The organism is Fictibacillus sp. B-59209, assembly GCF_036216745.1.
Lineage (GTDB): Bacteria > Bacillota > Bacilli > Bacillales > Fictibacillaceae > Fictibacillus_C > Fictibacillus_C marinisediminis.
Window position 1 is genome coordinate 285,273 of the sequence record NZ_JARMMC010000014.1, and the last position, 111,863, is coordinate 397,135.

General features: G+C 45.3%; 130 protein-coding genes and 1 riboswitch (1 of these 131 only partly in view). Of the genes, 119 read left to right on the forward strand and 11 right to left on the reverse strand.

Annotation, left to right across the window (positions count from 1 at the left end):
* The first annotated feature begins 82 nt into the window (after positions 1-82).
* Positions 83-634: a PadR family transcriptional regulator gene (locus tag P4361_RS10565; RefSeq protein ID WP_328089349.1), complete on the forward strand. Its 552-nt coding sequence runs from the start codon at positions 83-85 to the stop codon at positions 632-634.
* A 2-nt stretch (positions 635-636) separates the two neighbouring features.
* A complete protein-coding gene (locus P4361_RS10570) occupies positions 637-975 on the forward strand; it encodes an iron-sulfur cluster biosynthesis family protein (RefSeq protein WP_062235191.1) in 339 nt (112 codons plus the stop codon).
* A gap of 48 nt (positions 976-1,023) precedes the next feature.
* Here the strand turns inward: P4361_RS10570 and P4361_RS10575 are convergent, their stop codons facing one another.
* Positions 1,024-1,935 (reverse strand): hydroxymethylglutaryl-CoA lyase, encoded by a 912-nt coding sequence (locus tag P4361_RS10575; protein ID WP_328089350.1) that lies wholly within the window; start codon positions 1,933-1,935, stop codon positions 1,024-1,026.
* Between the two features lie 140 nt (positions 1,936-2,075).
* Between P4361_RS10575 and P4361_RS10580 the strand changes: the two genes are divergently transcribed.
* The 4 genes from P4361_RS10580 to P4361_RS10595 are packed head-to-tail and all read left to right on the forward strand — an operon-like array spanning position 2,076 to position 5,859.
* On the forward strand, positions 2,076-3,272 hold the full coding sequence (locus P4361_RS10580; protein WP_328089352.1) for an acetyl-CoA C-acetyltransferase: 1,197 nt from the start codon (positions 2,076-2,078) through the stop codon (positions 3,270-3,272).
* Positions 3,273-3,284: 12 nt separating this feature from the next.
* Positions 3,285-3,974, forward strand: a complete 690-nt coding sequence (locus P4361_RS10585; RefSeq protein ID WP_328089354.1) for a CoA transferase subunit A — start codon at positions 3,285-3,287, stop codon at positions 3,972-3,974.
* A gap of 22 nt (positions 3,975-3,996) precedes the next feature.
* The gene (locus P4361_RS10590; RefSeq protein WP_328089355.1) at positions 3,997-4,650 is read left to right on the forward strand and encodes a CoA transferase subunit B; all 654 of its coding nucleotides are present in this window, start codon (positions 3,997-3,999) and stop codon (positions 4,648-4,650) included.
* A gap of 27 nt (positions 4,651-4,677) precedes the next feature.
* Positions 4,678-5,859, forward strand: a complete 1,182-nt coding sequence (locus P4361_RS10595; RefSeq protein WP_328089356.1) for an acetyl-CoA C-acetyltransferase — start codon at positions 4,678-4,680, stop codon at positions 5,857-5,859.
* 50 nt (positions 5,860-5,909) lie between these two features.
* Here P4361_RS10595 and P4361_RS10600 read toward each other — a convergent pair whose 3' ends face one another.
* Complete coding sequence (locus tag P4361_RS10600) at positions 5,910-6,827, reverse strand: aldo/keto reductase (RefSeq protein ID WP_328089358.1); 918 nt, start codon at positions 6,825-6,827, stop codon at positions 5,910-5,912.
* 84 nt (positions 6,828-6,911) lie between these two features.
* On the reverse strand, positions 6,912-7,049 hold the full coding sequence (gene mciZ, locus P4361_RS10605; RefSeq protein ID WP_248253046.1) for a Z-ring formation inhibitor MciZ: 138 nt from the start codon (positions 7,047-7,049) through the stop codon (positions 6,912-6,914).
* A 100-nt stretch (positions 7,050-7,149) separates the two neighbouring features.
* Here mciZ and P4361_RS10610 point away from each other — a divergent pair, with 100 nt between their 5' ends.
* The 23 genes from P4361_RS10610 (at position 7,150) to P4361_RS10720 (ending at position 26,012) form a co-directional block, all read left to right on the forward strand.
* Entirely contained in the window at positions 7,150-7,704 is a 555-nt protein-coding gene (locus P4361_RS10610; protein WP_328089360.1) for an NUDIX hydrolase, read from the forward strand.
* A complete protein-coding gene (locus P4361_RS10615; RefSeq protein ID WP_328089461.1) occupies positions 7,697-8,890 on the forward strand; it encodes an endonuclease Q family protein in 1,194 nt (397 codons plus the stop codon). Before P4361_RS10610 ends, P4361_RS10615 begins: the two co-directional genes overlap by 8 nt.
* Before the next feature lie 64 nt (positions 8,891-8,954).
* Complete coding sequence (gene spoIIM, locus P4361_RS10620) at positions 8,955-9,593, forward strand: stage II sporulation protein M (RefSeq protein ID WP_053357984.1); 639 nt, start codon at positions 8,955-8,957, stop codon at positions 9,591-9,593.
* Positions 9,594-9,710: 117 nt separating this feature from the next.
* Complete coding sequence (locus P4361_RS10625) at positions 9,711-10,172, forward strand: Fur family transcriptional regulator (protein WP_248253044.1); 462 nt, start codon at positions 9,711-9,713, stop codon at positions 10,170-10,172.
* 147 nt (positions 10,173-10,319) lie between these two features.
* Positions 10,320-10,559: a YqzK family protein gene (locus P4361_RS10630; protein ID WP_053357986.1), complete on the forward strand. Its 240-nt coding sequence runs from the start codon at positions 10,320-10,322 to the stop codon at positions 10,557-10,559.
* A gap of 11 nt (positions 10,560-10,570) precedes the next feature.
* A complete protein-coding gene (gene xerD / locus P4361_RS10635) occupies positions 10,571-11,461 on the forward strand; it encodes a site-specific tyrosine recombinase XerD (RefSeq protein ID WP_328089363.1) in 891 nt (296 codons plus the stop codon).
* 115 nt (positions 11,462-11,576) lie between these two features.
* Complete coding sequence (deoB, locus tag P4361_RS10640) at positions 11,577-12,761, forward strand: phosphopentomutase (RefSeq protein WP_328089365.1); 1,185 nt, start codon at positions 11,577-11,579, stop codon at positions 12,759-12,761.
* Between the two features lie 11 nt (positions 12,762-12,772).
* Positions 12,773-13,591 (forward strand): purine-nucleoside phosphorylase, encoded by an 819-nt coding sequence (locus P4361_RS10645; protein ID WP_328089367.1) that lies wholly within the window; start codon positions 12,773-12,775, stop codon positions 13,589-13,591.
* Positions 13,592-13,605: 14 nt separating this feature from the next.
* A complete protein-coding gene (locus P4361_RS10650) occupies positions 13,606-14,436 on the forward strand; it encodes a purine-nucleoside phosphorylase (RefSeq protein WP_091004805.1) in 831 nt (276 codons plus the stop codon).
* Between the two features lie 18 nt (positions 14,437-14,454).
* Positions 14,455-15,759: a pyrimidine-nucleoside phosphorylase gene (locus P4361_RS10655; RefSeq protein ID WP_328089369.1), complete on the forward strand. Its 1,305-nt coding sequence runs from the start codon at positions 14,455-14,457 to the stop codon at positions 15,757-15,759.
* Between the two features lie 116 nt (positions 15,760-15,875).
* Positions 15,876-17,039 (forward strand): D-alanyl-D-alanine carboxypeptidase family protein, encoded by a 1,164-nt coding sequence (locus P4361_RS10660; protein WP_425590245.1) that lies wholly within the window; start codon positions 15,876-15,878, stop codon positions 17,037-17,039.
* 110 nt (positions 17,040-17,149) lie between these two features.
* Entirely contained in the window at positions 17,150-17,500 is a 351-nt protein-coding gene (gene spoIIAA, locus P4361_RS10665; RefSeq protein ID WP_053357993.1) for an anti-sigma F factor antagonist, read from the forward strand.
* Between the two features lies 1 nt (position 17,501).
* Complete coding sequence (gene spoIIAB / locus P4361_RS10670; protein ID WP_328089370.1) at positions 17,502-17,942, forward strand: anti-sigma F factor; 441 nt, start codon at positions 17,502-17,504, stop codon at positions 17,940-17,942.
* Between the two features lie 12 nt (positions 17,943-17,954).
* The gene (gene sigF, locus P4361_RS10675) at positions 17,955-18,710 is read left to right on the forward strand and encodes an RNA polymerase sporulation sigma factor SigF (protein WP_091004811.1); all 756 of its coding nucleotides are present in this window, start codon (positions 17,955-17,957) and stop codon (positions 18,708-18,710) included.
* Positions 18,711-18,881: 171 nt separating this feature from the next.
* A complete protein-coding gene (locus tag P4361_RS10680) occupies positions 18,882-19,505 on the forward strand; it encodes a stage V sporulation protein AA (protein ID WP_328089371.1) in 624 nt (207 codons plus the stop codon).
* Positions 19,495-19,917 carry a stage V sporulation protein AB gene (locus P4361_RS10685; RefSeq protein WP_091004814.1) on the forward strand — a complete coding sequence of 141 codons (423 nt, stop codon included), beginning with the start codon at positions 19,495-19,497 and terminating at the stop codon, positions 19,915-19,917. Before P4361_RS10680 ends, P4361_RS10685 begins: the two co-directional genes overlap by 11 nt.
* Before the next feature lie 16 nt (positions 19,918-19,933).
* Positions 19,934-20,389 carry a stage V sporulation protein AC gene (gene spoVAC, locus P4361_RS10690; protein ID WP_053357998.1) on the forward strand — a complete coding sequence of 152 codons (456 nt, stop codon included), beginning with the start codon at positions 19,934-19,936 and terminating at the stop codon, positions 20,387-20,389.
* Positions 20,390-20,402: 13 nt separating this feature from the next.
* Positions 20,403-21,422: a stage V sporulation protein AD gene (gene spoVAD, locus P4361_RS10695; protein WP_256225981.1), complete on the forward strand. Its 1,020-nt coding sequence runs from the start codon at positions 20,403-20,405 to the stop codon at positions 21,420-21,422.
* Complete coding sequence (gene spoVAE, locus P4361_RS10700) at positions 21,422-21,772, forward strand: stage V sporulation protein AE (RefSeq protein WP_062235246.1); 351 nt, start codon at positions 21,422-21,424, stop codon at positions 21,770-21,772. The genes spoVAD and spoVAE overlap by 1 nt, the downstream gene beginning before the upstream one ends.
* Positions 21,773-21,777: 5 nt before the next feature.
* Positions 21,778-22,377, forward strand: coding sequence for a stage V sporulation protein AE (locus P4361_RS10705; RefSeq protein WP_062235249.1), 600 nt, complete (start codon positions 21,778-21,780; stop codon positions 22,375-22,377).
* A complete protein-coding gene (locus P4361_RS10710) occupies positions 22,337-23,818 on the forward strand; it encodes a spore germination protein (protein WP_328089372.1) in 1,482 nt (493 codons plus the stop codon). The genes P4361_RS10705 and P4361_RS10710 overlap by 41 nt, the downstream gene beginning before the upstream one ends.
* 69 nt (positions 23,819-23,887) lie before the next feature.
* Positions 23,888-24,064, forward strand: a riboswitch (Lysine riboswitch).
* 105 nt (positions 24,065-24,169) lie between these two features.
* Positions 24,170-25,495, forward strand: coding sequence for a diaminopimelate decarboxylase (lysA, locus tag P4361_RS10715; protein ID WP_328089373.1), 1,326 nt, complete (start codon positions 24,170-24,172; stop codon positions 25,493-25,495).
* An 82-nt stretch (positions 25,496-25,577) separates the two neighbouring features.
* Entirely contained in the window at positions 25,578-26,012 is a 435-nt protein-coding gene (locus P4361_RS10720) for a peptidylprolyl isomerase (protein ID WP_053358003.1), read from the forward strand.
* An 82-nt stretch (positions 26,013-26,094) separates the two neighbouring features.
* Here the strand turns inward: P4361_RS10720 and P4361_RS10725 are convergent, their stop codons facing one another.
* The gene (locus P4361_RS10725) at positions 26,095-26,613 is read right to left on the reverse strand and encodes a DUF309 domain-containing protein (protein WP_328089374.1); all 519 of its coding nucleotides are present in this window, start codon (positions 26,611-26,613) and stop codon (positions 26,095-26,097) included.
* A gap of 126 nt (positions 26,614-26,739) precedes the next feature.
* On the opposite strand from P4361_RS10725, the gene P4361_RS10730 reads away from it, so the two are divergent.
* From P4361_RS10730 to P4361_RS10805, 16 genes are all read left to right on the forward strand, one after another.
* Positions 26,740-27,495, forward strand: a complete 756-nt coding sequence (locus tag P4361_RS10730; protein ID WP_053358005.1) for a segregation/condensation protein A — start codon at positions 26,740-26,742, stop codon at positions 27,493-27,495.
* On the forward strand, positions 27,492-28,076 hold the full coding sequence (gene scpB / locus P4361_RS10735) for an SMC-Scp complex subunit ScpB (RefSeq protein ID WP_091004825.1): 585 nt from the start codon (positions 27,492-27,494) through the stop codon (positions 28,074-28,076). Before P4361_RS10730 ends, scpB begins: the two co-directional genes overlap by 4 nt.
* A 21-nt stretch (positions 28,077-28,097) precedes the next feature.
* On the forward strand, positions 28,098-28,460 hold the full coding sequence (locus P4361_RS10740; RefSeq protein WP_328089375.1) for a hypothetical protein: 363 nt from the start codon (positions 28,098-28,100) through the stop codon (positions 28,458-28,460).
* A 105-nt stretch (positions 28,461-28,565) separates the two neighbouring features.
* Positions 28,566-29,654, forward strand: a complete 1,089-nt coding sequence (locus P4361_RS10745) for a type III polyketide synthase (protein WP_062235269.1) — start codon at positions 28,566-28,568, stop codon at positions 29,652-29,654.
* Positions 29,655-29,659: 5 nt separating this feature from the next.
* Positions 29,660-30,220: an isoprenylcysteine carboxyl methyltransferase family protein gene (locus P4361_RS10750; RefSeq protein ID WP_328089376.1), complete on the forward strand. Its 561-nt coding sequence runs from the start codon at positions 29,660-29,662 to the stop codon at positions 30,218-30,220.
* Positions 30,221-30,294: 74 nt separating this feature from the next.
* Positions 30,295-31,467, forward strand: a complete 1,173-nt coding sequence (locus tag P4361_RS10755) for a D-alanyl-D-alanine carboxypeptidase family protein (protein WP_328089377.1) — start codon at positions 30,295-30,297, stop codon at positions 31,465-31,467.
* A complete protein-coding gene (locus tag P4361_RS10760; RefSeq protein WP_256225972.1) occupies positions 31,460-32,053 on the forward strand; it encodes a nucleoside recognition domain-containing protein in 594 nt (197 codons plus the stop codon). Before P4361_RS10755 ends, P4361_RS10760 begins: the two co-directional genes overlap by 8 nt.
* 3 nt (positions 32,054-32,056) lie before the next feature.
* Positions 32,057-32,587 (forward strand): spore maturation protein, encoded by a 531-nt coding sequence (locus tag P4361_RS10765; protein WP_053358011.1) that lies wholly within the window; start codon positions 32,057-32,059, stop codon positions 32,585-32,587.
* A 106-nt stretch (positions 32,588-32,693) separates the two neighbouring features.
* Positions 32,694-33,443 (forward strand): pseudouridine synthase, encoded by a 750-nt coding sequence (locus tag P4361_RS10770; RefSeq protein ID WP_053358012.1) that lies wholly within the window; start codon positions 32,694-32,696, stop codon positions 33,441-33,443.
* Between the two features lie 52 nt (positions 33,444-33,495).
* Positions 33,496-34,023: a thiol-disulfide oxidoreductase ResA gene (resA, locus tag P4361_RS10775; protein ID WP_328089378.1), complete on the forward strand. Its 528-nt coding sequence runs from the start codon at positions 33,496-33,498 to the stop codon at positions 34,021-34,023.
* Between the two features lie 14 nt (positions 34,024-34,037).
* Complete coding sequence (resB, locus tag P4361_RS10780; RefSeq protein WP_328089379.1) at positions 34,038-35,651, forward strand: cytochrome c biogenesis protein ResB; 1,614 nt, start codon at positions 34,038-34,040, stop codon at positions 35,649-35,651.
* 19 nt (positions 35,652-35,670) lie between these two features.
* On the forward strand, positions 35,671-36,861 hold the full coding sequence (gene ccsB / locus P4361_RS10785) for a c-type cytochrome biogenesis protein CcsB (protein WP_256225970.1): 1,191 nt from the start codon (positions 35,671-35,673) through the stop codon (positions 36,859-36,861).
* Between the two features lie 117 nt (positions 36,862-36,978).
* Entirely contained in the window at positions 36,979-37,698 is a 720-nt protein-coding gene (locus P4361_RS10790) for a response regulator transcription factor (protein WP_062235285.1), read from the forward strand.
* The gene (locus P4361_RS10795) at positions 37,695-39,485 is read left to right on the forward strand and encodes an ATP-binding protein (RefSeq protein WP_328089380.1); all 1,791 of its coding nucleotides are present in this window, start codon (positions 37,695-37,697) and stop codon (positions 39,483-39,485) included. Before P4361_RS10790 ends, P4361_RS10795 begins: the two co-directional genes overlap by 4 nt.
* Before the next feature lie 178 nt (positions 39,486-39,663).
* Positions 39,664-39,837 carry a hypothetical protein gene (locus tag P4361_RS10800; protein ID WP_328089381.1) on the forward strand — a complete coding sequence of 58 codons (174 nt, stop codon included), beginning with the start codon at positions 39,664-39,666 and terminating at the stop codon, positions 39,835-39,837.
* A 26-nt stretch (positions 39,838-39,863) separates the two neighbouring features.
* Positions 39,864-40,673, forward strand: a complete 810-nt coding sequence (locus P4361_RS10805) for a histidinol-phosphatase (RefSeq protein ID WP_328089382.1) — start codon at positions 39,864-39,866, stop codon at positions 40,671-40,673.
* 111 nt (positions 40,674-40,784) lie between these two features.
* Here the strand turns inward: P4361_RS10805 and serA are convergent, their stop codons facing one another.
* Both serA and P4361_RS10815 read right to left on the reverse strand, forming a co-directional pair.
* On the reverse strand, positions 40,785-42,356 hold the full coding sequence (serA, locus tag P4361_RS10810) for a phosphoglycerate dehydrogenase (RefSeq protein ID WP_328089383.1): 1,572 nt from the start codon (positions 42,354-42,356) through the stop codon (positions 40,785-40,787).
* Between the two features lie 266 nt (positions 42,357-42,622).
* Positions 42,623-42,871, reverse strand: coding sequence for a ferredoxin (locus tag P4361_RS10815; protein ID WP_062235300.1), 249 nt, complete (start codon positions 42,869-42,871; stop codon positions 42,623-42,625).
* A 248-nt stretch (positions 42,872-43,119) separates the two neighbouring features.
* Here P4361_RS10815 and P4361_RS10820 point away from each other — a divergent pair, with 248 nt between their 5' ends.
* From P4361_RS10820 to P4361_RS10840, 5 genes are all read left to right on the forward strand, one after another.
* A complete protein-coding gene (locus P4361_RS10820; RefSeq protein ID WP_328089384.1) occupies positions 43,120-44,193 on the forward strand; it encodes a helix-turn-helix domain-containing protein in 1,074 nt (357 codons plus the stop codon).
* On the forward strand, positions 44,159-45,730 hold the full coding sequence (locus P4361_RS10825; protein WP_328089385.1) for an ATP-dependent DNA helicase RecQ: 1,572 nt from the start codon (positions 44,159-44,161) through the stop codon (positions 45,728-45,730). The genes P4361_RS10820 and P4361_RS10825 overlap by 35 nt, the downstream gene beginning before the upstream one ends.
* On the forward strand, positions 45,669-46,298 hold the full coding sequence (locus P4361_RS10830) for a CPBP family intramembrane glutamic endopeptidase (protein WP_328089386.1): 630 nt from the start codon (positions 45,669-45,671) through the stop codon (positions 46,296-46,298). The genes P4361_RS10825 and P4361_RS10830 overlap by 62 nt, the downstream gene beginning before the upstream one ends.
* Positions 46,282-46,566, forward strand: coding sequence for a hypothetical protein (locus P4361_RS10835; RefSeq protein ID WP_053358023.1), 285 nt, complete (start codon positions 46,282-46,284; stop codon positions 46,564-46,566). Before P4361_RS10830 ends, P4361_RS10835 begins: the two co-directional genes overlap by 17 nt.
* 153 nt (positions 46,567-46,719) lie before the next feature.
* Complete coding sequence (locus P4361_RS10840) at positions 46,720-47,172, forward strand: DUF2663 family protein (protein ID WP_328089387.1); 453 nt, start codon at positions 46,720-46,722, stop codon at positions 47,170-47,172.
* A gap of 4 nt (positions 47,173-47,176) precedes the next feature.
* Here P4361_RS10840 and P4361_RS10845 read toward each other — a convergent pair whose 3' ends face one another.
* Positions 47,177-47,395 (reverse strand): hypothetical protein, encoded by a 219-nt coding sequence (locus P4361_RS10845; RefSeq protein WP_053358025.1) that lies wholly within the window; start codon positions 47,393-47,395, stop codon positions 47,177-47,179.
* Positions 47,396-47,531: 136 nt separating this feature from the next.
* Here P4361_RS10845 and P4361_RS10850 point away from each other — a divergent pair, with 136 nt between their 5' ends.
* From P4361_RS10850 to rpsA, 15 genes are all read left to right on the forward strand, one after another.
* The gene (locus P4361_RS10850; RefSeq protein WP_053358026.1) at positions 47,532-48,164 is read left to right on the forward strand and encodes a CBS domain-containing protein; all 633 of its coding nucleotides are present in this window, start codon (positions 47,532-47,534) and stop codon (positions 48,162-48,164) included.
* Positions 48,165-48,377: 213 nt separating this feature from the next.
* Complete coding sequence (locus P4361_RS10855; RefSeq protein WP_328089388.1) at positions 48,378-49,316, forward strand: MerR family transcriptional regulator; 939 nt, start codon at positions 48,378-48,380, stop codon at positions 49,314-49,316.
* Positions 49,317-49,405: 89 nt separating this feature from the next.
* Entirely contained in the window at positions 49,406-49,996 is a 591-nt protein-coding gene (locus P4361_RS10860; protein ID WP_053358028.1) for a genetic competence negative regulator, read from the forward strand.
* A 165-nt stretch (positions 49,997-50,161) separates the two neighbouring features.
* The gene (locus P4361_RS10865; protein WP_062235317.1) at positions 50,162-51,079 is read left to right on the forward strand and encodes a D-alanine--D-alanine ligase family protein; all 918 of its coding nucleotides are present in this window, start codon (positions 50,162-50,164) and stop codon (positions 51,077-51,079) included.
* Between the two features lie 189 nt (positions 51,080-51,268).
* Positions 51,269-52,549, forward strand: coding sequence for a Glu/Leu/Phe/Val dehydrogenase (locus P4361_RS10870; protein ID WP_328089389.1), 1,281 nt, complete (start codon positions 51,269-51,271; stop codon positions 52,547-52,549).
* Positions 52,550-52,699: 150 nt separating this feature from the next.
* On the forward strand, positions 52,700-53,680 hold the full coding sequence (locus P4361_RS10875; protein WP_328089391.1) for a YpdA family putative bacillithiol disulfide reductase: 981 nt from the start codon (positions 52,700-52,702) through the stop codon (positions 53,678-53,680).
* A gap of 96 nt (positions 53,681-53,776) precedes the next feature.
* Positions 53,777-54,742, forward strand: coding sequence for an asparaginase (locus P4361_RS10880; RefSeq protein ID WP_053358032.1), 966 nt, complete (start codon positions 53,777-53,779; stop codon positions 54,740-54,742).
* A gap of 96 nt (positions 54,743-54,838) precedes the next feature.
* Positions 54,839-55,519 (forward strand): glutamic-type intramembrane protease PrsW, encoded by a 681-nt coding sequence (gene prsW, locus P4361_RS10885; protein WP_053358033.1) that lies wholly within the window; start codon positions 54,839-54,841, stop codon positions 55,517-55,519.
* Between the two features lie 357 nt (positions 55,520-55,876).
* Positions 55,877-56,707, forward strand: coding sequence for a spore cortex-lytic enzyme (gene sleB / locus P4361_RS10890; protein WP_231689294.1), 831 nt, complete (start codon positions 55,877-55,879; stop codon positions 56,705-56,707).
* 14 nt (positions 56,708-56,721) lie between these two features.
* A complete protein-coding gene (gene ypeB, locus P4361_RS10895) occupies positions 56,722-58,071 on the forward strand; it encodes a germination protein YpeB (RefSeq protein ID WP_328089392.1) in 1,350 nt (449 codons plus the stop codon).
* A 106-nt stretch (positions 58,072-58,177) separates the two neighbouring features.
* Entirely contained in the window at positions 58,178-58,840 is a 663-nt protein-coding gene (locus P4361_RS10900; protein WP_062235330.1) for a flagellar brake protein, read from the forward strand.
* Positions 58,841-58,890: 50 nt separating this feature from the next.
* A complete protein-coding gene (locus P4361_RS10905; RefSeq protein ID WP_156316371.1) occupies positions 58,891-59,067 on the forward strand; it encodes a DUF5359 family protein in 177 nt (58 codons plus the stop codon).
* Between the two features lie 192 nt (positions 59,068-59,259).
* Complete coding sequence (gene cmk, locus P4361_RS10910; protein WP_328089393.1) at positions 59,260-59,934, forward strand: (d)CMP kinase; 675 nt, start codon at positions 59,260-59,262, stop codon at positions 59,932-59,934.
* 1 nt (position 59,935) lies between these two features.
* A complete protein-coding gene (locus P4361_RS10915; RefSeq protein WP_062235338.1) occupies positions 59,936-60,520 on the forward strand; it encodes a lysophospholipid acyltransferase family protein in 585 nt (194 codons plus the stop codon).
* Between the two features lie 74 nt (positions 60,521-60,594).
* The gene (rpsA, locus tag P4361_RS10920) at positions 60,595-61,740 is read left to right on the forward strand and encodes a 30S ribosomal protein S1 (RefSeq protein ID WP_053358039.1); all 1,146 of its coding nucleotides are present in this window, start codon (positions 60,595-60,597) and stop codon (positions 61,738-61,740) included.
* A gap of 42 nt (positions 61,741-61,782) precedes the next feature.
* Here the strand turns inward: rpsA and P4361_RS10925 are convergent, their stop codons facing one another.
* Positions 61,783-61,923, reverse strand: a complete 141-nt coding sequence (locus P4361_RS10925; protein ID WP_082316214.1) for a YpzI family protein — start codon at positions 61,921-61,923, stop codon at positions 61,783-61,785.
* An 88-nt stretch (positions 61,924-62,011) separates the two neighbouring features.
* On the opposite strand from P4361_RS10925, the gene P4361_RS10930 reads away from it, so the two are divergent.
* The 34 genes from P4361_RS10930 to P4361_RS11095 all read left to right on the forward strand — a co-directional run bounded on the left by P4361_RS10930 (position 62,012) and on the right by P4361_RS11095 (position 89,910).
* Positions 62,012-62,620 (forward strand): YphA family membrane protein, encoded by a 609-nt coding sequence (locus P4361_RS10930; RefSeq protein WP_328089395.1) that lies wholly within the window; start codon positions 62,012-62,014, stop codon positions 62,618-62,620.
* A 125-nt stretch (positions 62,621-62,745) separates the two neighbouring features.
* Positions 62,746-64,059, forward strand: a complete 1,314-nt coding sequence (der, locus tag P4361_RS10935) for a ribosome biogenesis GTPase Der (RefSeq protein ID WP_053358041.1) — start codon at positions 62,746-62,748, stop codon at positions 64,057-64,059.
* A gap of 9 nt (positions 64,060-64,068) precedes the next feature.
* A complete protein-coding gene (gene plsY, locus P4361_RS10940) occupies positions 64,069-64,656 on the forward strand; it encodes a glycerol-3-phosphate 1-O-acyltransferase PlsY (protein WP_062235351.1) in 588 nt (195 codons plus the stop codon).
* Positions 64,657-64,674: 18 nt separating this feature from the next.
* Positions 64,675-65,718: an NAD(P)H-dependent glycerol-3-phosphate dehydrogenase gene (locus P4361_RS10945; RefSeq protein ID WP_062235354.1), complete on the forward strand. Its 1,044-nt coding sequence runs from the start codon at positions 64,675-64,677 to the stop codon at positions 65,716-65,718.
* Between the two features lie 89 nt (positions 65,719-65,807).
* Positions 65,808-66,068, forward strand: coding sequence for a stage VI sporulation protein F (locus P4361_RS10950; protein WP_053358044.1), 261 nt, complete (start codon positions 65,808-65,810; stop codon positions 66,066-66,068).
* Between the two features lie 205 nt (positions 66,069-66,273).
* On the forward strand, positions 66,274-66,474 hold the full coding sequence (locus P4361_RS10955; protein ID WP_053358045.1) for a DUF2768 domain-containing protein: 201 nt from the start codon (positions 66,274-66,276) through the stop codon (positions 66,472-66,474).
* A gap of 13 nt (positions 66,475-66,487) precedes the next feature.
* A complete protein-coding gene (locus tag P4361_RS10960) occupies positions 66,488-67,204 on the forward strand; it encodes a hypothetical protein (RefSeq protein WP_328089398.1) in 717 nt (238 codons plus the stop codon).
* 293 nt (positions 67,205-67,497) lie between these two features.
* Entirely contained in the window at positions 67,498-68,976 is a 1,479-nt protein-coding gene (spoIVA, locus tag P4361_RS10965) for a stage IV sporulation protein A (RefSeq protein ID WP_053358047.1), read from the forward strand.
* 243 nt (positions 68,977-69,219) lie between these two features.
* Positions 69,220-69,492: an HU family DNA-binding protein gene (locus P4361_RS10970; protein ID WP_053358048.1), complete on the forward strand. Its 273-nt coding sequence runs from the start codon at positions 69,220-69,222 to the stop codon at positions 69,490-69,492.
* 174 nt (positions 69,493-69,666) lie between these two features.
* On the forward strand, positions 69,667-70,248 hold the full coding sequence (folE, locus tag P4361_RS10975) for a GTP cyclohydrolase I FolE (RefSeq protein WP_416054320.1): 582 nt from the start codon (positions 69,667-69,669) through the stop codon (positions 70,246-70,248).
* A gap of 24 nt (positions 70,249-70,272) precedes the next feature.
* The gene (gene mtrB / locus P4361_RS10980; RefSeq protein ID WP_053358050.1) at positions 70,273-70,506 is read left to right on the forward strand and encodes a trp RNA-binding attenuation protein MtrB; all 234 of its coding nucleotides are present in this window, start codon (positions 70,273-70,275) and stop codon (positions 70,504-70,506) included.
* Between the two features lie 128 nt (positions 70,507-70,634).
* The gene (locus tag P4361_RS10985) at positions 70,635-71,342 is read left to right on the forward strand and encodes a heptaprenyl diphosphate synthase component 1 (protein ID WP_328089399.1); all 708 of its coding nucleotides are present in this window, start codon (positions 70,635-70,637) and stop codon (positions 71,340-71,342) included.
* 3 nt (positions 71,343-71,345) lie between these two features.
* On the forward strand, positions 71,346-72,053 hold the full coding sequence (locus P4361_RS10990) for a demethylmenaquinone methyltransferase (protein WP_053358052.1): 708 nt from the start codon (positions 71,346-71,348) through the stop codon (positions 72,051-72,053).
* Positions 72,054-72,068: 15 nt separating this feature from the next.
* Complete coding sequence (locus P4361_RS10995; RefSeq protein ID WP_082316216.1) at positions 72,069-72,932, forward strand: UbiA-like polyprenyltransferase; 864 nt, start codon at positions 72,069-72,071, stop codon at positions 72,930-72,932.
* On the forward strand, positions 72,929-73,519 hold the full coding sequence (locus P4361_RS11000) for a UbiX family flavin prenyltransferase (protein ID WP_062235368.1): 591 nt from the start codon (positions 72,929-72,931) through the stop codon (positions 73,517-73,519). The genes P4361_RS10995 and P4361_RS11000 overlap by 4 nt, the downstream gene beginning before the upstream one ends.
* Entirely contained in the window at positions 73,519-74,367 is an 849-nt protein-coding gene (locus P4361_RS11005) for a menaquinone biosynthetic enzyme MqnA/MqnD family protein (RefSeq protein WP_256225949.1), read from the forward strand. The genes P4361_RS11000 and P4361_RS11005 overlap by 1 nt, the downstream gene beginning before the upstream one ends.
* 9 nt (positions 74,368-74,376) lie before the next feature.
* Positions 74,377-75,342, forward strand: a complete 966-nt coding sequence (hepT, locus tag P4361_RS11010; protein WP_256225948.1) for a heptaprenyl diphosphate synthase component II — start codon at positions 74,377-74,379, stop codon at positions 75,340-75,342.
* A 98-nt stretch (positions 75,343-75,440) separates the two neighbouring features.
* The gene (gene ndk / locus P4361_RS11015) at positions 75,441-75,884 is read left to right on the forward strand and encodes a nucleoside-diphosphate kinase (protein ID WP_328089400.1); all 444 of its coding nucleotides are present in this window, start codon (positions 75,441-75,443) and stop codon (positions 75,882-75,884) included.
* Positions 75,885-75,982: 98 nt separating this feature from the next.
* Complete coding sequence (locus tag P4361_RS11020) at positions 75,983-76,783, forward strand: protein-glutamate O-methyltransferase CheR (RefSeq protein ID WP_328089401.1); 801 nt, start codon at positions 75,983-75,985, stop codon at positions 76,781-76,783.
* A 338-nt stretch (positions 76,784-77,121) separates the two neighbouring features.
* Positions 77,122-78,162, forward strand: a complete 1,041-nt coding sequence (gene trpD, locus P4361_RS11025) for an anthranilate phosphoribosyltransferase (protein ID WP_328089402.1) — start codon at positions 77,122-77,124, stop codon at positions 78,160-78,162.
* Positions 78,143-78,901 carry an indole-3-glycerol phosphate synthase TrpC gene (trpC, locus tag P4361_RS11030; RefSeq protein WP_265410320.1) on the forward strand — a complete coding sequence of 253 codons (759 nt, stop codon included), beginning with the start codon at positions 78,143-78,145 and terminating at the stop codon, positions 78,899-78,901. The genes trpD and trpC overlap by 20 nt, the downstream gene beginning before the upstream one ends.
* Positions 78,891-79,553 (forward strand): phosphoribosylanthranilate isomerase, encoded by a 663-nt coding sequence (locus P4361_RS11035; protein WP_328089403.1) that lies wholly within the window; start codon positions 78,891-78,893, stop codon positions 79,551-79,553. Before trpC ends, P4361_RS11035 begins: the two co-directional genes overlap by 11 nt.
* Positions 79,534-80,742: a tryptophan synthase subunit beta gene (trpB, locus tag P4361_RS11040; RefSeq protein ID WP_256225943.1), complete on the forward strand. Its 1,209-nt coding sequence runs from the start codon at positions 79,534-79,536 to the stop codon at positions 80,740-80,742. Before P4361_RS11035 ends, trpB begins: the two co-directional genes overlap by 20 nt.
* On the forward strand, positions 80,732-81,547 hold the full coding sequence (gene trpA, locus P4361_RS11045; RefSeq protein ID WP_091004903.1) for a tryptophan synthase subunit alpha: 816 nt from the start codon (positions 80,732-80,734) through the stop codon (positions 81,545-81,547). The genes trpB and trpA overlap by 11 nt, the downstream gene beginning before the upstream one ends.
* 18 nt (positions 81,548-81,565) lie before the next feature.
* Positions 81,566-82,678, forward strand: coding sequence for a histidinol-phosphate transaminase (hisC, locus tag P4361_RS11050; RefSeq protein WP_328089404.1), 1,113 nt, complete (start codon positions 81,566-81,568; stop codon positions 82,676-82,678).
* A 319-nt stretch (positions 82,679-82,997) separates the two neighbouring features.
* Positions 82,998-84,257: a tetratricopeptide repeat protein gene (locus tag P4361_RS11055; protein ID WP_328089406.1), complete on the forward strand. Its 1,260-nt coding sequence runs from the start codon at positions 82,998-83,000 to the stop codon at positions 84,255-84,257.
* Positions 84,258-84,366: 109 nt separating this feature from the next.
* Positions 84,367-84,903: a ReoY family proteolytic degradation factor gene (locus P4361_RS11060; protein WP_053358065.1), complete on the forward strand. Its 537-nt coding sequence runs from the start codon at positions 84,367-84,369 to the stop codon at positions 84,901-84,903.
* Positions 84,904-84,993: 90 nt separating this feature from the next.
* On the forward strand, positions 84,994-85,455 hold the full coding sequence (locus tag P4361_RS11065) for a YpiF family protein (RefSeq protein ID WP_328089408.1): 462 nt from the start codon (positions 84,994-84,996) through the stop codon (positions 85,453-85,455).
* Between the two features lie 134 nt (positions 85,456-85,589).
* The gene (locus tag P4361_RS11070) at positions 85,590-86,093 is read left to right on the forward strand and encodes a ubiquinol-cytochrome c reductase iron-sulfur subunit (RefSeq protein ID WP_062235401.1); all 504 of its coding nucleotides are present in this window, start codon (positions 85,590-85,592) and stop codon (positions 86,091-86,093) included.
* Between the two features lie 3 nt (positions 86,094-86,096).
* Entirely contained in the window at positions 86,097-86,768 is a 672-nt protein-coding gene (gene qcrB, locus P4361_RS11075) for a menaquinol-cytochrome c reductase cytochrome b subunit (RefSeq protein WP_053358068.1), read from the forward strand.
* A gap of 133 nt (positions 86,769-86,901) precedes the next feature.
* Positions 86,902-87,660: a menaquinol-cytochrome c reductase cytochrome b/c subunit gene (locus P4361_RS11080; RefSeq protein ID WP_053358069.1), complete on the forward strand. Its 759-nt coding sequence runs from the start codon at positions 86,902-86,904 to the stop codon at positions 87,658-87,660.
* A 66-nt stretch (positions 87,661-87,726) separates the two neighbouring features.
* Positions 87,727-88,314 carry a DUF1405 domain-containing protein gene (locus P4361_RS11085; protein WP_062235403.1) on the forward strand — a complete coding sequence of 196 codons (588 nt, stop codon included), beginning with the start codon at positions 87,727-87,729 and terminating at the stop codon, positions 88,312-88,314.
* A gap of 59 nt (positions 88,315-88,373) precedes the next feature.
* A complete protein-coding gene (locus P4361_RS11090) occupies positions 88,374-89,159 on the forward strand; it encodes a sporulation protein YpjB (protein WP_328089410.1) in 786 nt (261 codons plus the stop codon).
* Positions 89,160-89,232: 73 nt separating this feature from the next.
* Positions 89,233-89,910 (forward strand): zinc metallopeptidase, encoded by a 678-nt coding sequence (locus P4361_RS11095; RefSeq protein WP_053358072.1) that lies wholly within the window; start codon positions 89,233-89,235, stop codon positions 89,908-89,910.
* Positions 89,911-90,265: 355 nt separating this feature from the next.
* Here the strand turns inward: P4361_RS11095 and P4361_RS11100 are convergent, their stop codons facing one another.
* Positions 90,266-91,138: a YitT family protein gene (locus P4361_RS11100; protein WP_053358073.1), complete on the reverse strand. Its 873-nt coding sequence runs from the start codon at positions 91,136-91,138 to the stop codon at positions 90,266-90,268.
* Positions 91,139-91,295: 157 nt separating this feature from the next.
* On the opposite strand from P4361_RS11100, the gene P4361_RS11105 reads away from it, so the two are divergent.
* The 20 genes from P4361_RS11105 to P4361_RS11200 all read left to right on the forward strand — a co-directional run bounded on the left by P4361_RS11105 (position 91,296) and on the right by P4361_RS11200 (position 108,831).
* On the forward strand, positions 91,296-91,622 hold the full coding sequence (locus P4361_RS11105) for a nucleotide pyrophosphohydrolase (RefSeq protein ID WP_328089463.1): 327 nt from the start codon (positions 91,296-91,298) through the stop codon (positions 91,620-91,622).
* 1 nt (position 91,623) lies between these two features.
* Entirely contained in the window at positions 91,624-92,427 is an 804-nt protein-coding gene (dapB, locus tag P4361_RS11110) for a 4-hydroxy-tetrahydrodipicolinate reductase (protein ID WP_062235409.1), read from the forward strand.
* A 14-nt stretch (positions 92,428-92,441) separates the two neighbouring features.
* A complete protein-coding gene (mgsA, locus tag P4361_RS11115; protein ID WP_053358075.1) occupies positions 92,442-92,858 on the forward strand; it encodes a methylglyoxal synthase in 417 nt (138 codons plus the stop codon).
* Positions 92,855-93,547, forward strand: coding sequence for a bacillithiol biosynthesis deacetylase BshB1 (bshB1, locus tag P4361_RS11120; RefSeq protein ID WP_062235412.1), 693 nt, complete (start codon positions 92,855-92,857; stop codon positions 93,545-93,547). The genes mgsA and bshB1 overlap by 4 nt, the downstream gene beginning before the upstream one ends.
* An 11-nt stretch (positions 93,548-93,558) precedes the next feature.
* A complete protein-coding gene (gene bshA / locus P4361_RS11125) occupies positions 93,559-94,686 on the forward strand; it encodes an N-acetyl-alpha-D-glucosaminyl L-malate synthase BshA (protein WP_256225938.1) in 1,128 nt (375 codons plus the stop codon).
* A 7-nt stretch (positions 94,687-94,693) separates the two neighbouring features.
* Positions 94,694-95,881 carry a CCA tRNA nucleotidyltransferase gene (locus tag P4361_RS11130; RefSeq protein WP_256225937.1) on the forward strand — a complete coding sequence of 396 codons (1,188 nt, stop codon included), beginning with the start codon at positions 94,694-94,696 and terminating at the stop codon, positions 95,879-95,881.
* Positions 95,866-96,852, forward strand: a complete 987-nt coding sequence (locus tag P4361_RS11135) for a biotin--[acetyl-CoA-carboxylase] ligase (protein ID WP_062235421.1) — start codon at positions 95,866-95,868, stop codon at positions 96,850-96,852. Before P4361_RS11130 ends, P4361_RS11135 begins: the two co-directional genes overlap by 16 nt.
* A 208-nt stretch (positions 96,853-97,060) precedes the next feature.
* Positions 97,061-97,894 (forward strand): 3-methyl-2-oxobutanoate hydroxymethyltransferase, encoded by an 834-nt coding sequence (panB, locus tag P4361_RS11140; protein WP_328089412.1) that lies wholly within the window; start codon positions 97,061-97,063, stop codon positions 97,892-97,894.
* A gap of 1 nt (position 97,895) precedes the next feature.
* Positions 97,896-98,756 (forward strand): pantoate--beta-alanine ligase, encoded by an 861-nt coding sequence (gene panC / locus P4361_RS11145; protein WP_328089413.1) that lies wholly within the window; start codon positions 97,896-97,898, stop codon positions 98,754-98,756.
* A gap of 5 nt (positions 98,757-98,761) precedes the next feature.
* Positions 98,762-99,145 (forward strand): aspartate 1-decarboxylase, encoded by a 384-nt coding sequence (gene panD / locus P4361_RS11150; protein ID WP_328089414.1) that lies wholly within the window; start codon positions 98,762-98,764, stop codon positions 99,143-99,145.
* Positions 99,146-99,231: 86 nt separating this feature from the next.
* Complete coding sequence (gene dinG / locus P4361_RS11155; protein ID WP_328089416.1) at positions 99,232-102,042, forward strand: ATP-dependent DNA helicase DinG; 2,811 nt, start codon at positions 99,232-99,234, stop codon at positions 102,040-102,042.
* Positions 102,039-102,164 (forward strand): hypothetical protein, encoded by a 126-nt coding sequence (locus P4361_RS11160; protein WP_255357568.1) that lies wholly within the window; start codon positions 102,039-102,041, stop codon positions 102,162-102,164. The genes dinG and P4361_RS11160 overlap by 4 nt, the downstream gene beginning before the upstream one ends.
* Before the next feature lie 27 nt (positions 102,165-102,191).
* The gene (locus P4361_RS11165; RefSeq protein ID WP_082683449.1) at positions 102,192-102,362 is read left to right on the forward strand and encodes a YpmA family protein; all 171 of its coding nucleotides are present in this window, start codon (positions 102,192-102,194) and stop codon (positions 102,360-102,362) included.
* Positions 102,363-102,374: 12 nt separating this feature from the next.
* Positions 102,375-102,857 carry a DUF5590 domain-containing protein gene (locus P4361_RS11170; RefSeq protein WP_053358084.1) on the forward strand — a complete coding sequence of 161 codons (483 nt, stop codon included), beginning with the start codon at positions 102,375-102,377 and terminating at the stop codon, positions 102,855-102,857.
* Positions 102,858-102,875: 18 nt separating this feature from the next.
* Entirely contained in the window at positions 102,876-104,060 is a 1,185-nt protein-coding gene (locus P4361_RS11175; RefSeq protein ID WP_091004935.1) for a pyridoxal phosphate-dependent aminotransferase, read from the forward strand.
* Positions 104,061-104,137: 77 nt separating this feature from the next.
* A complete protein-coding gene (gene asnS / locus P4361_RS11180) occupies positions 104,138-105,430 on the forward strand; it encodes an asparagine--tRNA ligase (protein WP_328089419.1) in 1,293 nt (430 codons plus the stop codon).
* Positions 105,431-105,575: 145 nt separating this feature from the next.
* Complete coding sequence (locus P4361_RS11185; RefSeq protein ID WP_062237030.1) at positions 105,576-106,295, forward strand: DnaD domain-containing protein; 720 nt, start codon at positions 105,576-105,578, stop codon at positions 106,293-106,295.
* 57 nt (positions 106,296-106,352) lie between these two features.
* A complete protein-coding gene (nth, locus tag P4361_RS11190; protein WP_328089421.1) occupies positions 106,353-107,030 on the forward strand; it encodes an endonuclease III in 678 nt (225 codons plus the stop codon).
* The gene (locus tag P4361_RS11195) at positions 107,023-107,499 is read left to right on the forward strand and encodes a YpoC family protein (protein WP_091004937.1); all 477 of its coding nucleotides are present in this window, start codon (positions 107,023-107,025) and stop codon (positions 107,497-107,499) included. The genes nth and P4361_RS11195 overlap by 8 nt, the downstream gene beginning before the upstream one ends.
* A gap of 63 nt (positions 107,500-107,562) precedes the next feature.
* On the forward strand, positions 107,563-108,831 hold the full coding sequence (locus P4361_RS11200) for a glycosyl hydrolase family 18 protein (protein ID WP_328089423.1): 1,269 nt from the start codon (positions 107,563-107,565) through the stop codon (positions 108,829-108,831).
* A gap of 47 nt (positions 108,832-108,878) precedes the next feature.
* Here P4361_RS11200 and P4361_RS11205 read toward each other — a convergent pair whose 3' ends face one another.
* Both P4361_RS11205 and recU read right to left on the reverse strand, forming a co-directional pair.
* Positions 108,879-111,548 carry a PBP1A family penicillin-binding protein gene (locus P4361_RS11205; protein WP_328089425.1) on the reverse strand — a complete coding sequence of 890 codons (2,670 nt, stop codon included), beginning with the start codon at positions 111,546-111,548 and terminating at the stop codon, positions 108,879-108,881.
* A gap of 84 nt (positions 111,549-111,632) precedes the next feature.
* Positions 111,633-111,863, reverse strand: the 3' end of a protein-coding gene (gene recU / locus P4361_RS11210) for a Holliday junction resolvase RecU (RefSeq protein ID WP_425590252.1). It continues 378 nt past the right edge of the window; the window shows 231 of its 609 coding nt (coding positions 379-609); the start codon falls outside the window, past its right edge; its stop codon occupies positions 111,633-111,635.

The following is a 111,863-nucleotide window of genomic DNA, read 5'->3' on the forward strand; positions in this document are numbered from 1 at the left end:
ATGTTCATCAAGCATTTTCCCTTAAAAATTGTGTAGAATATGTTAAAATGACAAACAGATACGGAAAGAAGGAATGAAGAGGATGGCGTTGAGATATGCGCTGCTTGGATTGTTGGCCAAGAGCGAGGCAACCGGATATGAACTGAATCAGCAGTTTAAAGAAACGATGATCCACTTCTGGACAGCCCATCATACCCAGATTTATCGAGAACTTGTAAAGATGGAGGAAGAGGAGCTTGTAACCTCGCAAGTGATTCATCAGGTGGACTATCCGGATAAGAAGGTATATCAAATCGAACCAAAAGGCTATGAGAGGCTGCTGAAATGGCTGCTGAGCAAGGAAATCTCACAGCAGAAACTAAAGGATGACCTGTTATTGCGTGTTTCATTGTTTCATCTTATACCTCCAGATACGGCTGTTGCTTTTTTAGAACGGGCCAAGGAACAGCATTCTTTTGGCCTGGGATTGATGAAAGACTGGAAAGACAGCCATTTTCCTGAAGACAGCTTTCAGCAGGAGGATCTAGGAGAATATTTAACATCGGAATTCGGGAGAAGATACCTGCAAAACTGGATTGAATGGTGCGACTGGGCCATTCAGGTCATACAAACCATGAACAGCAAGGAGAAGTGAATATGAAACTGGAATGGACGGAAAGGGCGATCGAAAAGATAAAGAGTAAGATGCAGGAAGGAGACAGCGTACTGCTGAAATATGATACGGAAGGGTGCGGCTGTGTTGTCAGCGGGGTGTCCGCACTCTGGATTGTGGATGAAGAACCGGAGGGCACGGTCCAGCTTGAAACGAACTTCCTGCCCGTTTATATGGAGAAAACCAAAATGGTATTCTTTGATGAGCAGATGACGATCGATTTTAAAAAGGAACAGCATACGTTTCAGCTGAAAAGCCCGAACCAGATGCTCAATCCGCATCTTAGGCTCGAAAATAAAATAAAAACAGGAAAGGACGCCTAAAAGGGCGTCTTTCCTGTTTTTTAGTGCTTCAATGATGATGAAAGACGCCTAAAAGGGCGCCTTTTCCTGTTTTGAAAGAAGGTATTGCCTGCTTTGAAGGCCGCGGGAAACAAAAGGAGAGATAAACTCCACAGCCTCAAGGAGAAGATCGAGCTGGATGCCGGTCGAGATACCCATACGATTCAGCATGTAAACAGTATCTTCTGTTGCCACATTTCCTGTTGCTCCCGGAGCAAACGGACAGCCGCCAAGTCCCCCTGCGGACGTGTCGAAGCGGTCCACACCTGCCTGAAGGGCAGAAAAGATATTAGCCAGGGCCATGCCGCGTGTGTCATGAAAATGGGCAGCGATGAGCAGGGCAGAAGGAAGATGATGCTTAAGCAGGGCAAACAAGTCATAAACTTCCTGAGGATTAGCAAGCCCGATCGTATCGGCGACGGAGAGCTCATCTACTCCCAGATCTGAAAATTCCTCACATAATTTCAGGACAGCCTGTTCGTCCATTTTTCCTTCATACGGACAATAAAAAGCCGTCGAAATACATGCCCGCACAAAAAAGCCTTTCCGTTTCAGGTCTCTGATGAGCGGAGCAAGTTCATCCATGCTCTCTATCGTGCTTTTATTAATATTTTTCCGGTTGAACGTATCACTCACACCGACAAAAAAAGCTGCGTTCTTACATCCGGAAGAAAGCAGGCGCTCTACTCCTTTTCCGTTCGGAACGAGCACGATATTTCGAGTGCTGTCATCGGTGCAATGCTCGATCACTTGTTCAGCATCACCCATCTGCGGCACCCATTTGGGAGAGACGAACGAGGTAAGCTCCATTTCTTGAATTCCCGAGGATTTCAGTTTATGAATAAAACGGATCTTGTCTTCCGCCGGCACGAGCTGCTTTTCGTTTTGCAGTCCGTCGCGCGGTCCAACTTCAATGATGGTGACTCTTTGGGGTAGTTCCATAGCTCCTCCTAGTCATTGCGTTATGTATGAAATCTTTCCTTTATTTTACGTTTTACCTCCTTAAGTTGCAATACGGAGCATGGAATTATGGTATGATAATAAGGAATATTCAGAAAAAAATACGGGAGTGAGAAGAAATTATGACAATACAAGATGCAGTGATTGTAAGCGCTGTCAGAACACCGATCGGCAGCTTCCTGGGAAGTTTGAAGGATATCCCCGCCACAGAGCTGGGAGCCATTGTAATTAAAGAAGCACTGTCGCGGGCAGGCGTTTCAGCGGATGAAGTGAGTGAAGTGATCATGGGGAATGTTCTTCAAGCAGGATTGGGCCAGAACCCGGCGCGCCAGGCGGCCATGAAAGCGGGACTGCCGCAGAGGGTTTCCAGTATGACGATCAACAAGGTCTGCGGTTCCGGACTGAAGGCTCTTCATTTAGCCAGCCAGGCGGTCATGCTCGGTGAAGCGGAAGTGGTCGTATGCGGCGGAATGGAAAATATGAGCGCGGCGCCATATCTTTTAAACGACGCAAGAAACGGATTGCGCATGGGAGACGGCAAGCTGGTTGATTCCATGGTTCATGACGGATTATGGTGTGCCTTTAATGATTACCATATGGGGATTACGGCTGAGAATCTCTGTGACGCCTATGGCTTGAACCGCCAGGAGATGGATCAGTTTGCAGCAGACAGCCAGCAGAAATGTGAAAGAGCCATGGAGGAAGGCAAATTTTCGGATGAGATCGTAACGGTTGAGATTCCGCAAAGAAAAGGAGATCCACTGCTGTTCTCAGAGGATGAATATCCGAAGAAAGGGACGACAGCCGAAAAGCTAGGAAAGCTGAGACCGGCATTTAAAAAGGATGGCACAGTAACAGCGGGAAATGCATCGGGCATAAATGACGGCGCAGCTGCTCTTGTTGTTGTATCCAGAAAAAAAGCAGAAGAACTTGGCCTGACGCCTCTCGCAAGAATTGTTGCCAATGCAAGTGCAGGTGTTGATCCAAGCATAATGGGAATCGGCCCGGTAGATGCCACGAAAAAAGTGCTCGAAAAGTCAGGGATAACGCTTCAAGATATCGATTTGATCGAAGCGAACGAAGCGTTTGCGGCACAGTCGCTTGCTGTAGGAAAAGAGCTTCAGTTCTCAGATGAAAAATTGAATGTCAACGGAGGCGCAATCGCCCTTGGCCATCCGATCGGAGCAAGCGGCGCGAGAATCCTTGTGACCCTTCTGCACGAGATGAGAAGAAGAGAGAACCGGTACGGGCTTGCTACCCTTTGCATCGGCGGCGGCCAGGGAGTAGCTACAATCGTAGAAAATGAAAAGTGGCAATAAGGGGGGAGCAGAATGAAATCTATAGAAACCAGTGCACTGCTTGCGATTGAAGAGATTAAGGACGGATCAACGCTGATGGTCGGCGGATTCGGTCTCGTTGGAATTCCTGAAAAATTGATTCTGGCGCTCGTTGAAAAGGGAACCAAAGATCTAACCGTCATCTCCAATAACTGCGGCGTGGATGATTGGGGGCTTGGCTTGCTCCTGAAGAACAAGCAGATTAGAAAAATGATAGGTTCCTATGTGGGAGAAAACAAGGAGTTTGAGAGACAGGTGCTTTCCGGCGAGATTGAGGTCGAGCTGATTCCGCAAGGCACGCTTGCTGAACGGATCCGCGCGGGCGGTGCAGGTATTCCGGCCTTTTATACACCAGCCGGAGTCGGTACACCAATCGCGGAAGGCAAAGAAGTCCGCACATTTAATGGGAAAGAGTACCTTTTAGAAAAAGGGCAGACCGCAGATTATAGCCTGATTCGCGCGGCTCATGGGGACAAGGCCGGAAACTTGATCTACAACAAGACGGCAAGAAATTTTAATCCTATGATCGCAGCCGCAGGGAAAGTAACCATTGCTGAAGTGGAAGAGCTGCATGAAATAGGAGAATTGGACGCAGACCGTATTCATACACCGGGAATTTATGTGCAGAAGATGATTGTCGCACAGCAGGAAAAACGCATTGAGCGACTGACCGTTCAATCATAAGCAGAGAAAGCGGGGAATGGCGATGAATAATAGAGAAAAAATTGCAAGAAGAGCAGAAAAAGAAATTGAGAACGGATTCTACGTCAATCTTGGCATTGGAATGCCTACCATGGTTGCGAATTACATAAGTGAAAACAAGAGCGTCGTCCTGCAGTCCGAAAACGGATTGCTCGGAATCGGCCCATACCCGAAGGAAACCGAAGTGGATCCGGACTTGATCAATGCAGGGAAAGAAACGGTGACCGCCATTAAGGGAGCATCTTACTTTGACAGTGCCGAATCGTTTGCCATGATCAGGGGCGGCCATGTTGACATCGCCATTCTTGGCGGGATGGAAGTTTCAGAGAATGGTGATCTGGCCAACTGGATGATTCCGGGCAAAATGATCAAAGGCATGGGCGGTGCGATGGATCTCGTCCATGGCGCAAAAAAAATCATCGTGATCATGGAGCATGTGAATAAAAGCGGCCAAAGCAAGATCTTGAAGAACTGCAGCCTGCCGTTAACAGGAAAAGGTGTCGTACACCGCATTATTACAGACAAGGCCGTTCTAGATGTGACAGAACAGGGTCTTAAGCTGGCAGAGGTAGCTGCGGGTTATACCGTTGAGGACATTCAAGCATGCACGGACCCTGATTTGATCATTGATGAAAATGTAAAAACGGACGCTTACTAACAGTTAAAACAAACGGGGAGGAAGATGATGAGTTCAGTCTATGTGGTGGAAGGGGCGAGGACACCCTTCGGGAGCTTTGGTAAATCATTGAAAAATATCTCATCCTTGCAGCTTGGAACAATAACCGCCCATGAAGCGCTTCAGCGTGCAAAAGTCAATCCTGAAGAAATAGGAGAAGTGGTGTACGGAAATGTGATTCATTCGAGCATTGATGCGGCTTACGCAGCAAGGCATATCGCACTAAGGTCGGATATTCCTGAAACGGTGCCGGCGATGCTAGTTAACCGGTTATGCGGTTCCGGCCTTCAGGCGGTGATCAGCAGTGCGCTTTCCATCCAAACCGGAGACGCACAGCTGGCGTTATGCGGAGGGATTGAGAACATGTCCATGAGCCCTCATTCGACCTTTAACCAGCGCTTTCAGGGACAGAAATTTGGAAACCTCCAGCTTGAAGATATGCTTCTTCACACCTTAACAGATCAGTATATCGGGTGCGGAATGGGGATTACCGCTGAAAACCTGGCAGAGATGTATGGTATAACAAGAGAAGAACAGGATCAATATGCGCTTTTGAGCCACCAAAGAGCCGCAAGAGCGATTAGGAGCAGCCGTTTTGCTGAAGAGATCATTGCGGTTGCAGTTGATGAAAAGAGGAAGCAGCAGCTGGAAACGGACGAACTCGTCAAACCCGACTCCACTCTGGAACAGCTTTTGGCACTGAGGCCGTCGTTTAAAAAAGACGGAACCGTAACAGCAGGAAATTCAAGCGGGATTAATGATGGTGCTGTATCTCTTATTCTGGCAGGAGAGGAAAGCGTTCAGAACAAACGAGTTAAACCGATGTCGAAAATTGTGTCATGGGCAGTCTGCGGGGTTGATCCAAAGATTATGGGAATCGGCCCAGTTCCTGCCGCACAAAAGGCATTGGCCAAAGCAAACCTGACGATTGGAGACATGGACCTGGTTGAAGTAAACGAAGCGTTTGCTTCACAGTATCTGGCGGTTGAGAAAGAATTGGGGCTAGATCGAGAAAAAACCAATGTCAACGGCGGAGCGATTGCACTCGGCCATCCAGTGGGAGCAAGCGGAGCAAGGCTCTTGCTTTCATTATCTTATGAACTCCGGAACCGGGGCGGTAAGTATGGTTTAGCGAGCCTTTGCATCGGCGGAGGCCAGGGAATTGCCATGATTATAGAGAACGTTTCATAAATAAAAGCTTCACGGCCGCCCATGATGACAGCCGTGAAGCTTTTTTCATTTTATCTTCTATGCTGTTCATAGACGTTCTTTTTAGACAACGAACGGATAGCGCTAACCTCATCGGAAGCCAGTTCATGCATAGTGCTGGCTCCGATATTGGAAAGAAGCTGTTCCACAGAACTCGCGCCTGGAATAGCCGTAGCGACGGCAGGGTGATGAAGAGCATAACGGATCGCAGTCTGGCTCAAACGGATTTCACTTCCAAATTCGCTGTACAGGTGTTTGACGAGCTCCTGGATCTCCTTTCCTTCATAATCCAAGTACTGATCGCTTTCGTTGCGCTGCAGCGCTCGTTTAGAGAGCCAGCCTTTCGCAACAGGTCCGCGTGCGATCACGCTGATGTTTTTATCATGAAGAAAATCAAGCATCTCTTCCTCCGGGCGACGGTCAAGAATGCTGTATTGCATCATGACACTCACGATGTCTGAATGTTCCGCATAATACGATATCACGTTTGGTCTGATCGAGGAGATGCCATATTCCCGGATGAGGCCCTCCTTTTTCAGTTCATCGAAGGCGGCGATGGTTTCATCCATATTGTCTTCAATGGTTCCCCCATGGAGCTGATATAAGTCGATGTAGTCCGTCTGCAGGCGATGGAGGCTGTCTTTTACCGCGGTTTTTATGTATGCCTTTGATGGATCCCAGTCCCAGCCCTCTTTATCCGCGGTCCAGCGGTTGCCAACTTTAGTGGAGAGAACGACTTTGTCTCTGAAAGGCTTTACGCTCTTTCCTACAAATTCTTCATTCCAGCCGAAGTGATAAAGATCAGCGGTGTCGAAAAAAGTGACGCCTTCGTCATACGCTCTTCGAATCATTTCTCTTCCTTCTGTTTCATTACCAGGCTCAATGGACATGCAGCCGAGTCCGATTTCGCTTACAAACAAATCAGAGGCTCCAAGTTTATTCTGCTTCATGGGAAAATCATCTCCTTGTATGAATGAATTACAAAAAGAGTAGCATGAAAACAGGCAAAAAAAAACCTTCCAGCCTGGAAGGGGTCAGCGTTTATGTCCTGGAGAGGAAGTGATCCACTCCTTTACAGTGGAATGCTGCTTCATATATTGCTTGAGCATATATTTAATCTGCCAAGCTTTTCCTACCATTGTTACACCATTATGCTGGATATACACTTTCACGGGTTTCCTCCTCAATATGGCGTTATCGTGTTCATCATTACCGGCTTATGATAGACTTTATGTAGCCAAATAAGAAATAGAACCAGGAGTGAGACAAGCAATGGATCATTTAAAAGAAACGACACTATCAACAACCCCGGTTTATTCTGGAAAGATCATAGATTTAGAAATACAGGAAGTCCTGCTTCCCAACGGCAACAAAAGCAAGCGCGAGATTGTAAAACATCCCGGGGCAGTAGCTATTATTGCCCTTACACCGGAAAATAAACTGCTGCTTGTGAGACAGTACCGTAAAGCCTTGGAAAAGACGATCGTTGAAATACCAGCTGGAAAGCTTGAAAAGAATGAAGATCCGCTGGAGTGTGCGAAGCGTGAGCTGCTCGAAGAAACAGGCTATGAATGCGGATCGCTGGAGTATTTATCATCGTTCTATACCTCACCGGGATTTGCAGACGAATTGATCCACCTGTATTTCACGGATTCCCTTAAAGAGTGCAAAGAACAGCAGCCCGATGAGGATGAGTTTCTGGATGTTCTTGAAGTATCCATTGAAGAGGCGGAGGAATTCGTAAAAAACCAGCAGATTTACGATGCGAAGACCGCTTATGCCGTACAATATGTACTATTGAAGAGAAAGCTTGAGAAAGATGCTTAATACGTATTATGCGGACCTGCATGTACATATCGGAAGGTCGCGTTCTGGAAAGCCTGTAAAGATTACGGGGGCCAAATCCCTGATTTTATCTGCTATTTTAGATATGGCTTCTGCCGTTAAAGGAATCGATCTTCTTGGCATCATTGACTGCCACGTGCCGGAAGTGATTCAAGAACTAGAGGAGATGCTAGAATCGGGAGTCATGGCTGAACACGAAGAAGGCGGATTATGGTATGAGAAGGTGTGCCTTCTGCCGGGGTCCGAAATCGAAATCTATGATGAGAACTGCAAAGGGCCTATCCATGTTCTGGTGTTTTTTCCTACACTTGAAAAGATGAAACAGTTCAGTTTTTATATGGCCGGCCGGATGAAAAATATTACGTTAAGCTCGCAGCGAATCTACGAGTCGGCCCATAACCTTCAAAGAAAAACGAAAGAACTGGGAGGACTGTTTATCCCGGCTCACGTGTTCACTCCGCATAAGAGCTTGTATGGAAAAGGGGTAAACGCTTCTCTTTCGGAAGTTTTCATTCCAGACCTCATAGATGCCATCGAACTCGGGTTAAGTTCGGATACGTCTATGGCTTTTGCTGTTGAAGAACTGAGATCCTATCCATTTCTTTCAAATTCAGACGCGCATTCTCTGGAAAAGATCGGACGGGAATACCAGACGATCCGGATGGAGAAACCGACTTTTCTGGAATTCAAACAGGCATTAAAAGAGGAACAGGGGAGGCGGATTACAGCCAACTATGGCTTAAATCCGAGGCTCGGCAAGTATTATGAAACGACCTGCGCTAAATGCTCTGAGATCATCGAGGAAGAGAAAGGGACCGTATGCAAGCAATGCGGGAGTTCATCTACGATACGAGGTGTTAAAAACCGGATCAATGAATTAGGAAAATGCGCCCTGCACCAGTCAGATCACAAAGAAAGGCCGCCTTATATCCATCAAGTTCCACTGGAGTTCATTCCTGCTCTTGGACCGAAAACGCTGCAAAAACTAAGGGATCATTTCGGAACGGACATGGCGATCCTTCATGAGGTAGAAGAAAAAGATTTAATGGAAGCTGCTCCGCAAACGATCGTGCATCATATTCTGCGTGCAAGGGAAGGCAAGCTATCTTTCCAGTCTGGCGGGGGCGGCAAGTACGGGAAAGTAGCATCAGGCAAATCTAGCAGATAAAAAATAGACATACCTCCCTCTGACTTTCATAGAATGAAATAAGAGATTAAGGGAGGAAATAGAGATGCGGTCTATTAAAAGGTTTGTACTGTTTCACCTTCAAGAGCATTATTCGCTGTATGTGTTTGTATCCGTCCTCTTGCTGATGGGCGTTATTTTTGGAGCTGTTATTGTAAACAGCCTGACACTGAGTCAAAAACAGGACCTGCTGAATTATTTGTCCCGGTTTTTCGGGGAGGTCTCCAAGGGGAGTTTTGCTGATCCAGAGGATATGTTCTCACAAAGCTACAGCCATTATATTAAATATATAGCGGTGATGTGGATTCTTGGGCTGTCTGTTATCGGACTGCCGGTCATCTTGATCATGCTCTTCATTAAAGGGGTAGTCATCGGGTTTACGGTCGGTTTTCTCGTGAACCAGATGGGCTGGCACGGATTCTTGCTCGCTTTTGTTTCCGTTCTTCCACAGAACCTCATTCTGGTTCCGGGTTTGATCGTGGCAGCTGCCGCTTCTATTCTATTTTCCGTTAAAATGATCAGACAGCAGTTTTTGAAAAAATCGAGCGACCCCTTTTTTCCAAAGTTCTTTAAATATTCAGCTCTCATTATCGCAGTAGGATTGTTCCTCGCTGTTGCATCTGCCTTTGAAGCGTATCTTTCACCGCTTCTGATGGAAGGAGTCATGAGTTTGGGGTCAAAATAATGAATGGAAACTATCATATAATAATAATTATAAACTGCAAATTATAATTATTTTAAATTGACACCTTTTCTTTCCATGCCTTATAATAATCATGTGAAACATAAGGGAGGATTAGGTATGGAAAGCCGTCTAGACCGGATCAAAAAACAGCTGCATTCCCAGAGCTATAAGCTTACTCCCCAGCGAGAAGCTACAGTTAGGGTCCTCCTGGAAAATGAGGAAGATCATTTAAGTGCAGAGGACGTCTATCTTCTTGTGAAGGAGAAATCACCAGAAATAGGTCTTGCTACTGTCTACCGTACATTAGAACTATTAACTGAACTGAAAGTAGTCGATAAAATAAATTTTGGAGATGGCGTATCGAGATATGATCTTCGTACAGAAGGAGCAGCTCACTTCCATCATCATCTCGTTTGCCTTGAATGCGGAGCGGTCGATGAAATCCAAGAGGATCTGCTGGAAGATGTGGAAAAGGTCGTTGAAGAGGGCTGGAATTTTAAAATTAAAGACCACCGCCTCACTTTTCACGGCATCTGCCACCGCTGTAACGGAAATGATAAAAATGATGAGACCTCTTGATGAAAGGTACTCATCATTTTTTATTTATTTACAAATCCGAAAGAATCAGTTAACGTAAAGTTGTAGTAAAATTAGAAAATGTGTATATAACCGCAATTCTTTGGCATAACCTGTACTAATATTATAGTACGGGGAGGCCGCTGAACCATGAGATCTTGGCTGAGGTTATGCTGGAACACATCAAAAATATTTTTATCTTTTACAGCTTGCACATTGTTATTCTACTTTGGGCTGCTTTGGATCAACCAGGAATACCAGGATTATCACCGGTACGATGTGCCGAAGGGGAAAGCGGTCAAGGTTTTCCAAAGTGACGCTGCCACTACGAATAAAGAGGAGAGCAATTGGCTCATCCGATTGCTGTTTTTCTACGAATCCAGTGAATAAGGAGCGCAGATATGACAGATCATGTCCAGGATTTTATTCATTATTTAATAGTCGAGCGTGGTCTTTCTAAAAACACGGTGGATTCTTACCGCCGCGACCTTGAGCAGTATGTGCTTTTCATTGAAAAAGTGGAAAACATTTCAGATGTCAACCAGATTCAGCGTGCAAATATAATAGGTTACCTGCTTCATCTTAAAGAAAACGGCAAGGCTACAACAACTATTGCGAGGAACATTGCATCTATCCGTTCGTTTCACCAGTTTCTGCTTCGTGAAAAGGCGAGCGAATCTGACCCATCTGTACATATTGAAACACCCAAAGCTGAACGCAAGCTTCCGAAGGTGCTGGCTATGAACGAAGTGGAAGCGCTTTTAGATACGTCTGATACCCATGAAACGTTCGGGATCAGGGACAAGGCCATGCTCGAGCTGCTATATGCGACCGGGATCAGGGTGACGGAACTGGTAAGCCTAGATCTTGCCGACGTCCATTTGTCGATGGGGTTTTTGCGTTGTCTTGGAAAAGGAAACAAAGAACGTATTATTCCGCTCGGTAAAATGGCGACAGGGGCCATACAAACCTATTTGGATAAGGGCCGTCCTGCACTTTCAAAAGGCAAGAGCGGGAACGCTTTGTTTTTGAACCACCACGGAAACCGTTTATCAAGGCAAGGTTTTTGGAAAATTTTAAAACAGCTTGCCAAAAAAGCAAATATTGAAAAAGAATTGACTCCCCATACGCTTAGACATTCGTTCGCGACGCATTTGCTGGAAAATGGAGCGGATCTGCGGGCGGTACAGGAGATGCTCGGCCATGCAGACATTTCCACAACGCAAATCTATACCCACGTGTCGAAAACAAGGCTTAAAGATATTTACGCTGCGTATCATCCAAGGGCTTAGCCTTTTTTTTCACACAGATGTCTGACTTCTGACATCATCGCTCCGAGTTTGTTCAAGCGGGTGTGAGGATATAGTATCTAAAGATGAATTAATTAGTTTTGGAGGTTTTTTAAGAATGAAATATAAAAAGTTCAAACGCACGTTTTTGATTGTAATGGATTCTGTCGGAATCGGAGAAGCACCGGATGCCGGAAAGTTTGATGATATAGGATCGGATACACTTGGCCATATCGCCGAAAAAATGAACGGGCTTCATATGCCGAACATGGAATCTTTAGGTCTGAGCAACATTCGGGAAATCAAAGGGATCAAGCCTGCAGAAAAGCCGAAAGCACATTTTGCTAAGCTTCAGGAAGCATCGAACGGCAAAGATACGATGACAGGTCACTGGGAAATCATGGGCCTTCATATCGAACAGCCTTTTCAAACGTTCCCAGAAGGATTTCCTGATGACTTGATTCAGGTGCTTGAAGAAAAATCCGGACGCAAGATCATCGGCAACAAACCGGCTTCAGGGACGGAAATTCTGGATGAACTGGGTGAGGAGCATGTGAATACAGGAGCGCTCATCGTCTATACCTCTGCGGATTCCGTTCTGCAAATCGCGGCTCATGAAGAAGTGGTCCCGCTTGAAGAACTGTACAAAATCTGTGAGATAGCAAGAGAACTTACCAAAAACGATAAATATATGGTCGGCCGCATTATCGCGCGGCCGTTTGTAGGCAAACCCGGTGACTTCAAACGGACAGCCAACCGTCATGATTATGCGTTGAAACCGTTTGAGAGAACGGTTATGAACGAACTGAAGGACAGCGGTTATGATGTGATCGCGCTCGGGAAGATTTCCGACATCTATGACGGTGAAGGAGTTACGGAAGCGATCCGCACCAAATCCAATATGGATGGCATGGATCAGCTCGTTAAATCGATGGATCAATCGTTTACGGGGCTGAACTTCATAAACCTTGTTGATTTCGACGCCCTGTTCGGACACAGAAGGGATCCAAAAGGTTATGGACAAGCTCTTGAAGAGTTTGACGCCCGCCTTCCGGAGGTTTTTGAAAAACTTAACGAAGATGATGTTCTGATTATTACAGCCGATCACGGAAATGATCCGGTTCATCATGGAACAGACCATACGAGAGAATATGTTCCGCTTCTTGTGTATTACAAAGGAATCGAATCAGGAAAACTTTTAAAGGTGAGTAAAACCTTTGCCGATATCGGGGCGACGGTAGCCGCCAACTACAACGTGAAGATGCCAGAATATGGAAAAAGCTTTCTTGATCAACTAAATTAGGAGGAAAAGAAATGGGAGAATTGAAACAGATACAGACTGCTGCAAATTTTATTCAAGAAAAACTGTCCGCAAAACCGGAAATCGGCCTCATCCTAGGATCAGGTTTGGGGATATTGGCTGATGAAATCGAAAATGCTGTTATTCTTCCTTACGGCGAAATACCTGAATTTCCTGTATCGACGGTTGAGGGGCATGCCGGCCAGCTTGTTATTGGGGAGCTTGAAGGCAAACAGGTCGTTGCGATGCAGGGCCGTTTTCATTATTATGAAGGCTACACTCTGGAGAAAGTCACTTTCCCTGTCAGAGTCATGAAGGAGCTTGGTGTGGAGAGTGTCCTCGTGACAAATGCAGCAGGCGGGATCAACACTTCTTTTGAAGCAGGAGATCTGATGCTGATTACGGATCATATCAATAATCTGAGCGACAATCCTTTAATCGGACCAAACGACAGCTCCTTTGGGGTCAGGTTTCCCGATATGTCTGAAGCTTACACTCAGAGCCTGCAGGAAATTGCGCGCAGTACAGCTTCATCCCTCAGCATAACGTTAAAAGAGGGAGTCTATGTGGCGAATTCTGGTCCAAGCTATGAAACGCCGGCAGAGATTCGCATGCTCAGAACATTGGGAGGAGATGCAGTAGGTATGTCCACTGTCCCCGAAGTAATCATAGCTCGCCATTCAGGAATGAAGGTTCTCGGACTTTCCTGCATTTCGAACATGGCAGCAGGAATTCTAGACCAGCCGTTGACCCATGATGAAGTAATGGAAACAACTGAACGGGTTAAATCCAATTTTCTTGGTCTTGTAAAAGGAATCGTAAAAAACATTTAAGGGGAGGAAGAAAAATGGCTACACTATTAACCAAAATGAATGAAGCAGCAAATATGATCCAATCCAGAACAGAGGGGATGCATCCTGAAATCGGCCTTATTCTTGGTTCAGGTCTTGGGGAGCTAGCAGATGAAATCGAAAACGCCGTTCAGATCGATTACAGTGATATCCCTCATTTCCCGGTATCAACGGTTGAAGGCCACGCAGGTAAATTGGTCATTGGAACGCTTAACGGAAAAACGGTTTTAGCAATGCAAGGAAGATTTCATTTCTATGAAGGCTACAGCATGCAGGATGTTACCTTTCCTGTCCGTGTGATGAAAGGCCTTGGAGTAAAACTTCTAATCGTGACAAACGCTTGCGGAGGTATGAACCCTGAATTTTCAGCTGGTGATCTCATGATCATTGATGATCATTTGAATATGACAGGAGCGAACCCTCTGATCGGTCCAAATGATGCTGAACTTGGACCACGTTTTCCTGACATGAGCACAGCATATACGCCTGAACTTGTTCAATTTACGAAAGATACAGCAGCAAACCTTGGAATTAAAGTGCAGCATGGAGTATACGCAGGGATCACTGGCCCGACCTACATGACCAAAGCCGAGCTTCGCATGCTGCGTACGGTAGGCGGAGATGCAATTGGAATGTCTACCGTTCCGGAAGTAATCGTTGCCAGCCATATGAGCTTGAAAGTCATCGGAATCTCCTGTATAACCGACATGGCGATCGCGGATGAGCTTGAACCGCTTACGCATGAACAAGTGGTGGCAGTTGCCAACCGGACAAAACCGAAATTTATCAACTTGGTTAAAGAATTAGTCAAAAATGTTACTTTGTGAAGAAAGCGGTGTTTGAATATGAGAATGGTAGATTTGATTGAAAAGAAGAGAGACGGCAAAGAACTGACGAAAGAAGAAATTGATTTTATTATTACGAACTATACTAACGGAAGCGTGCCTGATTACCAGATGGCAGCCTTCGCGATGGCTGTCTATTTCCAGGACATGACAACAGATGAGCGTGCTAACTTTACCCTAGCGATGGTGGAGTCCGGCGATCAGATTGATTTGTCCGGCATTGAAGGAATCAAAGTGGATAAACACTCTACTGGCGGCGTAGGTGACACAACAACATTAGTACTGGCTCCATTGGTAGCTGCTCTGAATGTTCCTGTCGCTAAAATGTCCGGCCGAGGCCTTGGCCATACCGGCGGAACGATCGACAAGCTTGAAGCTGTACCAGGTTTCCACGTAGAGATCGATAACGAAGAGTTCATCTCTCTCGTGAATAAAAATAAGGTAGCCGTTATCGGCCAAAGTGGTAATCTGACGCCCGCTGACAAAAAATTATACGGCTTGCGTGATGTTACAGCGACTGTTAACTCCATTCCATTGATCGCAAGCTCGATCATGAGCAAGAAGATCGCAGCTGGTGCAGATGCAATCGTTCTTGATGTTAAAACGGGTGCAGGTGCGTTCATGAAAACCGTTGAAGAAGCAGAGGAACTCGCAAAAGCAATGGTTCAAATCGGGAATACCGTAGGCAGAAATACAATGGCTGTCATTTCTGACATGAGCCAGCCTCTCGGGTTTGCCATCGGTAACGCACTTGAAGTAAAAGAAGCCATTGATACTTTAAAAGGCCAAGGCCCTGAAGATCTTGAAGAGCTTTGCCTAACGCTTGGAAGCCACATGGTATTTCTGGCTAAACAAGCTGAATCCCTTGAAGAAGCACGCGGGAAATTAAAAGAAGTCATGACGAACGGCAAGGCATTGGAACAGCTGAAAACGTTCTTGAGTGCACAAGGCGGGGATGCATCCGTAGTCGATGATCCGTCTAAACTTCCGCAGGCGAAATTTACGTTTGAAGTAGAAGCCAAACAAGATGGATATGTTTCAGAGATCGTTGCTAATGAGATCGGAACAGCGGCTATGCTTCTAGGCGCAGGACGTGCGACTAAAGAATCTGAAATTGATTTGGCTGTCGGACTTATGCTGAAGAAGAAAGTCGGCGATCAAGTTGCTGCTGGAGAATCGCTGGTTACGATCTACAGCAACACAGAAGACGTGAAAGCAGTCGTTGAGAAAACTCATGCGGCTTACACGGTATCATCAGAAAGTGTTACAGCTCCTACTCTTGTATACAAAGAGATCAAAGAATAATTTTTTCTCTTGAGGATCATCCAATCGGATGATCCTTTTTGCTTTTCTTCCATCCCCTGTATAAACGGAAAATTAATGGAAAAAATAGGGGTATCATGAATTGGAGGGAAAATGCAATGAAACGATACATAGTGGTTGCTGTTGCGATGGCACTCCTGCTATCCGTTGGCGGAGGTCGTACGTTTGCTGCTGAAAAAACATTAAAGCTTGCTCCAAATTCTTCATCTGCCATATTAATCGAGCGTGATACAGGTACGGTATTATTTAATAAGAACAGCCATAAAAAGCTGCCGCCTGCGAGCATGACAAAAATTATGACGATGATTTTAATCATGGAAGCACTGGATTCCGGTAAAATTAAACTTACTGATCCCGTCCGGGTAAGTGAGTATGCCGCGTCAATGGGAGGCTCTCAAATTTTCCTTGAGCCGGGCGAAGAGATGACCGTTCATGACATGATGAAAGGAATCGCCATTGGCAGTGCAAATGATGCTTCTGTCGCGATGGCTGAGAAAATCGGAGAATCCGAGTCTTCTTTCGTAGACATGATGAACAAAAAAGCAAAACAGCTGAGACTCAAAGAGACATTCTTTAAAAATGTGACGGGACTGCCTGCAGCCGGCCACTATTCTTCTGCTCACGATATGGCAATCATGGGCAAGGAACTTTTGAAGCATGAAGAGATTACGAAATATACCGGCCTTTACGAAGAATACCTTCGCCAAAATACATCGAAAAAATTCTGGCTCGTGAACACGAACAGGCTTGTAAAGTTTTATCCAGGGACAGACGGTTTGAAAACCGGATTTACCCAGGAGGCCAAGTATTGCCTTACAGCTACAGCTAAAAAGCATGATATGCGTGTCATCGCTGTTGTGATGGGTGCACCGAATCCGAAGGAACGGAACAAGCAGATCACCGAAATGTTTGATTATGCCTTCTCTCAGTATGCAACTAAGAAATTGTATGATCGCCATCAAATTGTGAAGCAGGTTAAAATCCAGAAGGGGAACAAGCAGAGGCTGGCGGTTGTTACTTCTGAAAGTATTTCTGTCCTTTCCAAGCGCGGTGAAAAAGAAAACAAAGTGAATCCAAAGATCACAGTTACTCCTGATCTGAAGATGCCGATCAAAAAAGGCCAGCAGGTAGGGACACTCAGTATTGTTAAAGGTGGAAAAACGATCACCAAAAGCCCGCTGCTTGCATCTGAGAATGTGAAGAGCGCTTCTTGGTGGAGTTTATTTAAACGTACGATTGGCCATATGGCAAAATCGTCTTAATTGCATGATTTGACTAATATGGACGAATCCGCACTAGTTTTGTAATAGTGGAGGATTTCGTCCTTTTTTTATCGAAACATTTTCGTATCAAGAAAAAGGAGGAGAGAAAGTTGAGTCTTAACATCGGGCTGGAAATTAAGCATACCGTTTTATGTATACGCCTTGAAGGGGAACTGGACCATCATACCGCTGATGAACTGAGGTCAAAGGTTGATGATATTTTAAAGAGCAAAAAGATTGAACATATCATGCTGAACCTTGAAGGTTTGGCTTTCATGGACAGTTCTGGCCTCGGCGTTATCCTTGGCAGGTATAAACAGATCAAGAACAATCACGGTGAGATGGTGGTATGCGCGATCTCTCCGGCAGTTAAACGTCTATTCGACATGTCTGGCCTCTTTAAGATTATCAGGCTGGAAGAAAATGAAGAATATGCCCTACAAACACTGGGGGTGGCTTAACATGAGAAACGAAATGAAAATCCAGTTTTCGGCGCTGAGCCAGAATGAATCGTTCGCGAGGGTTACAGTTGCTGCTTTTATTGCCCAGCTGGATCCGACAGTGGATGAATTGACAGAGATTAAGACGGTCGTCTCTGAAGCGGTAACCAATGCTATTATTCATGGCTATGAGAATCGTGCGGATGGAATCGTATACATTGAAGTCACTATTGATGAAGATTCGGTTAAGCTGACAATCAGAGATAAGGGGATAGGAATCCAGGATCTCGACGAGGCGAGACAGCCGCTGTTCACTTCAAAACCGGAGCTTGAACGGTCTGGAATGGGCTTTACGATCATGGAGAATTTTATGGATGAGGTGGAAGTGATCTCAGAACCTTCCTATGGCACCACGATTCACTTGACTAAATTCCTGGCAAAAAATAAAGCGGTTATCAATTAAGGGGTATGCCTTATGGATGTCGAGGTTAAAGGCGGTAAGAATGAATCGTACTTTAAGGATGAGGAAATCAAGTTATTGATCAAACGAAGCCAGGAAGGCGACCAAACTGCCCGTGATTTGATCGTGGAGAAGAACATGCGCCTTGTCTGGTCAGTCGTACAGCGTTTTATCAACAGGGGATACGAACCGGACGATCTTTTTCAAATCGGCAGCATCGGCCTCCTAAAGTCGGTGGATAAGTTCGACCTGAGTTATGACGTACGCTTTTCTACGTATGCCGTTCCGATGATCATCGGAGAGATCCAGCGGTTCATCCGGGATGATGGTACAGTAAAGGTCAGCAGATCGCTGAAAGAAATGGGGAACAAAGTAAGGAAAGCGAAGGATGAATTGTCAAAAGGTCTTGGCAGAACACCTACTGTCAATGAAGTCGCTGAAAAGCTGGAGATCACCGTTGAGGAAGTCGTGCTTGCACAGGAAGCTGTACGTGCACCGACGTCGATCCACGAGACCGTCTATGAAAACGACGGAGATCCTATCACACTTCTTGACCAAATCGCAGATACAGCTGATAACAAGTGGTTTGACAAAATCACCTTGCAGGAGGCCATCGAATCTCTAGATGAAAGGGAGCGGGTTATCGTTTATCTCCGCTACTACAAAGACCAGACACAATCGGAAGTGGCTGAGCGCCTTGGCATCTCACAGGTCCAAGTCTCTCGCCTTGAAAAGAAAATATTAGCTCAGATGAAAAGCCAGATGGATTAACCAGTCCATTTGGCTTTTTTATTTTGCAAAGATTTTGCATAGATGGAATGTCAAGCTCGGCGCTTTTGTTTTCCTCATTGGCAATTGATGGATAATCCAGGTTTGAAGAATGAGACAACTTTACCAAATACATACTAAAAACGAATGTCGAAGAAAACAGGAGGCACAACCATGGAGGAATCTACTGTTTACATACGTATGAGACAAAAGGTTCAGGTTGTTCTTCAGCAGCCCATTACACTTGGAACGGCCGCACAGATTGTCGCATCACCGGCAGCTGCCAAAAAGCTGCAGGACCTGATTGTTCATCAAGTAAAACCGGCAGATAAGCATCTGGTTGTTCTTGATGTTATGAAGGTCGTGAAACAGATCCAGGATGTTCTGCCAAATTGTGATATCCAAACGGTAGGCCCAGCCCAAACGATACTTGAAATACAATTTAAAAAGAAGAAAATGGCACCTGTATATTTTGTTCTTGTTTGGCTGCTCCTATTTATCGGTTCAGCCCTTGCCATTATGAATTTTCACGAGGATGTAAGCATGCAGGTGGTCCATCAGAAGATCTATTTTATGATTACCGGAAGCTATAACAATCAGCCTCTTCTTCTGCAGATTCCCTATTCATTTGGGCTTGGGCTCGGAATGGTCTTATTTTTTAACCATGTGTTCAAGAAGAGGCTGAACGAAGAACCGAGTCCTCTGGAAGTTGAAATGTTTAAATACCAGCAGGATCTGGATCAGTATGTCGTTATTCATGAGAACAAAGAGACCGAGAAGAAGATCCATGGAGATTAAGAGTGTTTTCCTTGCTTTTATCGGTTTAGGCGGTGGTATTGCTGTAGGATCGGGATTTGTTGCTTTTTTAACGGTTCTTGGGATTATTCCCCGGCTGATGCAGCTCAGTAAAACGTACTGTTTTATACGGGCTTATGAGTGGAGTGTTGTGTTAGGGGCAGTGATCGGGGGATGGCTGAACTTGAGAAATGCCTCCATCCATTCCTCGCCGCTGCTTCTCATTCCGATCGGGATCTTTTGCGGTGTATTTATCGGAATGCTTGCCGCGGCCTTAACCGAAGTGCTGAACGTACTCCCGATCCTGGCAAAAAGAATCGGGTTCGGAGAAAAACTTCTCGTGATACTAATGGCGATCGTATTAGGAAAAGTGTTGGGATCTTTGTTTCATTGGATGGTATACGTAAATCAATAAGACAGGAGAAATGAACATGTCCAGTAAAGAACAGCAGCAGGCTTATGCCGAAAAAATCAAACCCTTGCAGCCGAAACCACCTTATTTCATTAACTGCTTGAAGGCATTTTTGGTGGGTGGATTCATCTGCATTATAGGTGAAGCCCTTCAGAAGTTTTATATGACCTATTTCAACTTTAATGAACAGACAGCAGGCAATCCAACTGCAGCTACACTGATCCTCATCGCGGCTTTGCTGACAGGCATCGGGGTGTATGACAAGATCGGACAGTTCGGCGGCGCAGGATCAGCTGTGCCGGTTACAGGGTTCGCCAACGCTATAACGAGCGCCGCCCTTGAACACAAGAGTGAAGGGATCGTATTAGGAATTGCTACCAACTTATTCAAACTTGCAGGTGCAGTTATTGTTTTCGGAGCTGTATCAGCCTATATCTTCGGAATGATCAGGTATGCGTTTAAAACACTAATGTAAAGGAACGATGGATATGAAACTGCTCGGAAGGCAAACGTGGAAATTTGGAGAACAGGTTTTTTTAAATTCAACAGGAACGGCGGTAGGCCCAATGGAAAGTGAAGGCCCGCTCGGAGCGATGTTTGATGTAAAGTACAACGAACTTCATTGTAATGAAAAGAACTGGGAACTCGCAGAGCGCCGTTTGATGGAAGATTCAATCACGAGCTGTCTGAACAAGGCAAAATTGTCAAACGAGGATATTAATTTTTTCCTTGCTGGCGATCTGCTCAATCAGGTTGTAACAGCAAACTATGTGGCAAGAGCTAATGAAATTCCTTTCCTTGGTGTCTTCGGAGCCTGTTCCACTTCGATGGAATCTCTTGCAGTCGGTGCTGCCCTGGTGGATGGGGGCTACGCCAATCGGGTAGTGGCAGCCGTAAGTTCACATAACGCTACAGCTGAACGCCAATTCCGGTACCCGACTGAATATGGCGGACAGAAGCCGGATACGGCAACGTTCACGGTGACAGGAGCGGGGGCTGCTCTCGTCAGCAGAGAACCATCATCCATAAAAATAACCGCAGCCACGATTGGAAAAGTAAAAGACTTTGGGATCAAGGATCCTTTTGACATGGGTTCAGCCATGGCTCCTGCAGCGGCAGACACGATCGCAGCTCACTTAAAAGAGACCGGAAACGATCCTGATTATTATGATCTGATCGTAACAGGGGACCTTTCAGCAGTCGGTTCACCGATCGTTAAGATGCTCTTAAGTGAGCAAGGTGTAGATATCTCAAAAAATCACAGAGATTGCGGTCTGATGATGTACCGTCCTGATCAGGAAGTGTTTGCCGGCGGAAGCGGCTGTGCCTGCTCTGCAGTCGTAACATACGGCCACCTTGTAAAAGAACTCCAATCAGGTAATTTGAACCGGATTTTAGTCGTAGCCACTGGGGCACTCCTGAATCCGACGATGATGCAGCAGAAAGAATCCATTCCAACGATTGCTCACGGAGTAGTTCTTGAAAGTACAAAGGAGGTGCTTAAGTAATGGAGTATTTATGGGCATTTTTAGTCGGAGGCGCCATATGTGTAGTCGGCCAGCTCATGATGGATGTGTTTAAATTAACTCCTGCACACGTCACCACCTCCTTTGTTGTCGTTGGAGCAGCGTTGGATGCGTTTGGAATTTATGATAATCTTATTAAATTTGCAGGTGCAGGAGCTACTGTTCCGATCACGAGCTTTGGGCATAACCTGCTGCATGGTGCGATGGCATCAGCAGACGATCATGGGTTTATTGGAATAGCCATGGGAATCTTTGAACTGACTTCAGCCGGTATCTCATCTGCCATTCTATTCGGTTTTCTGGTCGCATTAATATTTAAGCCTAAGGGGTGAAAACATTGGGAAAGAAGCGTGTCATCCTCATTACAGACGGAGATTTATATGCTTTGCGAGCAGTAGAGCATGTAGCCAGAAAAATAGGAGGACGCTGTATTTCCCAGTCCTGGGGGAACCCTTCGAAAATAAGCGGGCACCAGCTTGTAAGAATGATCATGCAGACGCCCCACGATCCCGTCCTCGTCATGTTCGATGATTGCGGATTCCGCGGCGAAGGCCCGGGAGAACTCGCAATGAGAATTGTGTGCAGCCAACCGGACATCGAGGTGCTCGGCGCAATAGCCGTCGCATCCAAAACCCATCATTCGGAATGGACTAAAGTTCATTTTTCCATCGACCGGTATGGGAGCTTTACAGAATACGGGATTGACAAGAGCGGTGTTCCCGATTTTGAGACAGGCAGGATCAACGGAGATACCGTCTATATACTTGATGAATTGAACCTCCCGATCGTCATCGGTATCGGTGATATCGGAAAGATGGCCGGCCATGACGCAGTGGAAAAAGGAGCCCCGATTACAAGTATGGCGGTTGAAACCATTTTAGAAAGGAGCGGTTATAATGCAGGGATCGAAAGAAAGGAAAAAGACACTAATCAGTAAAAAAATCCAAGAGAACGAACAGCAGCTGAAATCACGGCTGGGCATCGGAATCAGCTTTGATGTGGGTGTCAGGAAACTGCATCTATTAAAAAAAGAAGTTCAGATCTATTATTGCACTGGACTATGTGACAGCCTTTTTATCATTGAGATCATGAGAGAGCTCATGGACATGGACCATGGGCATCGGGCTCCCTCCAATGTAAAAGAAATTCTTCATGAACATCTGTCTCACCAGCAGGTGGAACTGACCGACAATTTGGAGATTGCTATTGACCGCATGCTCTCTGGATTGATTGCCGTCTTTCTTGAAGGGGAAGACCAAGCTTTCATCGTGGATGTCCGTAGCTATCCGGGCAGGCAGCCGGAAGAACCGGACACTGAAAAGGTAGTCCGTGGCTCCCGTGATGGATATACGGAAAATATAATTGTCAATACTGCTCTTACCCGCAGGCGGATCAGGGATGAACGGCTCCGCCACGAAATAATGCAGGTCGGTAAACGATCCAAAACAGACATCTGTATCTGCTATATTGATGACATTGCCGATCCCGGGCTCGTCAAGCTTGTCAAAAAAGAATTGCAGAGCATTGACATCGACGGTATTCCAATGGCCGATAAAACGATCGAAGAATTTCTCGTAAAGCAAGGCTGGGATCCTTTTCCGCTCGTCCGTTATACCGAGCGGCCGGATGTCGCTGCACAGCATCTCATGGAGGGGCATGTTCTGATTATTACGGATACAAGCCCATCGGTCATCATTACCCCGACTACTTATTTCCACCATATTCAGCATGCTGAAGAGTTCAGGCAGACCCCGATGGTAGGAGCTTTTATCCGATGGGTCCGTTTCGCAGGGATTATCGCTTCACTTTTACTTGTGCCTCTCTGGTACCTCTATGCCACTCAGGAAAACCTGCTTCCTCCTAATATTGATTTTATCGGTCCGAACAAGACGACGCATATTCCTTTATTTCTGCAGATCCTCTTTGCTGAGATCGGGATAGAAATATTGAGGGTAGCGGCCATCCATACCCCCAGTCCGCTGTCGACGGCGATGGGTTTGATCGCTGCCGTATTGATCGGACAGATCGCGATCGATGTCGGACTGTTTGTTCCTGAAGTTATTCTCTATGTTTCTATAGCGGCGATCGGCAGTTTCTCGACCCCAAGCTATGAGCTGAGTATAGCCAATAAGATGCTCCGCCTCCTGCTGCTGATCTTAACTGCCATTTTCCATGTGCCGGGATTTGTAGGTGGGGCCACCTTAATAATGCTTTATCTGTGCTCGATGAAAAACTTGAATACCCCTTACTTATGGCCATTCATACCGTTTAACGCAAAAGCCTTCCTGCAGATTGTCATCCGGCTCGCTGTGCCGCTCTCAAAGATCCGGCCAAGCATCGTCCATCCGCAGAACAGCAAAAAACAGCCGACTTCCTAAGAAGTATTGCCGAAAGAAAAAATTTGTGATAAATTTGTTCATAACAATTGGATATGCCTCATTTATATATAATGGGGTAGAGGCGCAAAGCGGATCAGTAGGATGATGGAGTGAATGGACATGAAGAAATCATTTTAAAGGCCAATTTGCCGAAGTGTGAAGATGGTCCATACATCCTCATGCTGGGTCGCTGCCGAACAGACAGCGGACTGTCACTGCATCATGCAGTGGAGAACTATTCCGGCAAATGGGGGTACGGTGTAAGACAGCTAATGTACCTTAATACATTAGCTGTCTTTGTTTTTCGTCGGAACAGAATCTCTAATGGAAAAGCAGAGGGGAGATTTTTTCATGTATTTACATGGTACTAGTTCAATCAATGATGACAATCACTTAACAATCGGCGGGGTTGACACCGTTCAGCTGGCGCGTGAATATGGTACACCGCTTTATATTTATGATGTAGAGCTGATCCGAAAGCGTGCGAGGTCGTTCAAGAAAGCGTTTGAGGAACAAGGGATCAAAGCACAAGTGGCTTATGCAAGCAAAGCGTTCTCATGTTTGGCGCAAGTCCAGCTGATGGACGAGGAGGGAATGAGCCTGGATGTTGTATCAGGCGGCGAGCTGTATACCGCTCTTTCAGCTGGTTTTCCGGCGGATCGTATTCATTTTCATGGAAACAACAAAAGTTACCAGGAACTTCAATATGCTCTTCAATCGGAGATCGGATGTTTTGTTGTCGATAACTTTCATGAACTCCGCATGCTCGAAAGCCTTTGCAATCAGCTGAACAAGAAAACATCCATCTTGCTGAGGATCACTCCGGGTATTGAAGCTCATACACACGAGTACATCCTGACTGGGCAGGAGGATTCCAAGTTCGGTTTTGACCTTCAGAACGGCCAGGCAGAACAGGCGGTTCTAGAGTCGCTTGAATCACACCGTCTTAACCTCTTGGGCGTTCATTTCCATATCGGTTCACAAATCTTTGAGACCACGGGATTTGTTCTGGCGATTCAAAAGCTTTACGAATATCTCGGTAAATGGGACAAAGAATTTTCTTTCTTTCCTGAAGTCCTGAACCTCGGAGGCGGATTCGGCATCCGCTATACAGAAGAAGATGAACCGCTCGAACCGAAAGAATACATTGACGCGATGATCCAGGAGATCACCAGGTTATCTACTAGCGCCTCTGTTGCTGTTCCGGAAATTTGGATTGAACCCGGGCGTTCACTGGTAGGAGATGCAGGAACGACCATCTACTCGATCGGCTCTCAAAAAGATATACCTTCTGTCCGTCACTATGTGGCTGTCGACGGGGGCATGAGCGATAACATTCGTCCTGCTCTATATCAAGCCCAGTATGAAGCCGCGCTTGCAAACCGTGCTGGTGAAAAAGGAACGAAAAAAGTTTCAATCGCCGGGAAATGCTGTGAATCAGGGGATATGCTGATCTGGGACATCATGCTCCCGGAGACGAAGAGCGGAGACTTGCTCGCTGTCTTCTGCACGGGTGCTTATGGCTATTCCATGTCCAACAACTATAACCGCATACCCCGGCCGGCGGTCGTTTTTGCTGAAAAAGGGGAAGCTCGCCTCGTTGTGAAAAGAGAGTCTTACGAAGATCTTTTACGCCTGGATCTTCCTTTAAAGAACGGCGTGTTTGCCGGCAATTAAGATGAGCTTGCTGACCTCGCTGGACTCTGGGCTAAAAAAAGCATAAAATAATGAAGTATGTTGAATTCAGGAGGTTATATCTATGAAAAAAGGTTCTATCGAATTTGAAAACGGTGAAAAAATTTCCATCGAGCTTTTTCCGGAAGAAGCACCGGGAACAGTAGCCAACTTTGAAAAATTAGCGAACGAAGGTTTCTACAATGGGGTAACATTCCATCGTGTAATTCCTGGTTTCGTAGCACAAGGCGGAGACCCGACAGGAACAGGTGCAGGCGGCCCTGGCTATACGATCAAATGCGAAACAGCCGGAAACCCTCACAAACACGTGGCTGGTTCTCTTTCAATGGCACATGCCGGCAAAGACACAGGCGGAAGCCAGTTCTTTATCGTTCATGAGCCGCAGCCGCATTTAAACGGCGTTCATACTGTTTTCGGACAAGTTACCGAAGGCATGGACACGGTTCTAAGAATCAAACAAGGCGATGTAATGAAAGAAGTTAAAGTTTGGGAAGAATAAGAATAGTGAAAACCCCCGGTTTCCCGGGGGTTTTTTTGTGGGATTTTCTTGTTGGAAAAGGTTTTAAGTGCGCCGCCCGGCTTCAGCTCTTCTTTTTCATCCGCAGCTGCTTTTGCGCTTCACGTTCTAAAATAACATCACTCCGGTCACGCAGTTTATGCTTGTGCATGATCGTTTCATCCGCCATATTGCTTTCATTGCCCCAAACCGAGCCTTGTTTTTCAATGCAGCGGCAGCACTGGTCCATGAGTGCTTCATCTGCAACAGGAAGATTCAGGTCTGTAAATGGCTTTCGGCATTCGATCTCATCCAATCTTATCATGAGCCTTTCCAGCAGTTCTGTGCCATCAAGTCCGAGCCTCGTGAGATCCTCTTTATGTGCGGACAGTTTACCGATTGCGCTCTTCATCATTCTGAGTGCTCCAATGTCATTGCCTCTGCGCTGATGGTAGAGTGAGACCGCGACCTGGATCAATCCGACCCAGACGCCGTTTTGCTGACCTTCGCTTTTCCAATGCTCTTCAAGTACTTCATGGCATTCGAAAAAGTCCCTCGATCCGTGGAAGTAGGCAAGGTATTCAATGTATGCTTCTGGGTACATCAATGGCCTCCTGGTTTGCTTTTTACAGTCTATCTTACTAAAAATTTTAAGATGCAAAAAGGAACTGTGTTTAAAATATGGTATAATTCCGGTACAATATTGAATTTGGAAACAGGGGTTACTACTATGAAGTATAGCGTGAAAGTCGATGCATTTGAAGGTCCTCTCGATCTGCTCCTGCATCTGATCACTTCGTACGAGATCGATATATACGATATACCCGTTGCTGCGATTACAGAGCAATATATGAACTATATACATACGATGCAGGAATTAAAATTGGATGTGGCCAGTGAATACCTGGTCATGGCGGCAACGCTTCTCGCCATCAAGAGCAAGATGCTGCTCCCAAAACAGGACGTACAGGATCTTGATCAGCAGATGGAGATTGAGATGGATGAAGATCCCCGGGAAGATCTCGTCCGCAGGCTTATTGAATATCGAAAATTTAAGCAGGCGGCAGTCGGCCTGAAGGAGAAAGAAACGGCCAGAAGCATGATCTTTACAAGAGAGGCTATGGATCTGACGTACTATGAAAACCAAGAAGAAGAAGTCAATCCCGTAGCTAACGTAACGATCTATGATATGCTCGCCGCCATGCAGAAGATTTTTACTAAAAAACTCGAGAAGGCGCCGAGAAAAACAACGATTGAGCGCCAGGAGATCCCGATTGAGACAAGGATGAAGCAGATCATCAATGAGATCCGTTATTCGAGCGGCAGAAAGAAATTTTCCGATCTTTTCACCTCCTCAAACCGGGAACATCTTGTTGTCACTTTTCTGGCTGTGCTGGAATTAATGAAGACGAAAGATGTGACATGTGAGCAAGAAAACAATTTTAGCGAAATTTTTATTTATGCAACAAAGGAGAATGAAGTTTGAGTCAATCAGCAGAACATAAAGCGGTCATTGAAGGGCTAATATTTGTTTCGGGGGAGGAGGGTATTGAAAAAAAGCAGATAGCAGACGTTCTGCAGATCAGCATGGATGCGGCTGAAGAGCTTCTTGATGAGCTGGTCAAAGACTACAAGTCTGATACGAGAGGCATGGAAATCATTGAAATCGCCGGTTCATTCCAGTTTGTTACGAAGCGCGAACATGCCGGCTATTATGAAAGGCTTGTATCTGCTCCCTCCCACTCCAGCCTGTCACAGGCAGCTTTGGAAACACTTGCAATCATCGCCTATAAACAGCCGATCACGAGGGCTGAAATAGAGGAAGTCAGAGGGGTAAAGACTGAAAAGCCGCTGCAGACGCTCTCTTCTAAAGGGCTCATCAAAGAAACAGGCCGTGCAGAAGGAACCGGCCGGGCTATTCTATACGGTACGACAAAGAATTTTCTGGAGCATTTTGGTTTAAAGTCATTGCACGAACTTCCGCCGCTCCCTGAGAAAGTGAACGATCAATCGATTGAAGAGGAAGCGGATCTGTTTTTTTCAAAGTTTCAAGAAACGATGGAATAATGGGAACAGGAGTTGAAGGCCTTGAAAATTAGAGCATGTACAGGATATGAGCTGGAAAAGGAAAAGCCGAACTCGCCGGAAGATTTTTTTAACCGTTCAGAAGTATTCTATGAACAAGAAGGACAAGAAAAAAGTTTTCAGCTTCTTTACGTGAGATATTTTGAGGAACAGCTCCTGCCGCGCATCTCGGAACAATTAATCACGGAAGATGGAGAGCAGCTGGCGATTAAAGACATCGCAGCCCTTGTTTGCTTGCTTCATTTGAAGGATGCCCTGGAAAGAAGAAGACTTTACATGAACAGGGAGGAAAACTTTCTTTCTCTCTTTCAGAACGTGGATTGGTCTGATGTTAAAAAGATTTGGAAAACGGTAAAACAGCAGTAAAAAAACGTCTCCTTAATGGAGGCTTTTTTTATTAGAAAGAAATAAGGGCGTAAAACCGGTATTAAAAGGGAAAACTTACGTAACTACCCATACGGAGGTTTCAACATGCCCAAAATTGTATCCGTTCAAACAACGAATCTTCCACATAAGCTGGAACAAGAACAGGCTCTCGAATTTGCACGGGGATTATTTTCTCAGTCATTTAAAGATATTGAGAGACTTCTGAAGGTGTTTCACAATGGCGAGATTGCGACCCGCCATTTTGCGAAGCCGCTGGAGTGGTTCAAAGAAACGCACTCTTTTCAGGAGAAGAACGATTTTTACATCGAAACCGCAACCAAGTATGGCGGAAGAGCGATTAAAAAGTGTCTGCAGGATTCCCCCTTTTTAAGAAGGAATATTGAATATAAGGAGATTGATGCGATTTTCTTTATTTCCAGTTCTGGTTTTTCCACACCGAGCATTGAGGCAAGAATCATGAATGAACTGCCATTCTCACCCCATACAAAACGGGTGCCGATCTGGGGGCTTGGCTGTGCGGGAGGGGCATCGGGTTTTTCCCGAGCCTATGATTATTGCCGGGCGTATCCGAAAGCAAACGTCCTCGTACTAAGTGTGGAGCTGTGCAGCTTAACGTTTCAGCATGATGATCACAGTAAAAGCAACCTTGTCGGCACATCGCTCTTTTCAGACGGGGTCGGCTGTGCGCTTCTTTGCGGCGATGAGTCGGATGCGGCAGAAGCCTCAGCATTTCAAGCGATACCTGAAGTGAAAGATACGATGTCCACACTTATGCCGAACTCTGAAGATGTCATGGGGTGGGATGTGAAAGATAACGGACTCTATGTGGTATTTTCAAGGGACATACCGAATATTATCCGGGGCTGGCTGAAACCGAACGTGGACGAGTTCCTCGAAAAGAACAGCTTAACCGGGAGGGATATCAAACACTTTATCGCTCATCCGGGAGGAAAAAAAGTATTAGATGCCTACATTGATGCTCTTGAGATACCGCCGGAAAAGACGGAGATTTCCAAAGCGGTGCTGAAGGAGTTTGGCAATATGTCGTCAGCTACGGTGTTTTATGTGATGGAACGGTTTATGGCAAGAATGCCTGAACGGGGTGAAACCGGACTGATGGCAGCGCTTGGACCCGGTTTTTCTTCTGAACTGCTGTACATACAATGGACATAGGGGGGATGATCGTGTTTTTTCTTTTTCTCGGTGCACTGATTCTTCAAAGGCTTGCAGAGCTTGTAATCGCAAGGAGGAATGAAACGTTTCTTCGTTCGAAAGGAGCGTTTGAAGCAGGACAGGAACATTACAAATGGATGGTGGCGATTCATGCTTCATTTTTTTTCTTCTTGCTCCTCGAAGTCACACTATTCCATAAAGAGCCGGCCACCTGGTGGTGGATCCCTTTCTCTCTTTTTTTACTCGCCCAGATGGCCCGTGTTTGGTGCCTCAGATCGCTCGGGGCCTTTTGGAACACGAAAATTATTATTCTGCCTGGGGCACAAGTGGTGGCAAGAGGCCCTTACAAATATATCAGACACCCAAACTATTGTATCGTAACCATGGAGATCATCACGATCCCTCTTGTCTTTCAGGCCTATTTCACAGCTTTTCTTTTTCTTGTTTTAAACGCTGTTATCCTATCTGTCCGAATTCCAACAGAAGAGAGAGCCCTTCAGGAGGCAACCGATTACAGACAGCGATTCGACGGGAAACACAGATTCTTACCTGGTGACGAAACATAATTGGATATAATTTACCATCATAACCGTCCTGTTTTTGCATAAACTTGTACAAAACAACTAAGGACGGGATACTTATGCTCTATACATCGAAAAAATGGATTCTGCCGATATTAATAGCCGTAATGGTCTTTCCTTACGCGCCATTTTCAGCTCATGCTGATGGTCCTGGTGTTTCCGCGAGAGCTGCTATCCTCATGGATCAGGATTCAGGAAGAATCCTTTATGCCAGAAATGAACACCGGCCGATGCGGATCGCCAGCATCACCAAAATCATGACTGCTATACTCGCGATTGAATCTGGAAAACTTCAGGACCGGGTGACGGTCAGCGAAAAAGCGACCAAAACGGAAGGTTCTTCACTTTATTTAAAGCCAGGTGAGCATATTTCCCTAAATGATCTGGTATATGGTTTAATGCTTCGCTCAGGGAATGATTCAGCTGTAGCCATCGCAGAGTATGTCGGAGGCAGCTTTGATGGTTTCGTTTACATGATGAATCAAAAAGCCCGGGAAATCGGCATGAAGAACACGCTTTTCCGCAACCCGCACGGACTTGATGATCATGATGACCATTATTCCACCGCCTATGATATGGCGGTGCTCACACGTTATGCCATGGAGAATCCTAAGTTCCGAGAGATATCGTCCTCTGCTATCTACCGGTCTCCTCAAGAAGGCGAGAAGTGGGATCGGGTTTGGCGAAACAAAAATAAAATGCTTAAACGGTATCCCTATTCTACGGGAGGAAAGACCGGCTATACAAGGCTTGCAAAACGAACACTCGTATCGACAGCCAAGAAAGACGGAATGGGGCTCATTGCAGTAACGCTGAACGATCCGGACGACTGGGAAGATCATGCTGCTATGTTTAATTTTGGCTATCGGACGTTTCACCTTGCCAGCATCGTGAAAAAAGGAGTCGTTGACGGAATCAAGCTGAAAGCCTATAAAAATAAGATTGAAGCTTCAAGAGATTTTCGATACCCTCTCATGAAAAGCGAGAAAAAAGAAGTTCAGAAATCCGTCACTCTATACCAGCCTCCAAAAGGAGGGAAGTGGAAAGAAGGAGCCATACCCAAACCGATTGGGAAAATGAAAGTAATGCTGGGGGAAACGATGATCGCCGATCTGCCTTTATATTATGAAGGAAAAGGATTGGTGAAGGAAGACAGCAAGACATTCTGGAGTGTGTTCAAGGACATGGTGGCATCCCTTTTCTCAATCAGCTCAGGTGTAAGACATGGTTAATTACATCTGGGTGGGGATGATGGTGACAGGGTTCATTGTCGCCATGCTGACTGGAAACGTCGATAAGGTGAACGCGGCTGTTTTTAAAAGCGCACAGGAAGCAGTAACGATCAGTCTAGGAATGGTCAGTATCCTTGTTTTTTGGCTCGGCCTCATGAAAATTGCCGAAAAGAGCGGACTGCTGGAAATGCTTGCCTTTCTGTTCCGTCCAATCGTCAAGCGCCTCTTTCCGGATGTGCCCGAAGGCCATCCTGCACTCGGTTATATTTTATCCAATATGGTAGCTAATCTTTTTGGCCTTGGGAACGCAGCTACACCAATGGGGATCAAAGCGATGGAACAGCTGAAGAAACTGAACGGCGGGAAAAATGAAGCGAGCCGCTCGATGATCACCCTGCTGGCGATCAACACATCAAGCATCACGCTGATTCCAACAACGATTATTGCGATCAGAATGAATTATGGATCTTCCAATCCTACAGACATTGTCGGGACAACGCTGCTCGCAACGGGAGTCTCGACGGTGTTTGCACTTTGTATTGACCGTTTTTTCTATTATCGGTCAAGCAGGAAGGGGAAGAAATAGATTATGAGTTTCATAAATTCATTTTCAATCTGGTTTATCCCATTTTTGATCGGCTTTATTTTACTGTATGGAACAGTAAAAAAAGTTCCGACCTATGAAGCCTTTGTAGAAGGCGGAAAAGAAGGGTTCTCCCTCGCTGTCTCCATGATACCTTATCTGGTCGGAATGCTCGTTTCTATATCCGTGTTCCGGGCTTCAGGTGCGCTTGATCTCTTGCTTGATTTCGGGAAACCGTTCTTTGATTTTATTCACGTCCCCGGAGAAGTGGTGCCGCTCGGTCTGATGCGCACCATTTCAGGAAGCGGAGCACTTGGCATGACCTCTGATCTTATCGCTTCCAACGGGCCTGATTCATTCATAGGCAGACTGGCCTCTACGATTCAAGGAAGCACAGATACGACGTTCTATGTTTTAACCGTCTACTTTGGAGCGGTCGGCATCCGCAAGATGGGGTACGCGCTGAAAGTAGGACTCCTTGCTGACCTGGTTGGATTTATCGCTTCTATCATCGTCGTTACCATCGTATTTTCATAGAACACACCGAACCCACAAATGTTCGGTGTGTTTTTGTGTGAAGAACATTGAAGCTCAGCTTGAGAAATGGAAGTGTAGAGAGTATGATGTTAAATGAGGTGAAATCATGGAACGTTTACAAAAAGTAATTGCCCAGAGCGGCATTACATCAAGGCGAAAAGCTGAGGAATTAATATTGGAAGGAAAAGTTAAAGTCAATGGAACCGTTGTGCAGGAGCTTGGTACGAAGGTTTCTCCAAAAGACCGCATCGAAGTAAATGGAGTGCAAATAGAAAGGGAACAGCCTGTATACTTTCTGATGTACAAGCCTTCGGGTGTCATCACTGCTGTTTCGGACGACAAAGGTAGAAAGGTTGTTACGGATTATTTTCAGGATATCGTGGAAGAGCGGATCTTTCCGGTCGGCCGTTTGGACTATGACACTTCTGGTGTTTTGATCATGACCAACGACGGTGCATTTGCCAATGAACTGATGCATCCGAAATATAAGGTGGACAAATCGTACATCGCGAAAGTAAAAGGTATTCCCGAACGTGAAGTGCTGAAAAAGCTTGAAAAGGGGGTCGTGCTGGAAGATGGCAAGACCGCGCCTGCAAAAGTGAAGTTCATCTCAGGGGACAGGAAGAAACAGACCTCTATTATTGAACTGATCATACACGAAGGTAGAAACCGGCAAGTCAGAAGAATGTTTGAAGCGATCGGACATCCGGTGATGAAACTGAAGAGGGAGCGTTATGCTTTTTTAGATGTGAAAGGGCTGAATCCTGGTGAATTCAGAGAACTGACGCCGCATGAAGTGAAACAGCTGCGCAACCAGGCTGTCACACAACCGTCAAAAAAGAGAGGCCATAAATAAAATTTCAAGCGTTATAGTTAAGTTGGGAACATATAAAATGGGGGCGTCATAATTGAAAAAGAAAAGAAGACTGGTGTTTCGCTCAATTCTTCTTGCCGTCATAGCTCTTGCCGTCGGTTATACCTTTTACAATAATGTGTTTCAAGATAAGAGCGGCAGTGTGCAAAAAGGCGATAAGGCACCTGATTTTGAGCTGACGGATCTGCAGGGAAACAAAGTCCAGCTGTCAGATTACGAAGGAAAAGGAGTGTTCTTGAACTTCTGGGGAACATGGTGCAAGCCTTGTCAGCGCGAGATGCCATATATGCAAAAGGAATATAAAGAGTATCAGAAACATGGAGTAGAGATTCTGGCCGTCAACGTTGGAGAATCCAATGTTTCTGTGAAAAATTTTGCGGACCGCTTTCATCTGTCCTTTCCTATTCCACTCGATGGTTCACGGGAAGTGACGAAGGCTTATGGCATCGGACCGATTCCTACAACATTCCTTGTTGATAAGAACGGAAACATCATTGAGAAAACGAGTGAATCACTTTCTAATGAAACGATTAAAGAGTATATGGAAAAAATCAAGCCGTAACGGGGTGTGCAAATTTGAAAACGATACAATGTGAATGCGGCCACAAGAATCCGTTCGGAACTGAGATTTGTGAATCGTGCGGGAAGCCGTTAAGCAACGAAAATTCGCGCGAGCTGATCAACATGAGGTATGAGGGCAGCGCGATTCGTTCCCAGACCTATAACAAAACGTTTATTGATAAGATCTGGAACTTCTTTTCATCCGTAAAAGTGGGCATTGGAATCATTATTGTTATTTTAATAGCAGCAGCAATCGGCACCATTTTCCCGCAAGAAATGTACATACCTCCCAATGTGGATCCAACGACGTATTATAAACAGGAATACGGGACACCGGGACAAATCTTCTATCTGCTCGGTTTTCACAACCTATATGGTTCTTGGTGGTTTTTACTGCTCCTTGCAGCTCTTGGTATTTCTCTCATTATCGTGAGCATCGACAGGGGCGTTCCTCTTTACAGGGCGCTTAAACACCAGCGGGTGACACGCCATGAAAGCTTTATGAAGAGGCAGCGTCTTTTTGCGGTTTCTGATCATGGGATCTCACTTGAGCAGGTGAAGAAGGTTCTGTCAGGCAAACGCTACAGAATTAAAGAAGATAACGGCAACATACTGGCAGAGAAAAACCGGTTTTCCAGATGGGGTCCTTATGTGAACCATACAGGGCTCATCATCTTTTTGATCGGAGCCATGCTTCGCTTTTTCCCGGGTATGTATACAGATCAGACACTTTGGATCAGAGAAGGGGAAACGACTGCTGTACCTGGAACGAAAACAGACGAAGGCCAGTATTATTTAAAGAACCATAAGTTTGTTATGGAGCTCTACAATAAAAAGGACAAGCAGTTCTCCAACGCACTAAACCAGGTGGGCAACGAGGTGCCGAAGAACTATCAGAGCAATATCACGCTCTATCATGCAAATCCTGCCCAAGTTGTAGGAGCAGCTCCGGAACTGAAGAAAGTTAAAGATGCTAAGATTAAAGTGAATGAGCCGCTGACATTCGGGGATTATGCCCTTTATCAAGTAGATTTCAAGCTGAACGAGTTTCATAGAATGAACCTGAAGCTTGAAAAGAAATCGACGGGGAAAAGCTTTGGGGAAATCAAGATCAATCTCTTTAATCCAAAGTCGGCGTATGATCTTGGAAACGGCTACAAAGTGAAAATGGTTGAATACTTCCCGAACTTTAAGCTCGATGAAGACGGCCAGCCGACAACAGAAAACAGCGTGCCCGACAATCCGGCATTCGTATTTAAGATGTTTACCCCAGAGACGCCAAAAGGAGAAACCGCTTTTATAGGAATTCGTAAGAACGTAGAAGCCGGCAACAACAAGTATAAGATGACCTTCTCCGGTCTCGGAACGAAAAACGTATCAGCGTTAACCGTCAAGAAGGACAAAACACTTCCAATCATTATTGTTGGCGGAATTATCTTCATGCTTGGGGTAGTCCAGGGACTGTACTGGAATCACCGCAGAATTTGGATTCAGCAGAAAAACGGGCAATTATGGATTGCTGCCCATACGAATAAAAACTGGTTTGGCCTGAAAAAAGAAATGCAGGCCATTTCGGAGGAATCCGGGCTGGTCATGCCTGTTGACCAAAGTGACGAAAAAAGCGCTTAAGCCCTGACTGGAGGTTATTATGGCTCAACTTAGCAGTAATTTGCTTTATATTGCATTTATTATTTATTTAATCGCAACAGCTGTCTTTGCCATGTCTCTTTCTGACAAAAAAGGAAAGGAAAAAGCAGCCTATACTAAGAAATGGGGAAGAACTGGGTATGTACTTTCCATCCTGGGCTTCATCTCACAGCTTGGATATTTCGTTACGCGATGGATCGCGAGCGGACATGCACCGGTCAGCAACCTGTTTGAATTCACTACTTTCTTTGGGATGATGATGGTGTTTGCTTTCATCCTTTTATATGGCATTTACAGAACAAATGCCCTTGGGGTGTTCGCGATGCCGATCGCCCTGCTGGTCATCGCATATGGCAGCATGTTCCCGAAAGATATCGCACCGCTCATTCCGGCACTTCAAAGTGATTGGCTGAAAATACACGTAACGACTGCAGCCCTCGGCGAAGGCATCCTGTCCATCTCATTTGCGGCAGGGTTCATCTACCTGATTCGCGTGGTTGATCAAAGCATTTCATCCAAAAAGACAAAGATGCTTGAGATCATTATGTATCTGCTCTTATGTGTACTCGGTTTCGTTCTTGTAAGTGCGATCTCTTCAGCAGCCGGTTATGAGACGAAGTTTGATTGGACGGACAAGAGGGATCAAAAAACGGAGTTGACGTACAATTTGCCGGCTCTCGTAGGCCCTCCGAACGGAACGCAGGCAGACAATCATTTCGGACCGCTACTGAAATCTCCATCCTGGATGAATGGTGATGAAGCACCAAAGAAATTTAACACATTCATCTGGTCCCTGCTCATGGGCGGAGTACTGTATGGGATCATCCGGCTGATCTTAAGAAAGCGGATCACCGCAGCCATTCAGCCAAAACTTATGAATCTTAAACCGGATCTTGTTGATGAGATCAGCTATCGCTCTGTTGCCATCGGTTTTCCTGTTTTCACACTTGGCGCACTCATTTTTGCGATGATCTGGGCACAGCAGGCATGGACAAGGTTCTGGGGATGGGATCCAAAAGAAGTATGGGCACTGATCACTTTCTTGTTCTATGCGGCCTATCTGCATTTTCGGCTTTCAAGAGGCTGGCATGGCGAGAAGTCTGCCTGGCTCTGCGTCATCGGATTTGTCATCATCATGTTTAACCTTGTTGCGGTTAACCTTGTGATTTCCGGTCTTCATTCCTACGCATAATTAGCGCAGGCCTATACCCTTCATGTCAGGTTTGTTTCCTGGTATGAAGGGTTTTGTGATATACAAAGTGTTCATGTATGATAGAAGGGCAGATACATATGAAATGGAGGAACAGCAGTGGAAAAAGAAGCGAAAATTCTTGTTGTTGATGATGAAGAAAGGATTCGCAAGCTTTTAAAAATGTATCTTGAAAGAGAAAATTACGAAGTAGATGAAGCGGAGAACGGAGAGGAAGCGCTTGACTACTCTTTGACCTTAAATTACGACTTGATCTTGCTGGACGTGATGATGCCCGGCATGGATGGAACGGAAGTCTGTGAAAAACTCCGGCAAAGGAAAGCCACGCCTGTTATCATGCTAACGGCTAAAGGTGAGGAGATGAACCGGATACAAGGATTTGAATCAGGTGCTGACGACTATATCGTAAAACCGTTCAGCCCCAGAGAGGTCATCCTCAGAGTGAAGGCACTGCTGCGCAGGTCTTCATCTACCAAGTTCCTGCAGACTGAATCCGTCGCTAAAAATATCATCGTGTTTCCGCACCTGACGATCGATCATGACGCTCATCGCGTGATCGCTGGGGGAAAAGAAGTCAACCTGACTCCTAAAGAGTATGAACTGCTGTATTATCTGGCGAAGACCCCGGATAAAGTGTATGCAAGGGAGCAGCTTTTAAAAGATGTTTGGAATTATGAGTTCTTCGGAGATCTTCGGACGGTTGATACTCATGTCAAACGGCTGCGCGAGAAGCTAAATAAAGTTTCCCCTCAGGCAGCATCGATGATTGCGACAGTGTGGGGAGTGGGCTACAAATTTGAGGTAGCTGAACAAGAATGATCTGGCGCAGCGTAGTCGGAAAACTTTGGGTAACCATATTGCTTCTTGTTTCCGTAGTCCTTTTTATTTTAACAGTGCTGCTTACACAATTCGTAGAAAGATACCACGATGAACAAGCAGAGCAGCAGCTTACCAAGCTTGCCCAAAAAATGGTGGAGCTCGTGGAGCATTATGACAACAGGGAAGAGGCTTTGCGGATTTCTTCAGAGCTAGTCGACGCTTATTCATTAAATGCGATGTTCATCATGGATAAAAAAGAATACTATTCTCCGACACTGAGGAAGAATGAGGAACCGGACTTGCCAGTTAAAGTGTTCTTTAAAAATGATTCACTGGCGTCCGTCTACAAAAAAGGAAACAAAGTCGTTAAAAAAGGCGATTTTCCCGTTATGTCAAATGGTAAAGAAAAACATAACCGGCTGCTGATCGTCGGGCTGCCTTTTAAAATGGAGAACGGGAAAACGGGTGCGGTGTACATCTACCAGTCACTCGAAAACATCGCCGAAAGTACGAACTATACGAAGCGCCTTATCTTTTTATCAGCAGGAATTGCCATTATCTTAACGACGATCTTTGCGTTCTTTCTTTCGAGCCGAATCACCGCCCCACTGCGTAAAATGCGGGAGGCGGCCTCCCATATGGCCAGAGGAGAGTTTGATATGAAGGTTCCGATGCTGACGCACGATGAGATCGGAGAACTTGCCATGGCCTTTAACCGGATGGGAAGGCAGCTGAAAAACTTTATTACTGCGCTGAATCAGGAAAAAGAACAGCTCTCAGGAATCCTTAGTTCAATGGCAGACGGGGTTATTACCTTTGACAGGAGAATGAGCATACTTGTATCCAATCCGCCGGCTGAACGCTTCTTGCAGGCCTGGTATTATGAACAGGGGATGGACCGTAACAAAGATAAGACCTTGCCTGATCAGCTTACAGAGCTGTTTGAGAATGTTGTTACCCTTGAAAAAGAACAGTACATTGAAATTGATATTCAGGGGCGAAGCTGGGTGGTGCTCATGACGCCTCTCTATAACCAGTCCTATGTAAGGGGAGCTGTTGCCGTTTTACGGGACATGACAGAAGAAAGACGGTTGGATAAATTAAGAAAAGATTTCATCGCGAATGTCTCTCATGAACTCAGAACACCGATTGCCATGCTTCAAGGATACAGTGAAGCGATCGTTGATGATGTGGCCGGCTCCAAGGAAGAAGAAAAGGAAATCGTTAAGATTATACATGATGAATCTCTGCGCATGGGCCGCCTTGTAAATGAACTGCTTGATCTTGCGAGGCTTGAAGCGGGCCAGATGAAACTGCACCCCGTTAATGTATCTGTCACTGAATTTTTTGAACGGGTAGTCCGCAAATTCTATGGAATCGCGAGGGAAAGGGAAATCGAGCTCATACTGGATATCAATACAGATGGTACGGCAAGACTTGATCCTGACCGGATCGAACAAGTGTTGACCAACCTGATCGACAATGCACTCCGCCATACAGCCAGCAGCGGTAAAGTTTCCATCCGGGTCGGTTCCGCTGGGCAAGGATTGAAGATCGAAGTTACCGACAATGGATCAGGAATCGCAGAAGAAGATCTGCCTTTTGTTTTCGAACGGTTTTATAAAGCGGATAAAGCCAGAACACGGGGGAAGAAAGGCGGAACCGGGCTTGGCTTGGCGATCGCCAAAAATATCGTGGTCAGCCACAGCGGCACGATTTCTGTTCACAGCAAGCTGAACGAAGGTACGACATTTTCGATCTTTTTGCCGCTATCTGTTGAAGAATAGGAAAACACCTCGATTATTCTTGTTCCATAAGAAACAAAAACACCATAAAACAAACGGCTGAAGTGAACTGCACTCCTCTTGTTAGACACAACTAACAACGGGAGGAGCAGTTTTTTTGTTCTGTTTTATGCAGAGCCGCATAACATGAAAAGGTGATTCTAGTTTCAGGGAGGAAAAGATGAAAGATTACGGAAGGCGATTTCTTGTTGTATTGGCTATCACCTTGTGCATCGGAATTCTGTTTGTGGGCGGCAAGGGCGGCAAGGCAAAGTCAGGAGAAAGTTTTGAAAAATACTTGAAGGAGGCCGAAATTCATGTTACAAAAGTGGATAAGGATTTGCCCAAGAATTAGGTTGAAAAATTAGAGGAGGAACAAGCTTGCCGACAGACTATCACAATCATTTAGAAAAGGGAACGCTAACACTGGACTATCTTGAAAGGTTTGTTAACCAGGCTAGAGAAAGAGAGATCAGCCATTTTGGAATCTCTGAACATGCCTATCATTTTTACCAAACGAAAGATATAGTGAGCAAACCTTGGATGGAAGAACGAAGATATTATGACATGAAAGACTATGTAGACTTATTTCATGAAGCATGGTCGAAAGATCTGGATGTAAAGATGTCGATCGAGATGGATTATACGCCAGGCCGGCATAAAGAGATGGAAAGTTTTATATCAAGCTATGATTTTGATTATGTGATCGGTTCCGTCCATTGGGTTGGAGACTTTGGCATTGATCTTGCTGAGTACCGGAAAGAGTGGGAACGAAGGGATCTTTATGAGGTCTACAGACAATATTATGATCAAGTGGTAACACTTGCAGATTCCAATCTTTTTGATATCATCGGGCATATCGACCTAGTTAAAATTTTCAACTACATACCGAATGATGAGGAATTTATTCTTGAACAATATGAACGGGCGACAGACGCGCTCAAGAATTCAAAAACATGCGTTGAGATCTCTACTGCCGGATTGCGCAAACCGGTTCAGCGGCTTTATCCAGAACCAGTATTACTAAAAATGTGTCGAAGCAAAGGGATTCCGATCGTATTTTCTTCTGATGCTCACGAACCGTCCCATGTGGGTGCTGATTATGGACAGGCTTTCCAACTGGCAAGGGAAGCCGGTTATACGTCTGTAATGACGTTTACTAAAGGAGAACGAAAAGAAATCCCGTTTTAAAGCATAAAAAAAGGGGCTGTCCTGAANNCGCACGCCCCGCGGAAAGCGAGCACCCTGGAACGGAAATCAACAGCTTACAGACTTCTTGGACAGCCCCTTTTTTTGTTGTTATTACAGGTTTATAGTAGTAGCGGATACTACGTCAGAGAGCTCCTTGATCCTCAGTAATACATCCTGATCCAGCTCTTTGTCAAATGTAAGCATCATGATCGCTTCACCGCCGGCCATCTTTCTCCCCACCTGCATTGCAGCGATGTTAACCTCCAGATCACCGAGCAGCTTTCCGACTCTGCCGATGACACCAGGCTTATCGACATGCTCAATGTATACGAGGAAGCCTTCAGGAACAAAATCAGTGGAATATCCGTTGATGTTGACCACTCTTGGGCCATAGCCGTTTATATACGTGGATTGAAGGCTGAAGCTTTCTGTTTCGCCGATAACACGGGCTTCAATGATATTTTCATAGCCTTGTGTTTCTGTGCTGTATTTTTCGCTAAATGAGAAGCCTTGCTCTTTCGCGATGAGCGTGGCATTGATATCATTGACAATCCGGTCTACTCTTGGCTGTAAGAATCCGGACAGAAGGCCTCTTGACACTAATCCTTTATCCAATTCTGTGATAGTTCCGGCAAAGGTAATCTTAATCTCTTTAATCGGAGAAGAGAATGACTGTGATAGAAACTGGCCGGAAACTTTAGCAAGTTCATAATAAGGATAGATCTTCTGAAAGTCGTCATTGGAGACGGCTGGAAGGTTCACCGCGTTTTTGACGGGCTTGCCTTTGGAGAAGGTTAAGATTTCTTTGGCAACCTGTGCAGCAACATTCATCTGTGCTTCTGCGGTTGAAGCCGCGATGTGAGGAGTGGCGATCACGTTCGGCAGGTGAACAAGCCGGTTCTCAACAGCCGGTTCCTGCACGAACACATCAAGGGCACAGCCTGCAATATGGCCGTTTGATAGGTAGGTGTAAAGGGCCTCTTCATCAAGGATGCCGCCCCTCGCACAGTTGATCAAATAAACGCCTTGTTTGGTCTTTGATAGATTCTCGGTGTTGATGAGGTTTTTTGTTTCTTTCGTAAGCGGTGTATGGACGGTAATAATATCACTGCTCTCGAGAAGTTCATCCAGGGTAACAGGAAAGACCTGCAGTGTTTTTGCCCTTTCTGTCGTTAGAAACGGATCAAACACTTGCACTTTTGAACCAAACGCACGAGCCCGTTTGGCAAGCTCTGTTCCAATCCTCCCAAGTCCTACGATCCCGAGCACTTTTCCGGAAAGCTCAGCTCCTGTAAAGCTTGAACGGTTCCATTTTCCTTCTTTAATCGATTGGTTCGCCTGAGGAATCTTTCGAAGGATTGCCATGATCATCGCAAATGTATGCTCAGCTGTGGAAATCGTGTTTCCATCAGGTGCATTAATGACCAGAACTCCACGCTGTGTTGCTGCATCGATATCAATGTTATCCACACCGACACCTGCACGCGCTACAATTCTAATGTTGTGAAAAAGGGATAGGAGTTCTTTTGTTACTTTAGTGGCACTCCTTACGACCAAAGCGTCGATACTCTCTGGATCTTGAACGTCCTCAACACTGCCATAAATGACTGAAACGCCGGACTCTTTCTCCAGAGCTGCCATTCCTTCTTTTGCTATTGAATCTGCTGCCAGCACACGAAACATCTCATCCACTCCCAGTTTGTAATTACAGCTTATATAGCCAGAATATTTATATAATATTGATAATTTAACACAGGGCTATTTAGAGTACAAACGAAATTTGAGAGAAAAACTAAAACGAAATAAAGAAGAAAAAGGGGAGAACTTTAGAGAAGGACGGTGAAATCGTTTACGCAAAATTTATAATTGACAATGGTTATCATTTAATTTTAAATGAAAGAGAAAATAAAAACCCTCCAGCATCAGCATGAAGGGCTTTGTATTTTCTTCTATTCGAATTTCAATGCATCGCCGTCAAACGGTTCGTCTGCCACTTTAATAGAATCTGTTGGGCAGCCTTCGAAAGCATCCTGCATATCGTCGATCAATACATCTGGAATTTCAACAATTCCTTGGTTTTCATCGAGAGTAACAAAGGCGATGCCTTCATCATCATAATCATAAATATCGGGCGCAGCAGCTCCGCAAGCTCCGCAGGCAATGCAAGTGTCTTTGTCTACAATTGTGTACTTTGGCATATTTATAACCTCCTAATCATGGTAATGCAATAAAACACGAATACATTCAAAATGTTATACTTCAATATATGTGTGCTATTCATATTGTAATTTATTAGCTACCAATAATTCAATAGAAAAAATAATGGTTTATGTCACAACTCCCTTAACTTCATGTTTCCCCTGGTTTTTCTCCGCTAAACGAATTCTGCTTCTTTATTAGTTTACAGAGGCGTGTTAGGCTAAAGATTATTTAAGTGTGGTGATGGATGATGAATACACGAGATGGCATACTCCTCTATTGTTTGAAACAATTTAACGGTGAACGAAGTCTGTCAGGAATCTTGCATTTGGTAAAAGGGAAGAAAACCTCGCAGACACTTTCTGACGGACACCTTTTTAATCTCTCTTTTTTATTTGGGGTCTTGCCGAGCCTCGAACGTGAAGAGTTTGAAAAAACGATCAGCCATCTCATTGAGCGCAGTTTGGCCAAAAGGCTGGAAGACCGGTATATCATTACAGAAGAAGGGAATGAACAATTAGCCAAGCTTCTGAAGGATCGTCCGTATCTATTCGCCTTTAACGGTCTTCGCTACAGAAACGCAGAACTTCCATTTTACAGGCTTCTTGCTCTATACATACAAGCAGTATCTCACAGTACCCGAAACAATTATGATTTTCTGCCGGTTTCAAGAGACCCGGTGACGCTTTATCTTGTGAAAAGAATATTTCCGAAGCAGAACGAGAGGCAGGCGGAGGCGGATCAGTTATACAGAGAATTTGTTTCACTCCTCGGTGAACTGCCCGGCCGCCATGCAGAGATATTTGTATTAAAATTAAGCAGGTACGGAAGAACAGGTCTCACGAATAACCAAGCGGCTAGTGTATTAGGGCTGCCTGTAGAGGATACTGAGCTTATTTTCCGTTCTGTGCTCCACTATCTTCTCATGAATGCAGAAGAAGGGCAAAAATTTTACCCCGTATTGAACAAACTCGTAAACTGTCTGGAAATAAACGATCCTCTCACAGTATCCGCTCAAAAGACGTGGAGATTGCTGAGATCTGGAAATAGCATGGAACAGATCATCATGATCAGAAAGATGAAAAAAAGCACAATTGAAGACCACTTAGTAGAGATTGCGATCCACTATCCCAACTTTTCGGTCGAACCTTACGTAACCGAACAGGAACAAGAAAAGATAATAGCTGCCTTTGAAAAGCTGCAGACTAAAAAACTAAAACGCATAAAAGAAAGCCTCGGAGATGACATCTCTTACTTTAAAATACGTCTCGTACTAGGAAGGGCAGGTGATCGAATTGGAGCTGGAAGCCCTGTTAAGTAAAAAATTCGGATATGATGAATTCCGCACTGGACAGAAGGAAGTGATCGAAGACATTCTGATGGGAAATGACGTACTGGCCATGATGCCTACTGGTAAAGGAAAATCATTATGCTATCAGCTTCCAGGCAACATTCTTTCCGGCTCAATCATCATTGTCTCACCTCTTCTTTCACTGATGGAAGACCAGGTGGAACAGCTTAAGCGTTCTGGGGAAAAAAGAGCGGTGGCTTTAAACAGTTTTATGGATTTTGAAGAAAAAAGAAGAGTGCTTCACAGGCTCTCTTCTTATAAATTTATATACGTTTCTCCTGAAATACTTGAAAATGAATTTGTACTCAACGAACTGAAAAAAATCTCCGTCTCTCTGTTCGTTGTTGATGAGGCGCATTGTATATCCCAATGGGGCCATGAATTTCGGACCAGTTATCTAAAACTGGCGTCGTTCCGAAGCAATATTGGGAATCCCCCTTGTCTTGCTCTGACAGCGACCGCTACACCGGAAGTCAGAGATGATATCACAGCAAAGCTTAAAATGAAAAGCTGTACGATGCATGTTTATCGTGTGGACCGGCCGAACATTACGTTAACAGTAGAGCACTGCACGGAGCATCTGGATAAACTGAATCGTGCCATTGAACTCGCTTCCTCATTAAATGGACCTGGAATTCTTTATGCCTCGACAAGATCATGGGCTGAAAACCTTGCAGAAAATCTGAGAGAAAAAGGGATGAATCGTGTAGCTGCCTACCATGGGGGGCTTGAAAATGAGGATCGGCTGTTGATCCAAAAACAGTTTCTAAATGATGAACTTGATATCATTTGCTGTACGAATGCTTTCGGCATGGGCATCAACAAACCAAACATCCGGTTTGTTGTCCATTTTCATATGCCTTCTGCCATGGAGTCTTATGTCCAGGAAATCGGCCGGGCGGGAAGAGACGGCAAAGAGAGTCTCGCTGTTTTGTTATATTGCAGAGGGGATGAAGAAATTCCGGGGATGTTTATTGACCATGAGTTTCCAGATGAGGGACAAGTACTCCATTGTGCTTCACTTCCTGCGGTTGACCGCGTTTCATTTTCGGGTATGCTGGAAAGGTTTGAGATGAGTGACAGCGCAAGAAGATTTTTGCTTTATCAGTTTGAAAAAGAGGGTTACTTTTTAAACGAAGGAAATGTGCTGCAGGATGAAGCCAAGGAACGTATTCTTCAAAAAATGAAAAACAGAAAAGCTCTGAAACGCAAAAAAATAGAAGAAATGGTAGAATGGACAAGAGGAGATTTTTGCAAACGAGAAAAGATTGCACACATCTTTCATGATGAGATGGGGGAACGCCCGGATAATTGCTGCAGCCACTGCAAGGCAGATATCGGACATTTCATCCAAAAGGAAACTCGTACAAATCCTCAGCCTGCTGCAGCTGTGAATTGGCAAAATGAGCTGCAACTAATTTTTAATCAGGAAAGTGATGATCATCATGAAGAATTGGGATCAAGCACAGCTGATCCGGCAAATGAGCGACCGAGAATTACGCACTAATATATATATTTCCCAATTTCTATTCTTTGCTGCCGGAACAGCCATCATGTGGTTTGCGGGCTTTGATCTGAACAAGTTCCGATGGGAAAGCTTTAATATCATAGTTTTGGGAGCAGGAACCGCATTAGCGGTAGTCATTATTAACCTCCTTCTGCATAAATGGATGCCGAAACGTTACTTGGATGACGGAGGGATCAATGAGCGCATCTTCCGCTCGGTTCCGGTCTGGCATATTGCTGTACTAACAGCTGTCATTTCGTTTTCAGAAGAGTGGCTCTTTCGGGGTGCTGTACAGCCCTTGCTCGGCTTGGGCTTAACAAGTATACTTTTTGCAGTCCTCCATGTACGATATATAAAAAAGCCTGTACTTTTCAGTGCAGCGGTTCTACTTAGCTTTCTTCTCGGATATTTATACCAATACACTGAGATTCTGCTTGTTCCGATGACCGCTCATTTTTTTATCGATTTTTTTCTTGGGCTGCTGATTTCCAAAGGATGGCTCACGACCCATCCTAAATCTTATCCAATAGAGGACAACGGAGGTGGTACTCATGAAGAACATGAGTGAACAATCTGAACTAATAAACGATCGTCCGCTGCCTTCGAGGAAGGAATTTCATAAAAGAAAAACGGAACAGATAAGAAAAGAAAATGCAGTGGAACCTGAAAGTTCTTCAGAAGAGAAAAAAAAGAACCGGCTGCCGCTGGCCCAATCTCTGCTTGTTATTTTCTTGCTCCTCGTTGTTTTTATCCTTACATATAACTATTGGTTTCCGAGAGTAACGGATCCGTTAAAAGGAAATGACGATGTGCAGAAGGTGAAAATAGAATCATGAAGTAGTAAAAGGATGCTGATGCAAAATTCGTCAGCATCCTTTTTTTATAACAAAGCCCATTAAAAAGGCCTCTGGAGAACGAGATCAAAAACGGGAAGCCATTGGGAATGATTTAATCTTATTTTGCATACGTTGAAGCAGGAGGGGGCTTATATGAACGCAATCAACTACTGGAAGGTCGAGCCTTTTATCTCAGAAATCTGCAAAGTGGTGCTTCAGACGCTGATTGAAAAGAAAGAACAGAAAGACCAGTATGATAGACAGATGAAATGGTGGGCGTTTTATAGTTCGCTCATGGGCTGCCTGGCGTTGATCTACTTGTATGGTTTTAAGTTAACCCATGCTGAAAGTGTACGGGCGGCGTTGTTTTCACTCGCAGGTGACAGGATGATCTGGTTTATCGGGATTTATTTTCTAGTGGCAGGGGTTCAGTGGAAACGGCTCAAAAAGAAATGTGCAAAAGCGGATGATGAATATGAAAGCATCAGGAAAGAGATTATTGAACGCGGAGACGATTTATGGCCAAGGCCTGAAATGTGGAAGAACAGGCATCAGGTATTGGAGTATGTTAAATCTGAGTACAACATAAATCTGTATCATAAATGAAGAGCTAGATCGCGCTGGGGCATCCGAAAAAGAAGTGATCAGCGATGGAATGTTTCTCTGAATTAATGACTACAAAATGGTCATCCATCGTCTCGATGCGCCCGAAAGCTATAGTTCTATGGGAATTCGGACAATAGACTTCAACTGGGAGTCCAAGTTTTTCGTTATATCTCAGATCTTTATTTAACACGAGAGATTTTGTCTTGATTTTTAATAAAGTCATGATGTTCCTCTCCATTCTTTTTTAAGTTTTTCACTGGTTAATTCAATGATAAGTCAATTTTACAGTATTTTCAATAAAAGATTTTAAATATTCTTAAAATTTAAAACGAGTGGCTGCGGGGAGGAAGTGAAAGGGTATGTTTGTAAAAAGCAATATGATCCCACTGCGTAAGACACATTTTGTAAAGGAAAAAGATTCTGTAAAACAAGTGCTTGATCTTCTGCAAAAGTATGATATTGACGGAGTTCCGGTCGTCTCTGATAACAGGTTTAAAGGGATTCTTACACGGCATTCCATCTATGAAGCTTTTTTTGCGAGCGGCAAGACAAAGGAGCAGTTTTTAGCAAAAACAAAAGCCGGCGATATTGCCTGCTGCAGAAACCTGACCATCAGTGAAGATGAAATGTTTGAAAGGACCCTGCTGATGGTAAAAGATATGCCGATCGTTGCCGTAACTGACAAACATAATCAATTGCTTGGCGTCGTTACCCGGTATGATGTGCTGGAGCAGTTTCAAAGCGCGTTCGGCATGAAAAAGCCCGGGATTAGAATATCCTTCGCTTCCCTTGAAACGGAAGGGAGGATTGCCCGATTGTCTGAGATTACAAAGCAATTTCACGAGAATATTATCTCACTGACTACATTTGATGAAACGGATCAGCTCGTAAGACGGATGGTAATGAAAGTGGAAAAAACACCAAATCTTGAAAAGTTTGTGGAAAAGCTCAGCCAGTCTGGATTCAGAATTTTAAGCATACATGAGGATTGATCCGGCCAGCCCTGTATACCGGGGCTGTCCTTTTTATCAATTTTCAGTTAAAATGTGTTTTACAAAAAGTTATTAACGGGGATTAACATCATACTCCCTTTCTTTTTAGTTCTATGCATGTACGAGTATATTTGTGAGGCGTTGTACAAATTTTACACAAGGTAAGCAGTCCGCTATACTTATAGGTATAATCAGCTATTGGAGGATATAGAAATGGCTTCACAGGAAGGGAAATACAATATTAAAGCCGTTTCAAAAATGCTTGGAATCCAGGCGGGAACATTAAGAGCCTGGGAGCGGAGATATTCCATCATCCAGCCCAAGCGCAATGAAGCTGGCCACAGGCTATATACGGATGAACACATCTATATCATTAAATGGCTCATGAATAAAATTAATCACGGTTTCACCATTAGCCAGGCTGTAGATCTGCTTGAACATCATGAAAATAACATCGATCAGTTCGTCGTCGAGAACAGCAGCCAGAAGGATAGGGCTGTCCAACTGGCGGACGAGCTGCTGTCAGCACTCCTTTCTTTCAATGAAAACAAAGCCAAGGAAGTTTTGGACCGTGCATTCAGCCTGTTTACCATAGAAAAAGTAACGATTGATATACTAGGCTCTTTACTCGTAAAAATCGGCCATATGTGGGAGAACCATAAAATTACGGTTGCCCATGAGCATTATTCGACCTCTTTTTTGAAGGCGAAGATCGGGAACATACTCTATCATCTTCCTGTCGACGGTTACTTGCCAAAAGTAATGGCGGTTTGCGGATTAAAAGAGACCCATGAATTAGGTTTACTGATCTTCACACTGTACTTGAGGCAAAAAGGGTTTGAAGTCATCTATCTCGGTGAAGGAATCCCTCCCGAGGATCTCAATGTTGTCATTAAAGAAATCGACCCTAAATTGTTAGTTGTTTCCTGTACGATGGAACAACATACTTCTCAGACCCTGAAATGGCTTGAAAAGGTGGATAAAGAGTATCCAAACCTTCAAATCGGCTTAGGAGGACTGGGAATTGAATATTTATCCAATGATATAAAAACCAAATTTAAAGACATCATAATAGGGAACACCAAAACAGATTGGGAACAATGGATTCATAAAAAATTAAAACAAGAAAAGCGACCGGCTCTTGATCATTAAAGTGTGGTAAGAGAAGTTTAGCACCAACTTCCTTCTCACTCATATAGTGTATTAAAGAGTTGCGGAATCGATCGTAAGGGGGACCAGAAATGCGGGTAGAGCGATTAACTTATAACAAGATCAAGATCTTCCTAACGTTTGATGATTTAAAAGAACGCGGAATCTCCAAAGATGAAATATGGCAGGATATTCCTAAAGTTCACCAACTATTCAGAGATATGATGACCGAAGCAGACGACGAAGTGGGATTCAAAGCAGACGGACCGATTGCTGTTGAAGTTTTTGCTTTACCGGCGCAAGGAATGGTGGTCATTGTGACAAAAGGTCATAACGAGTATGAACTCGAAGATGAATATGATGAAGACTATATTGAAATGCAAGTAACCTTGGATGAAAGTGACGAAATCTTCTATGAATTTTCTTCCTTTGAAGATGTCATATCATTGGCAAAACGCCTTGGTCAGCTCAGCATTGACGGTGGAACACTCTATTCATTTGAAAACTGTTTCTATCTGAAGTTTGAAGAACAGGATCTTCCCGATATTGAACTGGATACACTCATTGCATTATTAGCTGAATTTGGCAGTTCTTCTACCATTACGAGCTACAGAGTGATCGAATACGGCAAAGCCTTGATGGAAAGCAATGCAATTTCCCAAATCAATTCTTATTTTAATTAAACTCCCGAAAATCCGGGAGTTTTTTATTTGAAAAAAACACATAAGCCATTACATCAACCTGCAAACATGGTATGATATATGGGATTTCCTTATAGAAAAGCTCACAAAAAGTGGCAGGGAATATAATGAACTACATATATTTTTGGGGTGGGAGTGATTACACACATGAAAATTGCAGTTTTATACGGAGGAGTATCCGCTGAGCGCGAGGTATCCTTATCTAGTGGAAAACAGATTATGAACGCTTTGGAAGCGAAAGGGCATGAAGTAATCGGAGTGGACTTTCATCCTGATCGACTGGAAGAAATCATTCAGCTGAATGCAGATATCGTATTCATCGGATTGCATGGAAAATACGGTGAGGACGGCAAGCTGCAAAGCTTGCTTGATATGCTGAAGATTCCTTATGTTGGTTCTGGTGTTCTTGCATCGGCACTGGCAATGGATAAAGCCCGTTCCAAACAGTTTTTTAAAAATGCTGGAATCAGAACAGCTAAAGAGGTTGTTTTGGAGAAAAAGCTCTACCGCGAGGATAAACTCGATGTTCCTTTCGGATTTCCACTTGTCGTCAAACCGAATCATGAGGGATCTACGATCGGATTGACCATCGCAAAAAACAAAGATGAAATGCTGAAAGGCATCGCATCAGCCCTTTTGCATGATCATACAGTAATGGTTGAAGAATTTGTATCCGGCAAAGAAGTGACAGTGGCGGTTATGGGGGAAAAAGGAAGTGTCAATGCTCTCCCTGTCGTTGAGATTGTCCCAAAAAATGAATATTACGATTATGAATCCAAGTATGCGGAAGGCGGAAGTGTTCATTATGTACCGGCACGCCTTGATGAAAAAACCACATCATTGCTTCAGAAACAAGCCGTTTTGGCTCATGAGGTATTGGGGTGTGAAGTTTATTCCAGAGTTGATTTCATTATTCCGAGCGACGGAAGTGAACCTGTCATTCTTGAAGTCAATACGCTGCCGGGAATGACACCAACCAGCTTATTCCCGGACGCGGCGAAAGAAGTAGGTCTTTCTTACCCTGATATGATCGAGAAGCTCATTCAGCTTTCGCTTCAAAAATAAACGGCCGCCCTCCCTTCAAGTCTAGGGGGGGCTTCATCATGCCGGTCGTCTGATAGTAAAAAAGTACCGAAAGCGCTTACCTTTTTCACGATTATCTTGAAAATCCCCTTCTCATAGGACTAACAAAGGTGTATACTGTCTCTGAAGATTGACTAAACTTTAGAGGTGACAATAATGGGAGGTAACCAAATGACTGCCCAAAACGCAGCAGATCACAAATCTGATAACCATGAAAATAATAACGTGCTAACCGCAACACAATCAGTGATTGGGGAAGCACTTGATAAATTAGGGTACCCTGAAGAAGTATATGAACTTCTCAAAGAACCGATCCGGATGCTGACTGTCCGCATCCCGGTAAAAATGGATGATGGCTCTACTAAAATATTTACGGGATACCGTTCCCAGCATAATGACGCAGTCGGCCCGACTAAAGGGGGAGTCCGCTTTCACCCGAGTGTAACAGAGACAGAAGTGAAAGCACTTTCGATTTGGATGAGCTTAAAAGCAGGAATTGTGGATCTTCCATACGGCGGAGGTAAAGGGGGAATCATTTGTGATCCCCGCAACATGTCGTTCCGTGAACTGGAGCGTCTAAGCCGCGGTTATGTACGTGCGATCAGCCAGCTTGTTGGTCCAACAAAGGACATTCCGGCACCAGACGTGTTTACCAACTCTCAAATCATGGCCTGGATGATGGATGAATACAGCCGGATCAGAGAATTCGACTCACCTGGCTTCATCACAGGCAAGCCGCTTGTTCTAGGCGGTTCACACGGCCGTGAAACAGCTACAGCAAAAGGGGTAACGATCTGCATTCGTGAAGCAGCTGCAAAACGCGGGTTTGAAATTGAGGGTGCAAGAGTCGTTATCCAGGGATTCGGAAACGCAGGCAGCTTCTTAGCGAAGTTTATGCATGATTCAGGCGCAAAAGTCATTGGGATCTCTGATGCTTATGGTGCACTCCACGATCCAGAAGGCCTTGATATTGACTATCTCTTGGAAAGGCGCGACAGCTTTGGTACGGTTACTAAATTATTCAAAGATACCATATCCAACAAAGAGCTTTTAGAACTGGATTGCGATATTCTTGTTCCTGCAGCGATTGAAAATCAGATTACAGCAGAAAATGCCAATAATATTAAAGCTTCCATCGTAGTCGAAGCAGCCAATGGCCCTACAACACTTGAAGGAACAAAGATTTTAACAGAACGCGGCATCCTTCTTGTACCGGACGTACTGGCAAGTGCCGGCGGTGTAACGGTTTCCTATTTCGAGTGGGTACAGAACAACCAGGGATATTATTGGACAGAAGAAGAAGTAGAAGAGAAGCTTGAAACTGTAATGGTGAAATCTTTTAATAACGTTTACACAACGGCCATGAACCGTAAAGTAAACATGCGCCTCGCAGCCTATATGGTAGGCGTGCGCAAGATGGCTGAAGCCTCCCGTTTCAGAGGATGGATTTAATCTTTTGCAAATGCCAGCAGAATCCCCTATCATTAATTGATAGGGGTTTTTTATGGTTTAAGGGATAAATCATTTTTATTAATGAAAGGCTATGTGTGAGCCTATATAAAAAGAGCAAGCTATAGATTTGTGAATCAGGAGAGTGGAGAAATGAAGTACGATGTTTGTATTATCGGCGGGGGGCCGTGCGGCTTATCCGCAGCCATCGCTGTGAAGGAAAAAGGGCTTTCCTATGTGGTGATCGAGAAGGGGAATATCGTGGAGTCAATCTATAACTACCCGACTCACCAAACGTTTTTCAGCACTAGTGAAAAACTTGAAATTGGTGATGTACCTTTTGTCAATGAGGAAAGAAAACCGAGAAGAATCCACGCACTGACTTACTATCGCGAGGTGGCCAAACGGAAAGAACTGAACATCCGCACGTTTGAGAAAGTAACTGCTGTACAAAAAGGGGACAGTACAACTTATCATGTCCAGACAGAAACGGCTAAGGGTGACTCCAATGTATACGAGGCGAAGGCTGTTATAATTGCGACAGGATACTATGATAATCCGACCTATATGAACATACAAGGTGAGGAGCAGCAGCATGTTTTTCATTATTTTAAGGAAGGTCATCCTTATTATGATAAAGACGTGACGGTGATCGGCGGAAAAAACTCTGCGGTCGATACAGCGCTTGAACTTCAAAAAGCCGGTGCGAGGGTGACGGTTCTCTACCGGGGTGAAGATTATTCGAAGAGTGTAAAACCATGGGTATTGCCTGAGTTTGTATCGCATGTAAACAGCGGCAAGATCGCCATGCACTTTCAGTCGAACGTTCTTGAAATCGGAAAAAATACAGTAACCTTTGATAAAAACGGAGAAAAAGAAACGGTCAAGGCAGATTTTGTGTTTGCCATGACAGGATATCATCCGGATCACGGGTTCCTTGAAAAAATCGGTATCCATATTGACCATGAAACAGGCCGGCCCGCCCACAATCCTGAGACGATGGAAACGAATGTGGAAAATGTGTTCATCTGCGGTGTCATTGCTGCAGGCAACAATGCTAATGAGATCTTTATTGAGAATGGAAGGTTCCATGGCGGACTGATCGCCGATACGTTATCGGCATCTCATAAATAAATAAAAACAGGGGCTGCTTTTATTTATGTAAGCCGATTAATTGGTGGGTTTTTGCGGTGAAAAGCATGTGTTATGATACTTAAGAGGTGTTTACATATGAAAAAAGTAGCGTTGATAACTACTGGCGGAACCATTGCCAGCAAGCCGAATGAAACGTCAGGCCTTCTATCTTCAGGCGCTCTGACGGGGGAAGAGCTGGCGGCAATGATTGAGCTGCCAAACGATATTGAAGTTAGTATTTTTTCACTGTTTCAGGTCCCGAGTATGCATATGACGTTTGAACATCTTAACGTGCTTAAGGAAGCCATTGAAAACCTTTTTAAGGATTCAGATTATGATGGTGTAGTCATTACCCATGGAACAGACAGTATTGAAGAAACCGCTTATTTTCTTGATCTGACCATCGCAGATCCGAGGACAGTAGTCGTTACGGGTTCACAGCGTTCACCCGGAGAAATCGGCAGTGACTCTTATACGAATATGAGGCACGCCATCTATACTGCATGTGACCCTGATTTAAAAGGTTCGGGAACAGTAGTTGTATTTAACGAGAGAATTTTTACGGCCAGGTATGTAAAAAAAGTCCATGCATCCAACCTGCAGGGCTTTAATTCTTTTGGTTTTGGGTACTTAGGAATTATCGATAACGATAAGGTCGTAGCCTACCAAAAGCCGATCGGAAGGGAATATTATACTGTAGAAAAAGCAGTGCCTCCCGTTGATATCATCAAATGTTATATTGGCGCAGACGGCAAATTTATTAAAGCGGCCATCGAAAGCGGCGTTCAGGGCATTGTTCTAGAAGGGGCAGGCAGAGGGCAGGTAGCTCCGCTGATGATGAATTCCATTATTGAAGCAGTTGATGCTGGCATAAAGGTCGTCATTACGACCAGTTCTGAGGAGGGCCAAGTATATCCGACTTATGATTATCTTGGAAGTACGTTTGATCTTGCTGAACACGGGGTTATCCTTGGAAAAGACTATGACAGCAAGAAAGCAAGGATTCGTCTGGCTGTGCTCCTGGCTGCAGGTGAGGGAGATCGCATCCAAAATATTTTCTAGGAAGATGTTACAATTTTTTCATAAACATCAGCTAGGGTTTCCATTCTGGGTGTTCCATGATACCATTGTAAAAAAACAGCTGAAAAGAGGGCTGCTATGTTAGGAATTGTTTCGGCAGGGGTCGCTCCTGCTGTCGCCCTGCTTGCTTTCTTTTATTTAAAAGATAAATATGAAACCGAGCCTGTTTCCATGGTCATTCGATTATATATTTTTGGAGCTTTGCTTGTTTTTCCGATTATGGTCATCCAATTTGGATTTAAAGAGGAAATGATGGTTTCTTCTTTTACAGAAGGCTTTTTTCTTTCTGCTCTGCTCGAAGAGTTTCTGAAGTGGTTTCTTGTTTTCTATTGCGCTTATCAGCATGCCGAATTTAATGAGCCTTATGACGGTATCGTTTATGCCGTGGCCTTATCCCTTGGGTTCGCTTCAATGGAGAACATTTTTTACCTGTACGTGCATGGGGTTAACGAAGCGATGGGCAGAGCTTTAATGCCGGTTTCCAGCCATGCTCTTTTCGGAGTCATCAGTGGATATTACTTTGGGAAGGCCAAGTTTTCATCCGGTTCCCGGAAAAAGGTGTTTTTAAGTCTTTCGATCATAATTCCGTTCGGACTGCATGGAATCTATAACTGGATTCTGCTTGTTTTTGAAAAAGACTTTCTCATCGCCATGCTGCCTTTCATGCTGTTCTTATGGTGGCTGGGACTAAAAAAAGTGAAGCTCGCAAATGCCCATAAAACAGCCTGGCTGACACGGCAGAAAAATGTAGGATCCTAACCCGGAGATAAAAATCTCCGGGTTTTTTTATGTCTAATTCTTGTCTAGCTACAGCGTCCAAGGACGAAATAGCTATTTCGTCATAGGTCCTCGGAGAACGAAAATAGAGTACTGTTTTCGTCTTTGGTCGCTCGCTCTTACACCTCAACACAAAAAACGTGTTGCTGTGTAAGACCTCCAGCGCTTGTCGGACTTAAGCAGGACGCTTGCGCTTTTCTTGTACAATACGTTGCATAAAATGCTGAGATTTACAAAAGCTACTTTTATCATACAAAGCTGAGAATATTTCACAGGAGGCACTTTCTCATGAAAAAACCAATGCGTTACATAAAAAGGACGCTGTTTTTTTTAGTTGCTATGTCATGTATTATGGCCGGATACACTCCGGAGACCACTCATGCCTTTACGCCCCAAGTCATCCAAAAAGGTGCCACGGGTGAAGACGTAGTGGAGCTGCAGTCAAGGCTGCAATATATCGGATATTACAATGGCCCCATAGATGGTGTCTTCAGCTGGAGAACCTATTGGGCTCTGCGCAATTTCCAGTATGAGAACGGGTTAAAGATTGATGGGCTCGCTGGGTTTACAACAAAGAAGAAGCTGGCGGACCAGACAAAATTCAATTATGGATGGGTTCATAAGCAGATCCGCAAAGGCAATAAGTTTACCACTTATGGCGGCGTTCCAAAAGAAAAACAAGTCAAGCAGGGAGGCGGGAAGAAGGCAGCCCAGCCTGCAAGACCAGGAAAAAAAGCTGCACCCGCAAAGCCAGGTAACAATCCGGCTGCTAAGGTAAGCAAGCCGAGACCAGGCAAAAACATCCCGGATGGCTATTCTCAGAATGATATTAATTTGATGGCAAACGCCGTTTACGGTGAGTCCCGCGGAGAACCTTATATCGGCCAGGTTGCTGTAGCAGCTGTCATCATCAACCGGGTGGAAAGTCCGGAGTTTCCTAATACCGTATCCGGCGTCATTTTTGAACCAGGTGCGTTCACAGCCGTTGCAGACGGACAGATTTACCTGACGCCGAATCAGAAAGCGAAAAAAGCTGTGATGGATGCTCTGAACGGATGGGATCCGACAGGAGAAGCGCTTTATTATTTCAATCCGGATACAGCGACATCCGGATGGATCTGGACAAGGCCTCAAATCAAAAAAATTGGTAAGCACATCTATACCAAATAACGGAGGTGATTTCATTGATACGAACAGTATTAATTGCTCTTTTAGTATTAGCCATAGCGGGTACAGGGTATTGGGGATACAGTGAACACCAGCAAAAGAACGCTATCCTCATTCAGGCGGAAAATAACTATCAGCGTGCATTCCATGACTTAAACTTTAATGTAGATTCTCTGCATGACAAAATTGGGGAAACATTGGCCATGAACTCCAAGCGCCAGCTTTCACCGACACTGGCACAAGTGTGGAGGCTTACGTCAGAAGCACATAACAATGTTGGGCAATTGCCGCTTTCTTTGCTTCCATTTAATAAGACGGAAGATTTTTTAACCAAGATGGGGGATTTCAGTTATCGTGTCTCACTGAGAGATCTTGAAAAGAAGCCGCTCACGGATAAAGAACATGCTACACTCAAAAAATTGTATGCCAACTCTTCAGAAATACAGAATGAACTTCGCAGAACCGAAGCACTGGCTTCAAAAAACAACCTTCGCTGGATGGATGTTGAAATGGCGCTCGCTAACAACAAACAGCCGGAGGACAATACGATTATCGATGGTTTTAAGACCGTGGACAAATCTTCAGAAGGTTATTCTCAGACGGATTTTGGTCCTGAAGTTTCGAATATGCATAATGCGAAAAAGCGAAATGTATCAAAGCTTGAAGGAAAGAACATCACGAAACAGGAGGCGAAAAAGCTCGCGATCAAGTTCTTTCAGCTCAAGAAAAATGTAAGGATCAACGTAAAGGAAACGGGAAAGGGCTCGCAATATAAAGCATATTCCATCACGATGTACAATCCTGACACAAAAGCCACAACCTACATGGATGTGACGAAAAAAGGCGGTTATCCTTTATGGGTGCTGCAAGACAGGAAAGTAGCGGCCCAGAAGATCAGCTTGAACGATGCACAGAAGGAAGCCATTTCGTTCCTTACTCTTCATATGAAAAGTAAGATGGAGGTCGTTTCAGCCAACCAGTACGATAACATCGCTGTCTTCACTTTCGTAAGTGTTCAGGATGGTGTAAGGATTTATCCGGACAGCATTTCCATCAAAGTTGCTCTGGACAATGGAGATATAATGGGGTACCAGGGAACCGATTTCTTGACTTCCCATCACGACCGGACCATTCCTCCTGCAAAAATCAATGAAAAACAGGCAAGAACGAAGCTTAACCCGAAATTCAAGGTCATGGAAAAACACATGGCGATCATCAAGAATGATGTGCAGCAGGAAGTTTACTGTTATGAGTTCTTAGGTCTTCTCGGCGACGAAACGTATGTAATCTACATCAGTGCACTAAACGGAGACGAAGAACAGGTTAAGAAATTGAAAGAAGGAGAACCGGATTACAGCTCCATGTAAGATAGTAAAAGGAAAGCGCCAGCGCTTTCCTTTTTTAAATGGTCTTGAACTTTCTGGGAAATATGGCATAATTAATGGTAAAATAGTCTTATAATGGGGGATTTGGTTGTTTGCTATAGGAGACACTCTATTTTTAGAGACGGCAGTATCGGATTACGGGACGCGCTACAAATGTAAAGTGATGGAACTGTCGGATGAACAGATCTATATTGATTATCCGTTCAATGAAAAAACAGGGAAAATGGAATTTTTCATGAATGGAACAGCATTCAAAGCAACATTTTATCATGATGATCAAAATGTATATATGTTTCATACAAAACTATGCGGACGCAAGATCGACAGGATTCCGCTCTTGGCCATCCATTATCCGGTTGAAAATTCGCTGGTAAAGCTGCAGCGGAGGCAATTTATTAGAATCGAAACCATGCTGGATATTGCGGTTCATCCATTAGAGGAACCCTCTTCTTTTGATCCCTTCACTACTGTCACTTCGGATATCAGTGCGGGAGGGCTAAGAATTGTTTTGCAGGAGGGACATCCTTTACAGGAAGGGATGCAGGTTTTATGCGGTGTGGTTCTTCCTATGCGGACAGGCGCTATCCATTATCTGAAAGCAGAATGCAGAGTGCTGCGGATCCTGCATGACGGAGAGAGAGAAAAGGCATCTGTCCATTTTGAAAATCTGGGGGAAGCCGCACAGCAAAACCTTGTCCGCTATTGTTTTGAACAGCAGCTCGCTGAGAAAAAGAAGCTTTTAAACGAATAGAACCTTTCAGGCTTGGATATATTATTTTCATGTATCGGAGGCTGATCGGCTTGAAAAAAATTGAAGGTCTGCTCATAAGGCTGGCCATTATCCATTTTGTATTCCTGATCCTTTCACAATGGATACTGACTCATGACACTTGGAAACGGAACGTAAACAAAAGTATTTATTATGAAGGCGTCATTAAAGGAAAGAACCCAGGCACTATGGAAACCATAGACCGCTAGATGCGTTTATGTTATAGTTAATGGCGAAAAGTTGCCTATGAATAGTTAAGAAAAGCAGAAGCGCTGGAGCCAGACAATACCCTTGTAAGTGAAGTTGAATAATATAATTTCTTAACTATAAAAAGCAGGGTGTATACCTGCTTTTATTCGTATGGTTTCAAAAAAAAGATTTTTGTGTATGCAGGAGGAAACATGAACAAGAAATTAAAAATCGCCATTGACGGCCCAGCAGGAGCGGGCAAAAGTACAGTTGCAAAATTGGTCGCGGACAAGCTTTCCTATATATACATAGACACGGGTGCAATGTACCGGGCATTAACCTACAAAGCCCTGTCTTCCAAGTCTGATCTGCATGACGGCAGCATGCTGCAATCTCTTCTAAAAGAAACGAACATAGAATTGGAGATTACAGGAGACGGCCAGGCTGTCATCCTTGATGGAAGTGATGTCTCCAAAGAAATTAGAAGCTCGGATGTGACGAACAACGTTTCCTTTGTCGCTACACCGCAAGAGGTCAGAGAAGAGATGGTCAGGCGGCAGCAGGAACTTGCAAGCGAAGGCGGAGTAGTAATGGACGGCCGTGACATCGGCACCCATGTTATGCCTGATGCTGAATTGAAGGTGTTTTTGATCGCATCTGTAGAAGAGCGTGCGAAACGAAGATATGATGAAAATAAAAGCAAAGGGTATGAAACCGATCTTGAGAAACTGAAAGAAGAGATAAGCCTCCGCGATAAACGCGATTCAGAGCGCGAGTTTGCTCCGTTAAAAAAAGCGGATGACGCGATTGAGCTTGACACCACATCAATGTCCATTGAAGATGTTGTTAATGAAATCCTTCATTTGGTGAGTGAAAGGGCTGGATAAAGTGAACCTTTACAAATTCGGTAAAGCGGTGTGCGGTGCTTTTTTGAAAAGTATGTACAAAATTGATATTCAAGGGCTTGAAAATGTACCTGCCGATGGCGGAATTCTTCTTTGCAGCAACCATATTAATAATTTTGATCCTCCGCTAGTCGGAGTGGCCGCACCACGAGATGTTCATTTTATGGCCAAAGCTGAACTGTTCAGTATGCCTGTCTTAAAGACAATCCTTCCAAAAATCAATGCGTTTCCTGTAAAGCGGGGAATGAGCGACAAACAGGCATTAAGGAATGGATTGAGCATACTGAAAGAGGGAAAAGTACTCGGGTTATTCCCTGAGGGCACGAGGAGCAAAACAGGCCAATTGGGCCAGGGACTTGCAGGCGCAGGTTTTTTCGCTCTTAAATCAGAAGCAGCTGTCGTGCCGTGTGCCATTAAAGGCGAGTATAAACGCGGCAAAAAAATCACCATTATTTTCGGGAAGCCGATCGATTTTACAGAAATGAGAGAGCAAAAAGCTTCCGCAAAAGATGCAACAAACCTTATAATGTTAAATATAGAAAAGCTTCTTATGGATTCTGTATCGTAAAAGGAATACTGTATACTTCCTTCATATTGAAGGTTGAAATATATACTTATACGAAATTGAGGAGGCATTGTTGTATGGCTGATGAGTTGAACACAAGTTTAGAAGAGACAAAAGTGCTCGAAGTTGGAGATGTAGTTGAAGGGACTGTCTTAAAGGTTGAAGATAAGCTGGCCATTATAGATGTGGGCTACAAGCAGGATGCTGTATTGCCTGTGAATGAAATCTCCAATGTTTTCGTAGAAAAAGCATCAGATTTTCTAAAAGAAGGAGATAAAGTGGCGGTAAAAGTCACATCTCTTACTGAAGAACAGCTCACCGTTTCCAAAAAAGCGGTCGACACTGTCAAGTCCTGGGAAGAACTGAAACAAAAGTTTGATCAGAATGAAACATTTGAAGTAACGGTTCATGAAGTTGTAAAAGGAGGACTCGTCGTCGATCTTGGCGTACGCGGTTTCATCCCCGCATCCATGGTCGAAAAAAGGTTCATTGAAGACTTCAGTGATTACAAAAACCGCTCTCTGACGGTTAAAATTATGGAGCTCGATGAAGAGAAAAACCGCGTCATTCTTTCCCATCGCGCCGTCGAGGAAGAGCTGGAATCACAGCGGAAACAAGAGCTCCTGAACAATTTGGAATCCGGCCAAGTGCTTGATGGCACTGTACAGCGTTTAACCGATTTCGGTGCATTTGTTGACATCGGCGGTCTTGACGGCCTCGTTCACATTTCTCAGCTTTCCCATAAACGGGTGGATAATACGTCTGAAGTCGTCTCAGAAGGGGATGCTGTCAAAGTTAAGGTCCTTTCCGTTGACAGGGATAATGAGCGTGTTTCTCTCTCCATAAAAGAGACCCAGCCAGGACCTTGGGAGAGTCTTGAATCTGGTCTTGCACCAGGCAAAGTGATCCAGGGTACGGTTAAACGCCTTGTTTCCTTCGGTGCTTTTGTTGAAATCGCACAAGGTGTTGAAGGGCTTGTACACATCTCAGAGATCAGCAACCGCCACATTGGAAGTCCTGGAGAAGTGCTTTCTGAAGGTGAAAAGGTTACTGTAAAAGTGTTGGATATTGACCGGAAAGAAAAAAGAATTTCCCTCAGTATCCGTGCTGCACAGGAAGCGAAAGAGCAGCAGAACATCCGTGAGAACTTCCCTAAAGAAGAAAAAGGCTTCTCGCTTGCTGATATGATCGGTGACCAGCTTAAAGGATTAAAAAAAGATTAAGATAAAAAAAGAACTCCCGCTGCGGAGTTCTTTTCTTTTGTTTCAGCTTTTTTGGTTATTTCTTCTTTTGGCTTCTTCCGGGCCTTCCAGCGATGTAGCTCCAGAATATTTCAGACTCTGGTCACGGTCGGATTCTACTCTGTGTGATTCGCGGAGTTTTTTTTCCTGGCGGTCTTTTCCCATGCTGCTGCCTCCTTTCTGTTTGCTTTTATTATGACTGCATGATTAGGTTTTATTCGATTGAGCCATAATGGGGGTAGAGGAGGAGAGCATGATGGATGGAATTTTCTTTTATTGGTTTGCATGGATTGGATGGGCCTACAGCACGTTTTTAATGAAAGCATCGCCCCTGCGGACGGTCTATTCAGCCTCGCTTCTCACCCTGCTGATCGCGCATGGCTTCGTATTGGACACCGGTCTTGTGAGCATTAATTTTACATTTCTATTTCTGTTTTTAAGCTGTTATTTATGGATTTTTAGATTGCCGTTTAAGATGGTCCTATATTACGTATTTTGTTCTTTTCTGATCGCTCTTTCCTATAATGCCATGCTTTTATTCTCGATGTATGATCCAGTTTGGATGGTTGTACAAGTAAAATGGCTGCTTGCCGGTGCTCTCTTTGTTCTTTCTTTATTATTAATCAAACATCCGCGTTTTCGTCCCATCGTGCTCGCAGCGGGATATTGCGAAGGGGAGGCTGTCTATCACGTTGTTATTAAAAAACTAACGTGGAGCATTGAACTGGGAAGTCTTAATTTCCTTGATGTTGTTTCCTTGTCAGTTGCCCTGTGCTTTGTCTTTGAAGGCGTAAAGCAATTCGGACATTTTTTGTCCGCAGAAGCAGGGAGAGGAAAAATGATAAAACGTGTATCAAGGTGAGTCTGCGCTGAATGACGGTTGTGGGTTATACTTTTATCTGCTAAAATAAATTAGCTATTATTGCGGCCCTTCATCGCGGAAGGGTTTTCTTTTTTTGGACTACTAAGTAAAAAGGATGTGTCGACATGCAAAAGCCAGTTTTGGCCATCGTCGGAAGACCAAATGTGGGGAAGTCCACAATATTTAACCGTATTGTCGGAGACCGGGTTTCTATCGTGGAAGATATGCCAGGTGTGACAAGAGACAGAATCTATAGTTCAGCTGAATGGCTGAACCGTGAATTTAATATAATTGATACGGGCGGAATTGAAATCGGAGATGAACCGTTATTGCATCTGATGAGACAGCAAGCTGAGGTCGCTATCGATGAAGCGGATGTTATTGTTTTTCTTGCCGATGGGAAAGAAGGGGTAACCGCCGCAGATGAAGAGGTGGCAAAACTTCTTCATCGCTCAAAGAAACCCATTGTTCTTGGAGTCAACAAAATAGATAATCCTGAACGCAAGGATTTGATCTATGATTTTTATTCCCTTGGAATGGGAGAGCCTTTTCCAGTTTCGGGTTCGCACGGTATTGGTCTTGGAGACCTTCTCGATGCGGTATTCAGCCATTTTCCGGAACAGCCCGAGGAAGAGGAAGATGATGAAACGATCCGTTTCTGCCTAATCGGACGCCCAAATGTTGGTAAATCCTCACTCGTTAATGCGATCTTAGGCAAGGAGCGTGTGATTGTAAGCGATATTGCCGGCACAACAAGAGATGCGATCGATTCAGAATTTACCCGTGAAGGACAGAAATATACGATTATTGATACTGCAGGGATGCGAAAAAGAGGAAAAGTCTATGAGCATACCGAAAAGTATAGTGTTCTTCGTGCTTTAAAAGCCATTGAAAGAGCCGATGTTGTCTGTGTTGTTCTGAATGCGGAAGAAGGAATCATCGAGCAGGATAAAAAAGTGGCAGGCTTTGCCCATGAAGCAGGAAAAGCGGTCATTATCATCGTGAATAAATGGGATGCCGTTGAAAAAGATGATAAAACACTTCGTGAATTTGAACAGAAGATCCGGGATCATTTCCTGTACCTAAGCTATGCTCCGATTCTTTTTGTATCAGCAAAAACAAAACAGAGACTTCATACTCTCTATCCTTTGATCAATCAAGTGGCCGAAAACCATTCCCTTCGTGTTCAGACGAACGTTCTGAACGATGTGATCATGGATGCTGTGGCAATGAATCCTACACCTACGGACAACGGCAAGCGCCTGAAAATCAACTATGCCACTCAGGTAGCCATTAAGCCGCCTACGATCGCTCTTTTTGTCAATGATCCTGAACTTCTTCACTTTTCATACCGCAGGTTCCTTGAAAACAAGGTAAGGGAGACGTTTGGCTTTATTGGTACCCCGATCAGAATCGTTGCCCGCAAAAAAAATGATTAGGTAGACGGCATGCAGATTGTCTTGCTGTTTATCGGTGCTTATTTATTAGGCTCCATCAGTTTCAGTTATATCATCACTAAAGGGCTGAAAAAAGAGGATATACGCAAATTGGGGAGCGGAAATGCAGGAGCCACGAACACGCTGCGGGTTATCGGTGTAGGACCTGCCATCGGCGTGCTCCTGCTGGACGGGCTAAAAGGGATGATCCCTGTGTGGGCTGCAATTGGCCTCCATTACAATATGACCGCAGCCATCGCTGCGGGAGCGATGGCCATTATCGGGCATAATTGGCCCATCTATTACGGATTTAAAGGAGGTAAAGGGGTAGCGACGACCATCGGTGTTTTTATGGTAGCTTCGTTCATCCCTTCACTCATATCTGGGATCGTTGTGATTCTTCTCATTGCAGCTACCCGTTATGTTTCTTTAGGTTCCATCGTTTTTATGATTTTGACGCCTGCATTAATGTTTATTTTAAAAACAATACCTTTTGACGCGGCGCTATGCGCTTCACTGATCGGTGTTCTCTCCATATGGAGGCACCGCACCAATATCTCCAGACTTTTAAAAGGAAATGAAAGAAAAATAGGGCATTAAGTAAGGAGTGGAGTAGGAATGGAAAAAGTAGCAGTAATCGGTGCCGGCAGCTGGGGTACAGCGCTGGCCCTCGTTTTAGCGGATAATGGACACGATGTCCGTTTATGGGGAAGAAGACAAGAACAGATCAACGAAATCAATTCTTTACATACCAATGAAAAATATTTGCCGGGTATCTCGCTTCCAGAAGAGCTCCGCGGATTTACCGATCTTCAGGAAACGGTCTCAGGCGCGGGCATGATCTTGCTTGTCGCTCCTACAAAGGCGATAAGAGAAGTGCTTGGCGATCTGGTACCGCACTTGGATCATCCGGTAACGATCGTCCATGCAAGCAAAGGAATAGAACCGGAAACGTATAAGCGTGTATCTGAAATCATTGAAGAAGAAGTACCTGCTGAAGTGCGCAAATCCATTGTTGTGCTTTCAGGGCCAAGCCATGCGGAAGAAGTTTCATTACGGCAGCCGACCACGGTTACGGTTTCCTCAGCCGATGTAGAAGAAGCGGAGTTTGTTCAGGATCTGTTTATTAACCAGAACTTCAGGGTCTACACGAACCCGGATATTGTAGGGGTTGAACTCGGCGGAGCACTGAAGAATATTATCGCGCTTGGAGCCGGTATGTCTGACGGGCTTGGTTATGGAGACAATGCCAAAGCCGCTCTTATCACGCGTGGGCTTGCTGAAATCGCCAGGCTTGGAACGAAAATGGGAGCCAACCCGCTGACATTCGCAGGCTTGACAGGAATCGGAGATCTCATCGTTACATGTACGAGTGTCCACAGCAGGAACTGGAGAGCCGGAAACATGCTCGGCAAAGGGGAAGCGCTCGATGCGGTACTTGAAAAAATGGGCATGGTTGTCGAAGGTGTCAGAACAACAAAAGCGGCTTACCAGCTGGCTCAGAAGGAAAATGTAGAGATGCCGATCACAAATGTTCTTCATGACGTGCTGTTCGACGGAAAAAATGCGAAAGAAGCTGTGGATGAACTGATGAGAAGAAGCAGGACCCATGAAGTGGAAGACGTCTCTTCTCTTTTATCTAATTTAAATATTACGGAATAATCCATTTGGTTTATCTCTCCGATTTCTTTCACGATTATTAGACTAACGCATAGGATAATGGTGAATAGGTTGTTGGAGGAGGACGAAAAATGGATCGTAACAATCAATTTTTTGATAAAGTTGAAAAGAAAACAAACGTTAAGAAAGAAGATATCTTTAAACTTGCCCAGACCGTCAGCAATGAAAATCTGCGGGATGAGCGCACTCTAAGAAGACTGATTTCCCAGGTAGCCTCCTTGGCCGGTGTCCCTGTTTCCAAACAAAAAGAAGACCAAATTGTCAGTGCTGTAATCAATAACAATGTGCCTCTTGATTTCAGCACATTATCTAAAATGTTCGAGAACAAGTAGGGACAACTTTAACGGATAGCCAATCAATCTGCAAATTGGGGTTTTTAGTCGTTCGGCAGGCGGTGTATCAGACATCGGCCTGCCTTTTTTTGTTGTAAGAAAGAAGGAATGTCTAGCTCCAGCGCTTATCGGACCAAAACATGAGCGCTTACGCTTTTCTTTTGTTTTATGCTATAATTTACGCTGTATGCAAAGGGGGATACATATGGACGCAGGATTAATGAAAATGTGGGTTGCGCTTTCATCAATCGCATTGATGTTTATTGCGGTTTTTTCTATTATGATCAGCAGATCGAAACTGAAAGGAATCTTTAAATACATACTGGCGGCTATCGCATATATTTGCATGATTACAGCAGGCATCTTAATTGTTCTCGTAGTCTTTAGCGGACCGGTGAAAGGATAGGTACGCCAGAACCATGAAAAAAATCTGTTCTCTCACGTTCTTAGTCTGCCTGCTCTTCAGCCTGACGGGCTGCCTGTATCCAGACAGCCAAAAAAGCGAAAACCGTATACCATACAAGGATCAGATGGCCATGGTTCAGTCCGCAGTGGATGATTACCATAAAGACACGTCTGTGCTTCCGATTAAAAACAAAGACGCCTCCACAGACGTTTATGAAAAGTATCCGATTGATTTTGGAAGGCTGATTCCAAAATACATGCAGCAGCCTCCCGGCAATTCGTTCGAAAAAGGAGGCACGTTTCAATATGTGCTCATCGATGCGGAAACGAAACCAAAAGTAAGGCTGATTGACCTGGTGATCGTAAACAAAGCTCAGGATCTGGAAACCAGATTGAAAGAATATATTCGAACCCATAAATATCCGCCATATCAAAAGATATTGGCTAATGGCAGGTATACCCTTGATTATAAAAAGATGGGCTACAAAGAAGCACCATACGCAGTAAGCCCTTATTCCGGCAAGAACCTTCCATTTATTGTAGATAATGATTCAAAAGTTCATGTGGATTATTCTATCGATCTCTACCATCTGCTGAAAAAGGGGCAGCATGTAAAAAATGGAGAAGACATCCGTCCGCTCCTTGTGCAGGACTCATTTTTTGTGCCGGTGCGTTCCGTTCCCTATACTGTAAAGAACGGAGAGCCTGTTTTTTTGGCATCTGATCAATAACTTTATACAACACGAGATAAATAATTGGCATGAACTCTCCTCCTTTTTAATACATTCATAGAAAAGGAGGAGGGTTTTTTATATAAAAACGGACATGGTGATAACCTGGACAGTTTGCACACGGAAGATCACAATTGATTGTGCTTCTCTCCCGGTCTATAAAACGAACTGAGGTCCATCGCTGATTTTTGTATGAAAAAACTTTCATTCCTTATCATATTTTTGGGACAACATCATATTATGTAATGTCCAAGAATAGCATCCGGAACTTATTTGGATCGGGAGGGAAATGAATGGAAAAAATCGATATTTTCAAAGATATCGCTGAACGGACAGGAGGAGACATTTATCTCGGAGTAGTCGGTGCTGTTCGTACAGGGAAATCTACCTTTATTAAACGGTTTATGGAGCTGGTCGTGCTGCCGAACATCCAAAATGACGGTGAGCGCCAGCGGGCACAGGATGAGCTTCCTCAAAGTGCAGCAGGAAAGACCATCATGACAACGGAACCTAAGTTTGTTCCGAACAATGCGGTCAGAATCCATGTCGGAGAAGGCCTGGATGTTAATGTAAGGCTGGTGGATAGTGTAGGCTATGCAGTGCCGAGCGCAAAAGGCTATGAGGATGAGAACGGGCCAAGAATGATTCATACACCATGGTATGACGAACCGATTCCTTTCCATGAAGCTGCTGAGATCGGCACAAGAAAAGTCATCCAGGAGCATTCCACCCTCGGAGTGGTTGTCACCACAGACGGTTCGATCGGAGAGATTCCAAGGTACGACTATATCGAATCGGAAGAAAGAGTTATCGATGAATTGAAAGAAGTCGGCAAGCCGTTCATCCTGGTGGTCAACTCTGTGCAGCCGCATCATCCTGATACAGAACAGCTGCGCAAAGAACTGTGCGAGAAATATGATATTCCAGTTCTGGCCATGAGTGTAGAGAGCATGACAGAGCATGATATAAACAATGTTCTCAGAGAAGTGCTGTATGAGTTCCCGGTTCTTGAAGTCAATGTGAACCTGCCAAGCTGGGTCATGGTGCTGAGGGAGGAACATTGGCTGCGGGAAAGCTATGAAGAAGCAGTAAGGGAAACGGTGAAGGATATCAAAAGGCTGAGGGATGTCGACCGGGTAGTAGGCAGCTTCAGCGACTTCGAATTTATAGACGAAGCACGGCTTGCAGGCATTGAGATGGGTCAGGGGATTGCAGAGATTGACCTGTTTGCTCCAGATGACCTCTATGATCAGATCTTAAAAGAAGTTGTAGGAGTAGAGATCAGGGGCAAAGATCACTTGCTGCAGCTGATGCAAGAATTCGCCTATGCAAAGCAGGAATATGACCAGGTAGCTGATGCACTGAGAATGGTCAAACAAACAGGTTACGGAATAGCTGCTCCAGCCTTGACCGACATGAGCCTCGATGAACCGGAAATCATCCGACAAGGCTCCAGGTTCGGCGTCAGGCTGAAAGCGGTAGCGCCTTCTATTCATATGATTAAAGTTGATGTGGAATCAGAATTTGCGCCGATCATCGGCACAGAGAAACAGAGCGAAGAACTCGTAAGGTATCTTATGCAGGATTTTGAAGAGGATCCGCTATCCATCTGGAACTCTGATATCTTTGGACGATCGCTGAATTCCATCGTGAGGGAAGGCATTCAGGGCAAGATTTCACTCATGCCGGAGAATGCAAGATACAAGCTGAAGGAAACCCTTGAGCGCATTATAAACGAAGGCTCTGGAGGATTAATCGCTATTATTTTATAATGAGAGGCTCCTTAAATGGAGTCTTTTTTTGTTGGAAATAGGCAAAAAGACTCTATAAAAGTCGGCTTTTCGCTATTTTCCGCATAAAAATATTGAATTCTTATGACTTATCGTTTAATATAAGGCTTGTTACGAAAGTATTTAGTAAATCTTGTATAAAACAGGGCCCAGCGCTTTATGATAGTAAGACAGCCGTAAAACAAATGCATAGATAATAGCGTTCTTTGAGAGGAGGTGAATGGAATGAACAAGACTGATCTTGTAAATACAGTATCTGAACAAACTCAACTTTCTAAAAAGGATGCCACTAAAGCTGTTGATGCAGTATTCGAGGCGATCGCTGAAACACTTAAAGAAGGTGACAAGGTACAACTTATCGGTTTTGGTAACTTCGAAGTTCGTGAGCGTGCAGCTCGTAAGGGTCGCAACCCGCAAACTGGTCAAGAGATCGAAATCGCAGCAAGCAAAGTGCCTGCTTTCAAACCAGGAAAAGCCCTTAAGGATGCTCTAAAATAATCTTATACATAGGGCAAGCAAGAACCGCATTATGCGGTTCTTTTATTTTTGTGTTAAAAGTGTGGAATGAGCTCTCCTTTTTTGCCATTGCTTGTTACATATGCTAGAATCGGTTTTAGAAAAACGTACAGCAAACGTGAAAATGAACCTACATGAAACGTTGCAGGAATGAAAATGGAGGCTACCGCAGTGAAGGAATTCGATCGAGCAAAAATTGAACAGGCAGTTACCATGATCCTTGAGGCCATTGGAGAAGATCCGTCGCGTGAAGGACTTGTTGATACACCGAAAAGAGTGGCTAAAATGTACCAGGAAGTGTTTCAGGGACTGAACCAGGATCCGAAAGAGCACTTTGCTACGATCTTCGGAGAGGATCATGAAGAGCTGGTACTCGTGAAAGACATTCCGTTCTATTCCATGTGTGAACACCATCTTGTTCCTTTCTTTGGAAAAGCGCATATAGGCTATATCCCAAGAGGAGGAAAAGTAACCGGTCTGAGCAAACTTGCAAGAGCTGTTGAGGCAGTGACCCGCAGGCCGCAGCTTCAGGAAAGAATTACATCAGATGTTGCTGATGCGCTCGTAGAGACGCTTGAACCTCATGGTGTGATCGTCGTTGTCGAGGCTGAGCATATGTGCATGACCATGCGCGGAGTGAAAAAGCCCGGCTCAAAAACCATAACTTCTGCAGTTAGAGGGATATTTGTTAAGGATGCGGCTGCAAGAGCAGAAGTGCTCACGTTTATACGCGGTTAATTTAAAAGAAACGGAGTGTACGGCATGAAAACGAACGAGAAAATGAACGAGAATGAGTTTTTTGTGATTAAAGCGAAAGAAAACGGAGTTAACGTGATTGGCTTGACCAGGGGGACTGAGACCAGGTTCCACCATTCAGAGAAGCTTGATAAGGGAGAGGTCATGCTCGCTCAGTTCACTGAGCATACATCTGCGGTTAAAGTAAGAGGCAAGGCGGTCATTTATACACGGCACGGTGAAGTTGACACGGAAGTATAAAAGCTTGGCTTGTGCCAAGTTTTCTTTACGCCTGATACTTTAAGGTGTAAACAATTATTGAATGGCCGGTATGATATAATAAATAATAGATAGAGTAAGCTGTATTTGCAGGATGTGGGGGCAGGGACATGAAGATCATCCAAGAAATAAATAAGTTAAATGAATATGTTTTACGAACGATGGAACATTCTTTTCTAAAGCAGTATGTCGATGTTCCCCGGATCAATAACGATAAATGCCTGATTGCCTATTCGCTTCTGAAAGAAAGCGGATACGAAGGCGAGGAATTACAGGAATATTACGCAGCTGTCATGCTCGTCCAGAGTGCACTCGATACGCATGAATACATACTGAAGATTCAAAAGGACGAAGTAAAAGAGCGGCAATTGACCGTTCTGGCGGGAGACTATTACAGCAGCCTCTACTATTTTATGCTATCCCTCTGTGAAGATCTTCCGTTAATACGGGTACTCTCACTTGGGATTCAGGATGTAAACGAAAGCAAGATGAAGCTTTTTTACAGCAAACAATCAAAACCTGATGAGATCACAAACGGAATCAAAAGCATGGAGGCTGGTATCCTGACAAGGGTAGCACGCCACTTTGGCAAGGAAGAGTTCATTCCGTTTATCTCTGAGTTCTTGTTTGTTTCTGCTGCTTCTCAATGCCCTGATCCTCTTTTTTTAGATTATCACCATCAGATTAAAAATGATCTGCTGCTAGCCCGCCACAAACTTAAGACACAAAAGCAGCCGGCTACCTTAAGAGCTGTCATGGAAAAGAGAATGAGGGCACTGCTTGAAGCACCTCACTATTTATTGCCGGAGGAAGGATAAGCGATGGAACAATTAAAAGAACAGCGGGTCCATTCGGTCTTTGAAAAAATATCAGGTCAATATGACTTTATGAACAACGTGATCAGCTTTAAGCAGCATACGAGATGGCGCAATGATACGATGAAACGCATGGCTGTGAAAGAAGGAAGCCGTGCGCTCGATGTATGCTGCGGCACAGGGGAGTGGAGCATCGCTCTCGCGAAAGCGGTCGGAGCATCCGGGTCGGTAACCGGACTGGATTTCAGCAAGAACATGCTGGAAGTCGGCAAGAAAAAGCTTTCGGAGCTGAAGTGCCCAAATGTAAAGCTGATCCACGGGAATGCTATGGAACTGCCTTTTCCCGATAATACGTTCGATTACGTGACCATCGGGTTCGGTCTTCGGAACGTTCCGGATTATCTCCAGGTAATCAAGGAGATGCAACGCGTGGTTAAACCGGGAGGCAGAGTGGTCTGTTTGGAAACTTCTCAGACGACCACACCGATCGTAAAGCATGTCTTCCGTTTTTATTTTTCGGTCGTCATGCCGTTTCTCGGCAGACTTCTGGCAAAAAGCTATAATGAATATTCCTGGCTTCAGGAATCTGCCGGAGAATTCCTTGATAGGAATGAATTGAAGGCGTTATTTGAAGAAGCGGGGTTATCCCAAGTTACAGTTAAGCCATATACGTTCGGAACGGCGGCTATGCACATGGGAATTAAACAAACATAGAAAGAGAGATCGCTCGTGTATAAGAAATTAGCTATCATTCTTGAAATGATAAAGTTTGAACATACTTTATTTGCGCTTCCATTTGCATTTTTGGGGGCGATTCTCGGAAATGTAGTGGAAGAAGGAACTTTTCCGTCCATAACGGAATGGATCTGGATTACACTGGCGATGGTAGGCGCGAGAAGCGCTGCGATGACGCTCAACCGTGTCATCGATGCCAGGATCGACCAAAAAAATCCCAGAACGGCGACGAGGGCTATTCCTGCAAAGTTAATCAGCAAGAAAGAAGCTGTGCTGTTTATTGCCGGTTCTTTTGTTCTGCTGTTTGTAAGTGCTTCACAGCTTAACCTTCTTTCCGTATGGCTTTTGCCTCTGGCTGTATTTTTTCTAGTATTCTATTCCTATACGAAGCGTTTTACATACTTATGCCACGTCATTCTCGGTGCAACGATCGCTCTCGCCCCGCTTGGAGGATGGGTTGGAGCAACGGGAACCCTTTCTGCTGAAGCCTTTCTGCTCTATGCAGGTGTCTTGTTCTGGACGGCAGGATTCGACGTGATTTATGCCACGCAGGATGCGGATTATGACAGGAACCACGGCTTGTATTCCATTCCCTCTTATTTTGGGATTCCAAAGGCACTTTTCATCGCACGCTTTTTCCATGTCGTCAGCTTCTCGGCTTTCTTAGTTCTCGGCGCGGTCTCATCGTTCGGCTGGGTATACTTTGCCGGCGTGTTTTTATCAGGAGCGATCATGATCTATGAACACTCGATGGTTTCTCCGGAAGATCTGTCGAAGCTGAACGTTGCCTTTTTTACGATGAATGGAATCCTGAGCGTCGTTATGTTTATTTTCTCGTTGGGAGATTTGCTGCTATGAAAAATTTTGCCGTAGGAATTACGGGAGCGAGCGGAGCTGTATATGGTGTACGCCTTGTTCAGGAACTGCTGAAGGGCGGCCATAAAGTGCACCTCATGGTCACTGAAGCCGGCTGGCAGGTTTTTCACGAAGAGCTCGGATGGGATACAACAGACCGCGGCAGCATTCTTCAAGAATACTTTATACAGGGGAGCAGCGGCGAACTTCACTATCATACGCTAAGAGACTTTAAAGCTCCGATTGCTTCTGGCTCCTATCAGAACAGCGGCATGATCATCATTCCTTGTTCGATGGGTACACTGTCAGGAATCGCACACGGAGCGTCCGGCAACCTGCTTGAGAGGGCGGCGGATGTAATGCTTAAGGAGGGGCGAAAGCTCGTACTCGTGCCGCGTGAAACACCGCTAAACAGTATTCATCTGGAGAACATGCTTAAAGTATCACAGGCAGGCGGCAAGATCCTGCCTGCGATGCCTGGTTTTTATCAGCTGCCGAAGACCCTTGACGACCTTGTTGATTTCTTAGTCGGCAAAGCGCTGGACAGCCTCGGCGTGCAACATGATTTATTTAAAAGGTGGGGAGAGTAATGGCGCTCAATATCGGCGAGATTAAATATACAAACATCCTTCCTCTATTTTTCTATTTGAATAAAAAAGAGATTGAAAATACCGGAGCGGAGTTCATTCCGCAGATACCGGCTGAGCTGAACCGGAGAATGGCCAGGGGGGAAATTGACCTTGGCGGTATTTCTTCCTTTTCTTTTGGTGAAAACAGCCATCAATACAGCCTTTTCCCTAATTTATCCGTATCGACTTTCGGTAAGGTAGGATCTATTCTATTGTTCTCAAAAACAGCCATTGAAGATCTGGACGGAAAGAGCATCGCACTTACTTCAAGTTCTGCAACTTCGGTCGTTCTTTTGAAAGTGATCCTTAAAGAATTTTACGGACTTGATCCTGTCTATGAAACGATGGCACCAGACTATGATCAGATGCTGCAGAATCATTCAGCCTGCCTGCTGATCGGGGAGGATGCCATTAAAGCCGACTGGCGGCAGGAGAAAGAAATTCATGTGTATGATCTGGGGGAACTGTGGTATAAGCATACAGAGCTTCCGATGACCTATGCCGTCATGGCCGTGCGAAACGACAGCATTGAAAGAGAGCCGGCTCTTCTGGAGAAGCTCTTATTTGAAATGTCAGAGAGCAAACAAAAGACAAAGTCAGACCAATATCATGAGATGATCAGCCATATCCTGCCTGCCCATGGAGGGGAATACTCTTTTTGGGCAAACTATTTTCATGGCATCAATTATGATTTCGGGGAAAGCCATTTGAAAGGGCTGAAGCATTATTTTGAGCTGGCCCATAAGCATTCACTGATTCAGACGGTTCCCGAATTTACTTTTTTTAACTACTCCTTACAGGGCATTTAGGTGAAAGCTATGAAACTGACTGAACTCTATTCACATGTAAAAAAAGATCTGCTTCAGATTGAATCCGAGCTGGAGCAATCGATATCAGCAGACCACCCTATCTTGCAAAAGGCTGGAAGCCAGCTTCTGAAAGCTGGTGGCAAGCGAATCCGGCCTGTTTTCGTACTGCTTTCCGCACATTTCGGCGAATACGATATCCGCAGTGTGAAGAAAGTTGCTGCCGCACTGGAAACCATACATATGGCATCACTCGTCCATGATGATGTGATTGACGATGCCGAGCTGCGAAGAGGGGCAAAGACGGTTAAAGCTGAGTATGACAACAAAGTGGCGATGTATACAGGGGACTTTCTGTTTGCCAAAGCGATTGAGATGATGACCAATGTCAGCCAGATTGCAGCACATCAAGTCTTGTCCTATTCCATGAAAGAGATGTGTCTTGGTGAGATCCAGCAAATCAAAGAGCAGTTTGATCTGGATCAGAACATAAGACAATACTTGCGGCGCATCAAAAGAAAGACAGCCCTCTTGATCGCTATCAGCTGCCAGCTTGGAGCTATTGCTTCCAATGCTTCTGTTCAGCTGCAAAGACAGCTGTACCGTTTTGGCTATTCCGTTGGCATGGCTTATCAGATCACGGATGACATTCTGGATTTTACAGCAACTGAAAAAGAATTGGGCAAACCTGCAGGCGGCGACTTGAAGCAGGGAAACATTACCCTTCCTGTTTTTTATGCAATGGACCAGATACCAGAATTAAAAGGCAGTATCCAGCGTTATTATCAAACCTGGGATGAGGGTGAATTTTCCGGCATTATTGCTCAGATCAAAAAAAGCGGATCCATTCAGAAAGCTTCCATGGCTGCCCAATCCTATCTGGCAGATGCATTTGCCGCCGCCGATCAGCTTCCGGCAGGACAGGCAAGAAACAGCATGATCAAGATTGCCAAATATATTGGAAAGCGCAAATTTTAGCTCATTGCTAAATCGTACTATTTTTGATACTATTTTCTAGGGGTCACAGCTAGCTTACAAGCCCTGAACCAATACATAGAAGATAGGGGAGAACTATTATGGAAAAAACGTTTCTAATGGTAAAACCAGATGGTGTACAGCGCAATTTGATCGGAGAGATTGTTTCAAGATTCGAGAAAAAAGGATTTCAGCTTGCTGGAGCCAAATTGATGACAATCTCACGTGAGCTTGCAGAAAACCACTACGGAGAACATAAAGAGCGTCCGTTCTTTGGCGAGTTGGTAAACTTCATCACTTCTGGTCCAGTTTTGGCTATGGTATGGCAAGGAGATAACGTGATTGCTACTGCTCGTAACATGATGGGAAAAACCAATCCTTCAGAAGCAGCTGCAGGAACTGTTCGCGGAGATTTTGCCGTAAGCGTAAGCAATAACATCATTCACGGTTCTGATTCTCCTGAAAGTGCTGTTCGTGAAATTGGTCTTTTCTTCAAGGAAGAAGAACTTGTCAATTACGAAAAAGCGGTTTCTTCTTGGATTTAATGTAAGCGTTATAAACCAGCCGGCCACGGCTGGTTTTTTTATTTGGCGTGTTTAGCGTTAAGGAATATTTCTTATTTGCCGATAGTTAAAGTAACGCTATGCATAAAGGGGTAAGAAACGTGGATCAAGATTATTCAAATTTTATTAAAGACGTTCAATCTATAACATCTATTGACCTGTCACTGTATAAAGAGGCACAGATGAAGAGGCGCCTCACTGCTTTTCGTGACAAGAAGAGCTTTGAAAGTTTCTCTGTCTTTTCGAAAGCTCTTATGAAAGACCGCTGCTTGCTGGATGAATTACTTGACCGGATGACGATCAATGTTTCGGAGTTTTATCGGAATCCGGAACGATGGATGGTTTTGAAGGATAAGATCATACCAGACCTTTTAAGCAGGACGAACAAACTGAAGATCTGGAGTGCCGCATGTTCAACGGGAGAGGAGCCTTACACCCTTGCTTCGCTTTTGCAGAAAACAGGACGGAACATCACCTATTCCATTCTGGCAACGGACCTCGATGAGCTTGCGCTGCGAAGGGCAAAGGAGGGCTTATATGCTGAAACATCGATTAAGAACGTGCCTGAGTCAGTCAGGAACAGCAGTTTTCGGCAAGAAGCTGGAGGGTTTACGGTTACGGAAGCACTAAAAAAACCAATTGTGTTTAAACAGCATAACTTATTGGCAGATGCCTTTGAGAAGAGCTTTGATCTCATCGTTTGCCGTAATGTTATGATTTACTTTACAGAAGATGCAAAAGAAGCATTGTTTCATAAGTTTTCAGAGTCATTGCGCCCCGGAGGCTATCTGTTCGTGGGCAGCACGGAACAGATCTTTCACCCCGGCCGCTTTAATCTGCAGCCAAGGGAAGCTTTTCTTTATCAGAAACCGCTTGTCTAGTTCAGAAATGCACAGCCCTTTGGGTTGACAAACTGTGCGTAATGCTTTATCTTGTGTTTTAACGATTTGGATTTTCAGAATGATTTAGCCCAGAGAGCAGTTTAGTTGAGAGATGAGAATAGTTGAGAATGATGAGTGGAGCCGAGCAGAGGGTTATGAATACATAGTACCCATGCCTCTTCGTGCATGGGTTTTTTTGTACCTCTTTTTCGCCTCATTCATTCTCCATTTTTGATGGAGGTGAATAATCACAATGTTATGTCTATCTTTTTATTTATCCCCTACATGAACGGATCGTTGCTGCCTTATTACATTTATAATCTTAAGGAGGGATTGCAATGGCCGTCAAAGAACTTCTCCAAAAAGGAATTCTTGGAGAAACCTACTCACAAAAAGAAGCCTACGAAATGATGAACGAAATACTGGAAGGAAAAGTGACGGAAGTCCAGCTTTCCAGTTTGCTGACCATACTCCGGCTGCGGGGGGAAACCATCGAAGAAATCGTTGGATTCTCAACTTCAATATTGGATCATACCGTGCCGCTTCACCTGGAATATCCGCAAATCCTTGATACGTGCGGAACAGGCGGAGACGGGGCGTCAACCTTTAATATATCCACTGCGTCTTCCTTATTGCTCGCATCAACGGGCATTAAAGTTGCCAAGCACGGCAATTCAGCTGTTACATCGAAAAGCGGAAGCGCAGACGTGCTTCAGCAGCTCGGGATCGGATCAAGCGGCGATGCGTCTGAAATCGCAGAGAGTCTGGAGAAGTTCTCTCTATGTTTCCTTTTTGCGCCAAACTATCATCCGGCACTCCGGCATGCGAGCAAAACAAGAAAGGGACTGTCTTTCCGAACGGTTTTTAATATTCTCGGTCCGTTATGCAACCCGGCCCATCCAACACATCAGCTGATCGGTGCCTATAACAAGGAAACGGCAAAAAAAATGGCGCATGCGATTGCTGATTTCAAAGAGCAGAGAACCTTAGTGGTTACAGGAGCAGACGGATTGGATGAATGCTCCATATTCGCACCGACACACTTTTTCCAAGTGGATAATGGGAACGTGAACGAATTCACACTCACTCCTGAAGATGCAGGACTCCCATATGGAACTTTAGAAGAGGTGACGGTGGCCTCCAGCCAGGAGAGCGCAGCCCTGATCAAAGCAGTTCTGAGCGGTAAAGCTTCTGCTTCTGCACAAAATATCGTGATCTATAATACCGCAGCCTCTTTATATTTGACAGGAAGAGCCTCAACCATCCATGAAGGGGTTAAACTGGCACGGGACATTATTGCAACGGGGAAAGCCAGCCGCCATTTAGAAATGATTCAGAACCAAACAGGAGGATTGCCTTATGCTGCAACAAATTCTTGATCAAAAAAAGGAAGAAATCACAAAGCTTGAAAACAACTTCACTATAAAACATAACAGAAAAAAGGCATCTCTCTATGAGGCGATCAGAACATCAGAAAATGCGCCTGCGCTCATTGCTGAAGTTAAGAAAGCTTCGCCTTCAAAGGGGACGATTAAGGAGCATTACGTTCCTGCAGAGATTGCTGCTGAATATGAACAGGGAGGGGCGGCTGCAATCTCGGTGCTTACGGATCAGCGTTTTTTTCAGGGACATGCGGCAGACCTGGTCGCTGTAAAACAGATGGTCTCTCTTCCGGTCTTGAGAAAAGACTTTATTATCGACAAGCTCCAAGTGCTCGAGAGTGCTCATATCGGCGCTGATGCGATTTTGCTGATCGCAGCTGCCATGACACCGCAAAAGCTGCACGGATTGTACGAGTTTGCTCATGAGCATGATCTGGAATGCCTGGTGGAAGTTCACTCTGTAGAGGAACTGGAAGGCGTCCTGAAGCAGTTCACACCAAAGCTCGTCGGGATCAACAACAGGGATCTTCGTACGTTCAAAACGGATGTAAAACATACAGCGGCCATCGCCAGCCATATTCCAGAGAGCATATTAACCGTGAGTGAGAGCGGAATAAAAGAAACTGACGACCTCCATTACTTGCGCAGTCACAGCATCAACGCGATTTTAGTTGGCGAAACGCTCATGCGTGCTTCATCTCCGGCCGAAGGGATCAAGACGCTGTATGGCCGGTAAGACTCCGTTTCTTAAATTTTGCGGATGCCGGAGCAAGGAAGACCTGCTTCTTGTAAAAGAGTCACGCGCAGATCTGGCAGGATTTATTTTTGCCCCGAGCAAACGAAGGGTAGCTCCTGAAGATGCGGGCAAATGGGTGAGGGGAAATCAGCCGCTCAAACAACAATTAACAGGAGTATTTGTGAACCCTTCTCTTGATGAAATACAGGCGGCTTTAGTAAACGTGCCTTTAGATATCGTTCAATGCCATGGTGATGAAACTCCCGGATTTCTAAAAGAACTAAAGAAAAAAACAGGAATAACGATTTGGAAAGCCGTACGCCACGAGCCAGGCGGATGGAACAACCTGAAAGAGTTTGCCGGGGTCGCAGACGGTTATGTAATTGATGCCCGGGTAGAGGGAGCTTACGGAGGAACAGGAACAGCCTTTGACTGGGATGCTGTTCCGATGTATTTACAGGAGGCTGAACGGCAAGGTGTACCTTGTTTTATTGCAGGGGGGATTCATGCAGAAAACATTTCAAAACTGCTGAGCTATAGTCCGGACGGCATAGACATCAGCAGCGGAATTGAGGAAGACGGTAAAAAAAGCCGGAAAAAAATAAAGGATTTAGAAGGGATGATGATGCAATATGAAAACAGTATATCCTGACAGCCGGGGAAGATATGGAGAGTTTGGCGGGAAGTTTGTACCCGAGACCATCATGTTTGCTTTGGAAGACCTTGAGAAGGGTTTTAGTGAAGCGATTGAAAACGCTGAGTTCATGGAGGAACTTCAGCATGAACTGACAGATTACTCCGGCAGGCCTACACCTTTAACCTATGCAGGAAAGCTGAGTGAAAAGACCGGCGGAGCATCCATCTACCTGAAAAGAGAAGACTTGAACCACACTGGCGCCCACAAGATCAACAATGCGATCGGCCAGGCGCTGCTCGCAAAAAGGATGGGAAAGAAAAAGATCATCGCTGAAACAGGAGCAGGACAGCATGGCGTTGCGGCTGCTACTGCTGCTTCTAGGTATGGTTTGGAATGCAAAGTATATATGGGCGAGGAAGACATCCGCCGTCAGGCTCTAAACGTATTCCGCATGAAACTGCTGGGGGCGGAAGTGATTCCAGTGAGCAGCGGAACAAAAACGTTAAAGGACGCGACGAATGAAGCGATCAGGCAGTGGGTTGCATCGGTTGAAGATACTTTCTACATGATTGGATCAGCCGTGGGACCGCATCCGTATCCGAAGATCGTCAAAGAGTTTCAGAGTGTAATCGGATACGAGGCAAAAGCACAATTTGCTCAAATAAAGGAGGGAAGCCTTCCTGAGAAAGTGGTGGCCTGTGTAGGGGGCGGCAGCAATGCGATCGGTATTTTTTCAGCGTTCGTCGATGAAGATGTTTCTCTTGTCGGGGTTGAAGCGGGAGGCAAAGGACTCTTGACCGGCTTACATGCCGCGACGATGGCGAACGGGACAGCCGGTGTTATCCATGGATCACTTACGTACCTGCTTCAGTCGCAGGAAGGCCAGATCCAGGAGCCTTATTCCATCTCAGCAGGTTTGGATTATCCTGGAGTAGGACCGGAACATGCTTTCTTAAAATCAACTGAACGTGTCAAATATGAAAACATCACGGACGAGGAAGCGCTTGAGGCACTGAATCTCCTTTGCCGTGAAGAAGGCATTCTATGTGCGCTAGAGAGCGCACACGCTGTGGCACAAGCATTAAAAGAAGCACGAAGCATGAGTGCTCACGAAAACATCATCGTCTGCCTGTCCGGCAGGGGAGATAAAGACGTTCATACACTTTTTGAACAGCAGAAGGAGGAAGTCTCTCATGGGGAGTAGAATGAAAGAGTTTCAGTCAAAGAAATCGCCATTGTTCGTACCCTTTATCACAGCAGGTGATCCTTCTCCTGAGGTAACGGTTGACCTGGCTCTCGCTCTTCAAAACGAAGGGGCGGATGCACTGGAGCTGGGTATTCCATATTCTGATCCCCTTGCAGACGGACCGGTGATCCAGCGGGCTTCCAAACGGGCGCTGGAAAAAGATATGAGTTTGGAAAAAGCCATGAAGCTCGTCGCAAACATGCGCGCAGCCGGTTTAACCATTCCGGTCATTATCTTTACTTATTACAATCTTTTGTTACAATTGGGAGAACAGAAATTTTTTGAATTGGCATCACAGAACGAAATTGATGGGCTACTTGTGCCGGATTTGCCTTTTGAAGAAAGCAAAGACCTTCAGAAGTCATGTTCCGCCCATGATCTAAGCTTCATTTCTCTCGCTGCGCCCACTACTTCTCAAGGAAGGCTAAAAGAAATCGGAGAGGCTGCACAGGGTTTTCTCTATTGCATCTCTTCACTTGGTGTTACCGGGGCAAGGACTTCGTTTGCCAACGGCCTGGACCGCTTTCTGGATGAAGCGAGATCTGCGAGTTCGGTTCCGGTATTGATCGGTTTCGGCTTGTCGAGCAGAGAGCAGATGCAGCAATTTGAGGGTAAATGTGATGGTTTTATCATGGGGAGCACGATCGTATCAAAAATTGAGGAGCTGGGACCAGATCTTCTCAGGGAGGACAAGAAAAGAGAGGCGCTTCAAACGTTCTCTGACTTTCTTTCCAAACTGGTCCCGCTGAATGTTTACAGTTAACAGAAAGGAAGGGTCTTTGTGGAGGCAAAATCACAGCTGTTGAATTTAAAACCCTATCAGCCGGGAAAACCAATCGAGGAAGTGAAGCGCGAGTACGGGCTGGACAAAATCGTTAAATTGGCATCAAATGAGAATCCATACGGAAGCTCGCATTCGGTTAAGGACGCTATCGTATCAGAAGCCGCTCACTTAGGGCTGTATCCTGATGGCTACAGCGCTGAACTGCGGGAGGAGCTTTCCGAATTTTTAGGAGTAAAAAAAGGAAATTTGATTTTTGGCAATGGTTCCGACGAAGTAGTGCAGATCTTATCACGAAGCTTTCTGCATGAAGGAACGAACACGGTCATGGCAGCGAACACCTTTCCTCAGTACAAGCATAACGCTGTGATTGAAGGAGCAGAAGTTCGTGAAGTTCCGCTGCTTAACGGAGAACATGACCTGAATGAGATGCTCAAAGCGATCGACGGACAAACAAAAATCGTTTGGCTGTGCAGCCCGAATAATCCTACCGGCCATTACATTGATCAAAAATCGTTTGAAACATTTATGGCTGAAGTTCCTCCGCACGTACTCGTAGTGAGTGACGAAGCGTATTATGAATACGTTGAAGCCGAAGATTTTCCAGAGACCATCACTTATTTGGACCGATATCCGAACTTGGTGATCCTGCGGACGTTTTCTAAGGCTTACGGACTTGCTGCACTCCGGATCGGTTATGGAATCGGTGATGAGAAACTTATCACAGCCATTGAACCGGCCAGAGAGCCGTTCAACACATCACGCATTGCACAGGCAGCAGCCCGTGCTGCGATCAAAGACCAGGATTTCATCAGCACTTGCTCTGAAAGAAACAGAGAAGGGCTGCAGCAATTTTATGAATTCTGCCAGAAACGCGGATTGGATTACTATCCGTCTCAAGCGAATTTCATCCTAATTGATTTTAAGGAAGACTCAAATCTTTTGTTTCAGCATCTTCTTGAAAGAGGCTACATTGTGCGTTCTGGATCAGCACTGGGCTTTCCTACAAGCCTCAGAATAACGATCGGCGATAAGCAGCAGAACGGGGAGATCATTGAGCATCTGGAAAATTATTTGCTGATGTCAGGAAACACAGAAAAAGAAACCGTGTAAATCCATCAGAGAAGAGGGGCCTGCTCGGCCTCTTTCTTGATAAATTCAAAATTTTCGAAAAATATTGTTGATTTTTGAAGCGCTACTGCTATAATATAACTAATATGGTTTCTCTCCACTCCTATCCATATTATTGTTTTCCCTGACAGCGCTTTCAAAGTCAGGGCTTTTTTTTGTTTTCCTATACTCATATCTTTGCAGGTGCGCTCATAGCCTGTCTATATAAGGGCGAAGGCGAATCGTAGATTTTGAAGTGAACACACCCTCTCATGTATAATGAAAACAAAATAGATTGCCGTAAGAGAAGGAGTTTTTGTTATTGGAAAAGTTACAAGAAGCCATCACCCTTGTTGAAATGGGACATGTCCGTGAGGGCATGAAGCTTATCGAAATGCTTACAAAAGAAGCCGACCATCAAACACTCTATGATATTGCGAGGGTTTATGAAAACTGGGGACATCTGGAGGAAGCGATGAAGATCGTTGCTCAGTTGAGAGCTTTTTACCCGGAGGATGGCGACCTCGGCATCTTTGCCGCCGAGCTGCTCATTGAGATGGAAAAGGAAGATGAAGCTCTGGAGATGCTGGGACAGATCAGTGCATACGATGATTCTTACGTCCAATCGCTCCTATTGCAGGCTGACCTTTATTTTATGCAAGGACTCCATGAAGTTGCGGAGCAAAAGCTCCTGAAAGCCAAGCAGACCAAACCGGATGAGCCAGTTCTTGCTTTTGCTCTTGGTGAACTGTATCTTGAACGAGGCGATTTTATCAAAAGCGCTGCCTTCTTCAAGGAAGCCGAACCGATTGCGTCGACTCTTCCCGAAGGGGATCTTTACCTAAGGCTTGCCGAAGCGCTGAGCAGAGGCGGTAAGTTTGAAGAAGCTCTTGACTATTATAAAAAAGGCCTGGAATCCAAAAAAGAACTGCACAGTCTGTTTGGATACGGTTTGACCGCGTATAAAACAGGGGAGTATAAAACGGCGATATCTGCGCTTGAAGAATTAAAAGGACTGGACCCTGAGTATACGACGCTTTATCCTTTGCTTGCTTCATCCTATGAGGAAGAGGGGGCACTTGACGAGGCGATCGAGGCGATCCGGGAAGGAATCAGCAAGGATGAATTCAACGAAGACCTTAAAGTACGTGCCGCACGCCTCATGTACCGGACAGGTAACAGAGAAGAGGGCGAAAAGTATGCGAGGGAGGTTATCGCGCTCAATCCTTCAAACGCTGAAGCTGTCCTTCACTTGTCTTCCATGCTTAAAAAAGAAGAACGTTTTGCTGACATGGTCGAACTGCTCACACATGTTGCAGAGCAGGGTGACGAAACGCCGGAGATGATCTGGGATCTGGCCTTTGCATACAAAGAAGCAGAAGAATATGAACAGGCCAGAGAACAATACGAAGCGGCCTTTCCTTCCTTCACGAACCATGAAGTCTTCTTGGAAGAGTATGGCATGTTTCTGATCGAAGAAGGGGAACCTGTAAAGGCAGCCGGCATCCTGAAACAAGCCTTGTCATTGAACCCGAACCTTCACCATGTTGAAGAAATAATCAGCCGGCTGGAAGAGTACTAATCAACCCGCTTTTTTCTGTAAATATTCTTTCCGGTTAGAAGGATTTATCAAGCAGGGCAAGAATATACTAAAGTAATATACTTTGGTTAGGAATGATGGGGGGATCACAATGAGCAGCACCGTTTCTGTCCTTGAAAAGAAGGATTTTATTAAATGGTTTTTAAATCATTATCAACTAAAAAAACGTGAGTGCGTCTGGTTGTTAAACTACCTTGTCAGTGACGACCAGCTCATGGAAAAGGTTCACTTTGTGGAGAAAGCAGAGTATTGCCCTAAAGCCATTATTATGTCCGCTCAATGTACCGATGGTGTTCCATTCCGTTTTTATAAACAGAATGTCTTGACAACGGATGCAGAAAAATCATTCCACGATATCCGGCTTAACCAGGAAGAAGACATCTTTATTGAACTAAACTTTAATTCTTCAAGATTGACGCCCGAGTATGCCTCGGTACTGGAAGAAAATCCGCATCTGCCTGACAATATGGTAACAGACCGGAAATATGGACTGTGGGCAGAACTGATTCTTGACCAATCGGTATCCCAATTTAAAAAACAGAAAATACTCGTTAACATTGACCGTGCGCTGGACCAAAAAGATGAAGAAACTTTCCAGCAGCTTACCGAAGAACTTAGAAAATTGTAACCCTCTTTTTTAAAAAGAGGGTTTTATTTTGTTTTTTTTGATACGATGGAATACATATTAAACTATTTTTACATAAAAGGAGTTTCACAGATGAAATGGAGTTCAGGTGATATTAATATTTATCAGCAGTCGAAAGAGTTTGTGGATACTGTCATCATTCCCCTTCAGCCTCTTTCTTTCGGCCCTTCCATGAGGACAAGCGCAGGGATGGCTGATTATTCCCTTCTCATTGCAGAAGAGACAGAACGTCAGCTGCACGGGCGCTTGTTTCTCATGCCTTCCTTTACCTATTTGAAGCTGGAAAGTGAAGTAGCTCTCATGGCCCGGCTCCACTCATGGGTCAGTGAACTTAAGGAAGAAGGGTTCCGCCATATTTTTTTCTTGACGAGTGATGCCGATTGGAAAAAAGCTGAACATGAGCTAGAAGAAACACTCCTTTGGATGCCTGTCATACCGATGGAGACGATGGACTCGTCATATAAGGAAGAAATCGTTAAAGAACAGGTCAAACAGCTGTTTCAGATCATCCTTCATAAGTGGCAGGAAAGCTAAAAAACCAAGCACTGGAGATACATGTTCATATTGACAGTAAAAGACAACTTACGCTATCATGTTAATGTCCTAGTAATATGTGTGTAAAACAATTGTCCGGATGGACTTTATTTACAGCAAGGGGGGGAAACGAAATGTCTAAGGAAGATATCTCCAGACGCCAGTTTTTGAACTACACATTGACCGGTGTCGGAGGGTTCATGGCTGCAGGGATGCTTATGCCAATGGTGCGTTTTGCCATCGACCCCATCCTTGAAAAGGGTGCGGACCAGGATATGGTAGCGGTTACTGAAGTCAGCAAGATCGGCAAGGAACCAAAACGATTTAACTTTAAAATCAAGCAAAAAGACGGATGGTACGAATCAGAGGTCACCCAATCTGCGTGGGTCTACAAAAACGGCAAGGGCGAATTAATAGCGCTTTCACCGGTTTGCAAGCATTTGGGATGTACCATCGACTGGAACACTGATCCAAGCCACCCAAGCCAATTTTATTGTCCTTGCCACGGAGGCCGTTATGAGAAAGACGGTACGAATATTAAAGGTACACCGCCGCTTGCGCCTCTTGATGTTTATGACAGCAAGGTGAAGGACGGAAAGTTGTATCTAGGAAAGGCAAAACCACGAAAGGGGGCGTAATAGATGCTGCAAAAAATTTACGATTGGGTAGACGAGCGTTTGGATATTACGCCGCTTTGGCGCGATGTGGCTGACCATGAAGTGCCAGAGCACGTTAACCCGGCCCATCATTTTTCCGCGTTCGTTTATTGTTTCGGAGGATTAACGTTCTTTATTACGGTAATCCAAATCTTGTCTGGAATGTTCTTAACGATGTACTATGTTCCGGATATTGTGAATGCCTGGGAATCTGTATATTATCTGCAGAATCAGGTGGCATTCGGTGTCATCGTAAGAGGAATGCACCACTGGGGAGCCAGCTTGGTAATTGTTATGATGTTTTTACATACCTTGCGCGTATTTTTCCAGGGCGCTTACAAAAAACCTCGTGAATTGAACTGGGTAGTGGGAGTATTAATTTTTGGTGTTATGCTTGGACTTGGGTTCACAGGCTATTTGTTGCCATGGGATATGAAAGCGCTGTTCGCTACAAAAGTAGGGATTCAGATCGCAGAAACAATTCCTGTGATCGGACCGATCGCGAAAACATTCCTAGCAGGCGGAGAAATCATCGGAGCACAGACATTAACGCGTTTCTTTGCGATTCACGTATTCTTCCTGCCGGCTGCACTGCTCGCGCTCATGGGTGCCCACTTTATCATGATCCGCAAACAGGGTATCTCAGGTCCGCTGTAAAATTGCTTTTTTAATTGTCTTTATTTTTAAAATTGAGTGACCATTCTCTACATCAGAGATATATCTTGGCAGATAAAGCTCATCTGCGTCAGAGCAGATAAGCTTCTAGACGCTAAAAAAGGGAGGGAGAAAGATGCATCGAGGCAAAGGAATGAAGTTTGTAGGAGACTCCCGTGTTCCTGCAGAGCGCAAGCCGAACATTCCGAAGGATTACTCTGAGTATCCCGGAAAAACGGAAGCGTTTTGGCCAAACTTCCTTTTGAAAGAATGGATGGTAGGTGCCGTCTTTTTAATAGGGTATTTAATCTTAACCATTTCTCACGAATCTCCGCTGGAGCGTAAAGCAGATCCGACAGATGCAGGATATATTCCGCTTCCTGACTGGTATTTCCTATTCTTGTATCAGCTCTTGAAATACAAGTATGCTGCCGGTGATTACGTTTTAATCGGAACGATTGTTATTCCTGGACTTGCTTTCGGAGCGCTGCTGCTCGCACCATGGCTGGACAGAGGGCCGGAACGCCGTCCTTCACGCCGTCCTGTTGCTACAGGATTAATGCTGCTTGCCCTTATTTCCATTACATATTTAACATGGGAGTCCGTTGTTACCCATGACTGGGAAAAGGCGAAAGAACAGGGTAAAATCGTGGAGACCAACATCGACAAGAACGATCCCGGCTATCAAGTATTCAAAGGCCAGTCCTGTGTAGGCTGCCATGGATCAGAATTGACAGGCGGAACGGGGCCATCACTTATTGGAACCGGTTTAAAACCTGAACAGATCATGAAGATCGCCAAAGAAGGGCGAGGGGCTATGCCTGCAAACGCTTATAAAGGCAATGAAGCCGATTTGAAAAAATTGGCCACATTCATTTCAAAACTGAAAAAATAAACATCAAAAAAAGCTGGCTTGCAGAGTCGGCTTTTTTTACATCATCGGCAAGTGAGGAGAAAAAGAATGATTTATCTTTATGGAATTTTGAAGCAAAAATGGTTCCTGTCCAGTTTGCTTATCATCAATATTCTTGGAACGGCCTATGGATATTACTGGTATAAAGACCAGCTCGCTGAAACACCGCTGAAGTTTGTTCTTTTTGTGCCAGACAGCCCGACGGCCAGTCTGTTCTTTGTCTTCGTGCTCATTGCGTTTCTTTTCGGAAAAAACCTGCCATACATCGAAGCACTGGCCGCGGTAAGCCTTTTTAAGTACGGAATCTGGGCGGTTGGTATGAATATTGCCGGCGGTGTAGTCGATCCTCCTATGTATTGGGCCAATTATATGCTCATCGTTTCCCATCTGGGGATGGCGATCGAAGGCCTCCTTTATACACCGTACTATCGAATTCAGCTCCGGCATCTGGCGGTAGCGGGCCTCTGGGTATTTCATAACGAAATTATCGATTATGTTTATGGTATGATGCCGAGGTACGACGTACTCTGGGAACATATGCAGCTGATCGGATATCTTACCTTCTGGCTCAGTGTGGTATCCGTCGTCCTTGTGTATTATTTAACGAGGGAGAAGCCGGCTCACTCCGGCAAATAAAGGTCTAACCTTGTCCGTTTCCTCATATGATTTGTTATACCGTATGGGAGGGACAAGGAATGAAATTTAAATTTGCCGCTGTGTTCAGTTTACTGCTGGTTAGTCTTCCGATTGCTGCGCACGCGAACGGCGGACAGACCAGCAGCCTTGAAAACGTCACTCAATTATCGGATAAAGCGCTGGAGCTTGCCAAAGAGGAACGGTATAAAGAAGCGAGCGAAGTCCTTTTCTATTTGTCATCTCAATTTGGTAAGGGCGCCCTGAAGTCCGAATTGGCTGAAGATAAAATCCGCATGGTTGATGCCACAGTAGAAGATACAATCGAAACGCTTGGAAGAGCTGAAGAACCGCGCGACGTTAAACTCCACCGGCTTACAGGTGTAAGGCTGCTTGTCGACGCCTTGATTTCCGATCATCAGCCGCTGTGGAAACAAACGGAGTATCAGCTCATCAATCCATTAAAGCACATGCAGCTGGCTTTACGGAAGAATCATAATCAGGAATACCAGGAGGCGGCAAACGAGTTTCTGTTCAACTACGCCATGATCCGCCCGGCAGTCAGCATGGACGTTGAAGATACATTTTTTGATCAGGTGGATAAAGATATCGAGTTCATCGACAGCAGCCGGACCAGCATTTTCACATCCTCAGCGGACAAGAAGAAACTTGAATCCGTTAGAGCCGATTTTGAAAACCTGTTTGCTGCAAAAGAAGACAACTCTGAACCTTCCCTGTTCTGGCTGATCTTTTCCATCGGGGGAATCATCTTCTCTACATTATTTTATGTAGGATGGAGAAAATACAAAGCGGAGAAGGAAAACGTGAAGGCTGTAGATAAGCGGTAAAGCATTCTGATTGACATATATATGGCGATAATCATAAAATTAAAGTAATTACTATAGTGGAGGAATGCTATAAATGTCTTTTCTCATCTATTTTGCATTGTTGCTGATCATCCCGATCTGGGCACAGATGAGGGTGAAAAGCACGTATAAAAAGTACGCAAAAGTTGAAAACTCAACCGGAAAAACAGGGGCGGAAGTCGCCCGTGAAATACTGGACCGCAACGGGCTATACAATGTCGCGGTTGAGCCGGTCAGAGGGCGGCTGTCCGACCATTATGACCCGCGTTCAAAAGTTGTCCGCCTATCCGAAGAAAACTATTACGGCCATTCCATTGCAGGATCTGCAGTAGCCGCCCACGAAGTCGGCCATGCCATTCAGGATAAGGAAAGCTACGCGCCGCTGCGTTTCCGGCATGCACTAGTGCCGGTTGCTAACTTAGGTTCCAACTTTGCTTATCTTTTGATCATTGCAGGAGCTATTTTCGCCTCTGCTAACCTTCTTTTAGTGGGTATTATCTTCATGGCAGCCGCGGTTCTCTTTCAGCTGGTCACACTCCCGGTCGAATTTAACGCGAGCAGCCGGGCGATGAATCAGATCGTATCCACTGGTATGATCCGCAACAACGAAGAGCGCCAGGCAAGAAAAGTCCTTAATGCCGCTGCACTGACATATGTAGCAGCAGCATTGGTCGCTGTATTGGAGCTTCTACGCTTCGTGCTCATGTTTGCTGGAATGAATAATGACGATTAAATGACGAAACCCCTGCTCAGGCAGGGGTTTTATTGTTTTTGGTGGTGCGATGGATGAAGAATGCGGGTATGTGATCGGAATTGATTCAATTGAGTGAAGAATTGAACCGTAGAAAAAATAATTGAACCAAACTAGCGGTTATTTGAACCATACTGAATATTCTTTCAATTTTCCACAGCTGCTGCAAAAAAAAGCGTGCTGAAGTCTGATTATTTCAACACGCCTTCCTTCAGTTGGGATCCAGCTTCAGCGCCTAAAGACTCAACGACTTCACTCTCTCACCCCAACACAAAAACCTTGTTGAAGTTCTAGAGTTCCGGTCCTTATCGTCTTTGGTCAGGCGCTACAGCTTTTCTCATATCCCTATCGGATTCTTATCACTATCGAGTGTGAAGCCTTCTCCGAGGACTTCGTGTACGTCGTTAACGGTTACGAAGGCATGGGGATCGACCCGTTCAATTACTTGCTTAAGCCGGACGATTTCGTTACGCGCGAACACGCAATAAAGAACTTCTTTCTGGCTGCCAGTAAAGCTTCCTTTAGCGCTGAGCAAGGTAGCGCCGCGGTCGAGTTCTTTCATGATCAGTGCAGCGATCTCGGTATTTTTTTCGGAGATGATCATTGCGGCTTTGCCGGCATAGGCGCCTTCCTGCATAAAATCGATGACGCGGGCGCCGACAAAAACGGCGACAAGTGTGTACATCGCTTCTTTGTAGTTGAGGTAAACTAGCGACATCGTGATGACCACCGCGTCAAACATAAACATGGTCTTTCCCATGCTCCAGCCGAAGAATTTATGGCCGAGCCTCGCAATAATATCGACACCGCCTGTCGTTCCCCCGAAACGGAAGATGATTCCTAGGCCGATACCGATGAAAACCCCGGCAAAAAGAGCGGCGAGAGGCATGTCCTGTTTTAAATTAATAGTAAGAGTTGAATAACGCTGGAAGAGGAACAAGAACAGTGAAACACCCAGCGTGCCGATCATTGTATAAATGAATGCGTTTTTTCCAAGCAGCTTCCATCCTACAAAGAAAAGAGGGATGTTGAGGGCGAGGTTGGAATAGGAAGGGTCAATATGGAACAAAAAGTAAAGAATAAGGGTGATTCCTGTAAATCCGCCCTCTGCCAGATTGTTTGCCATATTGAAGTGAACGATGCCAAATGAAAAGATGGCGGAACCAAATAAAATAAAAAATACGTTTTTGCTGCGAATTGGAAATGTCATTTATGTGCCTCCTGAGACTAATGCGATACCCTGTTTGCGTTTTCATTATAAAGGAAAAAGATGGGGGGTTCAATCGCTCGTGAAATTTGTCAAATGTCTTATTCTTCGCTAACATAAACGTAGGATTGTCGAAGAGGTGATATCGTTGAAAAAAACCATGCAGGAAATGCAGCAAGAAGTTGATACATATATCGGCCAGTTTAAAGAAGGGTATTTCAGCCCCCTTGCGATGATGGCCAGGATGACAGAAGAGCTTGGCGAGCTTGCTCGTGAAGTTAACCACTATTACGGTGAAAAACCGAAAAAATCCACTGAAAAAGAGCAGACCATTGAAGAAGAATTGGGTGATATTTTATTTGTCTTACTATGTTTTGCCAATTCACTCGATATTAGTATGGAAAAAGCCTTTGATATGGTCATGAATAAGTTTAATACGAGAGATAAAGACCGATGGACGCGCATCAAAGAAGGAGAGGAAAAGTAGCATGAGCAAACAAATAACCATTGTCATTGCCGGGCCAAGAGGAAAAATGGGGCGTGAAGCCGTGAACTTGGTCAACGAAACTCCACATTTTACACTTTTAGCAGTGATTGATTCCAGACATGCAGGAATGAAACTGAAAGATCTGGAGGGAATGCCATCCCTCGATATTCCGGTATACGATGACGCAACACTTTGCTTTTCAGAAATCAGGCCGGATGTTTTGATCGATCTTACGAAGCCTGAGATCGGGAAAGTCCATCTTGAACAGGCGCTCGAGCATAATGTCAGGCCTGTCATCGGAACGACAGGCTTCTCGGATGAGGATTTAGAGCGCCTGAAAAACCTCGCTCAAGAAAACGAACTGGGGGCGATCATCGCCCCCAACTTTGCGGTTGGTGCCATCTTAATGATGAAGTTTGCTCAGATGGCTTCCAAGTATTTGCCTAATGTTGAGATTATCGAGAAGCACCACGACCAAAAACTCGATGCCCCATCCGGAACGGCTTTGAAGACAGCACAGCTGATCAGAGAGGTCAGAGAGCCAAAATCCCAAGGGCATCCTGATGAGAGAGAAGATCTTCCTGGAGCAAGGGGTGCTGAACTTGATGGAATACGGATTCACAGTGTCAGGCTGCCGGGGCTTGTTGCCCACCAGGAAGTTATTTTAGGCGGAGAGGGACAAACCTTAACGATCAAACATGATTCGATGAACCGTGCTTCGTTTATGCCTGGTGTTAAGATGGCGGTAGAAGCGGTTGTAAATGTGGATCATCTCGTGTATGGCTTGGAAAATATTATAGAGTAAAAGGTGGGGGAACGATGAGAATTGCTTTGGTTGCGCATGATAATAAAAAACAGGAAATGATTAACTTTTCCATGGCTTATGAACCGATTTTAAGAAAACACGAGCTGTTTGCCACTGGAACGACCGGGCAAAAGATAATGGACGCAACCGGACTGGACATCCATCGGTTCCAATCAGGCCCGCTTGGCGGGGATCAGCAGATCGGTGCACTGATCGCTCAGAATAAAATGGATCTGGTGCTCTTTTTTAGGGACCCATTAACTTCGCAGGCGCATGAACCGGACATCTCTGCACTCATCCGTCTCTGTGATGTATATCAGATTCCTGTCGCGACGAACGTGGCGAGTGGAGAACTTTTTATCCGGGCGATGGAGCGAGGCGATTTCAACTGGAGAAATATTATTAAAGAAAGAGAAGGAAATCAATCATGAACAAAGAAAGCTGGCTGGCTGTCGGCGCCCATTCTGACGACGTTGAGATCGGAATGTCAGGTACGATAGCGATCCATACGGCCAATGGCGGCAAGGTTTCAATCTGTGACCTGACAAGAGCCGAACTGTCTTCCAATGGAACAGTGGAGCTGCGCAAGGAAGAAGCAGGCCATGCGGCAGAAGTTATAGGTGTTTCCGAGCGTTTGAATCTTGAGCTGCCGGACAGAGGTCTATTAATGAAAGAAGAATACATACTGGCGATCGTTTCATTGATCAGGCGCAAGAAGCCTGATTGTCTCTTTATCCCGTATTGGGAGGACCGCCATCCCGATCATGGCAACTGCTCAAGGCTCGCAGAGGAAGCCGCTTTTTCAGCCGGGGTGAGGAATATTATTGATCCTGACAACCTGCCGCCACACAGGGTAAAGAAAATCTATTATTATTTTATCAATGGTTTTCATAAGCCTCAGATCTTGGTCGATGTTTCAAGCGTCTATGAGAAGAAGAAAGCTGCGCTTCAATGCTATAAGAGCCAGTTTATAAAGCAGGATGACAGCTTTGATACACCGCTGGTCAACGGCTATATCGAGTCGGTGAGCGCGAGGGAGAAGATGTTCGGGCAGGAAGCGGGCGTAGACTATGCGGAAGGCTTTATGATGAAGAAACCCCTGTTATTAAAGAAATTATAAGGAGAACAGCTATGAAGCTTAAAATAGGAATCACTTGTTATCCTACTGTAGGTGGATCGGGTGTTGTAGCAACTGAGCTCGGAAAACTGCTGGCAGAAAAGGGGCATGAGATCCATTTTATCACTTCGAGCCTGCCGTTTCGGCTCGGGAAAGTATACGCCAACATCTTTTATCATGAGGTTGAGGTGAACAACTATTCTGTTTTTAAATACCCGCCATATGATCTCGCATTGGCTAGCAAGATGGCGGAGGTCGCCAAACGCGAGAAACTTGATATCATCCACGCGCATTATGCCATTCCTCATGCGATCTGCGCTTTTCTTGCCAAGCAGATGGCCGGCGAACAACTAAAGATTGTGACGACACTGCATGGAACCGACATCACGGTGCTTGGATACGATCCTTCACTGAAAGAGATGATCAAATTCGGCATCGAGAATTCAGATGCGGTGACCGCTGTTTCTAACAGTCTGAAGGATGATACTTATAAGCTGCTCGGCGTAAAGAACGAGATTCAGCCGATCTACAATTTTGTCGATGAACGGGAATACTTTAAGCAGGAAGCTACACATCTTAAAAAGGGATACGGCATTAAACCGGAAGAAAAGGTGATCATCCATATCTCCAATTTCCGTTCAGTTAAACGGGTGCCGGATGTCATCATGGCTTTCCATAAGATTGTGAGCACGATTCCTGCCAAACTTCTCTTGATCGGAAACGGGCCGGAATTTACGGTAGCCTGCAAAATGGTGCAGGAACTGGATATCGAGGATCATGTACTTTTTCTCGGCAAGCAGGAAAATGTGGCAGAACTATTTTCGATCAGTGATTTAAAGCTCCTCCTTTCTGAGAAAGAAAGCTTCGGCCTTGTTCTTCTTGAAGCTATGGCGTGCGGGGTGCCCGTTGTTGGTACGAATATTGGCGGCATTCCAGAAGTGATTCTGGACGGAGAGACCGGCTATATCTGCGAGCTGGGAGACATAGACGGCATCGCAGCGGCCTCCCTTTCTATTCTGACGGATGAGAACAAACAGCAGACGTTCGCCTATCAAGCGATGCAGCACGTCAGGGATCATTTCCATTCTTCTAAGATTGTGGGAGATTATGAGGATTTATATTACAGTGTGCTAAAAGGATAGGATAATCATGAGCGATCTTTTTGCCGGAGCACATATTATCATGGACCGGCTGATGCAAGCCGGCTACCAGGCGTATATGGTTGGCGGATGTGTGAGGGACTACCTTTTGAACCGGGACATCGGAGATATTGATATCGCCACCTCTGCGCTTCCAGAAGAGGTGTGTTCGCTTTTTGCAAAAACGATCCCTGTCGGCATGGAGCACGGGACCGTTATCGTGCGTGAACAGCATAATTCATATGAGGTGACTACTTTCAGAAAAGAAGGCACTTATGTTGACCGCCGTCATCCTTCTTCTGTGGAGTATATTGATTCATTGTTCGAAGATCTTTCAAGAAGAGATTTTACGATCAATGCCATGGCGATGGATACGGCCGGAAATTTGCACGATCCGTTCGGCGGACGGCAGCATTTAAAGGAAAAGAAAATCAAAACGGTCGGAGACGCTGAAAAGCGGTTTATGGAAGACCCGCTCCGTATAATGAGAGCTCTCCGTTTTTGGGCTGTCTTGGGTTTTACACTTGAAGAGAAAACAGAAAAAGCGGTTAAAAGACTGGCTGATGAATTAAAAGAGATTGCAGTGGAACGCCTCGCTGCTGAGTTTATAAAACTTTTAAGAGGTATAGAAGCATCTTCATGCCTCAGGTTTATGTTTGAAACAGGGGTGGTTTCCTCCCTTCCTGAGCTCAACCGTTTCAGGAGCTCTTCAGAACGATTGCATGCTTTGGAGTGGGCCTGCTTGGAGAGTGATGAAGAAAGGTGGGCCGCGCTGCTGTTTCTCCTTGGGGAGGAAGATCCAGCCGTCTTCCTGAAAGCTTGGAAGCAGTCCAATTCTTTGATCCGTTCGGTACTGCAGCTCATCCGTTATCTGGACAAGGAGGAACTGCGGCCGCACGATCTTTATGAATTGGGAGAATTGCAGGCAGTGTCCTGTCAGAGGGTGAGAAATGCACTGAAGGGCCGGATTGTGGATGAGGATCTTGTTTCTGTTCAGCAGCGCTTTCAAAAACTGCCGATTCATCAGCGGAAAGAGCTTGCTGTAAACGGGAAGGACATCGTAAGTCTTGATGAATCAGAGAAAGGCCCCTGGATACAGGAGATGCTGCAGAGGATCGAACACGGGGTAGTTGAAGGAAAAGTTCTAAATGAAAAAAGGGCCATCTTGGAGTGGGTGAGGAGTTGGAAGGGAAAATGAGACAGCATTTGCTTCAGATGCTTATTGAGAATGGAAATACGTTTGTTTCCGGACAGCAGATCAGTGATGAGCTGAATTGCTCCCGTACGGCGATCTGGAAGCATATCACAGAGCTGAGGAAAGAAGGATACGTGATTGAAGCCGTACAGCGGAAAGGCTATCGTATCGTGTCTTCTCCCGACCGTGTGACTGAGCATGAGATCAGCGCCCGTCTGAAATCAGATGTATTAGGCAAGAACATCGTGTATGAAGAATCGGTGAAAAGCACACAGGAAATCGCACAAAAGCTTTCTTATGAACAAAAGCCGGAGGGTACGCTTGTAGTTGCTGACGAACAGACAGGCGGCAGGGGCAGACTAGGAAGGCCATGGCAGTCTCCAAAGGGCACCGGAATCTGGATGAGCCTCATCCTGCGGCCGGAAATCCCCCTTCAAAAAACGCCGCAGCTCACTCTTCTCGCTGCTGTCAGTGTCACGAAAGCAATCTACAAAGTGACAGGGCTGCATGCAGAGATCAAATGGCCGAACGATATTTTGATCAACGGCAAAAAAACAGTCGGCATTCTGACGGAGCTTCAGGCGGAATCTGATCGCGTGCACGCTGTGATCATCGGGATTGGCCTGAACGTGAATGTAACAGGCGAGGATTTTAATGAAGATGTCAGGAAGATCGCAACATCGCTAAAGATCGAATCAGGAAATGAGACGAAAAGAGCCGATCTGATCGCAGCCATTCTTGAAGAGATGGAAGTTCTTTATCGTGAATATTTAAACAATGGCTTTGGGCTGATCAAACTGTTGTGGGAAGGATATGCCCACAGCATCGGAAGGCGGATCAAAGTGAGGACAGCGAGCCAGCAGCTTGAGGGCGTGGCCAAAGGAATTACTGATGAAGGCATCCTGCTCCTTGAAGATGATAACGGAAAGGTGCATTCGATCTATTCAGCGGATATTGAGATACCCGGAACATAAATAATATGGTACATTATAAAGTGTAGAAAAGGTGGTATCCCGCAGTGCGGGAACTGCACTTTCTTTGAACGTGTGACAGATAGCTTTACATCTGCCTAGATCCATCAAGGACCGGGACAGAGGGATTGGAAATGTTAAAGATGCAATGGACCCCTCTGCTTATTTGAGGGGTTTTTCCTCTGTTCCTCCCAAAAAAGGAGGAAAAAGGATGAAGACCACGCAAAGTTTTTCGGCTATGAAGCAGCAGAAAGAAAAGATCACGATGATTACTGCATACGACTTTCCATCAGCCCAGCTCGCCGAACGAGCGGCAGTGGATATGATTCTCGTCGGCGATTCGCTCGGAATGGTGGTACTTGGGTACGATTCGACAGTACCGGTAACCGTAGAGGATATGATCCATCATGCCCGCGCTGTAAAACGAGGGGCACCGAACACGTTTATCGTGACTGATATGCCCTTTATGAGCTACCATGCCGGCAGAGCGGAGACGGTGAAGAACGCAATGAGGATCATGCAGGAAACAGGTTCCCATGCTCTTAAGCTTGAGGGTGGAAAGAATGTGATCGAAACGATCGGATATTTAGTGGATGCGGGCGTTCCAATCATCGGCCACCTCGGGCTTACACCTCAGACAGCTGGCGTGCTTGGCGGCTATAAAGTACAGGGAAGAGAATCGATAAAGGCAAAACAGCTGCTCCAGGATGCCCTTGCGATCGAAGAGGCGGGAGCTTTCGCTCTTGTGCTTGAATGTGTACCGAAACAGCTGACACAGCTCGTTGCGGAGTCTGTGAAAATTCCTGTTATCGGCATTGGTGCAGGGAATTCTGCCGACGGCCAGGTGCTCGTGTATCATGACCTGGTCGGTTACGGTTTTCATCATGTTCCGAAATTTGTGAAGATGTTCGCCCATTCGGCGGAGGCTATGCAAAAGGGGATTGCAGACTTTATTGCTGAAGTAAAAGAAGGAACGTTTCCTGCTGAAGAGCATTCATTTACGATGAAGCCGGAAGAAGCAGAAGCGCTGTACGGAGGGAAATAAAGTGAAAATCATCACAAGTATCAGCGAGATGAGGGCGTTCAGTGCTGAAGCGAAGACCGGGGGTAGGACCATTGGCTGCGTACCGACGATGGGCTATCTACACGAGGGGCACGCCTCACTTTTGGAACGCGCGGGAAAAGAGAATGCTCTTACCGTACTGAGTATTTTTGTCAATCCGCTCCAGTTTGGCCCAAACGAAGATTTTGACCGTTATCCGAGGGATTTTGAACGAGACGAACGGGTGGCCCTGAACTATGGTGTGGACGCTTTGTTTTATCCGGAGGTACAGGATATGTATCCTTCCGAGCCTTCAGTCACCATGAGGGTAAACAAGAGGGTGGATGCTCTTTGCGGAAGAACGAGGGAAGGCCATTTTGACGGCGTGGCCACCGTTTTGACCAAGCTGTTTCATATCATCTCACCTGACAGGGTTTATTTCGGGATGAAAGATGCACAGCAAGTGGCGGTCGTGGAAGGGTTGATCTCAGACTTGAACTTTCCGGTCGAACTCGTCCCTTGTCCTACCGTCCGAGAAGAAGACGGGCTCGCAAAAAGTTCAAGGAATGTTTATCTTTCACCTCAGGAGAGGCAGGAGGCGCCTGTCTTATACCGGTCGCTCCAGGAGGCAGCAGCTCGTCTCTTGGAAGGGAAAAATGTTATACACATCAAAGAAAAAATGATAGAGTATTTAGAGGAGCATACAAGCGGGAAAGTGGACTATTTTGAGATATTGTCCTATCCGGAACTTGAAGAAGCTTCAGCAGCAGACCAGAAAAAGATCATCGCGCTCGCCGTTCAGTTTAAGAATGCGAGACTGATTGATAATCTAACCATAATTCCTGATGGAAGGAACCATAGGTGATTCATATGTTCAGAACAATGATGAAAGGCAAAATACACCGCGCCCGCGTAACAGAATCTAACTTAAATTACGTGGGAAGCATAACAATAGATGAGGATATCCTGGATGCGGTTGACATGGTGCCCAACGAAAAGGTGCAGATCGTCAACAACAACAACGGAGCCAGATTTGAGACGTATATCATCCCGGGGCCCCGCGGCACAGGTGTGATGTGCCTGAACGGTGCTGCTGCCCGGCTCGTTCAGGAAGGAGACGTTATCATCGTGATCTCCTACGCCATGATGGCAGAAGAGGAAGTTCCGTTCCACCATCCGAGAGTGGCGATCATGGATGAAAATAACTCAATTACTGAAATACTAGGTTATGAACCGGCTTCAACGATTCTTTAACCCCTTGCTAAAGGGGTTTTTCTATTTACATAAAGGACTTGGATTCATTTATTGAATACCGAGCCGCTTGACCCGAGGTGAAAAGGATGAACAACCGTTATGTTGTCATAGATGTAGAAACTACAGGAAACGCTCCTGCCCGCGGAGACCGTGTCATTCAGATCGGTGCCGTTGTTGTTGAAAATAACATAATTGTTGACAGGTTTTCTTCCTTTGTTAACCCGGAGATACCCATTCCGCCGTTTATTGAACAGCTGACCGGCATCAACGATGAAATGGTCGCGGATGCTCCACTGTTTGAAGAGGTGGCTCCCGTTATTCTGCAGATGCTTGAAGGGTCCTACTTTGTTGCCCATAACGTCCTATTTGATCTGAACTTTCTGCAGGAAGAGTTTGAAAACAGCGGATATCAGCGATTTACCGGCCCCCTTCTGGATACGGTTGAACTTTCCCGGATTCTGCTCCTGCAGGCTGATGGATATCAGCTCGGCCAGCTGGCAGATTATCTTGGCATTGTTCATGAGAATCCCCATCAAGCGGACAGTGATGCTGAAGTGACGGCTTACCTGCTGATCGAACTGCTGCATAGACTGTCCAGGCTTCCTCTGCTCACACTGCAGCGGATGGATCCGTTTCTTAAAAAGATGCAGAGCAGCCTGGAGGAGATCGTAGGGGATCTGATCATCCTGAAATCTTCCAAAATAGAAGATGATCATGGAATGGACTATTTCAGGCAGCTAGTATTGAAGTCTTTTTCTCCAATCGAGAAAGAGGAGAATGCGCTGCAGATCAAGATGGATCCGTCTGCACTATTGGAAGATCTGTCACAGGAAATGGAACATTATGAAGTACGTGAGAGCCAGCAGAAGATGATGGAAATGGTGTACGATGCGATGGAGGATCATCAGCATGCGATGATCGAGGCTGGAACAGGAGTAGGAAAGTCAATGGGCTATCTGATCCCTTCAATCCTTTATGGAAAACGGGAAGACCGGCCGATCGTAGTGAGCACACATACGATCCAGCTTCAGCAGCAGCTGTTGGAACGGGACATTCCCATTTTGAAAAATATCCTGCCTTTTCCATTCCATGCTACGGTCCTAAAAGGGCGCAACAATTATCTTTGTTTACGAAAGTTTGAACAGTCGCTGGATGATCATTCAGAAGATAATTATGATACAAACCTTACGAAAGCACAATTGCTCGTTTGGCTGACGGAGACAGATCAAGGAGATGTTGAAGAACTGAACCTCGCATCAGGAGGCAAACTTTTTTGGCATCAGGTGAAAAGCGATTCTGCCTCGTGCCTGAACCACCGCTGTCCCTGGTACTCCAGGTGTTTCTATCATAGAAAAAGAAGAGCCGCACTGGCATCCGATCTTGTGATCACCAATCATGCACTGCTCTTCAGCGATGTTAAATCCGATGCGCAGCTCTTGCCCTCCTACAAAGAAGTCATCATTGATGAGGCTCATCATGTAGAAGAAGTGGTCAGCGACCATTTCGGCATTCAGACCGATTACTTCGTATTTACGAGACTGCTTGAACGTATTGGACACGACGATGACAGCGGACTGGTGAAAAAGCTTTATCAGCTGATAGAGACTGTTGAACTGCCGGGGCTTGAGCCCGTGCTGGAACAGATCGCGAAGGAGCTGCCTGAAGCAAAGATGGAGATAGACGAGTTGTTCCGCTCCATACGGGCTTACGTGCTGGAAGCCAAGAAGAGCAGCATGAATGACTTTGGCCGTGTGAGCTACCGTTACGGCGGACGGGACACAAAGAGCGCAATGTGGCAGGCGATCCTTGAGATGGTCGAGCGTGTGCTCTTCGGGTTGGGTGATCTTGGGAAATCGCTAAAAAAAGTGAACAAGCTTGCAGATGAAAAGGAAGAACATCTGAACTTTGCGCAAAAAGGTCTGCTGGCTGATTTCGACGGATTGAGAAACCAGCTTGAGGAAGAGAAAGAAAAGCTTCGCCATCTGCTAAAAGAAGTCAATGATAACGAGGTTTTCTGGTTTGAGGTCGAAGCGAAGGGCGCAAAGAACGCGGTCTATCTATACAGCAAACCCATTGTGATCAGTGAGCTGCTGGCCGATGAATTCTTCGCCAAGAAAAATAGTGTCATCATGACTTCAGCTACTTTGTCTGTTAGGAATTCGTTTCATTATATGACGTCAAGACTCGGACTTGATGATTTCGGGCCGATGACTGCGAATCTTCCTTCTCCTTTTTCTTATGACCAGCAGGTGAAATTTATGGTGCCGACAGATGTCCCTCTGATCAATGAAGTGGATCAGGAGACATTCGTCGCTGTGATCGCCCGCCAGCTTCACAATATCGCAAAAGTAACAAAAGGACGGATGCTCGTTTTGTTTACGTCCAACGATATGCTCCGGGAAACGTACAACGTCTTTAAAGGAATCATCGCGCAAGATGACTTTGTTCTGTTCGGACAGGGAATTGACAGCGGCAGCCGTGCACGCCTTACAAAGAACTTTAAGAAGTTCGAACAGTCCATCCTTTTCGGCACGAGCAGTTTTTGGGAGGGGATCGATATCCCGGGAGATGATCTTTCCTGCCTCGTAATCATTCGGCTTCCTTTTACTCCACCGGATAATCCGGTAACCGCGGCGAGAGCGGAGAAACTGAAAAGCGAGGGCGGCAATGCCTTTATGGAGCTTTCTCTTCCTCAGGCGATCATCCGCTTTAAACAAGGATTTGGCCGGCTTGTCCGTACACAGCGGGATACCGGTGTCGTGTTTGTTTTTGACAGGAGGATCACAGAAACGCGCTACGGCAAGTCATTTATTACGTCTCTCCCTCCAGTTCCAGTGCAAAAAGGATTGATGCACGATCTTTTGATCGATCTTGAAGGCTGGCTGAACGAATCATGAAAAATGATAGCAGAAGCCTGTCCCAAAATGGGCTGAAGTTTGATATAGTAGGAAACGAGACGAATAAAGCGGGAACGGCAGCACAGCACCGATTTCCTGGTGAGTCCCGTTTTCGCCTGTAATTATGGCAGCTGTAAGGAGGTAGTACTTTGGAAAGCAAGATTGAAGTTCTTTCCACGGTAAAAGTAAAAAAATCGCCGGACTTGTATAAAGTTGTGACTGAGCTGAACAAAACGCTGAAAACAAAAGATGTGATGTTTGGCCTGGCACTTGATGACCACGACGAAAATACAATGATATTTACCATCTATAAGACATAGAGGCGGCCGAAAATGAAAAAATGGTGGGTTATTTTGGGGATTGCCTGTGCAGGTGTCATTCTTTGGCAGGGAATCTCAATGTATCGGCAAATCCTGTCGGGCCAGGAAGCTGGCCAAAGCAAAGCGGAGGAAATCGCCAAGGACCAGTATGGATTGTCCCGCATCGACAGTGTGGAATATTATCACGGAAACCAGGCGTATGAGACCGTACAAGGGACATCCGCAAAGAACGGAAAAGTCTATGTTCTCGTTGGTCCAAAGAATAAAACAAAGCTTGTTAAACAAAGCGACGGACTGACCAAGAATCAGATGAAGGCCTTTGTCGACAGGAATTTGAACCCGAAAAAATGGGTCAATCTCCGTCTTGGCATGGAGCATGATCAAGTGCTGTGGGAAGCTGTCTATCTGGATGAAAAAGGAAGATATACGTTTTATTACGGCTATTTTGAGAACGGTGAACGCTATAAAAAATATAGTATGAAACAAGAAATCTAAAAGCGAGGGATGAAAGAAATGGAACTGGCAAACCGAGTTAAAGCACTGACACCATCAACTACATTGGCAATAACAGCAAAGGCTAACGCACTGAAGGCTGAAGGGCACAATGTGATCGGTCTTGGAGCAGGAGAACCCGATTTCAACACTCCGGACCATATCATCGAAGCCGCTTACCGCGCGATGAAGGAAGGCCATACAAAATATACGGCTTCCGGCGGCCTGCTTTCATTGAAACATGCTATTTCGCAAAAGTTTAAAGAAGATCAGAACCTGGACTATTCACCGGCTGAAATTGTTGTAGGCACAGGGGCAAAGCAATCATTGTATACGCTTTTTCAGGTCCTGCTTAATGACGGCGATGAGGTGATCATTCCTACTCCATATTGGGTCAGCTACCCTGAACAAGTGAAGCTTGCCGGAGGTGTTCCGGTCTATGTAGAAGGCAAAGAAGAGAACGCCTTTAAGATCACTCCTTCACAGCTCGAACAGGCAGTGAACAATAAAACAAAGGCGATCATCATCAACTCTCCAAGCAACCCAACCGGATCTCTTTATTCAGAAGACGAACTGAAGCAGCTGGGAGAGGTTTGCTTGAAGCATAACATCCTGATCGTTTCTGATGAGATCTATGAAAAGCTGATCTATGGCGGGGCATCACATACCTCCATTGCCCAGCTCTCACCTGAACTGAAAGGACAGACCATCATCATTAATGGCGTCTCCAAGTCTCATTCCATGACAGGCTGGAGGATTGGCTATGCTGCTGGAAACAGTGCGATCATTAAGGCGATGACGAACCTGGACAGCCACAGCACATCCAATCCGACGACCATCTCCCAATATGCGGCGATAGCAGCATATGAAGGAACCCAGGAGCCGGTTGAAGAGATGAGAAAAGCTTTTGAATCCAGGCTGGATACCGTCTATGAAAAATTGATCCAGATTCCCGGTTTTACCTGCGTTAAACCAAAGGGTGCCTTTTACTTGTTTCCTAATGTAAAAGAAGCGATCAAGCTGACCGGTTTTGAAACAGTAGACGAATGGGTGTCTGCCTTGCTTGAGGAAGAAAAGGTTGCTCTCGTGCCGGGATCAGGATTCGGCTCACCGGATAACGTCAGGCTTTCCTATGCCACTTCTCAAGAGAAATTTGAAGAGGCACTGGAGCGCATTGAACGTTTCATGAAGAAAAACAGCAAATAATCTATACAGGCTTATTTGATTTTTGTAAGTGATTAGACGATAATCACTTATACATAGAATATTTTGGAGGGTGTCACGTGAAAACTACTATATCCCAATTAAAAAGCCATATCGATCAAACCGTTACCATAGGTGCTTGGCTGAGCAATAAGCGTTCCAGCGGTAAGATTGCGTTCTTGCAGCTGCGCGACGGGACAGGCTTTGTCCAGGGAGTCGTCGTTAAAGCTGAAGTCGCTGAAGATATCTGGATGACTGCAAAGAGCCTTACTCAGGAAACAAGCCTTTATGTAACTGGAAAAGTACAGCAGGACGACCGTTCCCAGACGGGTGTTGAGCTGGTGGTTACAGATGTGAAAGTGATCCATGAAGCGGTCGATTATCCGATCACACCGAAAGAACATGGAACAGAGTTCTTGATGGACCATCGACACCTATGGCTTCGTTCCAAACGCCAGCACGCGATTATGAAAGTAAGAAACGAAATCATCCATTCCATGTATGAATTCTTCCATAAGAATGAGTTCATCAAAGTGGATCCGCCGATTCTTACTGGAAGCTCGGCAGAAGGAACGACCACATTGTTTCATACAAAATATTTTGATGAGGATGCCTACCTTTCTCAGAGCGGGCAGCTCTATATGGAAGCTGCAGCAATGGCTCTCGGGAAGGTATTCTCCTTTGGCCCGACGTTCCGTGCTGAAAAATCAAAAACTCGCCGCCACCTGATCGAATTCTGGATGATCGAGCCTGAGATGGCGTTTGTTGAGCATGAAGAATCTCTCGAGATTCAAGAGCAGTTTGTCAGCCATGTGGTTCAATCAGTCCTTGAGCGCTGCAAGCTTGAACTGACAATACTTGGCCGCGATCTTTCCAAACTTGAAAACGTGAAAGCTCCGTTCCCTCGCATATCCTACGATGATGCGATTACACTGCTTAAAGACAAGGGGTTCGATGACATTGATTGGGGAGACGATTTTGGTGCCCCTCATGAGACAGCCATCGCTGAGAGCTTTGACAAGCCTGTCTTTATCACGAACTATCCAAAAGAGATTAAAGCATTCTACATGAAGCCTCATCCAGATCGTGATGACGTTGTTCTCTGTGCGGATCTGATCGCTCCGGAAGGATACGGAGAGATCATCGGCGGAAGCCAGCGTATCGATGACCTGGAGCTCATGAAAGCACGCTATGAAGAACACGGACTGACAGATGATGCCTACAGATGGTATCTCGAGCTGCGCCAATACGGCAGCGTTCCGCATTCAGGTTTTGGCCTGGGGCTTGAGCGTACGGTTGCTTGGATCACAGGTGCAGAACACGTACGTGAGACCATCCCATTCCCAAGACTGTTAAACCGTTTATATCCATGATGATGGAAAACCTCCTTTTTCGGAGGTTTTTCACCGTTTAGCCATCTAAGTGATGCCCATTTGCTTCATTTCGTCTATCACGATTTCATCATGATTGCAGGAAGCTGGGTTGATCGTGGTATACTGATGAAGGAGGGGTGTTATGATGGAAAAGGCATTGTTTCTTAAATGGCTGTCTGAAGGCACGGTTTCTATACCCCATGTATTGTTTAAACATTACCGGGCCATCGGGCTGCAGGATGAAGAATGCATGCTGATTCTTCATGTCCACACATTTATAGAATCCGGAAACCCGTTTCCGACACCGGAAGAACTGTCTGGACGGATGAGCATCTCAGCTGCAAGATGCATGGCGCTGCTCAGAAGTTTTATCCAGCAGGGGCTTCTGGAGATCGACCATTTCGAAGACGGTGAAAAAGGCATGTACTATGAAGCCTATTCTTTGAACCCGCTTTGGGAAAAGCTGCTCTCCTTGCTTTCAAGCCAAGAAGCGGAGCAGGATCAGCAGGAAAAAGAAAAAGATGAAGAAAACGTCTACTCCATCTTTGAACGTGAATTCGGAAGGCCGCTATCGCCGATGGAATGCGAAACGTTAAAAATATGGATCGACCAGGACAGGCACTCGCCTGCTTTGATCATTTCAGCGCTAAAAGAAGCGGTGATCAGCGGAAAGCTGAACTTCCGGTATATCGATCGCATTCTGTTCGAATGGAAGAAAAATAATATACAGACACCCGAACAGGCCAGAACGTACGGGGAGAAGTTCAGAGCGCGGCAAACCCGCGGAACATCGCGGGCGGCAGAGCAATCTGAGAGCCACAATCAGTTCTCGGTTCCCGTTTATAACTGGCTTGAGCAATCGTAGACGAGTGACCCTCGTCTATTTTTCTATGTCTGCTCTACAAGAATTCTGGAGGTTACGATGCTTAATAAATCACAGATCGCCTATTGCCTAGACACGATCGGCAAGATGTTCCCGGATGCACACTGCGAGCTGAACCACAGCAATCCATTTGAACTGACCATCGCCGTACTCCTGTCTGCACAATGTACCGATGCCCTGGTGAACAAAGTTACACCGGGCCTGTTCGCAAAATATAAAACACCCGCAGATTACCTGCAGGTTCCTTTGGAAGAACTGCAGGATGATATTCGCTCCATCGGACTTTACCGCAATAAAGCTAAAAATATTCAAAAGCTGTGCGAGCTTCTTCTGGACGAATACGGCGGAAGAGTGCCGGAAGAAAGGGATGAACTCACGAAGCTTCCAGGCGTTGGGCGGAAGACAGCGAACGTCGTAGTATCAGTCGCATTCGGTTTGCCGGCCATAGCTGTCGATACCCATGTTGAGCGGGTCAGCAAGCGGCTTGCCATCTGTAAATGGAAGGATTCCGTCCTGCAGGTGGAAGAGACGCTGATGAAAAAAGTTCCAAAAGAAGACTGGTGTGTCACCCACCACAGGCTGATCTTTTTTGGACGGTATCATTGCAAAGCGCAAAACCCGAAGTGCCCCGTATGTCCACTCCTGGAACTATGCCGCGAAGGCCAAAAACGTATGAAAGTAAAGTTAAAGAAAGACTCGCCGCGCTCCAATGCTTAACATTCCTGAATCCATGAGGCATCCCCTTTTTTTCGGCAATGAAGAGCAGCTGGAAGAAAGGGATGCTTACGTCCCTTTTCTGGAAGAACTCCTCTTTTATAACGGTATGGGGCCTTCTCCGCATACTCAACAAAAACAAGGAATAGAAGCAAAGTTTGTTAATTGGAAAGCGGCAAGCTCAGTTATTCGATCCTTCTTTTCCGAGAGAAACAGAAAAGAAGCGAGGAATCCGATGATTTTCCAGCTGGGCTGTTTTCTGCAGGCTTTGATGTGGTGCAACGGCCAGCCTGCCGGCAACCTGTTAGGATGGAAAGAAGAGATTCAACCTTTGGATATCAAGCCAGTGAATGTCATAGAACGCCTCGAGATGATCTGTTCAGAGCCGGATCATTATCATTCTTATATCCAGCTGAACGAGCTGTTTCAGGAGCTTCAGAAAAAGGCGGCTGCCATCAAACACAATGGCTGAACGGAATATGGACAAATTCTCCCTACATAGACTAATTCATGAGAACGTGTAGGAGGGGGAGCTATGCAGATTCATGTGGTTCAAAAGGGAGACTCGCTTTATAAAATCTCTCAGTTTTATAACCTGCCCTGGCAAGAGATCGCTTCCGTAAATGCTCTTGGTGCTCAGGATGTCCTGACTGTCGGGCAGACGCTGCTCATACCCGCGCCATTCATTTATAAAGCTAAAAAAGGGGATACGTTTGAAACGGTAGCCTATAAGCTTGGAGTCACAGTATTTGAGCTGAAGCAGGCCAATCCCGAGGCTGATGACAAGCCATTGAAGGAAGGACAGACGTTGAATGTCCCGCAAAAGAGGAAGAGGACGCTGACGATAAATGCATTTGCAGAACCATCTGAAAAATCAAGGGAAAATTTTAAAAAAGCAGCAAAAGCACTAAGCTATATATCGCTGTTCAGCTATGAAGTGAACGAAAAGGGTGATTTAAAGCCGCTTGACGACAGCTCTTTTTTGCGTGAGATAAAAAATGAGAACGTCAGGCCTCTTATCTCGATCACGACGATCAAAGACGGCGCGTTTAGCCAGGAACTAGCGACGACTATTCTGAAAAGTCCTGAGATCAGCAATAAAGTCATTGAGAACACTGTAAAGATCATGAAAGAAAAAGGGTACGTAGGGGTAAACGTAGACTTTGAATATATTGGGCGGCAAAATAAAGAACGGTATAACCGGTTTCTGCGGAATATTACCGACCGCATGCACAAAGAGGGCTATGTTGCCACATCGGCGCTCGCGCCGAAGATTAAAGAAAAACAAAAAGGCGTCTGGTATGAAGGACACGATTATAAAGCACATGGACAGACTGTTGATTATGTGATCCTGATGACCTATGAATGGGGATACAGCGGAGGCCCTCCGCTCCCGGTCAGCCCGATTAACGAAGTAAAAAAGGTGCTGGATTATGCAGTAACAGCGATACCAAGAAGCAAGATTTTGATGGGGATCAACCTGTACGGCTACGATTGGACACTTCCCTACGTCCAAGGCGGGCCGCAAGCTAAAGCCCTCAGCCCGGTTCAGGCGCTGCAGCTCGCAGGAAAAAGGAAAACCGCTGTTCGATATGCAGAAGACGTTCAGGCTCCATATTATGAATACTGGGATAAAGAGAAGAAGCAGCATAAGGTTTGGTTTGAAGATTACCGCAGCATGAAAGCAAAGTTTGATCTGATCGATGAATATCGGCTGGGAGGAGCAAGTTTCTGGAACCTTGCTTTTGATTATCCGGGATTATGGAACTACCTTCAGGACCGCTATACGATCCGGTTTCAATAATAAAACAGGCCATCGCCGCATACGGCGATGGCCTGTTTTATTTTACTTTATTGATTTAAGTCTGGGAGGGAAGGGAAACCGCCTTGTTCTTGCTGCTGTTTCTTTTCTTGTTTTCGTTGTTGCTGATCCTGCTGTCCTTGTCCTGGCGGATTCTGAGGCTCCGTTCCGCCTCCTTGCTGGCCGCCGCCCTGATCAGGCTGGCCGTTGTTGCCGCCGTTATTTCCCTGTCCAGGCTTTGTGTTGTCTCCAGGATTTGTTCCTGGGTTGCTGCCTTCCTGCCCTTGTCCAGGTTTTTTCCCTTGATCCGGGTTGTTTCCTTGTTCAGGGTTATTCCCCTGATCAGGCGTTTGTCCTTCTGCAGGCGGTTGCTGTTCACCTGGTACGGTTACGGATGTTTGAGCAGGGTCGCTCTCTTTCCCAGTATCTGTTTCAACCGCTGCGATCTGGAAGGTATACGTCTTGCCAGGTTCTGCGTTTGGCACGGTGAATTTCTTGTCGCTGATCGTCTGTTCAGCAGCAGCTGCGCCGTCAACGCTCGCTGCTACCTTATAGACCGTTTTGCCCTTGCCGCCTTTGTAATTCCATTTCACATCAATGGACTTGCTCTTATCATCGTACTTGGCGGTCAGGCCTTCAATCGAAGCTGGTTTCTCATACTTGTTAGAAACTTCGCTTGGTTCCGTTCCGCGAACAAATAATTCGGTCGTTTTCTGATCATCAGGTGTAAATTCGCTTGCTTTTTTATGTGTTCCTTTTTCAAGTGTTACATCTACTACAGAGTTCGGTTTCTTGAAGTCAGTGTTGCTGTGATTTAAGCGGCTCATCACTTCTTTAAAGATTAACTTGGAATAGTTTTTTTGGTTCGTATCGAGATAGTGAACGCCGTCTTCATCTTTGTATTTGTTGTATCCGGTCCAAACAGCAGCGGAATAGGAGGTTGTATATCCTGCCATCCACGCATCGTTCGTTGCGCTCTTAGGGATGCCGTACTGTTCTCGGATTTCCTTAGGAAGGTTGGTCGTTCCCGTTTTACCGGCGATATTAAGGCCTGGGACGTTCGCCATAATTCCTGTACCGCTTCTCATGACGCCTTTCAGCATATCGGTGATCATATAAGCAGTATAATCCTTCATCGCAGCGACTGGTTTTGTCTCTGGTTTTACAACCTGTCCGTTCGGGAACTCAATCTTCCGGATCGTTGTCGGTTCGGTATAGACGCCTTCATTTCCGAAAGCGGCGTAGGCACCCGCAAGGTTTAGTGGGGTGATCCCTTTTTGGAATCCGCCGATCGCATAAGCTGGAGGTGCAGAGTCAATCTTGATACCAAGCTTATTGGCGAAATCGACTGCTTTGCTTTCGCCGACTTCAAGGAATGTTCGGACGGCAGGTGTATTCTCCGATTTTTCTAGAGCCTTGCGCATCGTTACTTCTCCAAATTGTTCATTATTAAAGTTATTGATGGTCGCGCCATTGATTGTAACTGGTGTATCTTTCAGAATGTGCCCGGTATCCCACTTCATGTTGTCGATCGCAGGGCCGTAGTCAAGGATCGGTTTGATCGTAGATCCCGGCTGCCTTGGATTTCCAGAAGCATAGTAGGCGCTCATTAGGTTCTCATCGCGTCCGCTGCCGATCGCCCGGATTCCACCGGTCTTCGTATCAACAATCGCGATACCGGATTGAAGCTTTTTATTCTCATTACGCAGGAATGAGGCGTTCTGAAGCACATCCTCCGTTGTTTCCTGAGCTTTTGTATCCATGTTCGTGTAGATTTTCAGACCATCGGCAAAGACATCGACATCTTCCATGCCTTTAATTTTATGAAGGTCTTTGATGACTTGCTGCAGGTATGCTTCGTGAACCCGTGTTTCCTGCAGCTTTCCTTTACGCAGGCCGTCTGTTACCGGAGTGGCTTTTGCTTTATCCGCTTCGGCCTTTGTGATGAAACCATACTTTTGCATCTGTCCTAATACAACGTTTCGGCGCTGTTCCGCTTCTTTTGGATGCGTGAGCGGGTCATAGTTGCTCGGGGCTTTTGGGAGTCCTGCGAGCAGGGCCACTTGATGAAGCTTAAGCTGATCAAGTTTGTCCGCATCAAAATAGGTTTTAGCAGCTGTTCCGATGCCATAGGCACCATGGCCGAAATAAATCTTATTCAAGTACATCTCCAGGATCTGCTCCTTTGAGTACTTCTGTTCGAGTTTGATCGCCAGGTACGCTTCCTGAATTTTACGCGTCAGCGATTTTTGATTGGTGAGGATCGTGTTTTTTACGACCTGCTGGGTGATTGTGCTTCCCCCTTCAGAACCAAAACCGCCTGTCAGGTTGGCGAGTGCTGCTCCGAAAATCCTGCGCACGTCGACACCCGGATGCTTATAGAAGCGCACATCCTCAACAGATACGAATGCATCTCTTACATTAGGCGGAATATCTGCGATTCCTGCTTTTACCCGATTCTCTTCAGAAAAGAGGGAGCTGACTTTCTTTCCGTCTTTATCGTAGATCTGGGAAGATAAAGGGGTCTTCAGTTTTTCAGGGTCGAGTTTTGGGGATTTCGCCATGATGACCCCGACAGTTGCTGTTCCAATGAGAAACATGATGATCAAGAACGAGATGATAGCTTTAAAGAGCGGGAACCTCTTTTTCTTCTTGGGCGGATTTTTGCCTCCGCCGGAAACCTGTCTGCGTTCCTGCCTGCTGCGGTATTCATTAGACATGTATTTGTACCAACCTTTCACTTACTGCATTATACATTATGATTATTCGTCAATAGCTTATTATTTATGAACTTGACTTGTCCGCTAGTGATTGAAGTATATTTTATCAATAATTTTTAAATAGTCAATTCTGGGGATAAAGCCTGGGGAAACAAGGAATCCGAGGGTTTCTATGTCAGTTTTCGGTATCGATTTCCTTCCGTTCTTTTGATCGTTCCAGAATGAGATCAAGTGTGAAGCGTCAAGGAGATAGATTTCGTTCAGTGTAGAGAAGCGCAGGATGACGAATGCAATGCCGCCGTGCGCCGTGATCGC

What these genes read in the sequence shown, in the direction of transcription:
- P4361_RS10565 (WP_328089349.1), top strand. Translation starts at nt 83, where the DNA reads ATGGCGTTGAGATATGCGCTGCTTGGATTGTTGGCCAAGAGCGAGGCA.
- P4361_RS10570 (WP_062235191.1), top strand. Translation starts at nt 637, where the DNA reads ATGAAACTGGAATGGACGGAAAGGGCGATCGAAAAGATAAAGAGTAAG.
- P4361_RS10575 (WP_328089350.1), bottom strand. Translation starts at nt 1,935, where the DNA reads ATGGAACTACCCCAAAGAGTCACCATCATTGAAGTTGGACCGCGCGAC.
- P4361_RS10580 (WP_328089352.1), top strand. Translation starts at nt 2,076, where the DNA reads ATGACAATACAAGATGCAGTGATTGTAAGCGCTGTCAGAACACCGATC.
- P4361_RS10585 (WP_328089354.1), top strand. Translation starts at nt 3,285, where the DNA reads ATGAAATCTATAGAAACCAGTGCACTGCTTGCGATTGAAGAGATTAAG.
- P4361_RS10590 (WP_328089355.1), top strand. Translation starts at nt 3,997, where the DNA reads ATGAATAATAGAGAAAAAATTGCAAGAAGAGCAGAAAAAGAAATTGAG.
- P4361_RS10595 (WP_328089356.1), top strand. Translation starts at nt 4,678, where the DNA reads ATGAGTTCAGTCTATGTGGTGGAAGGGGCGAGGACACCCTTCGGGAGC.
- P4361_RS10600 (WP_328089358.1), bottom strand. Translation starts at nt 6,827, where the DNA reads ATGAAGCAGAATAAACTTGGAGCCTCTGATTTGTTTGTAAGCGAAATC.
- P4361_RS10610 (WP_328089360.1), top strand. Translation starts at nt 7,150, where the DNA reads ATGGATCATTTAAAAGAAACGACACTATCAACAACCCCGGTTTATTCT.
- P4361_RS10615 (WP_328089461.1), top strand. Translation starts at nt 7,697, where the DNA reads ATGCTTAATACGTATTATGCGGACCTGCATGTACATATCGGAAGGTCG.
- spoIIM (WP_053357984.1), top strand. Translation starts at nt 8,955, where the DNA reads ATGCGGTCTATTAAAAGGTTTGTACTGTTTCACCTTCAAGAGCATTAT.
- P4361_RS10625 (WP_248253044.1), top strand. Translation starts at nt 9,711, where the DNA reads ATGGAAAGCCGTCTAGACCGGATCAAAAAACAGCTGCATTCCCAGAGC.
- P4361_RS10630 (WP_053357986.1), top strand. Translation starts at nt 10,320, where the DNA reads ATGAGATCTTGGCTGAGGTTATGCTGGAACACATCAAAAATATTTTTA.
- xerD (WP_328089363.1), top strand. Translation starts at nt 10,571, where the DNA reads ATGACAGATCATGTCCAGGATTTTATTCATTATTTAATAGTCGAGCGT.
- deoB (WP_328089365.1), top strand. Translation starts at nt 11,577, where the DNA reads ATGAAATATAAAAAGTTCAAACGCACGTTTTTGATTGTAATGGATTCT.
- P4361_RS10645 (WP_328089367.1), top strand. Translation starts at nt 12,773, where the DNA reads ATGGGAGAATTGAAACAGATACAGACTGCTGCAAATTTTATTCAAGAA.
- P4361_RS10650 (WP_091004805.1), top strand. Translation starts at nt 13,606, where the DNA reads ATGGCTACACTATTAACCAAAATGAATGAAGCAGCAAATATGATCCAA.
- P4361_RS10655 (WP_328089369.1), top strand. Translation starts at nt 14,455, where the DNA reads ATGAGAATGGTAGATTTGATTGAAAAGAAGAGAGACGGCAAAGAACTG.
- P4361_RS10660 (WP_425590245.1), top strand. Translation starts at nt 15,876, where the DNA reads ATGAAACGATACATAGTGGTTGCTGTTGCGATGGCACTCCTGCTATCC.
- spoIIAB (WP_328089370.1), top strand. Translation starts at nt 17,502, where the DNA reads ATGAGAAACGAAATGAAAATCCAGTTTTCGGCGCTGAGCCAGAATGAA.
- sigF (WP_091004811.1), top strand. Translation starts at nt 17,955, where the DNA reads ATGGATGTCGAGGTTAAAGGCGGTAAGAATGAATCGTACTTTAAGGAT.
- P4361_RS10680 (WP_328089371.1), top strand. Translation starts at nt 18,882, where the DNA reads ATGGAGGAATCTACTGTTTACATACGTATGAGACAAAAGGTTCAGGTT.
- P4361_RS10685 (WP_091004814.1), top strand. Translation starts at nt 19,495, where the DNA reads ATGGAGATTAAGAGTGTTTTCCTTGCTTTTATCGGTTTAGGCGGTGGT.
- spoVAC (WP_053357998.1), top strand. Translation starts at nt 19,934, where the DNA reads ATGTCCAGTAAAGAACAGCAGCAGGCTTATGCCGAAAAAATCAAACCC.
- spoVAD (WP_256225981.1), top strand. Translation starts at nt 20,403, where the DNA reads ATGAAACTGCTCGGAAGGCAAACGTGGAAATTTGGAGAACAGGTTTTT.
- spoVAE (WP_062235246.1), top strand. Translation starts at nt 21,422, where the DNA reads ATGGAGTATTTATGGGCATTTTTAGTCGGAGGCGCCATATGTGTAGTC.
- P4361_RS10710 (WP_328089372.1), top strand. Translation starts at nt 22,337, where the DNA reads ATGCAGGGATCGAAAGAAAGGAAAAAGACACTAATCAGTAAAAAAATC.
- lysA (WP_328089373.1), top strand. Translation starts at nt 24,170, where the DNA reads ATGTATTTACATGGTACTAGTTCAATCAATGATGACAATCACTTAACA.
- P4361_RS10720 (WP_053358003.1), top strand. Translation starts at nt 25,578, where the DNA reads ATGAAAAAAGGTTCTATCGAATTTGAAAACGGTGAAAAAATTTCCATC.
- P4361_RS10725 (WP_328089374.1), bottom strand. Translation starts at nt 26,613, where the DNA reads ATGTACCCAGAAGCATACATTGAATACCTTGCCTACTTCCACGGATCG.
- P4361_RS10730 (WP_053358005.1), top strand. Translation starts at nt 26,740, where the DNA reads ATGAAGTATAGCGTGAAAGTCGATGCATTTGAAGGTCCTCTCGATCTG.
- P4361_RS10745 (WP_062235269.1), top strand. Translation starts at nt 28,566, where the DNA reads ATGCCCAAAATTGTATCCGTTCAAACAACGAATCTTCCACATAAGCTG.
- P4361_RS10750 (WP_328089376.1), top strand. Translation starts at nt 29,660, where the DNA reads ATGATCGTGTTTTTTCTTTTTCTCGGTGCACTGATTCTTCAAAGGCTT.
- P4361_RS10755 (WP_328089377.1), top strand. Translation starts at nt 30,295, where the DNA reads ATGCTCTATACATCGAAAAAATGGATTCTGCCGATATTAATAGCCGTA.
- P4361_RS10760 (WP_256225972.1), top strand. Translation starts at nt 31,460, where the DNA reads ATGGTTAATTACATCTGGGTGGGGATGATGGTGACAGGGTTCATTGTC.
- P4361_RS10765 (WP_053358011.1), top strand. Translation starts at nt 32,057, where the DNA reads ATGAGTTTCATAAATTCATTTTCAATCTGGTTTATCCCATTTTTGATC.
- P4361_RS10770 (WP_053358012.1), top strand. Translation starts at nt 32,694, where the DNA reads ATGGAACGTTTACAAAAAGTAATTGCCCAGAGCGGCATTACATCAAGG.
- ccsB (WP_256225970.1), top strand. Translation starts at nt 35,671, where the DNA reads ATGGCTCAACTTAGCAGTAATTTGCTTTATATTGCATTTATTATTTAT.
- P4361_RS10795 (WP_328089380.1), top strand. Translation starts at nt 37,695, where the DNA reads ATGATCTGGCGCAGCGTAGTCGGAAAACTTTGGGTAACCATATTGCTT.
- P4361_RS10800 (WP_328089381.1), top strand. Translation starts at nt 39,664, where the DNA reads ATGAAAGATTACGGAAGGCGATTTCTTGTTGTATTGGCTATCACCTTG.
- serA (WP_328089383.1), bottom strand. Translation starts at nt 42,356, where the DNA reads ATGTTTCGTGTGCTGGCAGCAGATTCAATAGCAAAAGAAGGAATGGCA.
- P4361_RS10815 (WP_062235300.1), bottom strand. Translation starts at nt 42,871, where the DNA reads ATGCCAAAGTACACAATTGTAGACAAAGACACTTGCATTGCCTGCGGA.
- P4361_RS10820 (WP_328089384.1), top strand. Translation starts at nt 43,120, where the DNA reads ATGATGAATACACGAGATGGCATACTCCTCTATTGTTTGAAACAATTT.
- P4361_RS10830 (WP_328089386.1), top strand. Translation starts at nt 45,669, where the DNA reads ATGAAGAATTGGGATCAAGCACAGCTGATCCGGCAAATGAGCGACCGA.
- P4361_RS10835 (WP_053358023.1), top strand. Translation starts at nt 46,282, where the DNA reads ATGAAGAACATGAGTGAACAATCTGAACTAATAAACGATCGTCCGCTG.
- P4361_RS10840 (WP_328089387.1), top strand. Translation starts at nt 46,720, where the DNA reads ATGAACGCAATCAACTACTGGAAGGTCGAGCCTTTTATCTCAGAAATC.
- P4361_RS10845 (WP_053358025.1), bottom strand. Translation starts at nt 47,395, where the DNA reads ATGACTTTATTAAAAATCAAGACAAAATCTCTCGTGTTAAATAAAGAT.
- P4361_RS10850 (WP_053358026.1), top strand. Translation starts at nt 47,532, where the DNA reads ATGTTTGTAAAAAGCAATATGATCCCACTGCGTAAGACACATTTTGTA.
- P4361_RS10855 (WP_328089388.1), top strand. Translation starts at nt 48,378, where the DNA reads ATGGCTTCACAGGAAGGGAAATACAATATTAAAGCCGTTTCAAAAATG.
- P4361_RS10860 (WP_053358028.1), top strand. Translation starts at nt 49,406, where the DNA reads ATGCGGGTAGAGCGATTAACTTATAACAAGATCAAGATCTTCCTAACG.
- P4361_RS10865 (WP_062235317.1), top strand. Translation starts at nt 50,162, where the DNA reads ATGAAAATTGCAGTTTTATACGGAGGAGTATCCGCTGAGCGCGAGGTA.
- P4361_RS10870 (WP_328089389.1), top strand. Translation starts at nt 51,269, where the DNA reads ATGACTGCCCAAAACGCAGCAGATCACAAATCTGATAACCATGAAAAT.
- P4361_RS10875 (WP_328089391.1), top strand. Translation starts at nt 52,700, where the DNA reads ATGAAGTACGATGTTTGTATTATCGGCGGGGGGCCGTGCGGCTTATCC.
- P4361_RS10880 (WP_053358032.1), top strand. Translation starts at nt 53,777, where the DNA reads ATGAAAAAAGTAGCGTTGATAACTACTGGCGGAACCATTGCCAGCAAG.
- prsW (WP_053358033.1), top strand. Translation starts at nt 54,839, where the DNA reads ATGTTAGGAATTGTTTCGGCAGGGGTCGCTCCTGCTGTCGCCCTGCTT.
- sleB (WP_231689294.1), top strand. Translation starts at nt 55,877, where the DNA reads ATGTCATGTATTATGGCCGGATACACTCCGGAGACCACTCATGCCTTT.
- cmk (WP_328089393.1), top strand. Translation starts at nt 59,260, where the DNA reads ATGAACAAGAAATTAAAAATCGCCATTGACGGCCCAGCAGGAGCGGGC.
- rpsA (WP_053358039.1), top strand. Translation starts at nt 60,595, where the DNA reads ATGGCTGATGAGTTGAACACAAGTTTAGAAGAGACAAAAGTGCTCGAA.
- P4361_RS10925 (WP_082316214.1), bottom strand. Translation starts at nt 61,923, where the DNA reads ATGGGAAAAGACCGCCAGGAAAAAAAACTCCGCGAATCACACAGAGTA.
- P4361_RS10930 (WP_328089395.1), top strand. Translation starts at nt 62,012, where the DNA reads ATGATGGATGGAATTTTCTTTTATTGGTTTGCATGGATTGGATGGGCC.
- der (WP_053358041.1), top strand. Translation starts at nt 62,746, where the DNA reads ATGCAAAAGCCAGTTTTGGCCATCGTCGGAAGACCAAATGTGGGGAAG.
- plsY (WP_062235351.1), top strand. Translation starts at nt 64,069, where the DNA reads ATGCAGATTGTCTTGCTGTTTATCGGTGCTTATTTATTAGGCTCCATC.
- P4361_RS10945 (WP_062235354.1), top strand. Translation starts at nt 64,675, where the DNA reads ATGGAAAAAGTAGCAGTAATCGGTGCCGGCAGCTGGGGTACAGCGCTG.
- P4361_RS10950 (WP_053358044.1), top strand. Translation starts at nt 65,808, where the DNA reads ATGGATCGTAACAATCAATTTTTTGATAAAGTTGAAAAGAAAACAAAC.
- P4361_RS10955 (WP_053358045.1), top strand. Translation starts at nt 66,274, where the DNA reads ATGGACGCAGGATTAATGAAAATGTGGGTTGCGCTTTCATCAATCGCA.
- P4361_RS10960 (WP_328089398.1), top strand. Translation starts at nt 66,488, where the DNA reads ATGAAAAAAATCTGTTCTCTCACGTTCTTAGTCTGCCTGCTCTTCAGC.
- spoIVA (WP_053358047.1), top strand. Translation starts at nt 67,498, where the DNA reads ATGGAAAAAATCGATATTTTCAAAGATATCGCTGAACGGACAGGAGGA.
- P4361_RS10970 (WP_053358048.1), top strand. Translation starts at nt 69,220, where the DNA reads ATGAACAAGACTGATCTTGTAAATACAGTATCTGAACAAACTCAACTT.
- folE (WP_416054320.1), top strand. Translation starts at nt 69,667, where the DNA reads ATGGAGGCTACCGCAGTGAAGGAATTCGATCGAGCAAAAATTGAACAG.
- mtrB (WP_053358050.1), top strand. Translation starts at nt 70,273, where the DNA reads ATGAAAACGAACGAGAAAATGAACGAGAATGAGTTTTTTGTGATTAAA.
- P4361_RS10985 (WP_328089399.1), top strand. Translation starts at nt 70,635, where the DNA reads ATGAAGATCATCCAAGAAATAAATAAGTTAAATGAATATGTTTTACGA.
- P4361_RS10990 (WP_053358052.1), top strand. Translation starts at nt 71,346, where the DNA reads ATGGAACAATTAAAAGAACAGCGGGTCCATTCGGTCTTTGAAAAAATA.
- P4361_RS11000 (WP_062235368.1), top strand. Translation starts at nt 72,929, where the DNA reads ATGAAAAATTTTGCCGTAGGAATTACGGGAGCGAGCGGAGCTGTATAT.
- P4361_RS11005 (WP_256225949.1), top strand. Translation starts at nt 73,519, where the DNA reads ATGGCGCTCAATATCGGCGAGATTAAATATACAAACATCCTTCCTCTA.
- hepT (WP_256225948.1), top strand. Translation starts at nt 74,377, where the DNA reads ATGAAACTGACTGAACTCTATTCACATGTAAAAAAAGATCTGCTTCAG.
- ndk (WP_328089400.1), top strand. Translation starts at nt 75,441, where the DNA reads ATGGAAAAAACGTTTCTAATGGTAAAACCAGATGGTGTACAGCGCAAT.
- P4361_RS11020 (WP_328089401.1), top strand. Translation starts at nt 75,983, where the DNA reads ATGCATAAAGGGGTAAGAAACGTGGATCAAGATTATTCAAATTTTATT.
- trpD (WP_328089402.1), top strand. Translation starts at nt 77,122, where the DNA reads ATGGCCGTCAAAGAACTTCTCCAAAAAGGAATTCTTGGAGAAACCTAC.
- trpC (WP_265410320.1), top strand. Translation starts at nt 78,143, where the DNA reads ATGCTGCAACAAATTCTTGATCAAAAAAAGGAAGAAATCACAAAGCTT.
- P4361_RS11035 (WP_328089403.1), top strand. Translation starts at nt 78,891, where the DNA reads ATGGCCGGTAAGACTCCGTTTCTTAAATTTTGCGGATGCCGGAGCAAG.
- trpB (WP_256225943.1), top strand. Translation starts at nt 79,534, where the DNA reads ATGAAAACAGTATATCCTGACAGCCGGGGAAGATATGGAGAGTTTGGC.
- trpA (WP_091004903.1), top strand. Translation starts at nt 80,732, where the DNA reads ATGGGGAGTAGAATGAAAGAGTTTCAGTCAAAGAAATCGCCATTGTTC.
- P4361_RS11060 (WP_053358065.1), top strand. Translation starts at nt 84,367, where the DNA reads ATGAGCAGCACCGTTTCTGTCCTTGAAAAGAAGGATTTTATTAAATGG.
- P4361_RS11065 (WP_328089408.1), top strand. Translation starts at nt 84,994, where the DNA reads ATGAAATGGAGTTCAGGTGATATTAATATTTATCAGCAGTCGAAAGAG.
- P4361_RS11070 (WP_062235401.1), top strand. Translation starts at nt 85,590, where the DNA reads ATGTCTAAGGAAGATATCTCCAGACGCCAGTTTTTGAACTACACATTG.
- qcrB (WP_053358068.1), top strand. Translation starts at nt 86,097, where the DNA reads ATGCTGCAAAAAATTTACGATTGGGTAGACGAGCGTTTGGATATTACG.
- P4361_RS11080 (WP_053358069.1), top strand. Translation starts at nt 86,902, where the DNA reads ATGCATCGAGGCAAAGGAATGAAGTTTGTAGGAGACTCCCGTGTTCCT.
- P4361_RS11085 (WP_062235403.1), top strand. Translation starts at nt 87,727, where the DNA reads ATGATTTATCTTTATGGAATTTTGAAGCAAAAATGGTTCCTGTCCAGT.
- P4361_RS11090 (WP_328089410.1), top strand. Translation starts at nt 88,374, where the DNA reads ATGAAATTTAAATTTGCCGCTGTGTTCAGTTTACTGCTGGTTAGTCTT.
- P4361_RS11095 (WP_053358072.1), top strand. Translation starts at nt 89,233, where the DNA reads ATGTCTTTTCTCATCTATTTTGCATTGTTGCTGATCATCCCGATCTGG.
- P4361_RS11100 (WP_053358073.1), bottom strand. Translation starts at nt 91,138, where the DNA reads ATGACATTTCCAATTCGCAGCAAAAACGTATTTTTTATTTTATTTGGT.
- P4361_RS11105 (WP_328089463.1), top strand. Translation starts at nt 91,296, where the DNA reads ATGCAGGAAATGCAGCAAGAAGTTGATACATATATCGGCCAGTTTAAA.
- dapB (WP_062235409.1), top strand. Translation starts at nt 91,624, where the DNA reads ATGAGCAAACAAATAACCATTGTCATTGCCGGGCCAAGAGGAAAAATG.
- mgsA (WP_053358075.1), top strand. Translation starts at nt 92,442, where the DNA reads ATGAGAATTGCTTTGGTTGCGCATGATAATAAAAAACAGGAAATGATT.
- bshB1 (WP_062235412.1), top strand. Translation starts at nt 92,855, where the DNA reads ATGAACAAAGAAAGCTGGCTGGCTGTCGGCGCCCATTCTGACGACGTT.
- bshA (WP_256225938.1), top strand. Translation starts at nt 93,559, where the DNA reads ATGAAGCTTAAAATAGGAATCACTTGTTATCCTACTGTAGGTGGATCG.
- P4361_RS11130 (WP_256225937.1), top strand. Translation starts at nt 94,694, where the DNA reads ATGAGCGATCTTTTTGCCGGAGCACATATTATCATGGACCGGCTGATG.
- panB (WP_328089412.1), top strand. Translation starts at nt 97,061, where the DNA reads ATGAAGACCACGCAAAGTTTTTCGGCTATGAAGCAGCAGAAAGAAAAG.
- panD (WP_328089414.1), top strand. Translation starts at nt 98,762, where the DNA reads ATGTTCAGAACAATGATGAAAGGCAAAATACACCGCGCCCGCGTAACA.
- dinG (WP_328089416.1), top strand. Translation starts at nt 99,232, where the DNA reads ATGAACAACCGTTATGTTGTCATAGATGTAGAAACTACAGGAAACGCT.
- P4361_RS11160 (WP_255357568.1), top strand. Translation starts at nt 102,039, where the DNA reads ATGAAAAATGATAGCAGAAGCCTGTCCCAAAATGGGCTGAAGTTTGAT.
- P4361_RS11170 (WP_053358084.1), top strand. Translation starts at nt 102,375, where the DNA reads ATGAAAAAATGGTGGGTTATTTTGGGGATTGCCTGTGCAGGTGTCATT.
- P4361_RS11175 (WP_091004935.1), top strand. Translation starts at nt 102,876, where the DNA reads ATGGAACTGGCAAACCGAGTTAAAGCACTGACACCATCAACTACATTG.
- P4361_RS11185 (WP_062237030.1), top strand. Translation starts at nt 105,576, where the DNA reads ATGGAAAAGGCATTGTTTCTTAAATGGCTGTCTGAAGGCACGGTTTCT.
- nth (WP_328089421.1), top strand. Translation starts at nt 106,353, where the DNA reads ATGCTTAATAAATCACAGATCGCCTATTGCCTAGACACGATCGGCAAG.
- P4361_RS11195 (WP_091004937.1), top strand. Translation starts at nt 107,023, where the DNA reads ATGCTTAACATTCCTGAATCCATGAGGCATCCCCTTTTTTTCGGCAAT.
- P4361_RS11200 (WP_328089423.1), top strand. Translation starts at nt 107,563, where the DNA reads ATGCAGATTCATGTGGTTCAAAAGGGAGACTCGCTTTATAAAATCTCT.
- P4361_RS11205 (WP_328089425.1), bottom strand. Translation starts at nt 111,548, where the DNA reads ATGTCTAATGAATACCGCAGCAGGCAGGAACGCAGACAGGTTTCCGGC.